The organism is Allobosea sp. TAF32 (assembly GCF_052113585.1).
Classification (GTDB): Bacteria; Pseudomonadota; Alphaproteobacteria; order Rhizobiales; family Beijerinckiaceae; genus Allobosea.
Window position 1 is genome coordinate 511947 of the sequence record NZ_JBFRDM010000001.1, and the last position, 111616, is coordinate 623562.

General features: G+C 65.9%; 103 protein-coding genes, 1 tRNA gene and 6 pseudogenes (1 of these 110 running past the window's edge). 43 read left to right on the forward strand and 67 right to left on the reverse strand.

What is annotated here, in order from left to right; translation table 11 throughout:
* The 12 genes from AB4Z16_RS02250 to AB4Z16_RS02305 all read right to left on the reverse strand — a co-directional run.
* Nucleotides 1–273, reverse strand: the start of a protein-coding gene (locus AB4Z16_RS02250) for a TRAP transporter large permease (RefSeq protein WP_441509688.1). 1020 nt of this gene lie to the left of the window's left edge; the window shows 273 of its 1293 coding nt (coding positions 1–273); its start codon is at nt 271–273; its stop codon lies off the left edge, out of view.
* Nucleotides 270–815, reverse strand: coding sequence for a TRAP transporter small permease (locus AB4Z16_RS02255; protein ID WP_441509689.1), 546 nt, complete (start codon nt 813–815; stop codon nt 270–272). Before AB4Z16_RS02255 ends, AB4Z16_RS02250 begins: the two co-directional genes overlap by 4 nt.
* A gap of 58 nt (nt 816–873) precedes the next feature.
* Nucleotides 874–1905 carry a TRAP transporter substrate-binding protein gene (locus AB4Z16_RS02260; protein ID WP_441509690.1) on the reverse strand — a complete coding sequence of 344 codons (1032 nt, stop codon included), beginning with the start codon at nt 1903–1905 and terminating at the stop codon, nt 874–876.
* A gap of 62 nt (nt 1906–1967) precedes the next feature.
* The gene (locus tag AB4Z16_RS02265; protein WP_441509691.1) at nt 1968–3494 is read right to left on the reverse strand and encodes an AMP-binding protein; all 1527 of its coding nucleotides are present in this window, start codon (nt 3492–3494) and stop codon (nt 1968–1970) included.
* Between the two features lie 3 nt (nt 3495–3497).
* On the reverse strand, nt 3498–4208 hold the full coding sequence (locus AB4Z16_RS02270; protein ID WP_441509692.1) for an ABC transporter ATP-binding protein: 711 nt from the start codon (nt 4206–4208) through the stop codon (nt 3498–3500).
* Nucleotides 4205–4936: an ABC transporter ATP-binding protein gene (locus AB4Z16_RS02275; RefSeq protein ID WP_441509693.1), complete on the reverse strand. Its 732-nt coding sequence runs from the start codon at nt 4934–4936 to the stop codon at nt 4205–4207. Before AB4Z16_RS02275 ends, AB4Z16_RS02270 begins: the two co-directional genes overlap by 4 nt.
* Nucleotides 4933–5943 (reverse strand): branched-chain amino acid ABC transporter permease, encoded by a 1011-nt coding sequence (locus tag AB4Z16_RS02280; RefSeq protein WP_441509694.1) that lies wholly within the window; start codon nt 5941–5943, stop codon nt 4933–4935. Before AB4Z16_RS02280 ends, AB4Z16_RS02275 begins: the two co-directional genes overlap by 4 nt.
* On the reverse strand, nt 5943–6818 hold the full coding sequence (locus tag AB4Z16_RS02285) for a branched-chain amino acid ABC transporter permease (protein WP_441509695.1): 876 nt from the start codon (nt 6816–6818) through the stop codon (nt 5943–5945). The genes AB4Z16_RS02280 and AB4Z16_RS02285 overlap by 1 nt, the downstream gene beginning before the upstream one ends.
* Nucleotides 6819–6885: 67 nt before the next feature.
* Entirely contained in the window at nt 6886–8106 is a 1221-nt protein-coding gene (locus tag AB4Z16_RS02290; protein WP_441509696.1) for an ABC transporter substrate-binding protein, read from the reverse strand.
* Nucleotides 8107–8174: 68 nt separating this feature from the next.
* Nucleotides 8175–9227 carry an alcohol dehydrogenase gene (locus tag AB4Z16_RS02295; RefSeq protein WP_441509697.1) on the reverse strand — a complete coding sequence of 351 codons (1053 nt, stop codon included), beginning with the start codon at nt 9225–9227 and terminating at the stop codon, nt 8175–8177.
* Between the two features lie 16 nt (nt 9228–9243).
* The gene (locus AB4Z16_RS02300) at nt 9244–10014 is read right to left on the reverse strand and encodes an SDR family NAD(P)-dependent oxidoreductase (RefSeq protein WP_441509698.1); all 771 of its coding nucleotides are present in this window, start codon (nt 10012–10014) and stop codon (nt 9244–9246) included.
* A 20-nt stretch (nt 10015–10034) separates the two neighbouring features.
* Nucleotides 10035–11558 (reverse strand): aldehyde dehydrogenase, encoded by a 1524-nt coding sequence (locus AB4Z16_RS02305; protein WP_441509699.1) that lies wholly within the window; start codon nt 11556–11558, stop codon nt 10035–10037.
* Nucleotides 11559–11820: 262 nt separating this feature from the next.
* On the opposite strand from AB4Z16_RS02305, the gene AB4Z16_RS02310 reads away from it, so the two are divergent.
* From AB4Z16_RS02310 to AB4Z16_RS02340, 7 genes are read left to right on the forward strand one after another with little or no spacing between them, the layout of a single operon-like run.
* A complete protein-coding gene (locus tag AB4Z16_RS02310) occupies nt 11821–13044 on the forward strand; it encodes a CaiB/BaiF CoA transferase family protein (RefSeq protein ID WP_441509700.1) in 1224 nt (407 codons plus the stop codon).
* Nucleotides 13045–13054: 10 nt separating this feature from the next.
* Nucleotides 13055–14221: an acyl-CoA dehydrogenase family protein gene (locus tag AB4Z16_RS02315; protein WP_441509701.1), complete on the forward strand. Its 1167-nt coding sequence runs from the start codon at nt 13055–13057 to the stop codon at nt 14219–14221.
* A 5-nt stretch (nt 14222–14226) separates the two neighbouring features.
* Nucleotides 14227–15480, forward strand: coding sequence for an acetyl-CoA hydrolase/transferase family protein (locus AB4Z16_RS02320; RefSeq protein ID WP_441509702.1), 1254 nt, complete (start codon nt 14227–14229; stop codon nt 15478–15480).
* Nucleotides 15477–16679, forward strand: coding sequence for a CaiB/BaiF CoA transferase family protein (locus tag AB4Z16_RS02325; protein ID WP_441509703.1), 1203 nt, complete (start codon nt 15477–15479; stop codon nt 16677–16679). Before AB4Z16_RS02320 ends, AB4Z16_RS02325 begins: the two co-directional genes overlap by 4 nt.
* The gene (locus AB4Z16_RS02330; protein ID WP_441509704.1) at nt 16679–17137 is read left to right on the forward strand and encodes a MaoC family dehydratase; all 459 of its coding nucleotides are present in this window, start codon (nt 16679–16681) and stop codon (nt 17135–17137) included. Before AB4Z16_RS02325 ends, AB4Z16_RS02330 begins: the two co-directional genes overlap by 1 nt.
* Nucleotides 17137–17997, forward strand: a complete 861-nt coding sequence (locus AB4Z16_RS02335; RefSeq protein ID WP_441510109.1) for an HpcH/HpaI aldolase/citrate lyase family protein — start codon at nt 17137–17139, stop codon at nt 17995–17997. The genes AB4Z16_RS02330 and AB4Z16_RS02335 overlap by 1 nt, the downstream gene beginning before the upstream one ends.
* Before the next feature lie 28 nt (nt 17998–18025).
* Complete coding sequence (locus AB4Z16_RS02340; protein WP_441509705.1) at nt 18026–18784, forward strand: IclR family transcriptional regulator; 759 nt, start codon at nt 18026–18028, stop codon at nt 18782–18784.
* A 154-nt stretch (nt 18785–18938) separates the two neighbouring features.
* On the opposite strand, the gene AB4Z16_RS02345 is transcribed toward AB4Z16_RS02340, so the two are convergent.
* The 3 genes from AB4Z16_RS02345 to AB4Z16_RS02355 all read right to left on the reverse strand — a co-directional run bounded on the left by AB4Z16_RS02345 (nt 18939) and on the right by AB4Z16_RS02355 (nt 21997).
* Nucleotides 18939–20141, reverse strand: coding sequence for an MFS transporter (locus AB4Z16_RS02345; RefSeq protein ID WP_441509706.1), 1203 nt, complete (start codon nt 20139–20141; stop codon nt 18939–18941).
* Nucleotides 20142–20435: 294 nt separating this feature from the next.
* Nucleotides 20436–21215, reverse strand: a complete 780-nt coding sequence (locus tag AB4Z16_RS02350) for a sugar phosphate isomerase/epimerase family protein (protein ID WP_441509707.1) — start codon at nt 21213–21215, stop codon at nt 20436–20438.
* 47 nt (nt 21216–21262) lie between these two features.
* On the reverse strand, nt 21263–21997 hold the full coding sequence (locus tag AB4Z16_RS02355) for a GntR family transcriptional regulator (RefSeq protein ID WP_441510110.1): 735 nt from the start codon (nt 21995–21997) through the stop codon (nt 21263–21265).
* A gap of 256 nt (nt 21998–22253) precedes the next feature.
* On the opposite strand from AB4Z16_RS02355, the gene AB4Z16_RS02360 reads away from it, so the two are divergent.
* The 3 genes and pseudogenes from AB4Z16_RS02360 to AB4Z16_RS02370 all read left to right on the forward strand — a co-directional run.
* Nucleotides 22254–23147, forward strand: a complete 894-nt coding sequence (locus tag AB4Z16_RS02360) for a dioxygenase family protein (protein WP_441509708.1) — start codon at nt 22254–22256, stop codon at nt 23145–23147.
* A 34-nt stretch (nt 23148–23181) separates the two neighbouring features.
* Nucleotides 23182–23964 (forward strand): 2-oxo-hept-4-ene-1,7-dioate hydratase, encoded by a 783-nt coding sequence (gene hpaH, locus AB4Z16_RS02365; protein ID WP_441509709.1) that lies wholly within the window; start codon nt 23182–23184, stop codon nt 23962–23964.
* 9 nt (nt 23965–23973) lie between these two features.
* Nucleotides 23974–24298: pseudogene (locus AB4Z16_RS02370) on the forward strand (aldolase/citrate lyase family protein); the annotation flags it as partial.
* 48 nt (nt 24299–24346) lie between these two features.
* Here the strand turns inward: AB4Z16_RS02370 and AB4Z16_RS02375 are convergent.
* The 9 genes from AB4Z16_RS02375 to gloA form a co-directional block, all read right to left on the reverse strand.
* Entirely contained in the window at nt 24347–25477 is a 1131-nt protein-coding gene (locus AB4Z16_RS02375) for an iron-containing alcohol dehydrogenase (RefSeq protein WP_441509710.1), read from the reverse strand.
* Between the two features lie 105 nt (nt 25478–25582).
* Nucleotides 25583–26740 (reverse strand): mandelate racemase/muconate lactonizing enzyme family protein, encoded by a 1158-nt coding sequence (locus AB4Z16_RS02380; protein WP_441509711.1) that lies wholly within the window; start codon nt 26738–26740, stop codon nt 25583–25585.
* Nucleotides 26741–26815: 75 nt separating this feature from the next.
* Nucleotides 26816–27637, reverse strand: a complete 822-nt coding sequence (locus tag AB4Z16_RS02385) for a carbohydrate ABC transporter permease (protein ID WP_441509712.1) — start codon at nt 27635–27637, stop codon at nt 26816–26818.
* A 1-nt stretch (nt 27638) separates the two neighbouring features.
* Complete coding sequence (locus tag AB4Z16_RS02390) at nt 27639–28601, reverse strand: carbohydrate ABC transporter permease (protein ID WP_441509713.1); 963 nt, start codon at nt 28599–28601, stop codon at nt 27639–27641.
* A gap of 75 nt (nt 28602–28676) precedes the next feature.
* Nucleotides 28677–29927: an ABC transporter substrate-binding protein gene (locus tag AB4Z16_RS02395; protein ID WP_441509714.1), complete on the reverse strand. Its 1251-nt coding sequence runs from the start codon at nt 29925–29927 to the stop codon at nt 28677–28679.
* A 220-nt stretch (nt 29928–30147) separates the two neighbouring features.
* Entirely contained in the window at nt 30148–31101 is a 954-nt protein-coding gene (locus tag AB4Z16_RS02400) for an aldo-keto reductase family protein (protein WP_441509715.1), read from the reverse strand.
* A 17-nt stretch (nt 31102–31118) separates the two neighbouring features.
* Nucleotides 31119–32102, reverse strand: a complete 984-nt coding sequence (locus AB4Z16_RS02405) for a D-2-hydroxyacid dehydrogenase (RefSeq protein WP_441509716.1) — start codon at nt 32100–32102, stop codon at nt 31119–31121.
* A 26-nt stretch (nt 32103–32128) separates the two neighbouring features.
* Complete coding sequence (locus AB4Z16_RS02410; protein ID WP_441509717.1) at nt 32129–32845, reverse strand: RraA family protein; 717 nt, start codon at nt 32843–32845, stop codon at nt 32129–32131.
* Nucleotides 32846–32926: 81 nt separating this feature from the next.
* Complete coding sequence (gloA, locus tag AB4Z16_RS02415) at nt 32927–33361, reverse strand: lactoylglutathione lyase (protein ID WP_441509718.1); 435 nt, start codon at nt 33359–33361, stop codon at nt 32927–32929.
* 231 nt (nt 33362–33592) lie between these two features.
* On the opposite strand from gloA, the gene AB4Z16_RS02420 reads away from it, so the two are divergent.
* Complete coding sequence (locus AB4Z16_RS02420) at nt 33593–34402, forward strand: IclR family transcriptional regulator (protein ID WP_441509719.1); 810 nt, start codon at nt 33593–33595, stop codon at nt 34400–34402.
* Between the two features lie 374 nt (nt 34403–34776).
* Here AB4Z16_RS02420 and AB4Z16_RS02425 read toward each other — a convergent pair whose 3' ends face one another.
* Complete coding sequence (locus tag AB4Z16_RS02425) at nt 34777–35847, reverse strand: aldose epimerase family protein (RefSeq protein WP_441509720.1); 1071 nt, start codon at nt 35845–35847, stop codon at nt 34777–34779.
* A 17-nt stretch (nt 35848–35864) separates the two neighbouring features.
* Nucleotides 35865–36029, reverse strand: a pseudogene (locus AB4Z16_RS02430) (gfo/Idh/MocA family oxidoreductase); the annotation flags it as partial.
* A gap of 2 nt (nt 36030–36031) precedes the next feature.
* On the opposite strand from AB4Z16_RS02430, the pseudogene AB4Z16_RS02435 reads away from it, so the two are divergent.
* The 4 genes and pseudogenes from AB4Z16_RS02435 to AB4Z16_RS02450 all read left to right on the forward strand — a co-directional run.
* Nucleotides 36032–36151: pseudogene (locus tag AB4Z16_RS02435) on the forward strand (carbohydrate ABC transporter permease); the annotation flags it as partial.
* Nucleotides 36148–36977 (forward strand): annotated as a pseudogene (locus tag AB4Z16_RS02440) (carbohydrate ABC transporter permease). The pseudogenes AB4Z16_RS02435 and AB4Z16_RS02440, both read left to right, overlap by 4 nt.
* 61 nt (nt 36978–37038) lie before the next feature.
* A pseudogene (locus AB4Z16_RS02445) lies at nt 37039–38978 on the forward strand (glycoside hydrolase family 127 protein).
* Entirely contained in the window at nt 38975–40066 is a 1092-nt protein-coding gene (locus AB4Z16_RS02450) for an ABC transporter ATP-binding protein (RefSeq protein ID WP_441509721.1), read from the forward strand. The pseudogene AB4Z16_RS02445 and the gene AB4Z16_RS02450 overlap by 4 nt, the downstream one beginning before the upstream one ends.
* A 235-nt stretch (nt 40067–40301) precedes the next feature.
* Here the strand turns inward: AB4Z16_RS02450 and AB4Z16_RS02455 are convergent, their stop codons facing one another.
* From AB4Z16_RS02455 to AB4Z16_RS02475, 5 genes are read right to left on the reverse strand one after another with little or no spacing between them, the layout of a single operon-like run.
* Entirely contained in the window at nt 40302–41168 is an 867-nt protein-coding gene (locus AB4Z16_RS02455) for an ABC transporter permease (protein ID WP_441509722.1), read from the reverse strand.
* Entirely contained in the window at nt 41165–42106 is a 942-nt protein-coding gene (locus AB4Z16_RS02460; protein WP_441509723.1) for an ABC transporter permease, read from the reverse strand. The genes AB4Z16_RS02455 and AB4Z16_RS02460 overlap by 4 nt, the downstream gene beginning before the upstream one ends.
* Nucleotides 42107–42133: 27 nt before the next feature.
* A complete protein-coding gene (locus AB4Z16_RS02465) occupies nt 42134–42814 on the reverse strand; it encodes a DUF1028 domain-containing protein (RefSeq protein ID WP_441509724.1) in 681 nt (226 codons plus the stop codon).
* Entirely contained in the window at nt 42786–43430 is a 645-nt protein-coding gene (locus tag AB4Z16_RS02470) for an ABC transporter substrate-binding protein (protein WP_441509725.1), read from the reverse strand. The genes AB4Z16_RS02465 and AB4Z16_RS02470 overlap by 29 nt, the downstream gene beginning before the upstream one ends.
* Nucleotides 43430–44713, reverse strand: coding sequence for a M20/M25/M40 family metallo-hydrolase (locus AB4Z16_RS02475; protein ID WP_441509726.1), 1284 nt, complete (start codon nt 44711–44713; stop codon nt 43430–43432). The genes AB4Z16_RS02470 and AB4Z16_RS02475 overlap by 1 nt, the downstream gene beginning before the upstream one ends.
* 125 nt (nt 44714–44838) lie before the next feature.
* Between AB4Z16_RS02475 and AB4Z16_RS02480 the strand changes: the two genes are divergently transcribed.
* The gene (locus AB4Z16_RS02480) at nt 44839–45879 is read left to right on the forward strand and encodes a LacI family DNA-binding transcriptional regulator (protein WP_441509727.1); all 1041 of its coding nucleotides are present in this window, start codon (nt 44839–44841) and stop codon (nt 45877–45879) included.
* A 562-nt stretch (nt 45880–46441) separates the two neighbouring features.
* Nucleotides 46442–47266: an LssY C-terminal domain-containing protein gene (locus tag AB4Z16_RS02485; protein WP_441509728.1), complete on the forward strand. Its 825-nt coding sequence runs from the start codon at nt 46442–46444 to the stop codon at nt 47264–47266.
* Nucleotides 47267–47459: 193 nt separating this feature from the next.
* On the opposite strand, the gene AB4Z16_RS02490 is transcribed toward AB4Z16_RS02485, so the two are convergent.
* Nucleotides 47460–47807, reverse strand: a complete 348-nt coding sequence (locus AB4Z16_RS02490; RefSeq protein WP_441509729.1) for a zinc-binding dehydrogenase — start codon at nt 47805–47807, stop codon at nt 47460–47462.
* On the opposite strand from AB4Z16_RS02490, the pseudogene AB4Z16_RS02495 reads away from it, so the two are divergent.
* Nucleotides 47792–47886 (forward strand): annotated as a pseudogene (locus tag AB4Z16_RS02495) (LysR family transcriptional regulator); the annotation flags it as partial. The gene AB4Z16_RS02490 and the pseudogene AB4Z16_RS02495 overlap by 16 nt on opposite strands.
* 643 nt (nt 47887–48529) lie before the next feature.
* Here AB4Z16_RS02495 and AB4Z16_RS02500 read toward each other — a convergent pair.
* From AB4Z16_RS02500 to AB4Z16_RS02540, 9 genes are all read right to left on the reverse strand, one after another.
* A complete protein-coding gene (locus AB4Z16_RS02500; RefSeq protein ID WP_441509730.1) occupies nt 48530–50248 on the reverse strand; it encodes a coiled-coil domain-containing protein in 1719 nt (572 codons plus the stop codon).
* A gap of 28 nt (nt 50249–50276) precedes the next feature.
* Nucleotides 50277–51383, reverse strand: a complete 1107-nt coding sequence (locus tag AB4Z16_RS02505) for a protein-glutamate methylesterase/protein-glutamine glutaminase (protein WP_441509731.1) — start codon at nt 51381–51383, stop codon at nt 50277–50279.
* Nucleotides 51380–52264 carry a CheR family methyltransferase gene (locus tag AB4Z16_RS02510; protein ID WP_441509732.1) on the reverse strand — a complete coding sequence of 295 codons (885 nt, stop codon included), beginning with the start codon at nt 52262–52264 and terminating at the stop codon, nt 51380–51382. Before AB4Z16_RS02510 ends, AB4Z16_RS02505 begins: the two co-directional genes overlap by 4 nt.
* A gap of 5 nt (nt 52265–52269) precedes the next feature.
* Entirely contained in the window at nt 52270–52749 is a 480-nt protein-coding gene (locus AB4Z16_RS02515) for a chemotaxis protein CheW (protein ID WP_441509733.1), read from the reverse strand.
* 85 nt (nt 52750–52834) lie between these two features.
* A complete protein-coding gene (locus AB4Z16_RS02520; protein WP_441509734.1) occupies nt 52835–55039 on the reverse strand; it encodes a HAMP domain-containing methyl-accepting chemotaxis protein in 2205 nt (734 codons plus the stop codon).
* A gap of 53 nt (nt 55040–55092) precedes the next feature.
* Nucleotides 55093–55575: a chemotaxis protein CheW gene (locus AB4Z16_RS02525; RefSeq protein WP_441510111.1), complete on the reverse strand. Its 483-nt coding sequence runs from the start codon at nt 55573–55575 to the stop codon at nt 55093–55095.
* On the reverse strand, nt 55575–57629 hold the full coding sequence (locus AB4Z16_RS02530) for a chemotaxis protein CheA (RefSeq protein ID WP_441509735.1): 2055 nt from the start codon (nt 57627–57629) through the stop codon (nt 55575–55577). The genes AB4Z16_RS02525 and AB4Z16_RS02530 overlap by 1 nt, the downstream gene beginning before the upstream one ends.
* On the reverse strand, nt 57626–57991 hold the full coding sequence (locus AB4Z16_RS02535; RefSeq protein WP_441509736.1) for a response regulator: 366 nt from the start codon (nt 57989–57991) through the stop codon (nt 57626–57628). The genes AB4Z16_RS02530 and AB4Z16_RS02535 overlap by 4 nt, the downstream gene beginning before the upstream one ends.
* Nucleotides 57992–57996: 5 nt before the next feature.
* Nucleotides 57997–58275, reverse strand: a complete 279-nt coding sequence (locus AB4Z16_RS02540; RefSeq protein WP_441510112.1) for an STAS domain-containing protein — start codon at nt 58273–58275, stop codon at nt 57997–57999.
* A gap of 433 nt (nt 58276–58708) precedes the next feature.
* Here AB4Z16_RS02540 and AB4Z16_RS02545 point away from each other — a divergent pair, with 433 nt between their 5' ends.
* Nucleotides 58709–59710, forward strand: coding sequence for a helix-turn-helix transcriptional regulator (locus tag AB4Z16_RS02545; protein WP_441509737.1), 1002 nt, complete (start codon nt 58709–58711; stop codon nt 59708–59710).
* A gap of 138 nt (nt 59711–59848) precedes the next feature.
* Here the strand turns inward: AB4Z16_RS02545 and AB4Z16_RS02550 are convergent, their stop codons facing one another.
* Entirely contained in the window at nt 59849–60193 is a 345-nt protein-coding gene (locus tag AB4Z16_RS02550) for a hypothetical protein (protein WP_441509738.1), read from the reverse strand.
* On the opposite strand from AB4Z16_RS02550, the gene AB4Z16_RS02555 reads away from it, so the two are divergent.
* Both AB4Z16_RS02555 and AB4Z16_RS02560 read left to right on the forward strand, forming a co-directional pair.
* On the forward strand, nt 60177–60401 hold the full coding sequence (locus AB4Z16_RS02555) for a hypothetical protein (protein WP_441509739.1): 225 nt from the start codon (nt 60177–60179) through the stop codon (nt 60399–60401). The genes AB4Z16_RS02550 and AB4Z16_RS02555 overlap by 17 nt on opposite strands.
* 552 nt (nt 60402–60953) lie before the next feature.
* Nucleotides 60954–62201: a flavin-dependent oxidoreductase gene (locus AB4Z16_RS02560; RefSeq protein WP_441509740.1), complete on the forward strand. Its 1248-nt coding sequence runs from the start codon at nt 60954–60956 to the stop codon at nt 62199–62201.
* Here the strand turns inward: AB4Z16_RS02560 and AB4Z16_RS02565 are convergent, their stop codons facing one another.
* The 7 genes from AB4Z16_RS02565 to AB4Z16_RS02595 all read right to left on the reverse strand — a co-directional run bounded on the left by AB4Z16_RS02565 (nt 62202) and on the right by AB4Z16_RS02595 (nt 68185).
* Complete coding sequence (locus AB4Z16_RS02565; RefSeq protein WP_441509741.1) at nt 62202–62555, reverse strand: PilZ domain-containing protein; 354 nt, start codon at nt 62553–62555, stop codon at nt 62202–62204.
* 160 nt (nt 62556–62715) lie between these two features.
* Nucleotides 62716–63174: a cupin domain-containing protein gene (locus tag AB4Z16_RS02570; RefSeq protein WP_441509742.1), complete on the reverse strand. Its 459-nt coding sequence runs from the start codon at nt 63172–63174 to the stop codon at nt 62716–62718.
* A gap of 201 nt (nt 63175–63375) precedes the next feature.
* Entirely contained in the window at nt 63376–64074 is a 699-nt protein-coding gene (locus AB4Z16_RS02575; RefSeq protein ID WP_441509743.1) for an ABC transporter ATP-binding protein, read from the reverse strand.
* A gap of 165 nt (nt 64075–64239) precedes the next feature.
* Complete coding sequence (locus AB4Z16_RS02580; RefSeq protein ID WP_441509744.1) at nt 64240–64989, reverse strand: ABC transporter ATP-binding protein; 750 nt, start codon at nt 64987–64989, stop codon at nt 64240–64242.
* Nucleotides 64982–65971 (reverse strand): branched-chain amino acid ABC transporter permease, encoded by a 990-nt coding sequence (locus AB4Z16_RS02585; protein WP_441509745.1) that lies wholly within the window; start codon nt 65969–65971, stop codon nt 64982–64984. The genes AB4Z16_RS02580 and AB4Z16_RS02585 overlap by 8 nt, the downstream gene beginning before the upstream one ends.
* Entirely contained in the window at nt 65968–66894 is a 927-nt protein-coding gene (locus tag AB4Z16_RS02590) for a branched-chain amino acid ABC transporter permease (RefSeq protein WP_441509746.1), read from the reverse strand. The genes AB4Z16_RS02585 and AB4Z16_RS02590 overlap by 4 nt, the downstream gene beginning before the upstream one ends.
* 118 nt (nt 66895–67012) lie before the next feature.
* Complete coding sequence (locus AB4Z16_RS02595) at nt 67013–68185, reverse strand: ABC transporter substrate-binding protein (protein ID WP_441509747.1); 1173 nt, start codon at nt 68183–68185, stop codon at nt 67013–67015.
* A gap of 261 nt (nt 68186–68446) precedes the next feature.
* On the opposite strand from AB4Z16_RS02595, the gene aspT reads away from it, so the two are divergent.
* Nucleotides 68447–70114: an aspartate-alanine antiporter gene (gene aspT, locus AB4Z16_RS02600; protein WP_441509748.1), complete on the forward strand. Its 1668-nt coding sequence runs from the start codon at nt 68447–68449 to the stop codon at nt 70112–70114.
* A 127-nt stretch (nt 70115–70241) separates the two neighbouring features.
* A complete protein-coding gene (locus tag AB4Z16_RS02605; protein ID WP_441509749.1) occupies nt 70242–70799 on the forward strand; it encodes a L,D-transpeptidase in 558 nt (185 codons plus the stop codon).
* A gap of 472 nt (nt 70800–71271) precedes the next feature.
* Here AB4Z16_RS02605 and AB4Z16_RS02610 read toward each other — a convergent pair.
* Both AB4Z16_RS02610 and AB4Z16_RS02615 read right to left on the reverse strand, forming a co-directional pair.
* Nucleotides 71272–71347 (reverse strand) — tRNA-Ala (locus AB4Z16_RS02610).
* Between the two features lie 168 nt (nt 71348–71515).
* Nucleotides 71516–71908, reverse strand: coding sequence for a TIGR02300 family protein (locus AB4Z16_RS02615; protein WP_441509750.1), 393 nt, complete (start codon nt 71906–71908; stop codon nt 71516–71518).
* 341 nt (nt 71909–72249) lie between these two features.
* Between AB4Z16_RS02615 and aroA the strand changes: the two genes are divergently transcribed.
* From aroA to AB4Z16_RS02630, 3 genes are all read left to right on the forward strand, one after another.
* Entirely contained in the window at nt 72250–73593 is a 1344-nt protein-coding gene (aroA, locus tag AB4Z16_RS02620; protein WP_441509751.1) for a 3-phosphoshikimate 1-carboxyvinyltransferase, read from the forward strand.
* Nucleotides 73590–74237 (forward strand): (d)CMP kinase, encoded by a 648-nt coding sequence (gene cmk / locus AB4Z16_RS02625; RefSeq protein WP_441509752.1) that lies wholly within the window; start codon nt 73590–73592, stop codon nt 74235–74237. The genes aroA and cmk overlap by 4 nt, the downstream gene beginning before the upstream one ends.
* 117 nt (nt 74238–74354) lie before the next feature.
* Nucleotides 74355–75161 (forward strand): DUF1194 domain-containing protein, encoded by an 807-nt coding sequence (locus tag AB4Z16_RS02630; protein WP_441509753.1) that lies wholly within the window; start codon nt 74355–74357, stop codon nt 75159–75161.
* Nucleotides 75162–75272: 111 nt separating this feature from the next.
* Here the strand turns inward: AB4Z16_RS02630 and hrpB are convergent, their stop codons facing one another.
* A complete protein-coding gene (gene hrpB / locus AB4Z16_RS02635; RefSeq protein ID WP_441509754.1) occupies nt 75273–77774 on the reverse strand; it encodes an ATP-dependent helicase HrpB in 2502 nt (833 codons plus the stop codon).
* A gap of 78 nt (nt 77775–77852) precedes the next feature.
* On the opposite strand from hrpB, the gene trpA reads away from it, so the two are divergent.
* From trpA to AB4Z16_RS02660, 5 genes are all read left to right on the forward strand, one after another.
* Nucleotides 77853–78698, forward strand: coding sequence for a tryptophan synthase subunit alpha (trpA, locus tag AB4Z16_RS02640; protein ID WP_441509755.1), 846 nt, complete (start codon nt 77853–77855; stop codon nt 78696–78698).
* A 118-nt stretch (nt 78699–78816) separates the two neighbouring features.
* Nucleotides 78817–79722, forward strand: a complete 906-nt coding sequence (accD, locus tag AB4Z16_RS02645; protein ID WP_441509756.1) for an acetyl-CoA carboxylase, carboxyltransferase subunit beta — start codon at nt 78817–78819, stop codon at nt 79720–79722.
* 128 nt (nt 79723–79850) lie between these two features.
* Complete coding sequence (locus tag AB4Z16_RS02650; RefSeq protein ID WP_441509757.1) at nt 79851–81173, forward strand: bifunctional folylpolyglutamate synthase/dihydrofolate synthase; 1323 nt, start codon at nt 79851–79853, stop codon at nt 81171–81173.
* A gap of 145 nt (nt 81174–81318) precedes the next feature.
* The gene (locus tag AB4Z16_RS02655) at nt 81319–82161 is read left to right on the forward strand and encodes an aldo/keto reductase (protein WP_441509758.1); all 843 of its coding nucleotides are present in this window, start codon (nt 81319–81321) and stop codon (nt 82159–82161) included.
* A 132-nt stretch (nt 82162–82293) separates the two neighbouring features.
* Nucleotides 82294–82962, forward strand: a complete 669-nt coding sequence (locus AB4Z16_RS02660) for a L,D-transpeptidase (protein ID WP_441509759.1) — start codon at nt 82294–82296, stop codon at nt 82960–82962.
* A 14-nt stretch (nt 82963–82976) separates the two neighbouring features.
* Here AB4Z16_RS02660 and AB4Z16_RS02665 read toward each other — a convergent pair whose 3' ends face one another.
* Complete coding sequence (locus AB4Z16_RS02665; RefSeq protein ID WP_441509760.1) at nt 82977–83858, reverse strand: aldose epimerase family protein; 882 nt, start codon at nt 83856–83858, stop codon at nt 82977–82979.
* A 129-nt stretch (nt 83859–83987) separates the two neighbouring features.
* Between AB4Z16_RS02665 and AB4Z16_RS02670 the strand changes: the two genes are divergently transcribed.
* The gene (locus AB4Z16_RS02670) at nt 83988–84884 is read left to right on the forward strand and encodes a 2-dehydro-3-deoxygalactonokinase (protein WP_441509761.1); all 897 of its coding nucleotides are present in this window, start codon (nt 83988–83990) and stop codon (nt 84882–84884) included.
* A gap of 182 nt (nt 84885–85066) precedes the next feature.
* Nucleotides 85067–85594, forward strand: a complete 528-nt coding sequence (locus AB4Z16_RS02675) for a retropepsin-like aspartic protease family protein (protein ID WP_441509762.1) — start codon at nt 85067–85069, stop codon at nt 85592–85594.
* 60 nt (nt 85595–85654) lie between these two features.
* On the opposite strand, the gene AB4Z16_RS02680 is transcribed toward AB4Z16_RS02675, so the two are convergent.
* The 3 genes from AB4Z16_RS02680 to AB4Z16_RS02690 all read right to left on the reverse strand — a co-directional run bounded on the left by AB4Z16_RS02680 (nt 85655) and on the right by AB4Z16_RS02690 (nt 87585).
* Entirely contained in the window at nt 85655–86305 is a 651-nt protein-coding gene (locus tag AB4Z16_RS02680; protein ID WP_441509763.1) for a TadE/TadG family type IV pilus assembly protein, read from the reverse strand.
* Nucleotides 86302–86919, reverse strand: coding sequence for a TadE/TadG family type IV pilus assembly protein (locus AB4Z16_RS02685; RefSeq protein ID WP_441509764.1), 618 nt, complete (start codon nt 86917–86919; stop codon nt 86302–86304). The genes AB4Z16_RS02680 and AB4Z16_RS02685 overlap by 4 nt, the downstream gene beginning before the upstream one ends.
* Before the next feature lie 219 nt (nt 86920–87138).
* The gene (locus AB4Z16_RS02690; RefSeq protein ID WP_441509765.1) at nt 87139–87585 is read right to left on the reverse strand and encodes a pilus assembly protein N-terminal domain-containing protein; all 447 of its coding nucleotides are present in this window, start codon (nt 87583–87585) and stop codon (nt 87139–87141) included.
* 472 nt (nt 87586–88057) lie between these two features.
* Here AB4Z16_RS02690 and AB4Z16_RS02695 point away from each other — a divergent pair, with 472 nt between their 5' ends.
* The 9 genes from AB4Z16_RS02695 to AB4Z16_RS02735 all read left to right on the forward strand — a co-directional run bounded on the left by AB4Z16_RS02695 (nt 88058) and on the right by AB4Z16_RS02735 (nt 96838).
* Nucleotides 88058–88231: a Flp family type IVb pilin gene (locus tag AB4Z16_RS02695; protein ID WP_441509766.1), complete on the forward strand. Its 174-nt coding sequence runs from the start codon at nt 88058–88060 to the stop codon at nt 88229–88231.
* Nucleotides 88232–88400: 169 nt separating this feature from the next.
* Nucleotides 88401–88913, forward strand: a complete 513-nt coding sequence (locus tag AB4Z16_RS02700) for an A24 family peptidase (protein WP_441509767.1) — start codon at nt 88401–88403, stop codon at nt 88911–88913.
* Nucleotides 88914–89037: 124 nt separating this feature from the next.
* A complete protein-coding gene (gene cpaB / locus AB4Z16_RS02705) occupies nt 89038–89817 on the forward strand; it encodes a Flp pilus assembly protein CpaB (protein WP_441509768.1) in 780 nt (259 codons plus the stop codon).
* Nucleotides 89814–91256: a type II and III secretion system protein family protein gene (locus AB4Z16_RS02710; RefSeq protein WP_441509769.1), complete on the forward strand. Its 1443-nt coding sequence runs from the start codon at nt 89814–89816 to the stop codon at nt 91254–91256. Before cpaB ends, AB4Z16_RS02710 begins: the two co-directional genes overlap by 4 nt.
* Before the next feature lie 21 nt (nt 91257–91277).
* Nucleotides 91278–92042: a CpaD family pilus assembly protein gene (locus tag AB4Z16_RS02715; RefSeq protein ID WP_441509770.1), complete on the forward strand. Its 765-nt coding sequence runs from the start codon at nt 91278–91280 to the stop codon at nt 92040–92042.
* Entirely contained in the window at nt 92042–93307 is a 1266-nt protein-coding gene (locus AB4Z16_RS02720; RefSeq protein ID WP_441509771.1) for an AAA family ATPase, read from the forward strand. Before AB4Z16_RS02715 ends, AB4Z16_RS02720 begins: the two co-directional genes overlap by 1 nt.
* Nucleotides 93308–93403: 96 nt before the next feature.
* Nucleotides 93404–94846 (forward strand): CpaF family protein, encoded by a 1443-nt coding sequence (locus tag AB4Z16_RS02725; protein WP_441509772.1) that lies wholly within the window; start codon nt 93404–93406, stop codon nt 94844–94846.
* Between the two features lie 27 nt (nt 94847–94873).
* The gene (locus AB4Z16_RS02730; protein ID WP_441509773.1) at nt 94874–95851 is read left to right on the forward strand and encodes a type II secretion system F family protein; all 978 of its coding nucleotides are present in this window, start codon (nt 94874–94876) and stop codon (nt 95849–95851) included.
* Between the two features lie 9 nt (nt 95852–95860).
* A complete protein-coding gene (locus AB4Z16_RS02735) occupies nt 95861–96838 on the forward strand; it encodes a type II secretion system F family protein (RefSeq protein WP_441509774.1) in 978 nt (325 codons plus the stop codon).
* A gap of 150 nt (nt 96839–96988) precedes the next feature.
* Here the strand turns inward: AB4Z16_RS02735 and AB4Z16_RS02740 are convergent, their stop codons facing one another.
* Entirely contained in the window at nt 96989–97183 is a 195-nt protein-coding gene (locus AB4Z16_RS02740; protein ID WP_441509775.1) for a hypothetical protein, read from the reverse strand.
* 502 nt (nt 97184–97685) lie between these two features.
* Between AB4Z16_RS02740 and AB4Z16_RS02745 the strand changes: the two genes are divergently transcribed.
* Nucleotides 97686–99044: a chloride channel protein gene (locus tag AB4Z16_RS02745; protein ID WP_441509776.1), complete on the forward strand. Its 1359-nt coding sequence runs from the start codon at nt 97686–97688 to the stop codon at nt 99042–99044.
* A gap of 25 nt (nt 99045–99069) precedes the next feature.
* On the opposite strand, the gene AB4Z16_RS02750 is transcribed toward AB4Z16_RS02745, so the two are convergent.
* The 10 genes from AB4Z16_RS02750 to AB4Z16_RS02795 all read right to left on the reverse strand — a co-directional run bounded on the left by AB4Z16_RS02750 (nt 99070) and on the right by AB4Z16_RS02795 (nt 111557).
* Nucleotides 99070–101415, reverse strand: a complete 2346-nt coding sequence (locus tag AB4Z16_RS02750; RefSeq protein ID WP_441509777.1) for a xanthine dehydrogenase family protein molybdopterin-binding subunit — start codon at nt 101413–101415, stop codon at nt 99070–99072.
* Nucleotides 101416–101497: 82 nt separating this feature from the next.
* Nucleotides 101498–102949, reverse strand: coding sequence for an FAD-dependent oxidoreductase (locus tag AB4Z16_RS02755; RefSeq protein ID WP_441509778.1), 1452 nt, complete (start codon nt 102947–102949; stop codon nt 101498–101500).
* A complete protein-coding gene (locus AB4Z16_RS02760) occupies nt 102939–104111 on the reverse strand; it encodes an alpha-hydroxy acid oxidase (protein WP_441509779.1) in 1173 nt (390 codons plus the stop codon). Before AB4Z16_RS02760 ends, AB4Z16_RS02755 begins: the two co-directional genes overlap by 11 nt.
* 4 nt (nt 104112–104115) lie before the next feature.
* Entirely contained in the window at nt 104116–105744 is a 1629-nt protein-coding gene (locus tag AB4Z16_RS02765) for a thiamine pyrophosphate-requiring protein (RefSeq protein WP_441509780.1), read from the reverse strand.
* 17 nt (nt 105745–105761) lie between these two features.
* Nucleotides 105762–106925 carry an alpha-hydroxy acid oxidase gene (locus tag AB4Z16_RS02770; protein WP_441509781.1) on the reverse strand — a complete coding sequence of 388 codons (1164 nt, stop codon included), beginning with the start codon at nt 106923–106925 and terminating at the stop codon, nt 105762–105764.
* Nucleotides 106922–107890, reverse strand: coding sequence for a hypothetical protein (locus AB4Z16_RS02775; RefSeq protein ID WP_441509782.1), 969 nt, complete (start codon nt 107888–107890; stop codon nt 106922–106924). The genes AB4Z16_RS02770 and AB4Z16_RS02775 overlap by 4 nt, the downstream gene beginning before the upstream one ends.
* On the reverse strand, nt 107887–109164 hold the full coding sequence (locus AB4Z16_RS02780) for an NAD(P)/FAD-dependent oxidoreductase (RefSeq protein WP_441509783.1): 1278 nt from the start codon (nt 109162–109164) through the stop codon (nt 107887–107889). The genes AB4Z16_RS02775 and AB4Z16_RS02780 overlap by 4 nt, the downstream gene beginning before the upstream one ends.
* Nucleotides 109165–109173: 9 nt before the next feature.
* Nucleotides 109174–109935 (reverse strand): amino acid ABC transporter ATP-binding protein, encoded by a 762-nt coding sequence (locus AB4Z16_RS02785; protein ID WP_441509784.1) that lies wholly within the window; start codon nt 109933–109935, stop codon nt 109174–109176.
* A 10-nt stretch (nt 109936–109945) separates the two neighbouring features.
* A complete protein-coding gene (locus AB4Z16_RS02790) occupies nt 109946–110611 on the reverse strand; it encodes an amino acid ABC transporter permease (protein ID WP_441509785.1) in 666 nt (221 codons plus the stop codon).
* A 97-nt stretch (nt 110612–110708) separates the two neighbouring features.
* Entirely contained in the window at nt 110709–111557 is an 849-nt protein-coding gene (locus AB4Z16_RS02795; RefSeq protein ID WP_441509786.1) for a transporter substrate-binding domain-containing protein, read from the reverse strand.
* Nucleotides 111558–111616: the final 59 nt, after the last annotated feature.

Below are 111616 nucleotides of genomic sequence, written 5' to 3' on the forward strand. Positions count from 1 at the left end.
CACCCGCCCCATCCACGCTGCCGTCGCGCGGAAGAGATCGTCCGCGACGCCGCTGAGGAGTACGAGTTCCGCCATCAGCAGGAACATCGGGATGGTGATGAGCTCGTAGGCTCCGACGGTTGAAAGCGGCGCCGTCTCGAGGATGCCCGCGAGCATCGACATGCCGCCGACCAGCCAGAGGCCGAGGACGCCCGATGCGATCATGGCGAAGCCGACAGGCGTGCCGATGGCGAGCAGGAGGAACAGCACGCCCAGTCCAATGGCGACGATCATTCGAAATGTTCTCCCTCGCCATGCCCGATCCTGACCGGCACGACGTCACGCCCCGTGACGAGGCTGAGCAGCTGGGCGATGAACTGGACTGCGAGCCGCAGCGTCATGAGCCCGCAACCGAGCGGCACCAGCGCCAGCGAAGGCCAGGTCGGCCAGGGTATGGCGCCCGACAGCACATCGCGGGATGCATAGGCATCGATCGTCCTCAGCGCGCCGAAATAGGTGATGAACGCGAAGACGAGCGCGCCGATCGCCGTGGTGAGGAGTTCGGTCAGCCGGATCGCAGGCGGCGGAAAGCTCTGCTGCAGGATGTCGACATTGACGTGCGCTCCCTCGGTATAGGCGGCCGACAGCGAGAGGAAGAAGACCGCGGCGACGAGATAGAGCGAGATCAGATCATAGGCCCAGGACAGCGGGCTATGGAGGAAATAGCGCATGATCACGTCGCAGAAGACGATCAGCATGATCACGAACATCGCGGCGGCGGACAGCCAGCCGAGCACATCCTCGATGGCGGACAGCGCGCGCAGGATCGGCTTCATCTGAACTCCTTTCGGTGAAGGCGGACGGTGTGGGCTTCTCCGCACCGTGCGCGGCGGGTCAGCCGCCGGCCTGCTTCTTCAGAAGGGCCCGGAACTCTCTGAGCACCTCGCTGCCCTTCTTGCCGCGCCCATCGAGACCCCGGGCCCATTCGTCGCCGACGGCGCTGAGCTTGCCAGCGATGCCGGTATGCATCGCTGCCGGCAGCGGGGCGAAGGTGACGCCGGATGTCTTCAGCTTCTGCCGGGTCTCGTCGTCCTGGCGGTCGACCTCGGCGCAGGCGCTCTTGTTGACCGCGTCCGCTGCCTCGGCCATGGCCTTCTGGGTCTCGGGCGCGAGCTTGTTCCAGGCCGCGTCGCTGATCGAATAGGCCACGATGAAGCTGCCGAAATTCTCGCCTTCGGTCGAATACTTCACCAGCTTGTCGACGTTGTAGGAGATCACGCTGTCGAGCGGGAACAGAACGCCATCGAGCGTGCCGCGGGAGAGCGACTCGTAGGTGTCGGGCGCGGCCATGCGTACCGGCGTCGCACCGATGCTGCGCAGGGTCAGATCCTGCGCACCGCCCGTCGTGCGCAGCTTCAGACCTTTCAGGTCCGCATCGGATGCCACAGGCGCCTTCACCGTCAGGATCTGATAAGGCGGCAAGGCGACGGCGAGCAGCAGCTTGATCTTGTTGGGCGCGTAGTCCTCGGCCGCGACGAGCCCTTTGCGTGCCGTTTCCAGATAGGCTTTCGTGCCCTCGCACGCCGTGGTGAAGCCGCCCGGCAGCATCGCGACCTCGGAGGCGACCATCTTGTCGGAGACATAGGCCGGCGCGACATAGCCGATATCGACGACACCGGTCTGGGTCAGCTTCAGCATGTCGGCCGCCTTGCCGATCTGCTGGCTCGGGAAATAGTCGAAAGTGATGCCTCCGTTCGTGCGCTTGGTGACCTCAGCCATCCAGGGCTGAATGATCAGCTTCACGAGGTAATGACCGGCGGGGAAGGAATCCGCCACGCGCAGCTTGCGGGTTTCCGCCTTGGCGGAAGCGCTCAGCACGCCGAGCGCGGTCGCGGCAACGCACGCCGCCGTCAGGGACCTGTTCATGTTTTTTTTCCTCCGTCTCGAATGGAAGGCGCGTTGCAGCCGCGCTCTTGAGGTGGGTGGGTTCAATCGGCCTGCCGGCGCAGCTCCGTCTTCAGGATCTTGCCGTAGGAGTTCTTCGGCAGGGCGTCGAAGAAGCGGTAGTGCTTGGGCTTCTTGAAGCGAGCAATGTGTGCCCCGCATAGGGCGTCCAGCTCCGCAGTGGCGACGGAGGCGCCTTCATGCAGGCTGAGCGCCGCAACGACCTCCTCGCCCCAATCCGGGTGCCGGCGCCCGAAGACCGCGACTTCCGCGACGGCCGGGTGCAGGAGCAGCACCTCCTCGACCTCGCGCGGATAGATGTTCACGCCGCCGGAGATGATCACGTCCTTGGAACGGTCCTTCAGCGTCAGCAGGCCATGCTCGTCGAGCGAACCGAGATCTCCGGTATGGAGCCAGCCGTCGCGCAGCGCCGCCGCGGTCGCCTCCGGATTGTTCCAGTATCCGCTCATGACGCTGTCGCCGCGGACCAGCACCTCGCCGATCTCGCCCGCAGGCAGGGTCGCGCCGTCGCCGCCGGCGACCCGCAGAGAGACGATGGCCTGTGCGTAGCCGACGGAGCCGAGCCGGTGATCGAGCATACCGTCGCCCACATCCTCGTGGAGGCTGCGCGGCAGCACCGTGATTGTCATCGGGCTTTCGCCCTGCCCGTAGATCTGGACGAGGCGCTGGCCGAAGACCTCGAGCGCATGCCGGCTGTCCTCCACATACATCGGACCGCCGCCATAGATGATCGTCTTCAGGCCCGCATGCTCGGCATCACCGATGACGCCGGCACTCATCAGGCGGGTCACGATCGTCGGCGCGGCGAAGAAGGCGCAGCCCCGATGGCTGCGCAGCAACGACGCGAGTTCGGCCGGGTCGAACCGGCCGCTCTCGGGTACCACCTGGGCGGCCATGCCGGCGACATGCGGCAGGGCATAGAGGCCCGAGCCATGCGAGAGCGGCGCCGGGTGCAGGATGCAGTCTCCCGGTGAAACCGTATCCACCTCCGCTAGATAGCCCAGCGTCATCGCCCGCAGGTTGCGGTGGGTCAATACCGCCCCTTTCGAGCGCCCTGTCGTGCCGCTGGTGTAAAACAGCCAGGCCGGATCTCCGGCGGCGACATCGCGCTCGGCTGCTTCATCCGACTGCGCGAGCGCGCGATGATCCCGGCTGCCAATGGCGACGACCGGGGGCTGGCGCTGCTGTATGAAGTCCAGCGCTTCCGAAACCGTGCCGGCGAGATCCGCAGTGACGAAGACGAGGGCCGCAGCAGAATCGTCGAGGATATGCGCGATCTCCCTGGCATGGAGCTTCGCGTTCACCGGCACGCAGACGAGCCCGGCTCGCCAGCAGGCGAAGAGCAGCGCCAGATAGTCCGGGCAGTTGCGCATGACCAGCGCGACCCGGTCTCCGGGCCTCAGGCCGTGATTTTCGACGAGCCCTCCCGCGAGCCGTGCCGCCAGCGAGCCCCATGCCGCATAGCTCCAGACCGGCGCGGTGCCGTCGAAGACGGCGATGCGCCCGGGTGTCAGCTTGGCGGCGCGGCCGAGGAGAGATGCGATGTTCATGCGTCATTGCCCCAGATAGGCCGCGCGAACCTGAGGATCGGCCAGCAGCTCGGCCGCTTCTCCGCGCAGTACGATCTCGCCCTGGCGCAACACATAGCCGTCGTCGACCGAGCGCAGGCTGAGCTGGACGTTCTGCTCGACCAGAAGCAGGCTGAGCCCCTCCCGGGTGAGCGTGCTCAGGACCTCGAAGATCTCCGCGACGACCTTGGGGGCGAGGCCGATCGAGGGTTCGTCGAGGACGAGCAGGCGCGGCCGCGTCATCAGCGCCCGGCCGATCGCGACCATCTGCTGCTCGCCGCCGGAGAGTGTGCCGGTGCGCTGGCTGGAGCGTTCGCGCAGGCGCGGGAACAGCCCGTAGACCCGATCGAGCCCCTGTTCGCGATGTTCCTTCGCATGTCCGAAGGTGCTGGCGGCGACGAGGTTCTCCTTCACCGTGCAGTCGGGGAACAGCATCCGCCCCTCCGGCACGGTGCCGATGCCGGCCCGCGTCCGGTCGGACGCCTTCATCGTGCCGAGGACGCCGTCGTCCCAGGCGATCGTTCCGGCGCGCGTGGGCAGCAGGCCGTTGATCGCCTTGACGATCGTGCTTTTCCCGGCGCCGTTGGAGCCGATCAGCGCGACGCGCCGGCCGCTTTCGATGGTCAGGTCGATGCCGCGGATGACATTGGCCTTGCCGTATCCGGCGGCGACGCCTTGCAGGACGAGGCGACTCACGACACGGCGCTCCCGAGATAAGCTTCCTGCACCTGGACATCGGCCAGCACCGCGCGGGTGGCGCCGCTGGCGAGCATCTCGCCGAAATTGAGCACGATCGCGTTTCCGCAGAGCTCGCTGATGATCGGCACGGAATGCTCGACCATCATGATGGTGATCCCCTCCGCGTTGATCCGCCGGATCTGTTCGCAGAGCGCGGCCGCCTCCGTCGCGGTGAGGCCCGCCAGCATTTCGTCGAGCAGCAGCAGGCGCGGTTCCGTTGCGACGGCGCGCGCGATCTCGAGACGACGCATCTCGGCGACACTGAGCCGCTCGGCGTCGAGATCGGCCAGATGCGTCATGCCGACCCGCGCCAGCGCGAGCCGCGCGTGCTGTTCGGCGGCGGCGGATGCCTGGTGGCGAGCGAAGGCGGCGACCTTGACGTTCTCCAGAACGGTCATGCCGTGGAAGGGGCGCACGATCTGGAACGTCCGGGCGAGGCCGAGCCGGCAGATCTCGTGCGAGCGCAGGCCGTCGATGCGACGCCCGTCGAGATGCACCGTGCCGGCGGACAGCGGGAGCAGGCCCGACAGGCAGTTGAACAGGGTCGTCTTGCCGGCGCCGTTCGGCCCGATGATGCCGAAGATCTCGCCGGGCATCACTGCGAAGCTGACATCGGACACCGCCTTCAGCCCGCCGAACGACTTGCCGAGCCCGGTGACGGCAAGCAATGGCTGCTGGGCGCTCACGATGCGCCCTCCATGGCGAGCGAATCCCCTGCGGAGCCGCGCTTCCTTGGAAGGACTCGCCGGAGCCGCGCGTTCAGCACACCTCCGAGCCCCTGCGGCAGCACCAGCGCCAGCACGATCATCAGCAGTGCATAGGCGACGATGTTGACGCCATGGAAGCTGGAGCCGAGATAGGTCCGGAGCAGCTCGCCGGCCGGGATCAGCAGGGCGGCGCCGAGCAACGGCCCCCAGAGCAGGCCGAGGCCGCCGATGATGCCGAAGACCAAGAGCTGGATCGAGAGTTCGACGCCGAGCGTCGAGCGCGGATCGACGAAGGCGAAGGTGTTGGCGAAGATTGCGCCGCCCAGCGCGGTCAGCGCGGCGCTGAGTGCGAAGACCAGCAGCTTGTAACGCATCGCCGGCACGCCGAGCGCTTCGGCCGCTCCTTCGTTGTCGCGCAAGGCACGCCAGTAATAGCCTGGCCGGGCCGTCAGGAATGCCTGGGAGAGGAAAAGCGTCACGGCGAGAAAGGTGACGACGATCAGTCCATAGGGCCACTTGTGATCGAATTGCAGATAGCGCAGCGTTTCGGATGAAGAGGGCAGCATCATGCCGTCCGACCGGCCGAGCCAGAGCGTGGCCGAGACGAGCAGGAACGCCACCTCGCTGAAGGCGAGCGTGGCGATCGAGAAGAAATAGCCCCGCAATCCGTAGCGGAAGCAGAGCAGGCCAATGAAGAGCGCGCTCGCGACCGCCAGCAGCACGCCGATGGGCCAGGTCGCGAGCGGTCCGAGCCCGAAGCCGACCTGGCCAAAGGCGACGGTGTAGGCACCGATGCCGAAAAACAGCGAATGACCGAGCGAGACCAGACCGGTGAAGCCCGCCATCAGATTCCAGGCGACCGCTACGGTGCCGATCAGCCCGACCATGATGAAGATTTCCATGAAATACGGGTCGGTGAGGCTGACGCCGAACCCGGCGATCGCAAGCAGCGTCGGCACCAGCGCCGGAAGGAAGCGGCGGAGCATCAGCGCGACCCTCCGGCCGGGACGAGGCCTTCCGGCCGCAGCAGCATGACCAGAATCAACAGCGCGAAGGGCACGGCGGCTGCGACCGACGCCGTCAGCCAGGACGCGGCGATACTCTCGGCGATGCCGACCAGCAGCGCTCCGATCAGGACGCCGCCGAAGGAGCCCATGCCGCCGACGATGACGATGACGAAGGCCTTCAGCGTGAAGAGCTGGCCGACATGCGGATTGACGTAGAGCGCCGAGACCATCAGCGGTCCGGCTACGCCGAGCGTGCCGAGGCCGATCGCCATCGCCCAGCGATAGGTGCCGCCGATATCGATGCCGGATAGCGCGGCGCCGTCGCGCGACTGCGAGACGACGCGCATAATCAGGCCGAGATCAGTCTTGCGCAGGACGACGTAGAACAGTCCGAGCAGGGTGACGGAGGCGAGCGCGGCGATCGCCTGCGGCATCTGGATCAGCACGGGGCCGAGCCAGATGCTCGCGGTGGACCGCTCCTGCGTCACCAGCAGGTTGTCGGCCTTGAAGACGACGAGCGCGAGGTATTGCAACAACAGCGACAGGCCGAGCGTGACCGCCATCTGATTGATTTCCGGCACCTTGAGCGCAGGGCGGATCAGGCCGCCGAAAAGCAGATAGCCCATCAGCATCAACACCGGAGCGACCAGGAAGACGGCCAGGATCGGGTCGATCCCCAGGAAGGTGAAGGCGAGGTAGCCGCCATACATGGCGAGCATCAGGAACTCGCCATGGGCGAAGTTGACGATGCGCATGACCCCGAAGACCAGCGTCAACCCCACGGCGACGAGCGCATAGATCGCCCCGTTCGTGAGCCCGCTGAGCAGGGCCTGGAGAAATATGGTCGTCGACATGCGGCTCCTCATGCGCCGCGCGATCGCCTTGTGGCACTGGCGCGGCGGCTTGTGACGGGTCGGCCGGTCAGCCCTTGATGGGTTCTGGCGGACGGACGGCGACGGCTTCGGGCCAGACGGTAACGAACTTGCCGTCGATGGCCTGGACGATGACGCAGGTAGCCGGCGACTGCCCCTGCTCGTCGAAGGAGAGAACGGGGGCCGGCAGCACCGCGGCGGGCCCGTCCGTGATCTTCAGCGTGGTCAGTGCTTCGCGAATCGCGTTGCGGTCGGTCGATTTGGCGGCATCTGCGGCGAGTGCCAGCGCGTAGGTCGCGACAAAGGCCTGGGCCTGGTTGCTGAGCGGCGTCTCACCCGGATGAGCTTCTGCGAAGGCCTTGACGAAGGCCAGGCTCGCGGGCTTGTTCAGGTCGGGCGACCATTCGACGACGCCGAAGGTCCGGTCGCTCGGCTTGCCGGCGGCAAGCACCGTCTGGTTCACATGCGCGCCGCCGAAGCCGACATAGAGCGGCCGGAAATTCTGGGCCGCCAGGGCGCGCAGTAATACCGTCGAATCCTCGGCATAGGCGCAGGTCAGCAGCCCTTCGGCCCCACTGGTGCGCAGCTTGGTGGCGATGGTGCTGAAATCGGGAGTGCCGGTGCGGAAGGTCTCGTCCGTCAGGATCGGATAACCGCGTCCGGGCATGACCGAGGTGTAGTTGCTGCGCACCGCCTGGCCGGCGGGCCCGTCTTCGGTTGCGAGCGCGATCTTGCCGACCGAAATACCCTTCGATTTCTGGTAGTCGAGGAAATCGGCGATATAGCCGCCGAACCATTTCGCCTTCACCGCCGTCCGGAAGACGTATTTCATGCCCTGTTCGGTCAAGGCGTCATTGACCGCGCTGGTGATCATGAAGGGCGTGCGGTTGCGCTCGGCGATCTGCGCGGCGGGAATGGTCGTCGCCGAGGCCCAGGCGCCGGTCAGCGCGCTCACCCGTTCGCGGCTGATCAACCGCTCCGCCTCGGCCCGCGAGACCTCGGGCTTCGACTGGATGTCGGTGACCAGCAGCTCGACCTTGGCGCCTCCGAGCGATTTCAGGCCGCCCGCGTCGTTGATCATCTTGGCGGCGAGCTGATGCGCCTTGAGCATGCGGATGCCGTCCGAGGCGTGAACGCCGGTGGTGGGCACCAGCACGCCGATCTTCAGCGCGTCCGTCGCGGCATGGCCGCGGGACGGAATGATGGCCGGCATGGCTATCGCCGCCCCCATCAGCAGCGTCTGCCTGCGGTCGATTCCTGATTTCGTCATGGTTGCCTTCCCTCCCTGATGAATGCGGCGACGGATTCTTCCGCCCGTTGCCGTTCTGGTTGTTCAGCTCATGGGCACAGCACCGCACGGCCGACGAAGCGGCCCTCGCGAAGACCGATCAGAGCCTCGTTGGCGTTCTCGAGCGGCAGCCGCGTCACCGGAATCGGTGAAATCTTGCCGGCGCGGGCCAGCGCGAGGAGCTCGCGTAGTTCGGCGAGGTTGCCGACCAGGCTGCCCTGTATGCGGGCGGCCTTCATCGGGATGAGCGGCAGCGACCAGGGTGCCGTGCCTCCGAACAACCCCACGATCACCATCGTCCCGCCCTTGGCGAGGGCATCGAAACCCAGCGCGGCCGATGTCTCGTTCCCGACGAGGTCGATCACGGACTGGGCGGAGCCACCGACGGCCTCGGCGATCTGTGCCAGGGCATCGGGCGAGGCGCCGTCGATGGCCGCGAGCGCTCCCGCTTCCAGGGCCGAGCGCCGCTTGGCAGGGTCTAGATCGACGAGAACGGCGCCGACGCCGCCGAGGGCGCGCAGGATCTGGATGCACATCATCCCCAGGCCGCCGGCGCCAATCACCAGGACGGGCTGGCGCTCGATCTGGTCGCCGAGCTTTCTGAGTGCGCTGTAGGTGGTGACGCCGGAACAGGCGAGCGGAGCCACCTGCGCAGGGTCCAGATCGCCGATTGGCAGGAGATAGCGGGCATCCGGCACGCGCAAATATTCGGCATAGCCGCCGTCGCGGTGGACACCGAGATAGCCGGCCTTGGCGCAGTAGTTCTCGAAACCGTCCCGGCAAGTCTGGCACTGACCGCAGCCGATCCAGGGATAGGCCAGGCATCGTTCGCCCAGCACGACGCCCTCGGCGTCCGGCCCGAGAGCGACAACCTCTCCGACCGTCTCGTGGCCCATGGTGATCGGCAGTGCCACGCCGCGGTCTCGGAGCGAGAGCTTGCGCCCGGAGCCGAGATCGTAGCCGCCTTCCCAGAGATGGATGTCGCTGTGGCAGACGCCTGCCGCCTTGACCCGGATGACGATCTCGCGACCAGTCGGGACCGGCTGGGGCTTCTCGCCGGCGGCGAGCGGAGCGCCGAACTCTTCGATGCAGAAGAAGCGCATGCTGTCCCCCTTGCGCTCAGCGGGCCGTGAAGCCGCCGTCGACCGGCAGGGCCACGCCGCTGACGAAGGACGCGTCGTCGGATGCCAGCCAGAGCGCGGCATGGGCGATCTCGTCCGGGCGGCAGAGCCGTCCGAGGGGCACGGCTGCGAGCAGCTTCTTCTCGTTCGCGGCCGCCTCGGCCGGATCGCCCGAGCGGCTGGTGAAGTTGAACGCCATCGGCGTATCGGTGAGGCCCGGGCAGATCACGTTCACGCGGACCTTGTCGGGTGCGAATGTCTGCGACAGCGACTTGGTCAACCCGACGACGGCGAACTTGGCCGCCGAATAGACCGGGCTGAACATCGAGCCGACGAGCCCCGAGACCGACGCCGTGAAGATCAGCGAGCCGCCTCCGCGCTTGCGCATGTGCTTGATGACCTCGCCGGCGGCGAGCGCTGCCGAATCGATGTTCAGCGCCATTGCCCGGTCATAGGCCGACAGATCGAGGTCCTCGATACCGGCGGGGCCGGGAATGCCGGCATGCGCCCACATGACGTCGATGCCGCCAAGGCGCGCCGCCGCCTCGTGAACGGAGGAGCGCATCACCTCCTGTCGGGAGAGGTCCGCCTGCAGCGTCTCGACGTTTTGGCCTCTCGCCTTCGCTTCCGTGGCGAGGCGCGCCAGGGCCTCGGCGTCGACGTCGATCGCGACGACCTTGGCGCCTTCGCGCAGGAACAGCTCGACCCCGGCCTTCCCCATCCCCGATGCCGCCGCGGTGATGACGGCAAGCTTGCCCGCAAGACGCATGGTCGTTTCCTCCGGCTGTTCTATTGTGCGTAGGCATCCGGGAACTGGCCGGTCGTGCTGACGACCGTGGTCCGCGTTTCCAGGAAGTTGTCGAGCGCTTCGAGCCCGTTCTCGCGCCCCCAGCCGCTGCCCTTGAAGCCGCCATAGGGCGTCGACCAGCGGATGTAGCGGTAGGTGTTGACCCAGACGATGCCGGCCTGGATGCGCGCGGAGACGCGGTGCGCCCGCCCGACATCGCTGGTCCAGAGGCCGGCGGTCAGCCCATAGGTCGTGTCGTTGGCGATCTCGACCGCCTCTTCCTCGCCGGAGAAGGGGATGAGCGAGGCGACGGGTCCGAAGATTTCCTCGCGGGCGATCCGCATGTCGTTGGCGACATTGGCGAAGACCGTCGGGGCGACGAAGAAGCCTTTCGCCAGCGCGCCGTCGGACAGCCGCTTGCCGCCGGCAACTAGCTCGGCCCCCTCGGACTTGCCGATGTCGATATAGGACAGTGTCTTGTCGAGTTGCTCGACATGGGCCTGCGGGCCCATATGCGTGGTCTCCTCGAGCGGCATGCCGACGCGGACCTTCGTGGCGCGCTCGGCGAAGGCGCCGACGACTCGGTCGTAGATCGGTCGCTCCACGAGCACGCGCGAGCCGAGCGCGCAACTCTGGCCGCAGACCGCCCAAGCCGATGATGTCGCCGCGTTGACGGCCTGCTCGACATCAGCATCGGCGAAGATGATATGAGGCGCCTTGCCGCCGAGCTCGAAGGAGAAGCGCTTCAGATTCTCGGCGCCGTTGCGCAGGATCGTCTTGGCCGTGCGGCCCTCGCCGGTGAAAGCGATCTTGTCGACGCCCGGATGGGCGACGAGATGGGCGCCGGCATCGTGCCCATTGCCCGGTACGACATTGAAGACGCCCGGCGGGAAGCCGGCTTTCTCGATCAGCCCCGCGAGCTCCAAGGCCGTGACAGGTGTTTGCTCGGCCGGCTTCAGCACGATGGTGCAGCCGGCGGCGAGAGCCGGCGCGACCTTCCAGGTCGTCGTCAGCATCGGCGCGTTCCAAGGCGTGATCGCACCGACCACGCCGACCGGTACGCGGGTGGTGAAGCAATGCACCGAGTCGTCCATCGGAATGGTGCGGCCGGAAATCTTGTCGGCGAGCGACGCGAACCACTGGTACCAGTGGTGGTGTGCGCCGACATCGCTGCGCGCTTCGCGGATGGCGCGGCCGGAATCCCGCGATTCCAGCACCGCCATCTCGCCGGCGAAGTCGCGGTAGAGGTCGGCTAGGCGCCGCAGCAGTGCCGCGCGTTCCCAGCCGGGCATGCGGCGCCACGGCCCCTCGAAGGCTTCGCGCGCCGCCGCGACGGCGCGATCGATATCGCACGGTCCGCCGAACGCGACCTCGGCCCAGGGCAGCCCCGTCGCCGGATCGATGCTTTCGACGAGCCCGCCATCCAGCGGCGCGACCCATTCCCCGCCGATGAAGAGGCGATCGTAGCGGCGCAGGGAACCCTCCTGCGTATGCGGGCGCAGTCCGGAGTTCAACGCGACGGTCACGAGCGCCTCCTGTTCATGGGCTTGACGAATATGTACACATCCATGAATTAAAGTGTCAACTAGTTGCGCGAGGCACCGAAAAGCGCATCTCTGGAGTTATCATGTTGATATTCAATAATTATTACACGTTCGACTCCGTAGAAATTGACCTTGCATCGCAACAAATCGTCGCTGCGATGCAGCAGAAATTTTGACTTTCATGAATAATAAATCTCTGTATATGAATTTAAAGCGAGCCGTCGAAGCTCGGAAAGGATGAGGCATGGGTCCGCTCGAAGGCATCAAGATCATCGACATGACGTCGGTTCTGATGGGTCCCTATGCGACTCAGATGCTGGGCGACATGGGAGCCGACGTCATCAAGGTCGAAGCCCCCGACGGGGACGTCACGCGGCAGATCGCCCCCTCGCGCAATCCGGGGATGGGCGCGATCTATCTCAACGCCAACAGGAACAAGCGCAGCATCTGCCTCGATCTCAAGCAGGACGCTGGCCGGGAGGCCCTGCTCCGGCTGGCGGCCGACGCTGATGTATTGGCTTACAATATCCGCCCCCAGGCGATGCGGCGGTTGGGGCTTGGCTACGAGACGCTGGCGGCCCTCAATCCGCGCCTCGTCTATGCCGGCCTCTTCGGCTTCGGCCAGGGCGGCCCTTATGCTGCCAAGCCGGCCTATGACGACCTGATCCAGGGCGCTTCGGTGATGTCGTCGTTGATCGCGAAGGCGGGCGACGGCACGCCGGGCTACGTTCCCTCCGCCATCGCCGACCGTGTGGTCGGGCTCGCCGCTGTCGGCGCGATCTGCGCCACGCTGGTCAATCGCGACCGCACCGGCATGGGTCAGCAAGTCGATATACCGATGTTCGAGACGATGGTCGGCTTCGTGCTGGGCGACCACCTCGGCGGCCTGACCTTCGAGCCGCCGATCGGCGGCGGGGGTTACGGACGCCAGCTTTCACCGGAGCGGCGCCCGTACCGGACCTGCGACGGCTATGTCTGCGCCCTGATCTATACCGACAAGCAATGGGCGAGCTTCCTCGATGCCATCGGCCAGGCGGATCTGCCACAGCGCGATCCGCGCTTTGCGAATTTCGCCAACCGCATCGCGAATATCGACCATGTCTATGGCGAGCTCGGGCGCATCTTCACGCAGCGCGGCACGGCGGAATGGCTGGAGCTGCTCGAGAGTGCCGACATCCCGTCGATGCCGATGCATGATTTCGACAGCGTGCTCAACGACCCGCACCTCGTGCAAACCGGCTTCTTTCAGCCTGTCGACCATGCGACCGAAGGGCGCCTGCGCATGATGCGCCTCGCCACGACATGGTCCCGCACGCCATCGGAGATCACGCGTTTGCCCCCTCACAAGGGCGAGGACGGCGTCGCAATCCTGCGCGAGGCGGGCTTTTCGGACGGCGAGATCAACAAGCTCGCCATGCAGAGGGCTCTGCTCGTCACGGAACGCACCCCGGACATGGCGGAAAATTGAGGACGACCCGATGGATTTCAGACTGAGTGACGACCAGGAAGCGATCCGCGAGGCGATCTCCGCGATCTGCAAACGCTTCGGCGACGACTACTGGCTGAAGCGCGACCGCGAGGGAGGGTTTCCGCAGGATTTCTATTCGGCTTTCGCAGAGGCTGGCTGGCTCGGCATCTGCATCCCCGAGGAATACGGCGGTTCGGGGCTGGGGATCACCGAAGCGGCGATCATGATGCGTGCCATCGCCGAATCCGGCGCCGGCATGTCGGGCGCTTCCTGCCTGCACATCAACATCTTCGGACTCAACCCGGTCCTGGTGAACGGCACCGAGGAGCAGAAGCGGCGCATGCTGCCGCCGATGGTGCAGGGCAAGGAGAAAGCCTGCTTCGCCGTGACCGAGCCCAATACCGGCCTCAACACGACGCAGCTCAAGACGCGCGCCGTCCGCAAGGGCGATCGCTATGTCGTCGACGGCCAGAAGGTCTGGATCTCGACCGCGCAGGTCGCCGACAAGATCCTGCTGCTGGCCCGGACCTCTCCTTTGGAGGAGGTGAAGAAGCCGACCCATGGCCTCAGCCTGTTCTACACCGATTTCGATCGCAGCCGGATCAAGGTGCACGAGATCGAGAAGATGGGCCGCAAGGTCGTGGACTCGAACGAACTCTTCATCGAGGGCTTCGAGATTCCGGTCGAGGATCGTATCGGCGAGGAGGGCCGCGGCTTCGAATACATCCTGCACGGCATGAATCCCGAGCGCGTGCTGATCGCCGCCGAGGCGATCGGCCTCGGCCAGCTCGCGCTTTCGCGGGCGACGGCCTATGCGAAGGAGCGCGTCGTCTTCAATCGTCCGATCGGTCAGAACCAGGCGATCCAGCACCCGCTCGCCCGCAACTGGATGCAGCTCGAAGCGGCCTGGCTAATGGTGATGCGCGCGGCCTGGGAATATGATTCCGGCCTGCCCTGCGGCGCCAGCGCCAACGCCGCCAAATACCTCGCCGGCGAAGCCGGCTTCGATGCCTGCCAGCAGGCGGTGATGACCCATGGCGGCTTCGGCTATGCCAAGGAGTTCCATGTCGAGCGCTATCTGCGCGAGGTGATGATCCCGCGTATCGCGCCGATCAGCCCGCAGCTCGTTCTGTGCTTCATCGCCGAGAAGGTGCTCGGCCTGCCCAAATCGTATTGAGCGGCATGCGCAGGATCGAACCAGACTCGCTGGATCTGGCCGCCTTCATCAGGCCTGGCGACCGGGTGCTGTGCGGTCAGGTTTCTGCCGAACCGCAGACATTGGCGGCCGCGCTGCCGGCCGCCTTCGGGGCAGTCGGGCCTTTCGAGACCTTCCTCGGCACGGTGGTGTCGAACAGCTTCGATACAGCCCCGGCGGAGATGCCGTTCGCGGGCTACGGCGCCATGGGTCGCGCGAGCCGCATCGCCCGGCGTGGGCGGCTCGATGTCTGGCCTCTGCACTACAGCGCGCTCGAAACCGGCTTCGCATCGGGCACGATCCGGGCCGATGTCGTGCTGATACAGCTCGCGGAAGGGCCCCGCGGCCGATGCGCGACACTGGCCAACGACTATGTCCTGGCCGCCGCCCGTCGGGCGCGTTGCGTGATCGCCGAGGTGAACGCACGGGCACCCTGGTGCGCCGGGGCCGAAATTCCATCGGCTCTGCGCATCGATGCGATCGTCGAGACGGACCGGGAGCCGGTCTCGGCGCCGGCCGTGGCGACCGGAGAGGCCGAGCGCGCGATCGCGGGGCATGTGGCGGCGCTCGTTCCCGATGGCGCGACCATCCAGATCGGCATCGGCGCCATTCCCGATGCCATCCTCGACGGCCTTGCCGGCCACCGCGAGCTCGGCATCCATTCCGGCGTCTTCGGCGACCGGATGGCGGCCCTCGCGGCGCGCGGCGTCTTCACCAATGCCCGCAAGACCGTGGATCCCGGACTGGGCATTGCCAATGTCGTCGTCGGTTCCAGTCCGGCTTTCGGCTTCCTCCATTGCAGTGAAGCGATCCGATTGCGCCCCGCCGCCCATACGCATGCCTTTTCCGTTCTGGCCCGGCAGGAGCGGATGATCGCCGTCAATGCGGCGATCGAGGTGGACCTGTCCGGCCAGGTCAATGCGGAGGCCGCCGATGGCGCTCCGGTCGGCGGCACGGGCGGGCTCTGCGATTTCTCACGCGGAGCTCGTGCCTCGATGGGAGGGCGCTCGATCGTCGCTCTGCGCGCGACCGGCCGGACGGGCGCGGTCTCGCGGATCGTGCCGCGCGTCGGCGCGGTCACGCTCGCCCGCACCGATGCCGATACGATCGTGACCGAATATGGCGTTGCGGAACTCGCCCATCGCAGTGCCGCCGAGCGTGCCCGCGCCCTGATCGCGATCGCGGCGCCGCAACATCGCGAGATGCTGGAACGCAGCCTCGTCGAAGGGCGCGCGCCATGACGCAAAGCCGTAGCGGCCCCCTCGCCGGACTGAAGATCGTCGAATTCGCAGGCATCGGTCCCGCCCCGATGGCCGCGATGCTGCTCTCCGATCTCGGCGCCGACGTCATCGTCCTCGACCGGCTCGAGCCGAGCGGCCTCGGCATCGCCAGGCCGCCCCGCTTCGACGTCACGCGCCGGGGGCGCCGTTCAATCGCGCTCGACCTGAAGCGGCCGGAGGGGATCGCCTGCGCGCTCGCGCTCATCGCGCAGGCCGATGCGCTGATCGAAGGGTTCCGGCCCGGTACGATGGAGCGCCTGGGCCTCGGCCCCGAAAAATGTCTCGAACGCAACCCGCGCCTCGTCTACGGGCGCGTGACCGGTTGGGGCCAGAGCGGGCCGCTCGCCCGGGCCGCCGGGCACGACCTCAACTACATCGCGCTTTCGGGCGCGCTGTCCGCGATCGGCCGGGCGGGCCAGGCGCCGAGCGTCCCGCTCAATCTGATCGGCGACTATGGCGGCGGCGCCATGTTGCTCGCCTTCGGCATTGTCTGCGCGTTGCTCGTCGCCCGGCAATCCGGCGCGGGACAAGTCGTCGACGCAGCCATGGCCGAGGGCAGCGCGACATTGATGGCGAGCCTCTTCGGCCTAGCGGCGGCCGGCTTGCACCGACCGGAACGCGGAACCAACCTCCTCGATTCCGGCGCCCCGCATTATGAGACCTACGCTTGCGCCGATGGCGAGTGGATCGCCGTGGCGCCCATCGAGAAAAAGTTCAGGGACGAATTGCTGCGCCGGATCGGCTTCGATCCCGCAGATTTCCCCGATGTCGACGAGCGCGCGTCATGGCCGCAGGCCCGCGACCTGCTGGCCCGGCGCTTCGCGGAGCGCAGCCGTGCCGAATGGTGCGCCCTGCTCGAGGGGACGGATGCCTGTTTCGCGCCGGTGCTCAGCCTCGCCGAGGCGCCGGTGCACGAGCATGCGAAAGCGCGAGAGAGTTTCATCGCGATCGAGGGCGTGCTCCAGCCTGCGCCCCAGCCGCGCTTCAGCGGGACGCCCGCGGCAAGGCCGACCGCGGGGCGGGCGCCGGGCGAAGGCGGGCGGGCGGCCCTGGGCGAATGGGGATTGCCCACGGCAGAGATCGATAGGCTGGAACAGGCCGGCGTTCTCCGCGCCGGCGCCGATATCACCGAAGCGAACGGAACTGCAGGAGCGCGATGATGGCCGGACTCTACTATGAGGAATTCGAGATCGGGCAGGTCTTCGAACATGCCTATTCGCGGACGGTCACCGAGCAGGACAATATCAGCTTCAGCCTGATGACCCTGAACCCGCAGCCGCTCCATATCGACGCCGATTTCTCGAGCCGGACGGAATGGGGAAAGCCGCTGTTCAACAGCCTCTACACGCTCGGCATCATGATCGGCATGAGCGTTTCCGACACCACGCTCGGCACCACCATCGGCAATCTCGGCATGAGCGACGTGCGCTTTCCGAAACCGGTGTTCCAGGGCGATACGCTGCGCTCTCGGACCAAGGTCCTCGGCAAGCGGGAGAGCCAGTCGCGGCAGACGGCGGGGCTGGTCGAGTTCGAGCACGAATGCCTCAACCAGCGCGGCGAAGTGGTGGCGGTGTGCCGGCGCATGGCGATGATGCACCGGCGGCAGGCGGCGGCGTGATGCGCAGCCTCCTCTTCGTTCCCGGCGACAGCACTCGCAAATTCGCTCGCGCACGCGAGTGTGGCGCCGATGCGCTGATCCTCGATCTGGAGGATTCCGTCGCGGCGGATGCCAAGGAAGCGGCCCGGCGCGAGACGGCCGCCATGTTGCAGGCAACGCGCGGCCGTCAGAGGCTCTTCGTGCGCATCAACGCCTTTGAGACCGGGCTCAGCGCCACCGACCTCGCAGCCGTAATGCCTTATCGTCCCGACGGCGTCGCCCTGCCGAAATGCGATGGGCCGGGCCAGGTGCGGCGCCTTGCACATATGCTGGACGCCCTGGAAGCCGCCAATGGCATCGCCGCCGGGAGCACCCTCGTCCTGGCGATCGTCACGGAGACGGCTGCCTCCCTCTTCGGGCTGGGCAGCTATCGCGGCTGCAGCGAGCGCCTCTGGGGGATGATGTGGGGGGCGGAAGACCTCGCGGCCTCCTTCGGTGCTACCGCCAATCGCGATGCCAGCGGCGTGCTGCCGCCGTATCAGCTCGCGCGCAATCTCTGCCTCGCCGGCGCTGCCGCAGCCGGCGTCGTCGCGGTCGACACGGTCGCCGTGACGATCGACGATCTCGCTGCGGTGGAACGGGAAGCGCGCGAGGCGCGGCGCGACGGCTTCATGGCCAAGGGCGTGATCCATCCCAAGCATGTCGAGCCGGTCAACGCCGCCTTCAGGCCGAGCGAGCAGGAGATCGCATGGGCACGCCGTATTGCCGATGCATTTGGCAATCAGGCCGATCTCGGCGTAGTGAAAATCGATGGCCAGATGATCGACAAGCCGCATCTGCGCGCCGCCGAGCGCATTTTGGCGTCGCTCTCCCCGTCATAGTCACGATCGAGGCGCAACAGGAAGACGTATGCAGGTCAAGCAGGCTGCCAATGTTCTGGAGCTTCTCGAGTTCTTCGCCCGCCGGCAGCGCCCGGCGACCCTGGCCGAGCTCTCGGACGAGCTCGGCTGGCCGCGATCCAGCACGTTCAACCTGATCGGCACCCTCGCGGAGAAGGGCTATCTCTATGAGCCGCGGGCGCGGGGCGGCTACTACCCCAGCCCGCGATGGCTCGCCATGGCACAGGCGGTCTCGAAGGCGGAACCCCTGCCGGAGGCAGCCCTCCAACTCGTGACCGAGATCGCCGAGGAAACGGGGGAAACCACGGCGATCGGCGCGCCCGCGAGCACGCATGCGCTCTTCATCCATGTCGTCGAATCGAGGGCGCCGATCCGCTATTTCGCCCGCGTAGGCCATCGCCTGCCGATCCATGCCAGCTCGACGGGCCGCGCCATCCTAGCCCAATATTCCCCGGCGGAGCGCCAGGCGCTCTACCGCAAGCTCAGCTTCGAGCGCTATTCGGCAACGACACCGATGAGCATCGAAGCGGTCGAGGCCGAGATCCGGCGTTCCGCGGCGCGCGGCTATCATTTCAGCAACGGTGACTTCAGCCCCGACCTCGTCGGCGTGGCATTTCCGCTTCTCGTCCGCCACCGGCGACTCTCGATCGTCGTTGCAGGCCCGCAGTTCCGGTGCCTCGACAGAACCGCAGAGATCGCAGAGGTGATGAGACTTGCGATCGCGCGCTTCGCCGGCGATCTGTCTGCTGATAACGAAACCGGTTTCTAAAGAAGGCCGTCGCCGCCTACGTCGGTACGAAGCTCTGCTTCCAGCTAAAGCGCTAAGGTCGGCTTTTCGGCAAGAAGCTAGAGTCCGCTGCTGGCGCACGCTCCCCCCTCGTACGGCTTTACCAGAGGAAGCAGGGGAGCAAACCGCCCTAGGCTCAGCGCCAGCCGCGCCGCCACAAGGAGAAGATGCCGCACGCGGCCAATTGCGCCGCGACGACGATGTAGGGCCAGTCGAAGCTCGCCGTCCGGCTGGCGAGGAGCGCGAAGATCAGGGGACCGCAGAAGGACCCAGCAAAGCCGAACAGATTCGCAGCGGATGTAATGTCGCCGACGAGTGCAGGTGGCGACAGTCGTGCCAGCTCCGCCATGTAGACTCCGTTCCAGCCCAAAGACGTCGCGCCAACGAAGGCGATTGAGCCATAGAGAGCCCAGGAGGATGCGTTCGCCGACCAAATTAGCAACGTGATCGCGGCACTCGTAGTGAGCAGGAGCAGGCAGAGCAGGAGCGGGCCACGGCGCCATCGATCCGCGAGCCAACCGAGGCCGATCCTCGAGACCGTACTGGCGGTGAGCATCATTGCGATAAGGAAACCCGCCTGGCCGAGATCCTTGCCGAGCTGCGTGACCAGATAAGTCGCAGTAAAGGCGGTGACGCTGGCCTGGGCGAGCGAGAACGAGATTCCGATGCCGGTGAGCAGCGGCAGGGATGGATGGGAACCGATGACCTTGACCGCATTGTGCAGGGCCGAAGGCAACAGGAACGTCCGCACCCATCGCGGATTCGCCTTCCCCCTTTCGACGTCGAGGCGCTTCTGGAACGGTTGCACGGCCAGCAGACTCAGCAGGACGATGGCTGCAATAAGTCCTATCGTATAGACGAAGCCAAGCCTGACCACTGCTGGAGCCACGCACACACCGGCTATAGCACCGCCGAGAGGCACGCCGGCTTGCCGGATCGAGAAGATCAAGTTGCGGTGCCGAGGTGGTGCCGTACGCATCAACATCGTGCTGCCGGCGGGATTGTTTGGTGCCAGACCAAGCCCGAGCAGCAGAGCGCCGACGAAGCCGAGAGGGGCGACCGGCTGCGACAGGAGGATCATCGCCAGGCAGATGGCGGCCAAACCGAGTTGCAGAGTACGGATCGGTCCGTGATGGTCGAGCATCGGACCTCCGCAGGCAAGGCACCAGCAGATGCCGATCGACGTGGTCGCGGAGATATAGCCGATGCTTTCCGGCGGCAGGTCCCAGCGCTGCGTCAGAACCGGGCCGAGCAAAGGAACCGCGGCTGCAGCAAACGAACTGATGATCTGTACGAGCAGCGTGGCGCTCAGCGCGCTGCCCCATAGCGGCAATCGCAAGGTACGTCTCCCCTCAGCCCGCCGTATTGTTGAGGTCGGACGCGACCCTCGGCCGCGCTGCGCGATGTCGGCTTGCACAGCTCATGTGCAATTCTGCCGGTGCGGTCGAGATCACGCCGGGGAGGTCTGGCCTGCAGGTTTTGCATGGGCACGAAGACCGCGCCGCACAAATAGGAGGTCCGCTTCCCGGTGGGGTCCCAACTTCTGCTCTGGCCCATCTTTGGCGGCAGAAGCGCTGGGGTCTGGCTCCTACGATCGTCGACTTCTCGAGAGGAGGCTCATCGAAGGCCCGCTCTATCGGGTCGCCGGATTCTCCCCGCTCTGGGGTTGGAGCAGCGCTTTTGCCGCTTCAAAAACAGCCCGCGCATGGGTCAGGGCCGGCAGGCCCCGATTCGGAACCTCGACCGAAAGCGACGCCCTTGGCGGAATGGCGGCCAGCAGCTCCCGCAATGGCAGCGCCCCCTCCCCCGGCAGGAGCCGGCCGCCGCGAGCTTCGGCAACGAGCCCGTCATTGTCAGCCGGACGCCTCGCCGGCGCGTCACAGAGCTGGACACTCTGGATCAAGGGTTGCGGAACATCCCGCAACGCTGCCGGCGAGCTGCCGGAGCGCGACAGATGCAAGGCGTCGATCAGCAAGCCGACATTTGCCATGCCGGTGGCCTCGACGGCCCGGACAGCGGCCTTCAGCGACCCGATGCGGCGCCAGGGCATGATCTCCAGATCGACCCCCATGCCGTATCCGGCAGCCTGCTCGGCAAGCATGGCCAGGTTGGCGCGGAACCTCTCCTCGTCCGGATCATCCCCGCAGACGCTCAGACGGCGTGCGCCGAGTTCCCCCGCGCTCTCGAGCACTGGCAGAAGTTCGCGGGCGGAGAACTCGTCGTCTATGACGACGAATTCGATGTCGTAAACACGGACACTGCTGGCCTGCAGCGCAGCTTTCACCGCGCGCATCTCCGAGCTTCCTGCTGGAACCGTGTAGAAGGGCGCTCCTGGAAATGCAGGGTGAAGGCGCAACCCGACGGCGGCGTATCCGACCTCGGCAGCAAGATGCACCAACTCGACCGGCGGCACGTCGATGCAGGAGAAGTGTGCGATACCGAGCGGCGGCATGAACTGCGTCATGGCGCGACCCTGTCAGCGAGATGATCGGCGAGATTGCTGCCGGTCCGATGGATGTGTTCGCGCAGGCGTTCGCAGGCAAAATCAGCATCCCGGGCCACCGCCCCCTGCGCAATCTCACTGTGCTCCATGCTGACATTCCGGTCGCCGGACGTGCGCACGAGAAAGCTGCGCCGATAACGATCGTTCAAGTTGAGAAGCGTTCGGCAGAAGCCCAGCAGCAGCGGCATGCCGCACCCCGCCAGCAGGGACAGATGGAATTCGCGGTGCAGAGCTTCCCACCGCTCCAGCGTAGCCGAATCCGCGGGGTTCCGTTCGGCTCTGTTGAGGCGGTGCAAGGTCCGCATCACCTCGCCCTCCCACTCCGCAGGCGCATTCGCGATCGCTTGGCGCAAGGCGAGCGCCTCGAACTCCTCGCGCAACCGCGTGATTTCGCGCAGGTCGGCCAATGAAACGGGAGCGACGCGATAGCCGCGATTGTCCTCGAAAATGACGAGGCCATCCGGGATGAGTCGGGCCAGAGCCTCGCGCAGAGGGCTCAACGAGACAGAAAAGATCTCGCGCGCCCGATGGAGGTTGATCTTGGCCCCGGCCTCGAGCTGCCCCGAGACGATCGCTTCCCGCAACCGCTCAACCAGTTGACTGGCAATCGTGTTCTTGCCGTCGTCGATAAGGGCAGCCCGCCACAGCGCGGCAGAAACGCCACCGGCCGCCGCCGACTCGGCAGGCGCCATTCCAGACATCGTCGGCGCGCTGGCGGATTTCAACACCAGACCTTCCGGAGCTGTGAGGAACGTCCAGGCATTGTATATAAACGATTATCGAGTGTCAAACAGGCCTCCCACTTCTGAAGGAAAACCTTCGAAATATGCCTACCTGCAAGTATTTTGGCGCTCAATCGGGCATAAGCCCGGCCGGCTTCGATTTGACAGATAATCGATTATTCAACATAAGCTCCTCGCCCCGCACATCTTTGAGGGAGGTTCGCGCATGCTCATCGAGCGCCAGCAGGACGTCACGCCAGCCGTACTGGACGTCATGAAGCGGACGCGGGACCCGCGCATGCGGGACATCATGGTATCGCTCGTGACGCATCTGCATGGCTTCGTGCGCGACGTCCGGCTCACGGAAGCCGAATTCCGTGACGCGACGGCGATCCTCAACGAGATCGGCGCGCTCGCCTCCGACACCCACAATGAGTTCGTGCTGATGGCCGGCTCGCTCGGCGTGTCCTCGCTGGTCTGCCTGCTGAACAACGGCGACGGCGGCAACACCGAAACCTCCCAGTCCCTGCTGGGCCCCTTCTGGCGGCTGAATTCACCTCGGGTCGAAAACGGCGGCTCGATAGTCCGCTCCGACACGCCCGGAGCGTCGCTCTTCGTCAGTGCGCGTGTCATCGACGGAGGCGGCCGGCCGATCGAAGGGGCAGAGGTCGACGTCTGGCATTCCTCCCCGGTCGGGCTCTACGAGAATCAGGATCCCGAACAGGCCGAGATGAACCTGCGCGGCAAGTTCACGACCGATGCCGATGGCCGCTTCTGGTTCAGCTCAGTCATGATGGTGGGATATCCGATCCCGACCGACGGCGTGGTCGGTCGTCTCCTCGAGGCGCAGAATCGCCACCCGATGCGCCCCGCGCACCTGCATGCGCTGATCTTCAAGCCGGGCTTCAAGGTGCTGATCTCGCAGGTCTACGACCGCACCGATCCGCACATCGAAACTGATGTCCAGTTCGGCGTGACCAAGGCCCTGATAGGAGACTTCGTCCGCCATGACGAGCCGCATCCGTCGCGGCCGGACGTCGCGTCTCCCTGGTACGCGCTCGAATACACCTATGTGATGGAGCCGGGCGAGCCCGTTTTGCCGCGCGCGCCCATCAAGTAGCGCTGCCGTTTCCTGACAGGGAGAATGCACCCCAATGCTCACGGAAGACGATCGCCGCAAGGCCGCAGAAGCCATCCTGAAAGCCGAGCGCGACCGCGTGCCCTGCATCCAGCTTTCGAAGACATTTCCCGACATGGAGATCGCCGACGCCTACCGCGTCCAGGATCTCTGGGCCGAGGCCCGGATCGCCAATGGCGCACGGCTCGCCGGCCACAAGATCGGCCTGACCTCGCGCGCCATGCAGATGGCGTCGAAGATCACCGAACCGGATTACGGTCGTATCCTCGACGACGCTCTCTACAACGACGGTGCCCGGCTCAAGACGGACGCCTTCATCAAGCCGCGCCTCGAGGTCGAGCTCGCCTTCATCATGGGTGAGGATCTTTCCGGCCCGGCTTGCCGCGTCCACGACGTGATGCGCGCGACCGAATTCGTCGTTCCGGCCCTGGAGATCATCGACTATCGCACTGAGGTTCCCCGGGCGATCGTCGACACCATCGCCGACAATGCCGCGTTCGGTGCCATCGTCCTCGGCGGCCGCACGATCCGCCCGTTCTGCGTGGACGTGCGCTGGATTGGGGCGACGCTCTCGCAAAACGGCATCATCGAGGAATCGGGCGTCTCGGCCGCGATCATGGGCCATCCGGCGGCCGGCATCGCGTGGCTCGTCAACAAGCTGCACGATGTGGGGGCTGGATTGAAGAAGGGGCAGATCGTCCTTGGCGGCTCCTTCACGCGCCCCGTCGATATCAAGAAAGGCGACGTCATTCATGCGGACTACGGGCCGCTGGGCGCCATCGGCGTCTCCTTCATCTGAGGCCGCGTGATGAAACTGCCCGAAAACCATTTCCCTGCGGAAAGGCCGCCATCAGATCGGCCTCTGGTGCAGCCTGCCCGGCAGCTATGCCGCGGAAGCCCTGGCGAGCTCGGGCTATGACTGGCTGCTGTTCGACACCGAACACTCGCCCGGCGACCCGCTGACGGTCCTCGCCCAACTCCAGGCCGTTGCGCCCTATGACGTGTCGGCCATTGTCCGGCCGGCCAGCAACGACACCGTGCTCATCAAGCGGTTCCTAGACCTGGGCGCACAGACCCTGCTCATCCCTTGTGTCCAGAACGCCGACGAAGCGCGCGCCGCCGTCGCGGCGGTGGGCCGAGGTATGGCTGCTCCCGGCCATTCGGTTCCTGCGGTGAAACTCTCAAAAAGCCGATTTCAGGATTGCCAGGTAGGCATCCCGATCTGCGGGCCTCGGATTGGTGGCGGATGAATGATCGGCCGTAGCAGCTTCTGCGATGCGGGATAGACAGTCGGGTGGGACGCCCATTTCGGACAGAGTGGACGGCATCGCGAGCCTTGTGTTCAGAGCTTGGAAATGCGCAGCCAGATCGTGCCCGGCTGCTAGTCCGAGCCGTTGCCGGATGACCGCATATTTCTGTGCGCAATGCGACTCATTGAATGTGAGGCAGTGGGGCAGAAGCACTGCGTTCAGCGTGCCATGGTGGAGCGAAACCTGCTTCAGGCCGCCGAGCGGATGGGAGAGCGCGTGGACGGCGCCGAGGCCCTTCTGGAAGGTGAGACCGCCCTCCAGCGCCGCCATCATCATCTCGCGCCGCGCCTCGCGGTCGCTGCCGTCTGCGACCGCCCGCTCGATCGAGCCGATCGCGCGGACCAGGCCGTCCAGTGCAATCGCCTCGGCGGGCGGATTGTAACGGGGGCTCAGATAGGTCTCGATGCAATGCGTGATCGCATCCATGCCGGTCGCAGCCGTGAGCGACGCGGGCAGCCCGAGCGTGAGGTCGGGGTCGCAGATCGCCCGCTTGGGGATTAGATGAGGCGAGATGAAGCCAAGCTTGCGACCGTCGTCCAGGCTGATCAGGGCGGCGCGCCCGACCTCGCTTCCTGTGCCGGCGGTCGTCGGGATCGCGATCAACGGCGCGACCGCGGCCGTGATCTTGGGAATGCCGCCGAGGATCGCCGCATATTGCGCCAGGGGTCCGGGATGGTTGGCGAGCAGCGCGACGCCCTTGCCCAGGTCGATCGCGGATCCGCCGCCGATGGCGATCAGACCGTCGCACCCTTGCGAACGAAACACGGTCAGCGCGGCGAGAACCGCGCTTTCCGTCGGATTAGGCGGCGTGTCGAGAAATGTAGCCATGCCGCGGCCATCGGGGAGCGCGTCGCGAAGACGGTCGAGCAGGCCGGCCCGTTCGATGCCCCGATCGGCGACGATGAGCGGCGCCTTCATGCCCAGCTCGTTCAGATCGTTGCCGAGGCCCGACAGGGCGCCCGCCTCAAACCGGACGGTGGTCAGATAGGTGATCAGCGACATGTCGGGTCCTTCGTGGTCATGACCGGATGCGATGCCGGCGCGTTGCTTGGAGGCAAGGTGTTCGGGGAGTGCGAGGCGGGCTCCCGCTGCGCTTTCGCGACGCGCCTAGCGGCCGAAGCCGTCGATGACGTTGCCGCGCAGGAAATCCATGTCCATCTCGATGCCGAGGCCGGGCTTGCCCGTCAGCCTGAGGCTGCCGCCCTTGTTGTCGAGGGGCGTGTCGATGAAGCGGTTGTAACAGGAGAGGTCATGCATCGAGGTCTCGATGCGATAGAAGTTCGGAACCGTGATCATGACTTGCGCCCCCGCGACAACATTGATCGGTCCGCTGGCGTCATGCGGGGAGACTGGGATGTAGTAAGCCTCGGCCATGGTCGAGATCTTCTTCATCTCGCTGATCCCCCCCGTCCAGGTGACATCCGGCATGATGTAGTCGGCCAGCCGGTTTTCCAGGATCGGCACGAATTCCCAACGCGTGTGCAGCCGCTCGCCGACCGAGATCGGCACGCTGACCTTGTCGCGCACCTGCCGCAGAGCATGATAACTCTCGGGCGGCACCGGCTCCTCGAACCAGTCGATCTTGCCGGCATCCTGCAGGCTGTTGCACAGGCGGATTGCGGTCGGCACGTTGAAGCGCCCATGCGCATCGATCAGGATTTCGATATCCGGGCCTGTCGTCTCGCGGATCAGCGCCGTCAGCTCGGCGGCGACGCGCTCGGCCTTGCGCGACAATTCACCGTCGAGATAGCCGTTGCGGCGGATCTGGAGCCCGTTCAGATGGGGGAAGGGATCGAATTTCAGCGCCGTATGACCGGAGTTGACGATGCCCATGATCTCCTGGACGACCCCCTCCCTGGTCGTGAACTTGTTCTGGTCGGGGTGGGTATAAAGCAGCACCTCCTCGCGGACCTTGCCGCCGAGAAGTTCGTAGATCGGCTGGCCCAGAACCTTGCCCTTAATGTCCCATAGCGCGATGTCCACGCCGCTGAGGCAGAGCGCGGCGGCGCCACGACTGCCCATATAGGTGAAGTTCCGATAAGTCCGGTTCCAGATGCTCTCGATGTTGAGCGGGTCGGCACCGACCAGCAACTCGTTCAAATGCCGCAGGGAGGACGCGACCGTGCGGTTGGCAAGCCGCGTGGAGGTGGTGACCTCCCCCCAGCCGGTGACGCCTTCGTCGGTCTGCACCTCGACGAAGAGGAATTCCCCGAAGAAGGTGCCTTCGGCTTTGACGATCCAGGGCGTGATCGACGAGATCTTCATGACGTTGGCTCCGGTGGGCGGCGATCGGCGCTGCCCGCTATGTGCAAGGGTTGAAACCGTTAGGGGTGCCGCTGGTCAGCCCTTCGTCGCGCCCGACATCAGGCCACCGACGAAGACCTTCTGCAGGCCGAGAAAGATCGCCGCGATCGGCAGGCTCATGATCACGGACGCGGCCATGATCGCTCCCCAGTCGGTGTCGTATTCGGTCGAGAACTCGGCGAGCCCGATCGGCAGGGTCTTTACCGACGTGTCGTTGGCGAATGAGAGCGCGAAGATGAACTCGTTCCAGGTGGCGACGAAGGAATAGAGGAAGATCACGACGATGCCGGGCAGCGACAGCGGCAGCATGATCCGCAGCAGGATCGTCCAGCGCGAGGCGCCGTCGATGATCGCCGCTTCCTCGAGTTCGACCGGGATGTTCTTGAAGTAGCCGGTCAGCATCCAAATCGCGAGCGGCAGGGTCAGCACCAGATAGACCAGGATCAGGCCGATGAGCGAATTCAGCAGGTTGAGATAGCCGAGGAAGATATAGAGCGGCACGATCAGGGCCGCGGACGGCAGCAGATGCGACATCAGGATGAGCATCTGCCAGAGCGAGCGCCCCCTGAACTCGAAGCGCGAGAAGCCATAGGCCGCCGGCGTCGCGAAGATCAGCGCGATGATGGTCGAGCCCAGCGAGACGATGGTGCTGTTCCAGAAATAGCGCGGCACGTTCGAGTCGAAGAGCACCTTCTGGTAGTTCGCGAACGTCGTCTGCTTCGGCAGCCAGGTGATCGGGATATGGTAGAGCTCGGCCAGGCTCTTGAAGGACGAGACGATCATCCAGAAGAACGGCACGACCGTGATCGCCACGAGGATCAGGACCGGCAGATAGACCCAGGCACTGCGCGCCTTCATCTCAGCGGTCCTTCCGGCGGCCGTCGAACCAGATATGCGCGACGATGAACACGGTGGAGACGATGAAGAACATTACCGACAGCGCGCTGGCCTGGTTGAAGTTGAAGTACTGGAACGCCTCGACGAAAATCTGGATCGAGGTGATCAGCGACCGGTCGGCCGGACCGCCCTTGGTCATCGCATAGATGATCGTGATGGAGTTCACGCCGGCAATGATCAGCAGCAGGGTGATCGAAGCCAGGATCGGCCGCAGCTGCGGCAACGTGATGTAGAGGACCTCGTCGCGGAAGGTGGCGCCATCGACCTTCGCCGCCTCGTAGAGCGAGAGGGGGATCGATTGCAGCCCGGCCAGGACCATGATCGCCACGAAGGGGAACATCTTCCAGACGTTCACGGCTGTCAGCGCCGGCAAAACGATGCTGGGATTGGTCAGCCAGCGAACCGGCTCGTCCACGATGCCGTTGGACATCAGTATATAGTTGATCACGCCGTAATCGGTGTGGAACATCCAGGCCCAGGTCATGGCCCCGACGATCCCGGGAATGACCCAGGGGATCAGCGTCAGCGCGCGGACCAGGGCCTGCCCCCGGAACCGCTCGTTCAGCACGATCCCGGCCGCCGTGCCGAGCACGAGCTGCAGGATGATCGACGAAGCCACGAAATAGATCGTGTTGACGGTGGCACGCGCCGTGCGGTCGGATTCGATGATATTGACGTAGTTGGCCGCGCCCACGAAGGCGCCGCTGCCGTCAGTAACGCTCAGGATCAGCGTGGAGATGATAGGGTAGATGATGAAGGTCGCCAGGAGTGCGATCGCCGGCAGGATGAAGAAGATCGGCCCGTCCTTATGGGCCGCGATATAGCGCCCGATCCGCCCGCGCGGGGCATCGGCATGACGCTCCGGCGGGCGCGGCGGCGAGTGGGCTGGGATCGGGGCCAAGCTCTGTGCTGTGTTGGACATCATCGTCACGCTGCGGCGCGGGGGGCATGCCGGGGCCGCCACGTCAGCGCGCAAGCGCATGACGCGACGCCTGGGCGGCTATTTCTTCAGGATCGCGTCGATCGCCTTGTCGGCGGCGGCCATCCCGGCCTGCGGCGTAGCCCCGCCGATCAGGATCTCCTGGACGCTCTTGTAGTAGGCGCTGGAAATCTCGAGCCAGGTGCCGATGGCCGGTTGCGGCCGGGCATGGGTCAGCATCACCTTGAACGCGTCGAGCCTCGGATCGGCGAAGCGCGGCAGGTTCATCGCTGTCGTGGTGGTCGGGAAGGTGCGCGTGTAGAGCGCGAGCCGCTCTGGCTTGGCCAGGAACTGGAGCAGCTTCAGCGCCTCGGCCTTGTTCTTTCCGGCTTTGGGTACGATGAAGCCCCAGCCCCCCAGCAATGCGGAGGTCTGCTTGCCCTTGGGATACGGCATGATCGCGACGCCGTAATCCAAATTGGGCGCGTCCTGCGCGAAGCGTTCCAGTTCCGTCGGCGTGCCCTGATACATCGCGATGGTGCCGGCCATGAACAGGCGACGCAGTTCGAGGCCGCCATTCTCCAGCGTCGAGGGAGGCGCGACCTTCAACGTGGTCAGCATGTCCGTATAGAACTTCACGCCCGCCACCGCCTCAGGCGAACTCAGCGTCGCCTTTTTCATGTCGGGCGAGAGGATGTCGCCGCCGTTCATCCAGATATAAGGCAGTGAGCGATACAGCGTGTTGCCTTGGCCTTCGGCTCCGCCGCCGGCGATCCCGTAGCCATAGCGGCGCTGGCCCGTCTTGCTGGTATAGGTCAGTTTCTTCGAGGCCTCGATCATCTCGTCCCAGGTCTGGGGCGGCTTTCCGTCATCGAGGCCGGCCTCGCGGAACAGGTCCTTGCGGTAGAGCATCGCCAAGGCTTCAGCCTGGAAGGGCAGGCCGTAGATCTTGCTGTCGACCGAAGTGGCCGCGAGGGTCGCGGGCACGAAATCGCCCAAGGGCACGCTCTGCCCGATCGCGGCACCGACCTCCTCGAGGGCGCCCGTGGCCTGATAGGACGGGATCCATGAGTTCTGAACTTCGATGATATCCGGCGGAAGTCCGGACCTCACCGCGATCATCACCTTGCCTTCGAGGCCACCATAGGGGTTGGCCTGCAGCTTCACGGTGATGCCGGGGTTCTCCTTCTCGAACTCGGTTGCAAGCTGCTGGGCTTTGACCCGGCCGGGCTCCGACACCCACCAGTTGATTTCACCCGCCAGCGCGGGCGTCACCGAGATGAAAGCAGCCGCGGCCATCGCCAGGCGGAGCTTGAACGTCCTGTATCTCACTGTCGGTCCTCCCTGAGATCGTTTTTATTTTTGTTGCCGCCGGGTCTTTTGCCCGGACGGTATCGCTCCGATTCCGGTCGCTCTGGCGGCGACCAGGTTGGGTGTATCTGTTCCTATTTGAATAGATTGTGTTCTGTTATGATCGTGGGCGGTCGGGCGCGGCCTGTCAAGAATTTGCTTGCATCGGGGCGGGCCCCGATGCGTCTGCGATGGCGGCCGTTTATCGGCGCTCGAAAAACAGCTCCGTTCGTCTGTCGCGATAGGCTTTGAAGCCCGCGCCCGCCTGGAGCCTGGACTGCAGGTTCTCGTCGAGAGCCGCTGGTCCAGCGTCGAGGGTCGCGGCGTTGGCCCGCAATTGCTCTGCATTGTCGACGCCAAGTATGATCACGTCCGTGTCCTGGCGGCCGACCCACGCCAGCGCGGTTCGCGCCACGGCCGCACGGTCGGTCAATCCCACCTCTTCGGCGATCGGAAACAGTTCCCCCTTGAAGAAGACCTCCCGCGCGATGACGCCGAGGCCGAGCTCCCGCGCGCGTGGAACCACTGCGTGCAAACCGTCGAACTCGCCGAGGTTGAGATCGAGATTGACCGCATCGAAGCCGCCGGAGCCCAGCTCGGCGAGGTAAAGCCTTTCACCGGCATGGGAGTCGGCCACGGCAAAACGGATCAGGCCGTCCTGCTTGAGGCGGGCGAGATTGTCGGCGAGGCGCGCCATATAGTCCGGCGTCTCGTCGATCGATCCATTGATCAGGCCGATATTGAAGAAGTCGACGATCTCGCGGCGGATCAGCTTCAGAACGCGTTCGGTCTCGGCTCGCAGCAATGAGTAGTCGAGCATCTGCCGGTTGCCGGGATCGTAGCCGTAGCACATGCCTTCGGGGCGGGTCTGGACATAGACCGGATAGGGCGGCGGCAGTTCGGACAGGTTGCGACCCAGCGCCTCCTTCTCCGAGTCAATCGTGACGTCGAAGAGGTTGATGCCGAGATCATAGGCCGCCTTCAGGATCTCGAGCCGCTTGGGCCCGCCGAAACCCGGCGCGACATATCCGCGTGTGACGGCCTGGGCGAAGTTCTCGTTGAAACCGCGCGACAGCCCGCTCTTCAGAAATTCATGGCCGCCGAGCGCGATCTGCGAAAGGGAAAGGCCGGTCTTGCCGAAAGGCTTGAAGCGCATGAGAAGACCCGTCCGGTTCAGTAGCCGCGCGCAAGATCGACGGCGTTGGGAAGGGGGCGGCCCGCACGGAAGGCCTCGATATTGTCGAGGAAGATGTCGAGGCTGCGCGGGATGTAGGTCAGAGGGTCGCCGGACGACATATGCGGCGTCAGGACGAGATTGGGCGTCGTCCAGAGCCTGTGCCCGGCCGGGACCGGCTCCGGCGTCGCCACGTCTAGAACCGCGCCTGCCAGCGCGCCGGCATCCAGTGCATCGAGCAGGGCATCCTGCTCCACGAGTTCGCCTCGGCCGATATTGACCACGCCGGCCTGCGGAGGCAGCAGCGCGATCCGCCTTCGGTCCAGCAGATGCGTCGTCTGGGGCGTCACCGGCGCGATCAGGACCAGGAATTCGGTGCCGGGCAGGATGCGGTCAAGATCATCCGTCGCGATGACGTCGTCGCAATGCGGGTGCGGCTCGGCCTTCGTCCTGACCCCGGTGACATGCAGGCCGAGCTCCTTCAGGCGCTGCGCGATCACGCCGCCGATGGCGCCCAGGCCGACGATCGTCGCCCGGCGGCCAGCCACCGAGGAGGCCAGCTTCCGGTGCCAGCGGCCCTCGCGCTGCTGCCCCGCAAAAAGCGGCATGTGGTTGGCCAGCATCAGCACGGCCATCAGAGCGTATTCGGCCGCCTTGACGCCATGGGCGCCGCTGTTGTTCAGCAGCGTAACGCCCGCCGGAATAAAGCGGCCCTTCGCCAGTGAATCGACCCCGGCATGGGTGAGGAAGATCAGCTTGAGTTGCGTCGGCTCGGCGGAGGGCAGGTAATTCTGCACCACCCGGGAGGTGGTGATCAGTGCGTCGACTTTGCCGATCACGGCTGCGAAATCGGCTGCGGTTTCGCCGAAGCTGATCTCCAGGCCATGAGCCTTTTGCCCGGCCCTCGCCACTGCGTCCTGCCACTGAGCCAGCGTCGCACGCGGATTGCCGTCATCGGGATGGTTCTGGATGTGGACTCGCATGGTCTGCTCCTGAAACTGCCGGGAGATCAGCCCTGCATTGCCTTCCAGGCCTCGAACTTGGCCAGGTTTGCCTCGTTCGGCGGATAGAGACCGAGAATATCGCCGCCCTCGGCGACGCGGTCGCGGACCCATCCATCCAGCGCCTCCTTGTCGACGCCCATTTGTGCCACCTCGGCCGCCAGATGGGCCGGAATCACGGCCACCCCATCCTCGTCGCCCACGATGATGTCGCCGGGGAAGACGAGCACGCCGCCGCAGCCGATCGGCTGCTGGATCGCCATCGGGATGAGCGCCGAGGGGCTCGCCGGGGCGGCCGGCCCCTTGCAGAAGGTCGGCATCCCCAAGGCTCGGATCTCGCTGACATCGCGCATGCCGCCATCGGCGACGACGCCGACCACGCCGCGCACCTTCATGCGGGTGGTCAGCACGTCGCCTAGCCCACCGACAGCGCCGACGCCGCACATGTCCATGACGAACACGCTGCCGGCCGGGATCTGCTGGGTCGCCTGCAGCATCGCATTGGCGGGATTGCCGATGTCGACCGTCAAGGCGATATCCTCGCGCATCGGGACATAGCGCAGGGTGAAGGCCGGCCCGACGAAGCGGCAATGGGCCGGATCGATCGGACCGATGCCCGGAATGGCGCGCATGCGCAGCCCGTATTTCTTCAGCAGGATGCCGGTGATCGCCGCCGTCGGCACGCGCTTCAGCAACTGGATCGTTTCGGGGCTGCAAGCCGTCATGGTCGTGTCCTCACGGGAGCCGGCTCGGGTGCCGATCTGTTGGAACTGTGGTTGAAGTGTCACCCTAAAGGCCGCCTCGGTTCAGGCGGCGGGCCCCGCGTAATCGCCGGTGCCGAGATCGATCAGCTCGATGCGATAGCCGTCCGGATCGTCGATGAAGGCGATGTGCACGGTGCCGAACTTGAGCGGTCCGGGTTCGCGCACGATCCGAACGCCGGCCTCCCGCAATGCCTGGCACGCACCATGGAGGTCGCGGACACCGATCGCGAGATGGCCGAAGCCGTTGCCCGGTTCGTAGGTTGATATGCCGTAATTATATGTCAGCTCGATCATCGGATCATTCGACTCGCTGCCGTAGCCGATGAAGACGTTGGTGTATTTCGCCTCGGGCACATCGACTTTCTTGACGACGGTCATGCCAAAATGCCGCGCGTAGAATGCAACCGAGCGATCCAGGTCTCCGACCCGGATCATCGTGTGCATGATCCTGAAGCCGTTCGTTGTAGTGCCCGTCATGTCGTTCCTCGCGGCCGGTCCGTCCCCCGTCGCCTCGGACGACGCGAAGAGCACCAGCGGTTATCAGTTCCCATTTGAACTTTATCAGTTCCTATGTAATCATCTGCCGATTGTTCGGGCTGTCAATTGTAAATCGATGCTGGGCGTCGGTTGCCCCGGCCGGCTAAAGTTTGACACCGCCGCCGACGTCCTGCAGCGGCGCCGGCCGCAAGGGAGACAAGGTTGATCACGATGAGCGAAGCGACCGACGCAGCGGGCACGAAGCGGCGCGAGGGAAACCAGGTTCCGGTGATCGAGCGCATGCTCGACCTGCTGGAGATCATCGAGCGGCGCCCGGCCGGCACCTCGATCCGCGAGTTGAGCGAGTTTCTCGATATGCCGCGCTCGACCGTCTACCGCATCCTGAATACCCTTGAGGCGCGAGACGTCGTCAGGAGGAGCGTTTTGGGCTCCTACCTGCTCGGGCCGCGTCTTCTGTCCCTGGCCGCCAATGTCGTGACCGGGCATGATTCCGAGCTGGTCAAACTCGCCAACACTCATCTCGAGCGCCTTTCCCAAGCCACCGGCGAGGCGAGCAAGCTCTCGGTGCTGGATGGCGACGGCGTCCTGGTCATCGCGGTTGCGCATAGTTCCGGCGCCTATGGGCTGACCGTCAAACCTGGTCGGCGTCTGCCGCTGCATGCCGGCGCAGCCAGCCGGGTCTTGCTTGCTCATATGGACGGCGGCGACATTGCTCGGATCCTGAACAGTCCACTGCCGCGCTATACAGACAGGACGATGTGCGAACCCGAGGAGATCGGCAGGAGTCTTGCCCAGATCAGGCGGTCAGGCTCGGCCCTCGACGATGGTGAATTCTCAGTTGGCGTGATGGCGGTCGCAGCTCCGGTTCATGATCGGCAGAACAAGGTTGTGGCAGCGGTCAGCATCCCTTTTCTGCGCATCCAAGATCGCTCGCGCATCGAGACGCTGCGCACCGCCGTCACCGGGGTTGCGAAGCTGATCTCGCAAGAACTACTGAACCGCCCGACTCACTCAGGGTAAGGGCTGAGCGGGCTTGGCTGCAGGGGCCCGGTCTCGTTAAACCGTTCCTCGATGGCCGCTTCCGGCCGATTGTTTTGGTGCCCTGCGCGCTGACATCGCTCATCTTCTCCTCGACACCGCCCGCGTGCTCGATGACGAGCCCCCCGCCGACGCGAGCGGTTTCGCCGAACGGGTGGGCAGAGTGGTCGCGAGAGCCGGAAAAGGCTGAATGATGCAATTTCAGATGAGCGCGGACAGGTCCCACCTACTTTCTTCGGTCGCGGCGAGCGGGGGAACTTTCCGCTGCGCTGCTAGCACGTGCATACTCCGCTTCCTGGCGCTGAGTTGAAGTCAGCTCTTGGCGCTCGACGGCAACGACACAGCTTTTGGCGAACCTAGACCGTATGAAAACGAAAGGTCGTGCTGCGGCGGTAGGCTTCGCCTGCATCCAGTCTCGTGGACGGATAGTCCGGCCGGTTGGGTGCGTTTGGCCAAGCTTGTGGTTCAAGACAGAAGGCCTCGGACTGGCGATGGAGGCGCCCGCCTTTCCCTCCCGAACCGCCATCGAGAAAGTTGCCCGAGTAGAACTGTAGGCCAGGCTGGTCGGTGATCAGGTCGAGGGCACGGCCGGAGACCGGGTCGACGACGCGGGCCGCGAGCCGCGGCGCGGCCGAGACCTCGTCGGCCAGGACGAAGCAGTGGTCGTATCCGCGAGCGCGCCGCAATTGTTCGTGGTCGGCGCGGATGGCGGCGCCGATCGTCCGTGGCGAGCGGAAGTCGAATGGTGTACCGGCGACATTCGCCGGCGCGCCGAGCGGGATCAGGCCGGCATCGACCGGCAGATAGCGATTGGCGAACGGCGTCAGTTCGTGATCCAGGATGTCGCCGCCGCCGACCGCCCCGCCGAGGTTGAAGTAGCCGTGATGCGTCAGGCTGAGGATCGTCGGGCGATCGGCCGTCGCCTCGAATGCGATCGTCAGTTCCTGCGGGCCGGTGAGCCGGAAATGGACCCGCGCCGCCAGTGCGCCCGGAAAGCCGCCCGCCCCATCCGGGCTCGTATGGCTGAGCGTCAGCGACGGCATCGGGTCGCAACCGATGCTCTCGACGGTCCAGAGCATCCGGTCAAAGCCATCCGCGCCACCATGCAGAGTGTTCCTGCCGTCATTGGCGTCGAGTTCGTGCCGGACGCCGTCGAGCGTGAAGGTCGCGCCGGCGATGCGGTTGGCATAGCGCCCGACCGTCGCCCCGAAGAAATCCCGCCGCGTCAGATAGGGCTCCAGCGTGTCGTGGCCGAGTACCACGTCGTCGCACCGCCCGTCGCGATGCGGCGCCCAGAGAGCCTGCACGGCCGCGCCCCAGGTGATGATCGAGGTGGCGAAGCCGGCCTCGCCGCGAAGCGTGATGCGCTCGACCGGGCGCCCGTCGGGCAGGTCCCCAAAAACATCGCGCGAAATAGGCTCCGACATCTCGGGCAACCTCGTTCTCACCACGCGAAATCTTCGACGATGGATCGCCGGCCGAGCATGAACGCGTCGGCCAGCAGCGCCAGCGGCACAGTATCGACATCGCTGGCGCCGGAGCGGACCAGCTCGACGAAGCGGTGATAGACGCCGCGATACTCCTGCTCCGGCTCGTCGACGAGAACCTCGCCAGTCCTTCGTCTCCTTCCGGCTGGGCTACGGCGCGGCGATGTCGATGGTGCTGCTGCTGATCCTGGTCACGATCAGCGTCGTGCAGTTGCGGCTGCTGCGCACGCCGGAGGGCATCTGATGTCCCGCAAGTCCGCCACAGCCCGCCGCAGGGCTTTTGCCGCCACCCGCTATCACGCTCTCGGGCTCTTCATTTCCCTGCTCTTCGTCGCGCCGATCGCCTGGAGCGCGCTGGTTTCGTTCAAATCGTCGGCGGAAGCCGCGCGCCCGCCGCTGCCGCCGTGGCCGGTCGAGGGCTTCAGCACGCAAAGCTACGAGAACCTTGCGAAATACGGCGTCGGCATCTGGACCTATGCCGGCAACAGCCTGACCGTCGCCGCGGCAACCGTAGTGGTCATCGTGATCATCAGCCTGCTGGCGGGATACGGCTTCTCGCGCTTCAAGTTCCCGCTGAAGAACGTGCTGTTCGTACTCATCATCTCAACGGTGATGATCCCGTTCCAGTCGATCCTGACGCCACTCTTCCTGATCCTCACGCGGCTCGGCCTGCAAAACACGCTGCCCGGGATCGTTCTGATCTATGTGACGCTGCACCTGCCCTTCTCGATCTTCATGATGCGCAATGCCTTCGACGCCGTGCCGAAGGAGATCGAGGATGCGGCCCGCGTCGACGGCGCCTCGGTCCTCCTGATGCTGCTCGGGTGATGCTGCCACTGGTGCTGCCGGGCGTGGCGACGGTCGCGATCTTCGCCTTCCTGGCCTCCTGGAATGAGTTCCTGGCGGCGCTGATCCTGCTGACCGACCAGAAGAAATACACCCTGCCGGTGATGATGGCCGCGGTTCGCTCGGGCCAGTTCGGCACCATCGACTGGGGCGCAGTGCAGTCCGGCGTGATGCTGATGATGGCGCCGTGCCTCGCGCTTTTCCTTCTGCTGCAGCGCTACTAGATCCGCGGGCTCACCGCGGGCGCCGTCAAGTGAACCTTCTCGACAACCAAGCGGTGACATCATGACCTCTCACGACCAGCCTCGGGCCAGCGGCTACAGGCCGCCAGCTGTGCCCGACGTCGATGTTCGCGGCTTCTGGGGCGAGCGCATCGACGCCGTCGCCGACAGGACGGCGATGATCCTCTATGACCGCTGCGTCGCGGCCGGCATGTTCGACCAGATCGATCCGGCCCGGCCGGTGCCGCCGGTGAAGATGCCCTGGCACATGCGCGCGGATGGCGCACCCGACACCGTCAACGTCCAGATGTTCTGGGATTCGGACGTCGCCAAGGTGATCGAGACTGCGGCTTATGCGCTCTACCGCAAGCCCAATGCCGATCTCGAAGCGAAGATGGACGCGAGTATCGAGATGTTCGCAGGCCTCCAGCAGCCGGACGGCTACATGAACTCTTGGTTCGTCAGGATGCAGCCGGGCCGGCGCTGGACCAATCTGCGCGACTGCCACAAGCTCTATTGCGCCGGCCATCTGATGGAAGCGGCGGTGGCCTATTTCCACGCCACCGGCAGGCGCAGGCTGCTCGACGTGATGTGCCGCTATGCCGACCATATCGACGCAACTTCGGGCCGAAGCTCGGCCAGAAGCCCGGCTATTGCGGGCATGAGGAGGTCGAGCTCGCGCTGATCCGGCTCGGTCGCACCACCGGCGAGCAGCGCTATCTCGACCTCGCGCGCTATTTCGTCGAGCAGCGTGGCCAGCAGCCGCATTACTTTGATGTCGAGGCGGCGGCGCGCGGCGTCGATCCCGCCCAATGGCGCCACAAGACCTATCTCTACAACCAGTCGCATCTGCCGGTGCGCGACCAGGGCAAGGTCGTCGGCCATGCGGTTCGGGCCATGTATCTCTATTCCGGCATGGCCGATGTCGCGACCGAGTTCGGCGACGACGGCCTGACGGCGGCGCTGGGCGGGCTCTGGGAGGATCTGACCTCCAAGCAGATGTATGTCACCGGTGGCATCGGCCCGGCGGCCAGCAACGAAGGCTTCACCGACTATTACGACCTGCCCAACGAAAGCGCCTATGCCGAGACCTGCGCGGCGGTGGCGCTGGCGATGTGGGCGAGCCGCATGCTCGGGCGCGGGCCGGATCGGCGCTACGCCGACATCATGGAGCAGGCGCTCGACAACGGCGCGCTGTCGGGGCTTTCGATCGACGGATCGCGCTTCTTCTACGACAACCCGCTGGAGAGCCGCGGAGGCCATCATCGCTGGACATGGCATCGCTGCCCCTGCTGCCCGCCCAACATCGCCCGCACGGTGACGGCGATCGGCAGTTATATGTACGGCGTCTCGGCGGACGGAATCGCCGTGCATCTCTACGGCGCCAGCACGGCGCGGCTCAGTGTCGGCGCGGAGGTGGTGACGCTCACGCAGGATACGAACTATCCGGCTGACGGAAAGGTGGCCGTCACCATCGGGCTGGATCGGCCGGTGCAGTTCACCTTGTCCCTGCGGATGCCTGGCTGGTGCGGTCAAGCCTCCGTCACGCTGAATGGCGAGACTGTGCCGATGACGGAGGGCCGCGATGGCTATGTGCATCTCGCCCGTGAATGGAAGGATGGCGACCGGCTCGCGCTCGACCTGCCGATGCCGGTGCGCGCGCTCCATGCCCATCCGGCGGTCAAGGCCGATCTCGGCCGGGTCGCGATCGCGCGCGGGCCGCTGATCTATTGCGCCGAGGAGGTCGACAATGCCGCCGACCTCAACGCCCTGATCGCGCCGGCGGACCTCTCTGGCGCCAAGACGGTTCAGATGCCCGATCTCGGCGGGGCAGTGGCGATCGATCTCCCGGTGCGGCGCGAGCAATGGCCGCGACGGGAGGGGCGCCTCTACGATACGCATCCGCCGGATCATGCCGCGACGACGGCGCGCCTCGTGCCCTATCACCTCTGGGACAATCGCGAACCCGGCGAGATGCTGGTCTGGATCAGGGGCGGCCGATGAACGCGCAGCACGATCCGGCGCAGGACAAGGCCACCATCGAACTGAAGGGCGTGCGCAAGAGCTTCGGCTCGGTCGACGTCATCCATGACCTCGACCTCAAGGTCGAGGGCGGCGAATTCGTCGTCTTCGTCGGGCCGTCCGGCTGCGGCAAGTCGACCTTGCTGCGCATGATCGCTGGGCTGGAAGAGGTCACCGACGGCGACATCCTGATCGCAGGCCGGGACGTGACGGATCTCGACCCGGCCAAGCGCGGGATCGCCATGGTCTTCCAGTCCTATGCGCTCTACCCGCATATGAGCGTACGCGAGAATCTGGCCTTCGGCCTGGAGATCGCAAAAACGCCTGCGGCCGAGATCCGGCGGCAGGTCGAGGCGGCGGCCGAGATCCTCAAGATCGGCCCCTTGCTGGAGCGCCGGCCCGGCCAACTTTCGGGCGGGCAGAGGCAGCGCGTCGCGATTGGACGCGCGATCGTGCGCAAACCGCTGGTCTTCCTCTTCGACGAGCCGCTCAGCAATCTCGATGCCGAGTTGCGCGTCAGCATGCGCGTCGAGATCGCGCGTCTGCATCGCGAACTCGGCAACACGATGATCTACGTCACGCACGACCAGACCGAAGCGATGACGCTGGCCGACCGCATCGTGGTGCTGCGTGACGGCAGGATCGAGCAGGTCGGCTCGCCCAGGGAGGTCTATGAGCATCCCGCCAATCTCTTCGTCGCGGGCTTCATCGGCTCGCCGCGCATGACCATCATCGACGCAACCTGCCTGACCGCGAACCGGGTCAGCATCGCAGGAACGGAGATCGCGCTCGACCGCCCCATGCCCGCCGCGCCGCAGGAGGCGATCAAGCTCGGCATCCGCCCTGAACACTGGGCGATCACGGACAGCCAGGACAATGCGCTGCCGGCACGGGTCGAGTTCGCCGAATATCTCGGCAGCACGCGATATGTTCATTGCAAACTCGCCAACGGAGACCTCGTCACCATCGAGCAGCGCGGCGGCCAGGACGCCAGGCCGGGCGAAAGCATCTGGTTGAGCTGCCACCAGCCGGCGCTGAAAATCTTCTCGATGTCCGGCGAGGCAAGGTGAACTGCATGGCGCAGAGACATCTTCCGCTGCCAATCGGCTGCGCCCGCCGGCGGTATCGAGCATGTGTCGAACATCTTGCAGGATGACGCCGAGCCAGGCGGCACTGCAAGGAGCAATGTTTGAAACTGTGGAGGCGGTCTTCAGAACGCCGGAGGTAACCGTCCGCTTTCGGGCAGAGCCCTAATGTCCGCAAATGGCGCCAGCCTGCCGTCTGTCCGCTCGGCTCGAAGCGTCTTTACCCGCGAAGTCTTGGATCAAGGATGTCGCGCAGGAAGTCACCCAGCACATTGGTCGCCAGGACGAGAGCGAAGATCACAAGGCTCGGGATGATCGCAACATGCGGCGCGAAGAAGAAGAAATTGATGCCTTGAGCCGCCATTGTTCCAAGCTCAGGCGCCGGCGGCTGCGTGCCGAGGCCGAGAAAGCCGAGCGAGGCTGCGAGGAGGATGGCCTGACCGAGCCGAAGCGTCAGGAAGACGACGATGGTCGAGAGGCAATTCGGCAGGATGTAGCGAACCAGCAGTCCTCTATCCGTCAGGCCGATGACCCGTCCGGCGGCGATATAGTCTTGTGCGATGACCGTCAGCGCCGCGCCGCGAGCGATCCGCGCCATGAGCGGGATGGTGGAGATCGCCAGTGCGATGATCACCGACTGCGTGCCCGCGCCGATGATCGCGGCGATCGCGAGCCCGAACAGAATGGCCGGGAACGAGAGCAGCACGTCCATCAGGCGCATGATCAGCCCGTCCAGCCGCGGATAGAACGCTGCCAGCATTCCCGCCGCGGTGCCCAGTGCGCCGCCGATGGCGATCGCGCAGAAGCCCATCAGACCGGTGAGCCGAAGGCCGAACAGAACGCGGCTGAAGATGTCTCGCCCCTGGCCGTCGGTGCCGAACCAATGGGCCGCGCTCGGGGGCTGCATCACCTGCGTCATCTCGATCCGAAGCGGGTCGTATGGCGCCAGGACCGGTGCGAACAGCGCCCCGGCTGCCAACACGACGAGCATGCCGAGGGCGGCGGCGGCAAGCGGATCGGCCGCGAGGCGTCGCAGCAGCCGCGCATGATTTCTCTGCGGAAGGGCGGAGCCCGGTACCAGTGTCATCGGGCCTGGATCCTCGGATCGAGCACGGCATAGAGCAGATCGACAATGATGTTGATCGCGATGAAACCGAGAGCCAGGGCGATGATCGCGCCCTGGGCCACGGGAAGGTCGTTGGCGACGATCGCGCCCACGGCGAGGCGGCCGACGCCCGGCCATGAGAAGATCGTCTCCGTGACGATGGCGCCGCCCATCAGATAGCCGATCTGGAGCCCGATCAACGTCGTCACCGGGATCATGGCATTGCGCAACGCATGGCGTCCGACGATCAGGCGCTCCTCCAACCCCTTGGCCCGCGCCGTCCGGATGTGGTCCGCCCCCAAGACCTCGAGCATGGAGGTGCGCGTGATCCGCGCGACCGGGCCGACGAAGATCAAGCCCAGGCATAGCGAGGGCAGCACCGCATGGCGAAAGCCGTCGAGGGTCCATAGCGGGCCGCCGCGCCCGGTGAAGGGCAGCCATTGCAGCTGGAAGCCGAAGATCCACAGCAGGACCATGCCGATCAGGAAGACGGGCAGGGAAATGCCGGCGACGGCCCCGCCGATGATCAGCCGGTCGAGGAAGCCGCCTCTCGCTACCGCGGCGGCGACACCGAGCAGGATCGCCAGCGGCACGGCCCAGACTAGGCAGAGGGCCATTAGCTCCAGCGTCGCCAGGAAAGAACGGGACAGTTCTTCCGCCACTGACATGTTGTTGACAAGCGATGTGCCGAGATCGCCTTGCAGGATGCTGCTGACATAGCGCAGGAATTGCTCCCAGAGCGGGCGGTCCAGCCCCATTTCGCTGCGGATCTGGGCGATGACCGCGGCGCTGGCCGTCGGCCCGGCGCGCACGGTTGCCGGATCCGACGGGATGAGGTTGAGCAGGGTGAACCCGATCAGCAGGACGCCGAAAACCACCGGGACCGCAAGCAGCAGGCGTTGCGCCGTGTATCTCAGCATGGGACTGCCTTTCGGGTTCGCTTGCGATCAGGCCTGAACCGGCTCGGGGGCCTGGCGAGGCTTGACGTCGTTCGGGCGCAGGACCTGCACGAGGAAGTGTTCGAGCTGCGGCTCATAGGCCTGCCAGAGCTGACGCAGCTTCGCCTGCGGCTCGGGCTCGAGGTCGACGCGCAGATCGACCAGCGGCCAGTCCTGCTCGTCGACGACGAGGAGAGCGGCCGACATGATCGGCTGCGTCTCGCCCCCCGCGGCCAGGCCGGCGTCGATCGCGCCCAGCAGCTTCTCGACGAACGGCACGCCAGCGGCGCCCTCGAAATATTCGACCATCGCCTTGGGCACGTCGCGGTTCGCGATTACGTTGCCGGTCGAGACGCAGTTGAAGCCCTGATAGCCCGAATTGATCGAAGGGATCTTTGGCCCGGTATAAAATGCCGTTCCGCCGTTCCGGTCGATCGCTGCGACCTGGCGCTGATCAGGAAATTCGCTCTCGTCGATGAGGCGACGCACGGTCTCCTCGGCGCTGAGCCCGGCCGACAGGAAGTCGAGCCCCTTCGGGCCGAGGCGGATGTCGCTGCGGTGCTGCGAGGTCACGGCACCGACCTTGGCGCGGGCCCAGGGGCAGCGGTTTCCGACGGCAATGCTCGACGTGGCGATGCCGATGCCGAACATCCCCGTCTTTTCATCGCGGGCGATCAAAGAAAATGTCATCTCGTTCGAACTGGTCGCGCGGACGCCACTCGCCCCAGCAGAATGGGCCGGTGCCGTTCAGGCCCTTGACGCCGAAATCGGCGCCCAGCTTCTCGACATTGGCGCGGTCGATGATCGAGCCGAAGCTCTGCGCGAGGTGAAGCAGGAGCTCGTTGTGCGGCTCCTTCAGCGTGTAGATGACCGTCGTGTCGTCCTTGGCCGTGATGTCGGCGACCTTGCCGAGGCGCCAGGCGGCCGGGGACCGTGTCTCGGGCGCGATCAGACGCTTGAGCGAATAGACGACATCGGCGGCCGTGAGCGGCTTGCCATCGCAGAACTTCACGTCGTCGCGCAGATTGAATGTATAGGTCAGGCCGTCACCGGACAGGGTCCACGACTTCGCCAGCAGGGGATGGAGCGTCTTTTGGTCGTCCTCGACCGAGACCAGCGTGTCCGCCATCATAAACAGGATCTCGGCTGCGCCGCGGCCGGTCGACTTGTGCGGGTCGAAGCCGACGGAATCGTTCCTGACCAGGATGGTCGCCGTCCGCTCCTTCGCCGGCGGATTGGCTGCCGGTGCCGGCAGGGCGCCGAGAAGAAGCGCCGCTGCGATAAGACAAGCCCGAGCCATAGCCATTATTCTCCTCCATTGTTGGTTGCGAGATAGTCGATTGCCGACAGCGCATGGACGCGCAGAACGGCGAAAAGCTCGTCGAGCGTGACGTGCTCTTCGCGGTGGCCCATCGTCTTGGGAGAGGGGCCGTAGAGATAGGCCGGAACCCCGCGCCAGCGCCAATAGCGAGCGTCCGAACCGCCGAGGCTGACGATCGGCACAGCCTCCCGCCCGGTCACCTGCCGTGTGTTGGCGCGCAAGATGCCGACCATGTCGCCCTCGGGGTCGCACCAGCTCGAGGGATAGCTGTGGTCCGGCCGCGTCTCCCGCGTCACCATCGGATAGCGGGCGATAATGCCGGCGAGTTCGCTCTCGACCCGCTCGATGCTCAGGCCGGGCGGCATCCGGACCTCGACTTCGAGCAGGCACTCGTCCGGCAGCATGTTGACCTTGAGCCCGCCGCGGATCACCCCGATATTCACCGTCGTGCGGTCGGCGATGTCGGCCGCGCCGTCGCCGAGGCTGATATTCATCGCCTCACGTGCCGGCGCGGAGCCGATCACGGCACTGACCGTTTCCGGCAGTTCGGGCAGGAGCGCCGCTAGCGCCTCCAGATCCGTCGCCAAACGACAGGCAATCTTGATCGCGCTCTCGCTGAGATGCGGGTAGGCGCCATGGGCTCCGCGGGTGCGAACCGTCAGCGCCATCCGCAGTGCGCCCTTTTCCCCGAAACGCAGCGTGGCGAGCCCGCTCGGCTCGCCGTTGAGACAGCAATCGCCGATCACCTCTTCGGGGATTGTCTCCATGAGGTGGCGCGTGCCGTAGCGGCCGCCGGTCTCCTCGTCGGACACCACCGTCAGCGTCAGGCGTCCACGCAGCACCGGCATCAGCTCGGCAAGGTAGCGGTAGGTGTAGATCGAGGCCGTCGTACCGCATTTCATATCCGCGGCGCCGCGCCCGTATATGCGGCCATCGGTGACTTCGCCGCTCCATTGGCTGCGCTGTCCCGGCAATTCCTCGATCGCTGGGAAGACGTCCATATGCCCGTTCAGGACGAGGTGTCGCCCCGGTTGCGCCGCCGAGACCGAGCCGACGATGTTGGGCAGATGCTCCTGGGCGCTCAACACGCGAAACGGCAATTCGCGTTCGGTGAGGAAGCGCTCGACATGGGCGCTAGCGAGCCGCGTATCGCCGGGAGGGTTCGGCGACTTGGCCTGCAGGAACGCCGAGAGGAAGGCGATGATCTCTTCGCGATCACGCTCGATCCAACCGAGCACGCGCTGCTTCAAACTATCTGCTTCGGTCACGATAAATCCGCTTGTTAGCGCTAACGTTATCGCTAACATCCAGGTTTATGTTTTGCCCGCTGTCAAGTAGGGTACGACTCAAACAGCCTCAACGATGCGCAAAAGGCGTGCAGCAGAGCCGATCAATGAACCATGATCCCGTGAAGCGACTACCGGGCTGGGCCACCATGTCCGATGTCGCGCATGCCGCCGGCGTCTCGCTTATGACGGTCTCGCGCGTCTACAAGAACCCGTCCGCCGTGAGCGCCGGGACGCGCGCGCGCGTGTTGAACGAAGGCGAGCGCCTGGGCTTCGTTCCGAACATGCTCGCCGGCAATCTCGCCTCGGGCCGCAGCGCCATGATCGGGATCGTCGTGCCATCCCTGCGCAACTCCAATAACGCCAACAGCATTCAGGGCATGGCTGATCGCCTCAGGCAGGCCTCCTATCAGTTCATGATCACAAACACCGGCTATTCGCCGGATGCGGAGGCCTCGGCGGTAGAGGCGTTCATCCGCCGGCGCCCGGACGGCCTCGTGCTGACGGGCACCCGCCACAGCGATGAGACCTACGCGCTGCTGCGCGGCTCCGGCCTACCCGTCGTCGAGGTCTGGGAGACTGAAGGGCCGATCATCGACATGGCGACAGGGTTCCGAAACCGCGAGGCGGGAACCGAGATTGCGAACTACCTGATCGCCAGGGGCTACGATCGGATCGGATATGTCGACTACCCCGTATCCGGCCTGCGGCGCTACGAGGCCCGCCGAGACGGAGCGCTGGAAGCGCTGCGTCAGGCGGGCCTGCCGGCCGATATCGTGGTTTCACCCGTGTCTTCGGACGGGACGGAGGATGCATCTAGCTTTCGTGGAGGAGCGAGCGGGCTGCAGCAGTTGCTCGATGCTGGCGGTGTGCGGGCCGTGCTCTGCGCATCGGATCTCCTGGCCGTCGGTGTCATCTTCGAGGCGCAACGCCGCGGCATGCGGATCCCGGAGGATCTCGCCGTTGCAGGGTTCGGCGACTTCGAGATCGCGGCCGAGATCCCTCCCGGTCTGACGACCGTCAGGACCCAAGGCTATCAGATGGGTTGGGCGGCCGCTGACATGCTGATCTGCCGCATCGAGGGCTCGCCGATCGATGCGGCGATCAAGAATGTAGATTATGCTCTTGTACAGAGAGGCAGCGCCTGAGCGAGCTGGGTTGCGGGTAATTTAGCCGGCCCGGCACTACGCCCGATGGCCGCTGGTATTTTGGCTGCCGCCGTCGTGTTTGTGGGCGCGAATTCGGCCTCCGCAACTGCCTGCAATGCGCATCGCGTCCCGCACCGGGAAGGTCCGGTTTCGGACGAGGAGCTAGAGTTCGGTTCTGGCGCAAGCGGCGCTTTTGCGATGTCCGGAACGCCGCATCACGGGAAAGGCGGGCAGCACGCCACCTAATTTCTTGGCAATATCAGGAGCTAACCCCTTCCAATTCAGATTCTTAACAAGCGTTTGGTGGTCTTTGCTGCTGAATGCCGCATCGTTCCTTCCTTCATGGCGCGACGATCTCGCCAAATGTTAGGCCCGCACTCTACCGATTTTGCGGTCTCGAGGTGTCACGAGCCGACACGCACGGTTATGCGTGGCCTCGGTCGCCTTTACCCGTTGAACGGGCGTCGGATCCGAGGCCTAATGCCGGGCTGGACGGTGAAACCTGCATACGAACAGACAGAGCTGCGGCGAGCTCATCTCCTGCCAGACAGGACAAAGAAATTTGCGATTGCTTGCGCGCCTATTCCAGAGGTTGCTCATTTTCTGCCTGGGCGCCTTCAGCGTCTGGCTGATAGTCTTCGTCGTATTCGATACGGCGGACCACCGACTTCCGTGGATCCTGGCAGTAAGCCTCACTTACGGGCTGGCAGCCTATGTCATTTTGCCAAACGTGGTCCGAATGGGGCTGAAAGTTCTTCACCGGAGACTTATCCCTAGATACACGATCACCGGAGATGGCTTGCCCGGCGATCCGGTAAACCTCGTCCTCATCGGCACCCTTCAACAACTCTGCGATGCGTTTGCAACGGCGGGCTGGTCAACAGCCGATCGTTTGGGAGTCGCGAGCACGTGGCGAATGATACGCGCGTTTTTGCTCAACTCTCCGTATCCCACAGCTCCTTTCAGCTCCCTCTATCTCTTTGGACGGAGGCAGGACATTGGTTTCCAAGAGCCGATCAACAACAGCCCGCGCAAGCGCCATCACGTCCGTTTCTGGGCGTTGAGTCTCGCCCACTCGGAGGATGATATGGCAGCCGCGAGCTTCTGGTTGAACACGGATAAACCATCGACCGATCAGCGCGTGCTGTGGGTTGGGGCGGGCACCAGAGACACCGGCCTATCGCTGGCCCGACTAACGCTCCAAGTCACCCATGCGACCGATTCAGACACGAATGCGGAACGCAACTACGTCGTCACCCAGTTAAAGGCAAAGCGGGTGATCGGGGAGGTCGCATTGCACCAATCCGGATCACGGTTGCAGACCGGAAAGGTTAACCACTACATTACCGATGGCGAGATCGCCTTCGCTAGCCTGATGGAAAATTGAACAAGGATCTGTACGGCCGCTACTCTCGCTCGGATTCGTGGATCCGCGCTGGGAATCGGTGGGCACCCAAGGCGGCAGTCGAGCTTGAAACCGCTTGCCGACAAGAATTGCAAGACCAGCGACGTTCTGGCTCGCGGTCTCTGCACTCGCGTTGGAAAAGTCCGCGCGATGATCGGCTTCAGTGAGCCATCGCTCAGCCCCTCCAGGACGAACGCCTTGGGCGCACCGGATCTCCTGTGATTTCGTGGACCAGATAGCCGCGCAACGGCAGACCTTTGCTCAGCACATTGAAGAGGGGGAAGGGCGTCGCCTCGGAGCTCTTGCCGCCATAGTTGATGAGGATGCCGCCTCGGATCATCGCGGCGGTGAGCGGCATGAAGGCGGGGACGCCGACTGCGTCGAAGACGGCCCGAATGCCAACCTCGCCGGTGATCTCCTTCAGCCAGGCTTCAATATCCGCCTCGGCGGAAGCAACGACACGGGCGGCGCCGGCCTTGCGCAGCGCCTCAGTAGGGGCGGCTGCCCTACGACGTGCACGCACTCTGGTTGCAGACGCCGCATTTGCCGCCGAAGGTCGTGTCGCGATCGACGCGCTGGCGGCGGAGCTGCCGGGGCTGATGCGAAGCAGCACCGGCGCTGGTTTTGCCCAAAGCGGATCAGTCGCGGCGCCGACCGTTTTTCGACCAGGAAGATCTCTCCTAAGATGCTTCCATTCGGCTGCCGTAGCCAAAAGGGTCGAAGCAACTCCCCGAAGGTCTCAGCGTCCGCTTGCCGGCAAGGCGCCAAGTTCCGCTTATGGCGCCCTCGCTACCTCGGTCCCGCAGCTTCGACCTGAGCACGCCTGCCCAACTCGGCCGATCGCGAGAGCCACATGTCCGCAGGCGCAGCGAATAATTCATGGGTGCCTATCCTCCGCGACCTTGCGGGAAGGGTTCGGCGAACGGCATCAACCTCAGGCTAAGATGCGGCAATGCCTGCGCCCGGCCATGAAGTGCGAGCCGGGTGCCGGAATGGATCTTGGCCGACCGAGCAACAGCTGATCTTTGCAGGCTCCGAGCGGCGCCGGGCCGAACAGCATCTGGCCGACCGCCTCGAGCGCGCATATTCTTCCTCGCTTCCTCCCGATGGTGCCAATCCTATCGGCGAGAACGGGCTTCTGGGCATCGCCATGCGTGTCGAGGACGGTGGCCAAGCGCGGAACCCCGATGGCCCCAATCAACGCGATCAGGCAGGTCGCGACGATCCCCCGGCGATTTTGTCCAACTAGAACAGAAACTCGTCGGCCTCGGCTTCCGCCGCGACGGTAACCGGCGTACGCGCCTCCTGCGCCAATCCGCATCGTTCGAGCACAGCATTGTGGATCTGGCGTTCCGCCGCCATGGTGTAGCTCGGCCAGATCACTCGCGCGATGAAATCTCCCGCCTGCGCGAGCAGATGCGTCTCCGGGAGTTGCGCTCCGGCCGCGAGCAGCAGCTCACGGGCCGCCCCCGTGATGAGATCGCGCATAGCTCCGGTGCTCGAGAAGGATAGCCCGGCCTGCTGGATCACGGCGCCGAACCTCTCGCCCTGCCGCAGCAACTCGTCCAGGCTCGCACCGAGCCGATCGCCGCTGTGGCGCATGATGGCGAGCGAGTTGCGCATCATCTCGTCGCACGCGGCGAAATAGGTAGCGTCCAGCTTCCCTTCGCGCTTCAGCACCGACGAGGCGGCCTGCATCTGCGTGAACGCTGGAGTCAGCTTCCGCGAATCGGTGGCCACCTGGTCGGCCGCGAATTTCAGCTCCTGGGCGATCACCACGAGACTGCGCCCGCCGGTGCCGATCCGCGCCGCGCGCAGTCCCGCATTCATCCCGATCAGGACGATGTTCGTGGCGGTCGCAGCAAGCGCCTCGACCGTGCCCTGGCAATCATCGAGAACGCTCGCGACAGCTTTGGTGACGCGGTCGACGCCGGCGCGGGCGATGTCGCAACGGCCGAGGAGCTCAGAAGCCTCTGCCAGATCGGCCTCCAGCTCGACCAGGAACGATGCGGTGCCGCCACCGCGATAGAGCGACCTGACGAGATCGATCAGTTGCGTGGTCTCGCGGTCAAGCAGGACGAGCGCGCTGTTGATCTCTTCGACATCGGGACCGAGAGCGCCGGCTGCGCCTTCGAGCTGCGCCGATTGCAGCCGCAACAGCATATCGCCGCAGGCGAGGCGCACCGCGCCGTCCAGATCGGCCGCGCCCCCCGGCACCTCGCCCAGACGCAGCCCGGAAATGGCGTGTTCAAGCCTCTGGCGTATGCTGTCGCCGGCCTGGAGAGCGATAATGGCGCCACCGGTGGCCAATGTGATCCGGCCCGAGATCGCGGCCGCCTCGGCGGTCAGCGCGACGCTACGGCGCTGACGCTCGGCGACCTCCGCCAGCGTCTGGTCGAGCTTGCCTGCCAGCGCCGCCAGCGACTTTCCGTACCGCCCTTCGAATTCTCGCTGTGCCTTCAGCGCGGAATCGAGGAGGCTACAGAGCCGCGCCTGATCGCGCGCGCAGCGTGTGATCGTGCGCTGGGCTTCTGCGGTCAGCGTGCCGATCTCGCCGGCAAAGTCGCCGAAATCACTCCCCACCATCGGAATGGATATGGCCTCGATCCGTGCGCCGCGTGCGAGGATGGTGATGAGGCGCATCTGCTCGAGCAGCCGTTCGAGAGCCTGAGAGGCAATGTGGCTGTGGATCGACAGGTCCTGAAGCGCGCAGGTTTCGGAGGCAAGGGCGTGGTTCAGCACACGCAATTCGCCGGCGAGACGATGCAGCGCCGTGCGGGCCTGTTCGATCTCGGTGCCTGCCAGTTCGCGCGACAAGGCTCCAAGCCGCTCATTCAGGGCCTGAAACAGTTCCAGCCCGTCGCCGAGCTGCTGCCCGGCGGTGGCGAAGGTCACATCAATCGCGCGCGCATTCGCATCCAGCGACAGGATCAGCCTCGATAGTCCTTCGTTATCCCGAAACATTCTGCCCCCGACGCAATGCTACTCATCCTCAGGCGGTTTGGGCGATCTCGCCTGCCCCACCGCGCCCGAGCTGCGGCCAGGCCATGATCTCTTGAGGCACGCGCGCAAGGCCGATTACGCGCTGGGCGGCACCAAGCTCGATCGCCTCCTTAGGCATGCCGAAGACGACGCAACTCTCCTCGTCCTGCGCCAGCGTGTGCGCGCCTGCCTTGCGCATTTCGAGCAGCCCGCGAGCACCGTCATCGCCCATGCCAGTCATGATCAGGCCGAGTGCGTTGGCGCCGGCATATTGGGCGGCCGAGCGGAACAGCACGTCCACGGACGGACGGTGGCGTGAGACATGCGGGCCGTCCTTGATCGCAACGCGATACTGCGTCCCGGCGCGCTGCAGAAGCATGTGACGATTTCCCGGCGCAATCAGAACGCGGCCGGCCCGAAGCTCGTCGCCGTCCTCCGCTTCCTTGATCTCGACCGCGCAAATGCCGTTCAGCCGGCGGGCAAAGGCGGCCGTGAACTTCTCAGGCATGTGCTGCACCACCGCAATGCCGGGACATGTGACCGGCAGAGCCGTCAGGACCTCCCGAAGGGTCTCGGTCCCACCGGTCGAAATGCCGATGCAGACGATACGATCCGTCTCGCTGCGGACGCGGACGGGGACCGGTGGCGGCATGATGACATCCGCGGTCAGCTTCTTTTCGACCGGCGCACGCGCGGCCCTAGGGCGCAGCCGCGCCTGAGCGGCCGCCCTGACGGAGTGCCTCAGCCGATCCGCCGTCTCGATCAGCGCGTTGCGCGTGTCGATGCGCGGCTTCGGCAGCACGTCGACCGCCCCGGCTTCCAGCGCATCGAACAGCGCCCGCGACCCCGCCTCGGTCAAGGTCGAGCAGATGATCACCGGAATGGGCCGCTGCGCCATGATCTTGCGCAGGAAGGTGAGCCCGTCCATCCCCGGCATCTCGATGTCGAGGATCATGACGTCCGGCAATTCGCTCTGCAGACGGCGCACCGCGGCAAAGGCATCGGCTGCCGTTCCCATGACCTCGATGCCCGGATCGGCACTCAGGATCGAGCTGAGCACCTGGCGCACCGAGGCTGAGTCGTCGACGATGAGCACGCGGATCGGTTGACGGGTCATTCTGCTGCCCTCCTGAGCGCGGCGGGAGCGGCCTGATAGACGGTCGGGACGATCTGCTGCACTCCGGCGATGCCGCTGCCCGCCATCGATTCCGAATGGCCGAGCATCAGGTATCCGCCGGGTCGAAGATGCGACACCAGGCGTTCGATGACGGCCTTCTGAGTCGGCCCGTCGAAATAGATCAGCACGTTGCGGCAGAAGATGACGTCCACGTCCCGGTCGAATGGATAGCTTTCGTCCATCAGGTTCAGCCGCTCGAAATGGACTTTTCTGCGCAGTTCCGGCGCGACCCTGACGACTTCTTGCCGCGGATCCTTCGATCGCATTAGGTAGCGCTGCTGCATGGCCGACGGCACCGGCGCAACGAAGGCGCGCGGATAGATGGCCGCTCTCGCCTCGCGCAGGACCTCCGTCGAGATATCCGTGCCCAGGATCGAGAAGCGGATCGGCTTGGCGGCATTCACCAAATCCTGCAGCACCATGGCGACCGTGTAGGCTTCCGCCCCCGTCGAGCAGGCGGCGCTCCAGACCTTCAGGCCGGCCGGGAGCGAGTCATGCCGCTGCAGCAACTGCGGCACGGCGACATTGCGCAGAAACTCGAAATGGCTCGGCTCGCGAAAGAAATCGGTCTTGTTGGTGGTCACGCAATCGATCAGGTGCACAAGCTCGTCGTCGAGCCCGCCGCGTTCGAACAGATGGGCGCCATAGCCGGACACCCCTGCCAGGCCAAGCGCACGGGCGCGCTTTCGCAGCCGCCCCTCGACCATGGTGCGTTTGGTGGGTGGCAGCTTGATGCCAACCCGACTCTCGATGATCGCAGCGATGGCCGAAAAATGCTTATCAGCCAGATAATCCGAGGTGTCCGACATGGTTGGCCTCATCGGCGTCAAGCTGCCTTGCCGGCAGCGAGATCGGCCAGAGGAAGACCATCGGCTTCCATCAGGCGCTCGAGATCGAAGATGACGATGAAGGCTTCGCCCTTGCGGCCGATCCCGGCGATGTAGTTCGATTGCCAGCGGCCGCCGACATCGGGGGCGGCCTCGGTCTGGTCGGCATCGAGGCCGGTGACCTCGAAGACGCGATCGGCGACGAAGCCGACGCCCCGGGTGCGGCCCTTGACCGGCACGTCCAGGATGATGATGCGCGTCGCCTCGGTTGGCTCGGCGCGCGGCAGGCCGAGCTTCGTGCGCAGATCCACGATCGGATAGCCGGCACCGCGAACATCGATCATGCCGAGCAGGAAGGCCGGCGCATGCGGCAGCTTCGAGATCGGACGCATGTCGAGGATCTCGCGGACATTGCGGATATCGATGCCGAAGAGCTCATGATCGATGCCAAGGGTCAGGTATTGTGCGGTGTCGGCCATGGGAGACTCGCGATGCGGCTGGGGAGCCAGGCGGATTGAGGCGCGGAGAGGCCGGCCCCGCCGCCTGGGCGGGGCCGGCATGCGCTCAGGCGCGGTGGAAAGCGGCGTCGTGCTGGTCCTCGCCGTCATCCATGTCAAAGGCGAAGCCGCCATTGACGACCTTCTTGGCCGGACGTGTGCTGGAGGCAGGCGCCCGCTTCGGCTGCAGCGCGCTCGCCATGGCCGTGGCCTTGCCGCGCAGCATGGTGACGGCCCTGTCGACCCCAGCCGGGCGCGGCCCGTCCTTGCGCGCGCCGCCTTCGCCGAGCCGGAAGAAGGCAATCGTGGCCTGTAGCGTCTCGGCCTGAGCCGAGAGTTCCTCGGAGGTTGCGGAGACCTGTTCGGAGGCTGCCGCGTTCTGCTGCGTCACCTTGTCGAGCTGCTGGATCGCCTGATTGATCTGGGCGGCGCCGACATCCTGTTCGCGGCTGGCGGAGGTGATCTCCTCGACAAGCTCGGCGGTCTTCTTGATGTCGGGCACCAGCCTGGCCAGCATCGAGCCGGCCTCCTGCGCGACCTTGACGGTATCGGACGACAAGGTCCCGATCTCGGCTGCAGCCGCCTGGCTGCGCTCGGCGAGCTTGCGCACTTCCGAGGCGACCACCGCGAAGCCCTTGCCATGCTCGCCGGCACGGGCCGCCTCGACCGCCGCGTTCAGCGCCAGCAGATCGGTCTGGCGGGCGATCTCCTGGACGATGTTGATCTTGGCGGCGATCGTCTGCATCGCATCGACCGCCTTGCCCACCGCAACACCGCTCGCCTCGGCATCCTTCGCGGACTGCGTGGCCATCTTCTCCGTCTGGCTGGCGTTCTCGGCGTTCTGCTTCACATTGGCCGCCATCTCCTCCATCGACGAGGAGGCTTCCTCCGTCGAAGAGGCCTGCTCGGTGGAGCCTTGCGAGAGCTGTTCGGCGCTGGCCGACAGCTCCTGGCTGCCCGCCGACATGTTCTCGGCGGCGCTGGTCACCTGGCCGACGACATCGCGCAGCTTCTCGACCATGTTCTCGAGAGCGATGCCGAGGGTGTCCTTCTCCGACATCCTCTTCGCCTCGACGGTCAGGTCGCCATTGGAGATCGCATTGGCGACAGCGGCGGTATCGCTGAGATTCGCCGTCATCGCGTTCAGCGCGGTGACCAGATCGCCGATCTCGTCCTTGCTCTTCACGGAGATCGACTGTCCGAGGTCGCCGATCGCAACCGCGTTGGCCAGTCCGACCGCGCTCGACAGGCCGCGGCTGATCGAAAGAGCAATCCAGGTGGCCGCGATGATGGCGATCAACAGCGAGCCCAGGACGATGCCGATGAGGAGCGTCTTCGCGAAGGCCGCCTGTTCGCTTGCTTCCTTGGCGGCGGCGGCAGCCGACTGCTTGATGAAGTCGGTATACTCATCAAGGCCTGCCATCATGTCGGTGACGGCCTCGCCGCCCTCGCCCATCGAAACCGTGCTGGCCTTGATGTTCCCCGCCTCGCCCGCAACGGCTGCGATCCGGAGGGCAGCATCGATCCCCTTGTCGAAGGCAGCGAGCATGTTTGCCGGCGACACCCCCTGCTCCGCAAAGGGGGCGGCCGCCTTGGCGAGCGCGGCGCGGACGTCGCGGGCCTGCGCCTCGGCCGATTTCTGCAGCTTCTCGACCTCGGCCACGCTCGTCGCGCCGAACAACTGCCCGATCGACCGCGTCAAGCGCAGCCATTCCAGCCGCACCGACTGGAAATCGAGAGCCAACCGCAGCGCCTCCGGCGAAGCGGAAGGCTTGGTGAGCTCGTTCAGGACCGCCGTGGAGGCGACCGTGACGCCTTGGATGAGCGGCGTCATCTCGCTGCCCCAGAGTTCCGCGGCACGGTTGTTCGAATTCAGCTTGGCGTTGCGGATAACCTCGTCCTGCGCTGCGAAGAAGCGGTTGATCTTGGGCGTCAGAGCCTCCCAGCGGCGTTTTCCGGCCTCGCCGGCCTGGGCCTGGATTTGCTCCTTGAGCTTCATGGCGTCGAGGCGATTCTGAACCGCACTCGCGGCTTGAGCGAGTATCTCCTTGTCGGTTGCCGCCATGACGGCATTCTTTTCAGAACGCACCGATCTGTTCATCATGCTGCGCACGTCGCTGATCTGATCCAGCCGGTTGGTCCAGTTGATCAGCACGCCCTGCGTCTCGGACATGTCGGACAGCTTTTGATAGGAAAGCCCGCCTGCCACCATGGACAAGGCGATGACGATGCCGAAGGCACCGGCCAGTTTGGTCTTGATCGTCAATCTCATACTCAGTCCCCGATAAGCAACGTAAGGATTTCATGCGCTGGATTGGCAGCGCTTCAGCTCAGAATCTTCTCGAGATCGGGAACGATCACGAATTCGTCGTTCCACTTGGTAATGAAACGGATGAATTCAGGCCGCCAGTGCATTCCCAGGCGCGGGGTCTGCTGGATCTGGGCCGTCGAGATTTCGGTCACCTCGTAGACCTTGTCCGCCATGATCCCGAGCGCAACGGGATCACCGTCGATCTCGATCTCGACGACAACGATGCGCGTGTCCGCCGTGTCGGCTTGCCGTCCCATGCCGAAGCGCAGACGCAGATCCGCCAAGGGGATGACATTGCCGCGCACATTGATCAGCGCCGGCAGGAAGGCGCGCGCGCCTGCAACCCGCGTCGCAGGGACCGGGTCGATGATCTCGCGCACCGCCTCGGCTTCGATCGCGAAGATCTCGCCACCGAGGCCAATCATCAGGACCTGAAGCCGCATCTCCCCGGCAGGCTGCGCGCCATGGCTGGCGCTGCCCTGTGTCTGAATCCGCATCATGCCGCCTCAGGAGTCTTTTCGGTTTCGGCGCGGCTCTGGCCGAGCGAAATGAGTTGAGCGACGTCAAGAATGAGCGCAGCGGAACCGTCGCCGAGGATTGTCGCGCCCGAGAACATCGTGACATCGGAATGGAGCTTGGAGAGCGACTTGATCACGGTCTGATGGCTGCCGATGATCTGGTCGACGACGAGGCCGGCGCGCGTGTCCCCCGTCGTGGTGATGATGACCTTCTGGTGCGGGTCGGCCTCGCCATCAGCCTCGAAGAGATCGCGCAGCCTCAGGAAGGGCACGAGGTCGCCGCGGACGTTCAGGAAGTTGCGCCCGCGCGCCCGGGCGTCCTCGGCCGCGGTCAGTTCGACGCATTCCTCGATCGCCGAGAGCGGAATGATGTAGCGCCCTTCCCCGACGCGGATCAGCAACCCTTCGATAATGGCAAGCGTCAGCGGCAGCCGCAGCGTCACCGTGCTTCCATAGCCAGGCACGGTCGCAAGATCGATCGTGCCGCGCATGGCTTCGATCGTGCGCTTCACCACGTCCATGCCGACACCGCGGCCTGACAGCGCGGAGATCGTCCGAGCGGTGGAGAAGCCGGGATGGAACAGGAACTGATGGATCTCGTGCTCGCTCAAGGGCGCTCCAGCCGCGATCAGCCCCTGCTCCTCGGCTTTGGCGCGGATGCGGGCCGTGTCGAGCCCGGCGCCGTCATCCTGCACGGTGACAAGCACTTGAGCGCCGACATAGCGCGCGGCGAGTTCGATGCGCCCCGTCGCCGATTTGGTGGAGCCGGCGCGTGTCTCAGGCGCTTCGATGCCGTGGTCGATCGCGTTTCGGATGAGATGGACCAACGGGTCGGCAAGACGCTCGATCATCGTCTTGTCGAGTTCGGTATCCTCGCCGACGGTGATGAAATCGACGGGCTTGCCGAGATCGCGCGAGAGGTCGTGGACGAGACGGCGGAAGCGGCCGAAGAGCGAACCCATCGGCACCATGCGCACCCCCATCGTCGAATCGCGCAGTCCCGACGCCAAGCGCTCGATTTCCTCGGCGATCGATTTGATCGCGAGGTCGGTTCCGGAATGAGCGAGCTGGCTGAGCCGCGCCTGCGCAATGACGAGTTCGCCAACGCGGTCCATCAACTCATCGAGACGCTCGGCCTGGACGCGGACGGTCGAGGTCTTGTCCTCGCCACGGCGGACGGCCTCGCTCCGCTCACCCGTTGCACGCTCCACCGGCACGGGTTGCGACTCTTTCGCAATGGCGGCAGCGGCGGTCGCGGCGGCAACCACCCCCTCGCCCTCCATCGTCGTGGGATGCTGCGCATCCGCGCTCGCGACCGGGCCGCGCGGCGCGATGCCAAGCTTCATCTCGTCGCGGACGAACATGAAGACATCCTCGATGTCCTCACGCGAGCAGCCGTTTTCGAGCTCGACCGACCATGCGATCATGCACGTCTCCGGATCGAGCGTGCCGAGGTCCGGCAGGGCGTCCAGATGCGCGGCAACCGTGCATGAGCCGAGCGCACGGAGATCGTCCAGCAGCACCAGCGGATTGGTGCCGTTGCGCAGGATATCCGGCTCGAAAGCGATCTCGATCAGCCAGCCCGTGCCAGATGCGGCAGGCGCGGCAGGAGTCTCGTCGGCAGCAACGCTGGCGGGGGATGCTACGGCTCCTGCCGTGCCCGAGGCGATCAGGGCCTGGAGTTCTTCGACGATCGCCTCGCCAATGATCGGATCGGTCGAGTCGGGATCGTCGATCAGCGCGCGAATATAGTCCTTAGCGGCCAAGGAGACGGTGATGATGTCACGCTCCGCCGAGATCTTGCCCTTGCGGATCATATCGAAGGCGGTTTCGAAATCATGGGTGAAGGCGGCGACCCGGTCGAAGCCGAACATCGCCCCCGACCCCTTGATCGTGTGCAGCGCCCTGAAAGCCGCATCGATCAGATCGCTGTCCTGCGGCGTCTGACCGAGATCGAGCAGCGCCGCTTCCAAACTGTCCAGCAGGTCGCTGGCCTCCTGCCGGAATGTTTCAGCCGGGTCCAGCTCCATCATGTCCGCACCAGCTTGGCGACGACCGCAAGCAGTTGCTCCGGCTTGAAAGGCTTGGTGATCCACCCGGTCGCACCCGCGGCCTTTGCCTGCTGCTTGATCCCGTCATCGGACTCGGTTGTGAGGAAGACGATCGGCACTCCCGTGAAGGACGGGAGCGCACGCAAGCTGCGGATCATCTCGAGGCCGTTCATCACAGGCATGTTCAGATCGGTGATGACGAGTTCGAAGCGCTCCGCCTTCGCCTTGGCCAAGCCTTCGGAACCATCGCCCGCCTCCACCACCCTATGGCCGGAGGGCGCCAGCACGAGCTTGATCATCTGCCGCACGCTCGGGGAATCGTCGACAGTCAGAATTGACGCCATGCCACTCAAGCCTTGTTGGTGAGATTGCAGTCACCGAGCTGCGCGGGCGAGATCCCTGCGCGCGCCAGCGCGGCGTTCAAGATTTCGGACGGCCCCCGCAGACTGATGCGCTTGCCCGCGGCACGTGCGGTGCGGCCGGCCGAAACCAGGAGCTGAAGCCCGGCGAGGTCGATCATGCTGAGGGCCGAACAATCGATTTCGACCTCCGCCTCCGCCTGGACAGCAGAGCTGATCTCATCGAACAGGTGGCGCACCGTTCGGAGCGAGCAATCCCGCGGAAGCATTAACGTCAGCACGAATCGAACCTTTTATGCTTGGGCGCACGTTCCTTCCGGTCACCGAGATCTCATCTGCGATCTAATGTGGAATTCAGCCATTAGTTGGCAGAATTACACGCGAACAATTGAGATGGTTTAGACCTGAAACGTTTTAACAAGCCCAGCTTTACGTTCAATTCTGATCAATATATTAATCGCGAATCAGATGTTGCGCTGTTTGTCAGGCGGTTGCGCCCGGCGAATCCAAGTTGCGCAATCTGTCTCCTTGCTACGCCTACCGCAAAAAAAACGACGGCGGATTCAGGCGATCCGCCTGGCCTAGGAATTTCTGGATGGGTCGACACCTGGGATATCCGGCGCCGCCATGCGGCCAAGCGCGCGGCAGCAAGCTTGCCGCCGTTAATTGTCCGGGCCGCGCGCCGAGATCGAGAGTGGCGTGATGACACGACACTATCACCGCGCACCGGCGCGGCGGCAGGCACTGCATCACTTCGTCACCCACGACCCCAACGAAGCGATGGAGCACTTTGCAGCATTCGGAGCGAGCATCGCGATCTCGCAGCCGAACAGGCCCTCGGGACGCATTGAGATCAGCACGCTCAATCATGCGTCGGATGGCATTGTCTTCACCCGGACGAGCTTCGAGGATCCGGTCGAGATCCAGCCGCGGCAGAGCCCATGTGGATACGAGCTTCTGCTGGCGCTCAAGGGGGCGACAAACATCGAACTTGAGGATCGCGTCATTCGCTGCGAAAGGCTGCAGGCGGCGATTTTCGACGTCGGCGAGACCAAGGCGCTGCATCGCTCGGCTCACTCCGAAAACTATTCCGTCCTCCTCGACAGAAACCTGCTGACCAACCGCCTGTTCGAACTGACAGGGGCGCCGGTCATGCACAAGCTCAGATTCGAGGCCGAGCTCGACCTCGAGCAGCCTTCGGTCGGCGCCCTGAGATGCTTCCTGATGGGGCTCGATCTGTCGATGCTGGTGGAATTGCTGCAGGATTCCCGGCATGGCGCGCGACGTTTGAGCGCCCTGCTGGCCGATCTCATTCTCGAGGTTCTGCCCCATAACCATACCAAGGCGCTGGAACGGAGCTCCCATGTCATCGCCCCAAAGCACGTCAAGCGGACGATCGAATTCATCCGGGAGAATGCCCGCCGGCCGATCACTCCCGAGGAGCTCGCTGCGGTCGCCGGCGTCAGCTTGCGGGCTCTGCAGTACGGCTTTCAGAAGTTTCTGAGGGTGTCGATCTCGGAATACGAACGGTCGGTGCGGCTGGAGGGCGTCCGACGCGAGATCGAAGGCAATTCTGGTGAATCCGTCGGAGAGATTGCCCGCCGCTGGCGCTTCTCCAATTTCACTCGCTTCAATGCGCAGTTCGAGGCAGCCTTTGGCGTGAACGCGGTCGCGCTGCGCGCTCAACTCGGCCAATTCCCGTAATCACGAGCACCCGCGAATTGGAATCGGATGCAATGATCGGCACGTTTTCGTCGTGCTTGCGCCCGATACCACCGGTCGCGCGTGGAATGCCTGGCCGCGACGGAACTGGGACGCGATGAGGCAGGGCTTGCGGCCGGCCTACGCGCCGCGGATTCTGGGCGTATCGTTCTCATTGGAGCGCGATCGCGCCCGATGATCCGGATGGGCCGATGGTCCGGCCGCGACGGTCGGCCCGGCACGAGCATGGGATTCCGGCGAGCGGGGACCCGGTGCAACAACTGCATTCGCCACGCCGTCATTTCTGCCGAGGGTCTGGCGGAAGATCTCGCCACTGCCGATATGCTTCAGATGTCGGTGCCCTGTCCGCGGTTCCATGAACCTGACAGCGCCGGGCGATGTGCTCAGCACGATGAGCGCGTCGGTGCGGCGAAAGGGGAACGAACCCAACTCCGAAAGGTGAATCGCCATGACGAAGCTGATCATCCGCAACCCGGAGGAATGCGTTGCCGCGGTAAAACGCGCCCAGGCTTTGAGCGGCGCCACAGCGGGAAGCGAACAAGAGCAAGAGTTTGAAGCGCTCTCCCATGCGATCAAGGTCTATGAAGATTCGATCGCGATGATGCGCGGCGTTGGGCGGAAAGCCTCCGAACAACCAGAAGAGGGCGTCTCCGATATTGCCGGGCAGGAATGAGGAGACTGCCAACCCGCTGGCCGCAACGGCTAGACCGTCATCCGCGTGCCTCGGTGGCAGGCGCGCAAGATCATTCAAGTGATCGAGCGATCTCCCGGCGGCTTCGCTTCGGCGGGACTGGCTCGTTGGCTTAAGGCATGATCTCGCCCAACGCTCTTCAAGCGGTACTCGCCGCCGATATTCTGGCCGAGATGTCATTGCTTCGGGGAGATCAAAACAAAAGAAGGGGGCCGGAACTGGAAGGCCGGCTCCCTTCAGGTGGCGCGGTGCTAGGCTTATACGCCGCGCAACGGAATAACGCGGACAACGCTGCACAAGTTCCCTTTGGGTAAGCATATGCGCTGGGGAGCCGCGGTTTTCCGGCAATCCTTCCGGCAGATCGCACGGCGTTAGACCTCGCCCGGGGCCGGCCCGTCTTCGAGATCGAAGACCCGACCTTTCGATCGCGCGTGGCGCTGGCGCCGGGCTGGCGAGACGGCGCCAGCATCGGCGATTGACAACGCAAACGCCTATATTTCAAACTTAAAATATTAGACCCAGGGGAACGGGCATATGCGGGTGATCATCGTAGGTGGCGGCATCGGCGGATTGACGCTGGCGCTGATGCTTCACGCGCGCGGGGTCGCAGCGACGGTCTACGAGCAGGCCAGCGAGATCCGTGAGGTCGGCGTCGGCATCAACACCCTGCCGCATGCGATCCGGGAGCTCGCCGATCTCGGCCTGCTGCCGGCGCTCGACGAGGCCGGCATCCGCACGCGCGAGCTCGTCTACATGAATCGCTTCGGGCAGGCGGTCTGGCGCGAGCCGCGGGGCCTGCATGCGGGGGCGCCGGTGCCGCAGTTCTCGATCCATCGCGGCAGGCTGCAGCGCGTCATCCGCGACGCCGTCGCCGAGCGTCTGGGTGGCGACGCGATCCTCACCGGCCGCCGCCTGCTCGGCTTCATCCAGGACGAGGGCGGCGTCACCGCCCATTTCAGCGACGCGCGCTTCGGCGAGGCCGGCGAGACCGCCCGCGGCGACATCCTGATCGGCGCCGACGGAATCCACTCTGCCGTACGGGCCTGCTACTTCCCGAACCAGGGACCGCCGTGCTGGCAGGGCGTCCAGATGTGGCGCGGCGCCTGCGATTGGCCGGTCTTCCTCGACGGCGAGAGCATGATCATCGCTGGCGGCATGGCCGGCAAGCTGGTGCTCTATCCGATCGGCAAGGGAGCGAGCACGACCACGCGGCTCACCAACTGGGTCGTCAATATCCGCAACGGCGACCCCGAACGCCCGCCACCGAAGGAGGCCTGGTCCAAGCCCGGCCGGCTCGAGGACGTGCTGCCTTTCGCGCGCCGCTTCAGCGTGCCGGACATGGATATTCTCGGGCTGATCCGCGCGACCTCGACCTTCTGGGAATATCCGATGTGCGACCGCGACCCGCTGCCCCGCTGGACCCATGGCCGCGTCACATTGCTTGGCGACGCCGCCCACCCGATGTATCCGGTCGGCTCGAACGGCGCCTCACAGGCGATCCTCGATGCGCGCTGCCTCGCCGACTGGCTGGTGAAGGCCGAGCATCCGCGCCAGGCGCTCGCGGCTTATGAGGCACAGCGCCTGCCGGCGACGGCCGAGGTGGTGGCGATGAACCGGGTCGGCGGGCCGGAGCGGGTCATCGACGCGGTGGAAGCGCTGGCGCCGAACGGCTTCGACGATGTCGAGCGCGTGCTGGGCTATGCCAAGCGCGAGCAGATCGTGAAGTCCTATGCCGGCAAAGCAGGGTTTTCGGCCGAGCAACTCGCAGCCCGCAAGGGCTGATCAGCCGGCTTCGGTCAACTGGCGGATGCGAGCCTTCAGGCCGACATTGGCCGTCTCGCAAGCCTTGAGACGGCGCATCAGGTCGAGCGGCACCGCCGCGGCCGGCTCGGTGAAGACAATGCCGATCCGCTCGCCGCTACGCCAGACCGCGCGGGCCGAATATTGACGCTGCCGCGACGGGATTTCGATCTCGAAGGCCTGGGGCAGCGCGACCGCATCCGACAGAACCATCAGCGCGCCGGCCTCTGACAGATTGCGGATCGTGCAATCCAGGGTGGAGCGCCCGCCGTTGAAGGCGGCCACTCCGCTCAGCAGGGTGCGCTGGCGCGGTGCTCGGCGACGTTCGGCATCCATGGTGACTGCCCCTCCGCGGACTCACAACCTTAGATTGCAAAACATTAAGCAGAGGCTGCGCGCTTTTACACGCTCAACGATGGATCATCCTTAACGGCAGCGCCGGCCGGGGCTGAAGCGGCCGGTGGCGAATGGATGCCGCCCGCGCGCGGCCGCCCGCTCACGCCCCGTCGGGCGGCGGCGGCAGGAAGTCGACCTCGTGCCTAGCCGAAAGCGCGACGACATCGGCCGGCTTCTGTTCGGCCATGGAATGGATGCCCCAGAACAGATCGTAGAGCCGGCCGGTCGGCGAAACCCAGAACAGGCACTTCACCGTCGCATCGCTCTTGTTGAACAGGCCGTGCGGCACGTTGCGCGGCAGGCGGATCAGGTCGCCGGCAGTGGCGAAGCTCTCCTGCCCATCGAGCACGAGATCAAGCCGGCCCTCCAGCATGTAGACGAACTCGTCCTGCGTCGTGTGGATATGCGGCGGCACGAAGGTGCCGGGCGGCAAGGTGGCGTGCCAGGAGAAGCTGTCCTCCGACAGCGTTTTCGGCACATAGGTCTGGCCGAGGATGTTCCAGGAGATTCCGTCGAGGCCCTCATTGGCGCGCGTCACGCCGGCGGTCAGCGGCTTCATAGGTGTTTCCTCTCTGTTGAAGATCGGTTGATCGTAGAACACATCGTCATCCCGGACGCAGCGAAGCGGAGATCCGGGATCCATCGTCGAGCGCCGGCGTCCTTCGATGGATCCCGGCTCGGCGCGGCTTTCGCCGCTTGGCCGGGATGACGGCGCGGGTGCGATAACTGAAGGAACGAAACCTCGATTGTCCTGTGCCCTCTAGAAATGCAGGAAACGATCCTTCACGGCACTGTCGCTGCGTAGCTCCGCGCTGGTGCCGCGCCAGACGACGCGGCCCTTCTCCAGCACGACATGGCGGTCGGCGATCCGGACGAGAGCGTCGACGTTCTTGTCGATCACGAGAATGGATTCCCCTTCCGCCTTCAGCGCCGTCAGGCAGTTCCAGATCTCCTCGCGGATCAGGGGCGCGAGCCCCTCGGTGGCTTCGTCGAGGATGGTCAGCCTGGGATTGGTCATCAGCGCGCGGCCGATCGCCAGCATTTGCTGCTCGCCGCCGGAGAGCTGATTGCCGCGGTTCTCCCGCCTTTCCCTGAGGCGCGGGAAGAAGGCGTAAATCCGTTCCAGGTCCCAACGCTTCTTGCCGGAACGGTCGGCCGCAGTGGCAATCAAATTCTCTTCGACCGAGAGCGTCGGGAAGATCTGGCGCCCCTCTGGCACGAGCCCGATGCCGGCCTGCGCGATGTGGAAGGGCTGGGCGCCGGTCAGGTCTCGGCCGCCGAAGGCGATACGCCCGGCCCGAGTCGGCAGCAGCCCCATGATGGCGCGCACCGTCGTGGTCTTGCCCATGCCGTTGCGGCCGAGCAGCGTCACCACCTCGCCTTCGCCGACAGCAAGATCAACGCCGAACAGGATCTGCGCTTCGCCATAGCCGGCATCGAGCCCTTCGACGGTCAACATGGCGCGTAGCCGGCCTTTGTCATTCCGGGGCGCGCAGCGAACCCGGAACCCACGACTGGGTCCGACAATCCCGCAGTGTCCAAACTGGCTCGCCCGGTCGTGGGTTCCGGGTTCTTCGCTTCGCGAAGCCCCGGAATGACAAGGCGAGAGTAATAGACCGCCATCTCAGCCCTCCTCGCCGAGATAGGCCTGCCGCACGGCGGGATCAGCCTTGACGGCAGCGGGCTCGCCCGAAGCGATCACGCCGCCATAGACCAGTACGGTGACGCGGTCGGCGAGCGCGAAGACGGCGCTCATGTCGTGCTCGACCAGCAGCATGGCGTAGCGGCCCTTGAGACTCTGCAGCAGAGCGATCAGCCGCTCGCCCTCCTCATGGCCGACACCGGCCAAGGGTTCGTCCAGCAGGATGAGCTTCGGCCGCAGCGTCAGCGCCATCGCGATCTCCAGCGCGCGCTTCTCGCCATGGGACAGGCTGCCGGCGGGCGCATGGGCGCGACTGGCGAGACCGACCGCCTCCAGAGCCTCCCAGGCGGGTGCGTTGAGCGCCTCGTCGCGCGCGGCGTCGCGGAACAGCGAGAGCGGATGGGCGCTGTGCGCCTGCACGCCGAGCGCGACATTCTCCAGCGCCGAGAGCGAGGCGATGGTCGAGGTGATCTGGAAAGTGCGGGCGAGCCCCGCTTGCGCCCGCTTCTGCGGCGGCAGGCGGGTGATGTCCGTGCCGCCGAACAGGATCGCGCCGGAATCCGGCCGCAGCGTCCCGGAGATCTGATGCACCAGCGTCGTCTTGCCGGCGCCGTTGGGGCCGATCAGCGCATGGAGCTCGCCCGGCGCGATGGTGAGGTCGACGCCGTTGGTGACCTTGAGCGCGCCGAAGGATTTGGCGAGCCCCTTCAATGCGAGCGCCGGTTCAGCCATTGCCGGGCTCTTTGAGCTTGGCGATGAGGCCGGCAATGCCGCCACGGGTGAACAGCACGAAAAGTATGATCAGCGGTCCGTAGATCGCCTTCCAGTTCTGGGTCAGCGATGACAGCACATCCTCCACGGCCAGAAGGGCGATGGCGCCGACGATCGCGCCATAGAGCGAGCCGACGCCGCCGAGCACGACCATGAAGATCAATTCGCCCGAGCGCTGCCAGGACATGAAGGCCGGGCTGACGAAATCGGTCTGGTTGGCGAGCAGGAAGCCGGAGACCCCCGCCATCATGCCGCTGATCACATAGGCGGCGAGCCGGACATGACCGACATCATAGCCGGTCACCGTGACGCGCACGGCGTTCTCGCGGGACGCCCGCAGCACGCGGCCGAAGCGCGAGGCGACCAGCCGGCGCGCCAGCCAGTAGCAGACCGCCAGCGTGCCGAGCGCGATGTAGTAGAAGCCGGTGCGGTTGGCGAAGATCTCCCGCCCCAGGAACGTGCTCTTCTCGTAGAGCGTCAGCCCGTCATCGCCGCCATAGGCCGAGAGCGCCTGGGCGAAATAGAAGGCCATCTGACCGAAGGCGAGCGTGATCATGATGAAGGCGACGCCGCGCGTGCGCAGCGAGACATAGCCGGTGACGGCCGCGAAGATCGCGCAGACGAGCAGGATGAGCGGCAACGCGACCAGCAATTCGGTCTGGCCTTCGGTGATCAGGATGCCCGCGCCATAGGCCCCGATGCCAATGAAGGCCGCGTGGCCGAAGGAGACGAGACCGCCGACGCCGAGGATGAGATCGAGCGAAAGCGCCGCGATCGCGAAGATCATTGCCCGCGTCACCAGCGTCAGCCAATGCGAGGGCAGGCCGAGCGCGGTGGCCAATGGCAGCAGCGCCAGCAGGCAGAGGATAACGAGCGGCGCCAGCCGGCGGGCGGTGGGAAGTGCCGGGCGCCCGATGGCCGAAGGCGTCGTAACCGCGCTCATGAGCGCCCCTTGGCCGGCAGCAGCCCCTCCGGCCGCACGAACAGCACGGCCGCCATCACCAGATAGATCAGCATCGAGGAGAGGGCCGCCCCGGTCGCCCGCGCCGAGGCCGGCGCCATGAACAACCGCAGCAAATCGTTCATGAAGGAGCGGCCGAGCGTGTCGACCAACCCGACGATCAGCGCCCCGACGAAGGCGCCGCGGATCGAGCCGATGCCGCCGACCACGATAACGACGAAGGCGAGGATCAGCACTGTGTCGCCCATGCCGGGCTCGACTGAGAGGATCGGCGCCGCCATCACCCCGGCAAAACCGGCGAGCATTGTGCCGAAGGCGAAGACGATCATGAACAGCTTGCGGATGTCGACGCCGAGCGCGGAGACCATCGGCGCGTTCGAAGCCCCTGCCCTGAGCAGCATGCCGGTCCGGGTCTTCTCGACGACGAACCAGAGCAATGCGCCGACGCCCAAGCCAGCCGCGATCAGGGCGAAGCGGTAGACGGGATAGAGGACGTCGCCGAGCAGCCGGACGTTGCCTGAGAGGAATTCCGGCACCGGCACCGAGAGCGGCGCCGCGCCCCAGATCATCTTCACCGCCTGGTTGAGCAGCAGGATCAGCCCGAAGGTCGCCAGCACTTGATCGAGATGGTCCCGTTCATAGAGGTGGCGGAAGACCAGGAACTCGAAGGCCAACCCTAGTAGCAGCGCCGCCGCGAGCGCCAGCACGAGCCCGAGCATGAAGGAGCCGGTCAGACCGACGAAGGTGACGGCGAGATAAGCGCCCAGCATGTACTGGACGCCGTGGGCGAGGTTGATGAAGTCCATCACGCCGAAGACCAGCGTCAGGCCGGCGGCGACCAGGAACAGCAGGATGCCGAACTGGAGGCCGTTCAGGAGCTGGACGATCAGGAGGCTCGTGGTCATCGCGCGGTCCTACGTCAGGGCCGGTCATGAGACGTCATGCTCGAGCCTGACCCGAGCATCTCGTGACGAAGAGATCCCCGGGCCGAAGCTTCGCTTCGCCCGAGGATGACGCTTCGCGTCACTTCAGCGCGCAATCCTTGGCGTGCGGATCGGCATAGTCGGCAAACACCTTTTCCGCGATCTCGGTCTGGAACTTGCCGTCGGCGCGCTTGGCGACCTTGACGAGGTAGAAGTCCTGGATCGGATAGCCGTTGGTGTTGAACTTGAACTTGCCGCGCAGCGAGGTGAAGTCAGCCTTCTTGATGGCGTCGCGCAGCTTGTCGGGATTGCCGGTGCCGCCGGCCGCCTTCACGGCCGAATCGATCAACATCGCCGCGTCATAGGCCTGCTGGGCGTAGGAACCCGGCACGATCTTATAGGCGGCTTCATAGGCCTGGACGAACGCCTTGGTCTGCGGGTTGTCCATATTGGGCGCCCAAGTCATGCCGCCATAGAGCCCGACCGCCGCATCCTGCTGCGCCGGCAGGGTCGATTCATCGACCGTGAAGGCGGAGAGGAAGGGGATCTTGCCCTGCAGCCCGGCCTGCGACCACTGCTTGACGAAGTTGACGCCAAGGCCGCCGGGGAGGAAGGCGAAGACGACGTCGGGCTTCGTCGAGGCGATCTTGGCGAGGTCAGCCGAGAAATCCAGCGCGTTCAGCGGCGCGTAGACCTCGTCGACGATCTCGCCCTTGAAATAGCGCTTGAAGCCGGCGAGCGAGTCCTTACCGGCCTGATAGTTCGGCGCGATAATGTAGGCGGTCTTATACTTCTGGTCCTGCGCGTATTTGCCGAGGACCTCGTGCACCTGGTCGTTCTGGTAGGAGGTGACGAAGAAGTTCTTGTTGCAGGCCTTGCCGGCCATGGTGGACGGGCCGGCATTCGGGCTGATCAGGAAGGCACCGGAATCGAGCACGGGCTTGGCGATGGCGCCAAGGATGTTCGAGAAGACCGGGCCGACGACAAAGGCCGGCTTCTCGCTTTCGACATAGCTCCGCACCCGGTCGACCGCGACGTCCGGCTTCAATTCGTCATCGATCACGGTGATCTTGACCGGTACGCCGCCGAGCTTGCCGCCGTTCTTGTCGACCGCGAGCTGGAAGCCGTCGCGGACCTGCTGGCCGAGCGCCGCTCCGGGGCCGGTCAGCACGCTGACCACGCCGATCTTCATCGGCTCCTGCGCCTGCGCGGATGCAATGGAGAATGCCAGCGCCCCGCAACCCAGCGCGAGTGCGAATTTGAGTGTCGTCATCGATGCCCTCCCGGGACGAACGAGCGAAAAGGGGGCGCGGCCGGGTTCCCTTGGACTTCTATGGCTCACGCCGGAGCATAATGTTTCAAGCTTAAAATATCTGCAAGGGTCTGCCCGGCAGAAATTTTGCGCCGCCGCGCCCAAATGATTCACACTCTGACGCCGGACGCCAGTGGGGCGCGCGCATTCCAACGCGACCGCTTGCGAATTCATACGACGCTAATAATCTGGGAACCTCCGTCCTCCGAGCCGGGTGTCGCCGTGTCATTTGTTACACAGCCCGTCGTCGCCCTCTTCATTTCGCTGGCTCTCGGCTATCTCATCGGCAAGATCAGGGTGGGGCCCGTCCAGGTCGGCGGCGTCTGCGGCACCTTGTTCGTTGCCCTCGCCCTCGGGCAATTCGGGGTGACGATCAGCCCGGATCTGAAGAACGTCGCCTTCGCGCTCTTCATCTATGCGCTCGGCTTCACCGCCGGGCCGCAGTTCTTCAACAATATCCGCGGCGGACTGCGCTACGGCGTCCTCTCTTTCGTCGAGGTCGCGACGGTGCTGGCCCTGGTCGCGGTCGCCGTGCTGCTGTTCAATCTGGATGCGGGCACGGCTTCGGGCCTGTTCGCGGGCGCGGCGACGGAATCGGCAGTGCTCGGCACGGCTTCCGACGCAATCTCGCGCCTGGCCCTGCCAGCGGCCGAGATCTCCCGGCTGCAGGCCAATATGGCCACCGCCTACAGCGTCACCTATCTGTTCGGGCTCGTCGCCATCGTGGTCTTTACGACGCAGATCGCCCCGCTTCTGCTCGGGATCGATCTGCGCAAGGAGGCCACGGCGCTGGCGCAGCAGCTTGGGGCGGAGGGCGACAACGGCACGGAGAACGGCGTCCCCGAGATCGTCTCGCGTGCCTTCCGTGCCGGCCCCGTCAGCGGCAGCACGGTCGGTGCCTTCGAAAGCAGCGTCAATGGCGTCGTCACGATCGAACAGATCGGGCGCAGCTCGGGGTTCATCAAGGCGACGCCGGAAACCCAGATCGAGCCCGATGACGTCGTCCTGGTCATCGGCCGTCGTCGCTCGGTCATCGCGGTCAGCGAGCGCTTCGGCGTCGAGGTACCGATGCCGGCCGGCGACAATGTCCCCCTGGTCGAGCGTCAGGTCGTGCTCGTGCGCCGCGAGGTGGCCGGCCTGCGCATCCGCGACCTGCGCCGGCTCGCCAGCGACGAGCAGCGGCGGGGCGTCTTCATTTCCCGCGTGCGGCGCCTCGGCCAGAGCATCCCGGCCCTGCCCGGCACCGTGCTGGAGCAGGGCGATATCCTGACGCTCTATGGATCCGAGGATGCGATCACGCGGGCTGCGACCGAACTGGGTCATATGCTGCCGACAACGTCGGCGACGGATTTCGTCATGCTCGGTCTCGGCGTCGTCGCCGGCCTCCTGCTGGGCGAACTCGCGATTCAGGTCGGTCCGCTCAATCTGACGCTCGGCACCGGCGGTGGCGCCCTGATCTCGGGGCTCGTCTTCGGCTGGGTGCACATGCACCGCCCCCTCCTCGGCGCCATTCCGCCCGCAGCGGCCGAGTTCATGAAGGATTTCGGCCTGGCGACCTTCATCGCGGCCATCGGCCTCTCCGTCGGCCCGGACGCCCTCGCGCTGCTCAAGCAATACGGGCTGATGCTGCCGGTGCTGTCGATCCTGGTTTCGGCCGTACCGGGCCTGATCTCTCTCTATATCGGCCACCATCTGCTGAAGATCGAGGCACCGATCCTGCTCGGGGCGATCGCCGGCCAGCATTGCAGCACGCCGTCGATCAGCGCGCTGGTCTCGCTCGCAGGCAATTCGACGCCCGTGATCGGCTATACCGTGACCTATGCGATCTCGAACGTGCTGCTGCCGCTGATGGGGCCCGTCGTCGTCGGCATGATCGAGCTGATCCACTGAAACAGCGGCAGCCGCAGCACGAGAAGACTGCGGACACGTGATCCTGGCCGCCCGGCCGCCGGCCAGCCTTGACCTCGTTTTCCGTCTTCTCTTTAAATCCGAAGCGGGGGGCGCCGCAGGGATCACCATGCTACGCGCCATCATTCTCGCTGCCGGGCTTCTCGCTCTTTCAGGGCCGGCTCATGCCTATAGCAATGCACTCAGCCGCGGCCTCGCGGATTTCCTCAACATCTTCAGCGAACAGCCGATTCCGCGCCAGGTCGTGCCGTGGAGCGGCCAGCAGCCTCCCGGTACGGTGGTGATCTCGACGAGCCAGCGGCGTCTCTACTACGTCCTCGGCAGAGGCCAGGCGCTGCGCTACGGCGTCGGCGTCGGGCGGCAGGGTTTCAGCTGGGCCGGCACCAAGACGGTCTCGATGAAGCGCGAATGGCCGGATTGGCGGCCGCCGGCGCAGATGCTCAAGCGCCGCCCGGATCTGCCGCGCCATATGGCCGGCGGCATGGACAATCCGCTCGGCGCGCGCGCGATCTATCTCGGATCCAGCCTCTATCGCATCCACGGCTCCAACGAGCCCGACACGATCGGCGCGGCGGTCTCCTCCGGCTGCATCCGCATGACCAACCGCGACGTCATGGATCTCTACGACCGCGTCCGGCTCGGTACGAAAGTGGTGGTGCTTCGATAGGGTTGCCTAACCAACCCGAAGCCCGCTTCAGTGCACCGGATTCTGCCGCCCGCCATGTCGCCGCATAGGCCGAGGCGGAGCGAGCGAGATTGCTGGCACGCGGTTCCAATCTCGGCAGGAGGGCGAAGAGTACGGTCATCGCCATCGCGAAGACCGACATGGCGAGAAGGGCGATCAAGGGATCGGCGAATCGGTCCGGCTGCCCGGCTGCATCAGATTGGATCGCGTTTCCTGCGTCGGGCGGCACCTGCCTGAGCGAAGGCGGACGCGGCGAGCATCGCGCCGATCACGAGACGGCTTTCGAGGAGCGACGACCGGATCACGGCTGGTGTGACCGTCGTGCCACGTTTGCCGCTCTCTGGATGAGGTCGGCTTCGGACAGGACTGCGACATGGCCGCGGCCTCAAGAACGCAAAAGCCAGCCGGATAAGGGCTGGCTTCGGTCATCTACCAATGCTGATGAAGAGTGATTTGGTGGAGCCAGGCGGAATCGAACCGCCGACCTCTTGAATGCCATTCAAGCGCTCTCCCAACTGAGCTATGGCCCCACACGCGACGACCGAGTTGGGATTCGGCCGTCAAAACCGGGTCTTTCGAACCACCTCGGTGGTTCCGTCCGGGCCGCCGTCCAGCGACGCAGCGGTCTATAGGCGGCCCGGGCTGAAGACACAAGCGCTTAATGTCGCCTTGTCGTCATCTTTTTTCGAGGCTGTGGATCAGTTGTCCTCGTCGCCCTCGATATCCCCGTCGATCAGGTCGGAAACGTCGTCGTCGCCTTCCTCATCTTCCTCGAGGAAGGTGTCGTCGTCCTCAGCGCCGATGTCGTCTTCGACCTCGATGTCGTCCTCGGTCGTGACGACGGCGTCCTTCTCCGACGCTTCCGCATCGGCTTCGTCGAGCGAGACGATCTCGACCGCGCCATCGGCAACCTCGGTCTCCTCCTCCTCTTCGGCCGCCGGCTTGCTAGGCGCCTTGGCCTGCGGCTCGAACATCGTCCGCGGATACGCCTGCCCCGTATAGGGCGAGACGATGGGATCCTTGTTCAAATCATAGAACTTGCGCCCCGTGACCGGGCAAACGCGCTTCGTTCCGAGTTCCGGTTTCGCCACTGCGTCGGACCCTTCAATCATCATGTTCTGAAAAGCAGGCGCGTCCGTTAGTCGGGGCGCGCCGCGCTGTCAAATGCTGATTTGATCTATGCGGCAACTGCGCGCAAGAGCGGAACCGTTTCAACCGCCCGTCAGGCGACGGCGCGACCGCGCATTGGCGCGGCTTGCGCCAGCGTGCTAGAGCCGAATCCGGTCAGGTTGAAGCAACCTGATCGGTGAATCCGTCTCTCACATACCGATAGAGAACGCGTGATCCGATCAGGTTGCATGGCAATCCGATCGGCGCGTGCTCCAGGGCGGGCACGCATACGTTGCTTCCGGAGCGCAGAGACCCCGACCCCGTGTCCCACGACCACGAACCCGTCCCCGTCACCGCCCGCACTGAGGGCCCGCTCAAGGGCCGGGTCCGGGTGCCCGGCGACAAGTCGATCTCGCACCGGGCGATGATCTTCGGCCTGCTGGCGATCGGCGAAACCAAGGTCATCGGCCTGCTCGAAGGCGAGGACGTGATGCGCACTGCCGCTGCCGCGCGGGCGCTCGGCGCGATCGTCCATCACGATGGCCCTGGGGTGTGGCGTGTGCAAGGCGTCGGTGTCGGTGGTCTGCGCGAACCGGCTGATGTGCTCGATTTCGGCAATGCCGGCACCGGCTCGCGGCTGATGATGGGCGTCTGCGGCTCGCATCCGATCACCACGACCTTCGACGGCGACGCCTCGCTGCGCAAGCGGCCAATGCGGCGTATCCTCGACCCGCTTGAGCAGATGGGCACGGTCGTCGTCTCGCAGCAGGAGGGCGGGCGCGTGCCCCTGACCCTGCGCGGGCCGAAAGAGGCGATCCCGATCGTCTATCGCCCGCCGGTCGCCTCGGCGCAGATCAAGTCGGCCGTGCTGCTCGCCGGCCTGGCCGCGCCGGGCGAGACGACCGTGATCGAGGCGGAGGCGACGCGCGACCATACCGAGAAGATGCTCACTCATTTCGGTGCCGAAATCATCGTGACGCCGGAGGGCGAACATGGCCGGCGCATCGTGCTGAAGGGCCAGCCCGAGCTGCAGGCGGCGCCGATCGTTGTGCCGGCTGATCCCTCCTCCGCCGCCTTCCCGCTGGTCGCGGGCTTGATCGTGCCGGGCTCCGACATCCTGATCGAAAGCGTGATGACCAATCCGCTGCGCTCGGGCCTGCTGACGACGCTGCTCGAGATGGGCGCCGACATCACCATCGAGCGCGAGGCCAATGAGGGCGGCGAGACGGTCGCCGACTTGCGCGTGCGGGCCTCGAGCCTCAAGGGCGTGACCGTGCCGCCCGAGCGCGCGCCATCGATGATCGACGAGTACCCGGTGCTGGCGGTGGCCGCGTCCTTCGCTCACGGCACCACGCGGATGCGCGGATTGCAGGAGCTGCGCGTCAAGGAATCGGATCGCCTCGCGGCGGTGGAGGCCGGGCTGAAGGCGGCAGGCGTCACCTGCGCCATCGAGGGTGACGACCTGATCGTCGAAGGTTCGGGCGGCGGGCCGGTGCGCGGCGGCGGCCCGATCGCGACCCATCTCGACCACCGCATCGCGATGAGCTTCCTCGTCATGGGGCTGGCGACGCGGCAGCCGGTCGTGGTCGATGACGGGCGGATGATCGCGACGAGCTTCCCGAGCTTCGTCTCCCTGATGTACGGCCTCGGAGGCCGGATCGGATGAGCTCCGGCAAGCGCAACCTCGTCATCGCCGTCGACGGCCCTGCCGCCTCCGGCAAGGGCACGCTGGCGCGCCGGCTCGCGGCCCATTACCGCCTGCCCTATCTCGACACCGGCCTGCTCTACCGGATGGTGGCGCGGGCGATGCTCGACGCCGGCCACGACATCCGCGACGCAGCGGCGGCCGAGCAGGTCGTCGGCAGCTTCGACGAGACCGCCTTTCCGGAGGACCGGCTGCGTGGTCGCGAGATCGGCGAGGCGGCGTCGGTTGTCGCGGCCGTACCGGCCGTGCGCGCCGGCTTGCTCACAAGGCAGCGGCGTTTCGCGGCGCAAGCGGGCGGCGCCGTGCTCGACGGACGCGACATCGGCACGGTGATCTGCCCGGAGGCACCGGCGAAGCTCTTCGTCACCGCGACGCCCGAAGTACGCGCCGCGCGCCGGCACAAGGAGCTCGCCGGGCGTGGCGAGGCCGTGACCTTCGACGGCATCCTCGCCGATATCCGCCGGCGCGACGCCCGCGATTCCGGGCGCAGCGATGCCCCGCTCAAGGCCGCGGAAGATGCCGTCACGCTCGACACCTCGGCGCTGACAGTCGAGGAGGCCGTCGCGGCCGCCATCGACATCGTCGAGGGGCGCCGCGCCGGTTGAGACCCTCCTCCTCGCGCATTTGCTATCGAAACGGGCGGCGGCAGCCGGATTTTCCGGCTTGGCGATCATCGCAGCCAGAGGCACACTCCTTTCCGCGACAGGACGAAGGAGGTGGCGATGCGGCGCTGGCTGTGCGGTCTGTCATGTCTGGCAGTGGCGGCGCTCTGGCAGCCCGCCCTGCCCCGGGCCCAGACGGCCGGCGCTCCGCCAGAGGAAGTCGATGTCGCGCTCGTGCTCGCGGTCGACGTCTCCTATTCGATGGACCTCGACGAGCTTGCCCTGCAGCGCAACGGCTATATCGAGGCCTTCCGCTCAAAGCAGCTCCATGACGCGATCGCCAAGGGCGCGATCGGCAAGATCGCCGTGACCTATTTCGAATGGGCGGGCACCAGCTTCCAATACGTCGTGCGGCCATGGAAGGTGATCGATGGCCCGGCCGCGGCCGTCGCCTTTGCCGAGGAGCTGGGCGAGGCGCCGACGCGGCGCGGACGACGCACGTCGATCTCGGGCGCGATCGATCTCGGCGTGCAACTGCTCGAACAGGCCAACGTCACGGCGATACGGCGCGTCATCGACATCTCCGGCGATGGTGCCAACAATGACGGGCGGCCAGTGACGGCGGCGCGCGACGAGGCCGGCGCCAAGGGCATCGCGATCAACGGCCTGCCGGTAATGCTGAAGCAGGCTGGCTATTTCGACATCGACAATCTCGACGTCTACTACAAGGACTGCGTCGTCACCGGCATCGGCGCCTTCGTCATCCCGATCCGCGAGAAGCATCAGTTCGTCGAGGCGACCAAGACCAAGCTGCTGCGCGAGATCGCCGAGGCGCCGGCCGATGCGGCCGTTCACAGGGCTCAGGCGGGCGACACGGCCTCCTGCCTTGCCGGCGAGCGGCAATGGCGCGACCGCATGGGCAATTGAGGGGAGGCGACCGTCAGCTCGGGCCTGACCCGAGCATCTCGAAAACCAGCGCCCTCCCGCCCGGAGATTCTCGAGTCTGCGCTTCGCTCTGCCCGAGAATAACGCTGGCGCTCAGGTGCCTCTGGGCTTGGCCCGCGTCGTCGGCAGCGCGGCGGCGGGATCGTCCGGCCAGAGATGGCGGGGGTAGCGACCCTTCATCTCCGATTTCACCGCTGCCCAGGAACCGCGCCAGAAACCGGGCAGGTCACGCGTCACCTGGATCGGCCGATGGGCCGGGGAGAGCAGCTCCAGCACCAGCGGCACCCGTCCACCGGCCAGGGCAGGATGCGTCGCAAGACCGTAGAGCTCCTGCACGCGAACTGAAATGGTCGGCCCGGCCTCGGCGGCGTAGTCGACCGCGAGCGACGACCCCGTCGGCGCAGTGAAATGAGTCGGCGCTTCGGCATCGAGCCGGCGCTTCAACTCCCAGGGCAGCAGGCTCGCCAGGGCAGAATCGAGATCGGAAGGCTGAATCGAAGCGAGCGAGGCGCGGCCGACGAGATGCGGCGCCAGCCAGAGTTCGGGCTCACGTGCCAACCCCTCGTCCGACAGGTCGGGCCAGTCTTCCTCCGGTTCCGCCTTGCGCAGGAAGGCCGCGCGCTCGCGCAGCTGGTTCTGAGCTTTCGTCCAGGGCAGGAGACCGATGTCGAGCGAAGCAATGCCCTTGGCCAGCGCCTCGGCATTCCCCAGCGTATCCGCGACGGAGAGCGGCCGCTCGGACAGGGCGAGCCCGCCGTAACGCCGCACCGCCCGAACCCGCAGCGCGCGGGCCGTACGGTCGAAATTCGCTTCCTCACGCTCGGCGATGGTGAAAGGCGCGAGGCCGTGACCGACGAGCGTCGCGATCTCGGCTTCGGTGATCGCGGCGGCGGCCATGATGCGGGCTTGCTGGGCCGCACCGGTCATTTCCGCGACGACGATATAGGGTTCGCGCGCCAGACGTTGCGACGGCTCCAGCGCGCCGCCGCGGCCATTGGCGAGGAGATATTGCCCGGAACCCGGCGGGCGGGCCTTGGCGACGCGATCCGGATAGGCAAAGGCGAGCAGGAGACCGGCAGAAAGCAATTCGCCGGCTTCGACCCTGTCCCTGGCGCTTCGCTCAGCGGTTCGTGCCCAGCCTTCGGCGAGGCGGCGCATATCCCCGGCCCGGCCGCCGCGCTCGCGACTGAGCCGCTCCAGCCTTTCAGCCAGATCGATGGCATCGCCGCCGAGACTGCGCTCGACCAGCACGGCGGCGAGATCGGCCGCGGCGTCAGCTTGGCCGAAGCGGGCGGCCGCCACAACCATGCGGGCGAGCCGCGGCGGCAATGGCAGCGCCTGCAAGGCGCGCCCGTCCGGCGTGATGCGGCCGTCGGCATCGAGCGCGCCGATATTGCTGAGGAGGGAACGCGCTTCCTTGAGGGCGGGAGCGGGCGGTGCATCCAGGAAAGCCAGCGTCGTCGGATCAGCCACGCCCCAGGCGGCGCAGTCGAGCAGCAATGGGCTCAGATCGGCAGACAGAATTTCGGGCCGGGCGAAAGCTTCGAGCGCGCCGGTCGCGGCCTCCTCCCAGAGCCGGTAGCAGATTCCCGGCTCGGTACGGCCGGCGCGGCCGCGGCGCTGATCGGCGGCGGCGCGGCTGACGCGGCGGGTCTCCAGCCGGGTCACGCCGATATCAGGCTCGTAGACCGGCACGCGGGCGAGGCCGGAATCGATGACGACGCGCACGCCCTCGATGGTCAGCGAGGTCTCCGCAATGGCCGTCGCCAGCACGATCTTGCGCTTGCCGGCCGGCGGCGGCAGCACGGCGCGGTCCTGATCGCGCTGGTCGAGCGCGCCATAGAGCGGCGCTATCTCGACGGCGGGGTCGCGAAGCTTCTCGCGCAGGCGCTCCTCGACGCGGCGGATCTCGCCCTGCCCCGGCAGGAAGACGAGCTGCGAGCCCGGCTGCTCGTTGAGGGCGAGCAGGATCGTCTCGGTGACCTGATCCTCGATGCGCTTCAGCGGATCGCGGCTGCGATAGCGCGTCTCGATCGTATAAGCGCGGCCTTCGCTCTCGATCACCGGGGCATCGCCAAGCAGCTTCGCGACACGCGCACCGTCGAGCGTCGCCGACATGACGAGGATACGCAGGTCTTCGCGCAGGCCGCCCTGGGCATCGAGCGCCAGCGCCAGCCCGAAGTCGGCATCGAGCGAGCGCTCATGGAACTCGTCGAAGAGCACGGCGGCGACGCCCTCCAACGCGGGATCGTCGAGGATCATCCGGGCGAAGACGCCCTCGGTGACGACCTCGATGCGGGTCCTCGGACCGATCTTGGAGCCGAGACGCACGCGCAGGCCGACGGTATCGCCGACCCGTTCGCCGAGCGTCTGCGCCATCCGGTTTGCGGCACCGCGCGCCGCCAGCCGCCGCGGCTCAAGCACGATCAGCTTGCCGCCCCTGGTCCAGGGCTCGTCGAGCAGCGCGATTGGCACGCGCGTGGTCTTGCCCGCGCCGGGCGGGGCGACGAGCACGGCGTTCGGCCGCGCCCGCAGGGCGGCTGCGAGGTCGCCGAGAACGGCATCGATCGGGAGGGCGGTGTCGAAGGCGCGCATGCCCGGCCGATGTGGCGCAGGCTCGCGTCGCGCGCAAGCCACTCGCCAGCCAGCCCTTCCCATGCTAACCGCAGGCGCATGACAGAGACCGGCCAGACCCGCATCCAGAACCGCTTCCAGGCCTGCGCCCGCGAGGGGCGAGCAGCGCTCGTGACCTTCGTCACGGCCGGCGACCCCGATTTCGCGACGGCGAGCGCCATTCTCGCAGCGCTTCCCGGAGCCGGCGCCGACGTGATCGAGCTCGGCGTGCCCTTCACCGATCCGATGGCGGACGGCGTGCCGGTCCAGCTCGCCGGGCAGCGCGCGCTCAAGGCCGGTCAGACCCTCAGGAAGACGCTCGCCATGGTCGAGAGCTTCCGCAAGGCCGGGCACGACACGCCGATCGTGCTGATGGGCTACTACAATCCGATCTACGTCTATGGCGTCGAAGCCTTCCTGGTCGAGGCGCGCCGCGTCGGCGTCGACGGCCTTATCGTCGTCGACCTGCCGCCGGAGGAGGACGAGGAGCTCTGCCTGCCGGCGCTCAAGGCGGGCGTCTCCTTCATCCGCCTGGCGACGCCGACGACCGACGACAAGCGCCTGCCCAAGGTGCTGCAGAACACCTCGGGCTTCGTCTACTACGTCTCGATGACCGGCGTGACCGGCGGCGCGATTGCCGATTATGGGGCGGTCGGCGATGCCGTTGCCCGCATCAAGCGCCACACCGACCTGCCCGTCGCGGTCGGCTTCGGCGTGAAGACCGCAGCGGACGCCGCCACCATCGCCAAGAGCGCGGACGGCGTCGTCGTCGGCTCGGCGCTTGTGGAGCGCGTCCGGCTGTCGCTCGACAGCGAGGGCAAGGCCACGGAAAAGACGGTTTCGGCTGTCACCTCGCTGGTCAGCGAACTCGCCCAGGGCGTCCGCTCAGCGGCCAAGGCGGCCTGAGGCCGGTTTCGTTCAACAGTCGCGTCGCTTGCCCGCCGGCAGGCGCGACCCCATTTTTCGGCGTGACGGCGCCAAGGCCCAGAAAGCCTCCGCCGAAAGCCCATCAGGGATTCATCCGATGAACTGGATTTCCGAAGTCGTCCGGCCGCGTATCAAGACGCTGTTCAAGCGCGAGACCCCGGAGAACCTCTGGGTCAAATGCCCCGATTCCGGGCAGATGGTGTTCCACAAGGATGTCGAGGCCAACGGCTACGTCATCCCCGGCTCCGAGCACCATATGCGCGTCACCGCGCCGGAACGGCTGCGGCTGACCTTCGACGACGGCAAATGGCTCGACGTGGCGCTGCCCGAGGTTGCCGTCGATCCGCTGAAGTTCCGCGACGAGAAGCGCTATGTCGACCGGCTGAAAGACGCGCGCGCCAAGACCGGCGCGCAGGACGCCTTCAAGATCGGCTATGGCCGGGTCAAGGGCCTGCCGATGACGGTCGCCGTGCAGGACTTCCACTTCATGGGCGGCTCGCTCGGCATGGCCGCCGGCGAGGCCTTCGTGAAAGGGGCCGAGACCGCGCTGGAAAAGAAAACCCCCTATGTCGTCTTCGCGGCATCCGGCGGCGCGCGCATGCAGGAAGGCATCCTTTCGCTGATGCAGCTGCCGCGGACGACCGTCGCGGTGCGCCGCCTGCGCGCGGCCGGCCTGCCCTATTTCGTGGTGCTGACCAACCCGACCACCGGCGGCGTCACCGCCTCCTACGCCATGCTGGGCGACATCCACATCGCCGAGCCCGGCGCGCTGATCGGCTTTGCCGGGCCGCGCGTGATCGAGCAGACCATCCGCGAGAAGCTGCCGGAAGGCTTCCAGCGCGCGGAATATCTCAAGGATCACGGCATGGTCGACATGGTCGTGCATCGCCGCGACATCCCGGAGACACTCGCCCGTCTCGGCCGCCTGCTGACCAAGCAGCCGGCCGTAAAGAGCGAGCCGGCCCTGGCCGCGCCCGCACGCCCGGTGGCCGAAGCGGTCTGACGGTTCCAGAACAGATCCGCGTTTCTCCGAACTGCGGATCTGTTTTAGCCTTTTGTTTTCTGCATTCTCTTCAAGCGAACCGGTACGCACTTCGCTTGAAAATGCTCTAGGCCGGGAGCGGTCTCATCATGGGGTCTTCCGACACGCTGCTGGCGCGCTTCATGGCGCTGCACCCCAAGCTGATCGACCTCTCGCTCGGCCGCATCCTCACCTTGCTGGAGCGGCTGGGCGATCCGCACAAGCGCCTGCCGCCGGTGATCCATGTCGCCGGCACCAACGGCAAGGGCTCGACCATCGCCTTCATGCGGGCGATCCTCGAGGCTGCGGGCCTCTCCGTCCATGTCTACATCTCCCCGCATCTGGTGCGCTTCCATGAGCGCATCCGGCTCGGCGCGCCGGGTGGCGGGCGCTTCGTCGACGAGGACACGCTCGTCGAGGCGCTGCAGCGCTGCGAGGCCATCAATGCCGGCGACCCCATCACCTTCTTCGAGATGACGACGGCGGCGGGCCTTCTGCTGTTCGCCGAGAACCCCGCCGATGTGCTGCTGCTGGAGGTCGGGCTCGGTGGGCGCTTCGACGCGACCAATATCATCGCGCTCCCGGCCTGCACGGTGGTGACGCCGGTCTCGCTCGACCATTCCGAATATCTCGGCGACACCGTCACCAAGATCGCCGGCGAGAAGGCCGGCATCTTCAAGCGCGGCGCGCCGGCGGTGATCGCGCCGCAGGAACCGGAGCCGACCGCGGTTCTCGAAGCCGCAGCCGAACGGGCCGGCGCTTCCAAGATCATGATCGGCGCGCAGGACTTCAATGTCCATGAAGCCGGCGGGCGGCTGGTCTATGAGGATCAGGACGGATTGCTCGACCTGCCGCTGCCGCGATTGGCCGGGCGGCATCAGCACATCAATGCCGGAACCGCGATCGCGGCGCTGCGCGCGGCTGGCTATGGCGCCCTGCCTGCCCATGTTTTCGAGGAAGGCATGCGCAATGCCGACTGGCCGGCGCGGCTGCAGCGGCTGGCGCGCGGGCGCCTCGCCGAGATCGTGCCGGAACGCGCCGAACTCTGGCTCGACGGCGGCCACAACCCCGACGGCGGGCGCGTGCTGGCCCAGGCCATGGCCGATCTCGTCGACCGCAACCCGGCGCCGCTGGTGATGATCGCCGGCCTGCTCTCGACCAAGGACGCAGCCGCCACGCTCGGCCATTTCAAGGGGCTGGCTCAGGCGCTTTATGCCGTGCCGATCCAGAACTCGCTGGCCGCACGCCCAGCCGAGGAAGTTGCCGATGCCGCCCGTGGCGCCGGCCTCGCGGCCGAGGTCTCCGGCTCCGTCGAGCAGGCGCTCAGGACGATCGCGGCGCGCGACTGGCCGGCACCGCCCCGGATCCTGATCTGCGGCTCGCTCTATCTCGCCGGCGAAGTTCTCTCGGCCAACGGCACGCCGCCGACCTGAGCAGCGCGGCGACGGCAAGCCCGGCTGTCGCGGGCCAGACAGCTTCGGCGCGCGCACTATAGTCACGGCTCGATCCGCCATGCGCAATTCAAGGTCGAGGTCTACTCAGGCCTCAAATTCCGCTCCAGCATCAGGGGAGAGCGTCATGAAGCGCAGCTTCGGAGCCGCGGGGCCGACCGTTTCCGTCATCGGCCAGGGCAGCTGGTACAGCGAGCAGGGCGACCGGCGCGAGGCGATCACCGCCTTCCGGCGCGGGCTCGATCTCGGGCTCGATCACATCGACACCGCTGAGATGTATGGCGACGGCCGCTCCGAAGCGTTGATCGGCGAAGCCATTGAAGGCCGGCGCGACGAGGTCTTCCTGGTCTCGAAGGTCCTGCCCCACAACGCCTCGCGGCAGGGCGTGCGCGCCGCCTGCGAGCGCTCGCTCAAACATCTCAGGACCGACAGGCTCGACTGCTACCTGCTGCACTGGCGCGGTCCGCATCCATTGGCCGATACCTTCGCCGCCTTCGAGGCGCTGAAGCAGGAAGGCAAGATCCTGTCCTGGGGCGTCAGCAATTTCGACGAGGACGATCTCGACGAAGCAGTGGCAGCTGCCGGCAAGGGCAGGATCGCCTGCAACCAGGTGCTCTACCATCTCCGCGAGCGCGCCATCGAGCACGCCGTGATCCCATGGTGCGAGCGGCACGGCGTCGCCGTCACCGCCTACAGCCCCTTCGGCCATGACGATTTCCCGGCCTCCGGCAGCGCACAGGGCAAGGTCCTCGCCGAGATCGCCACGGCTCATGGCGCGACGCCGCGGCAGGTCGCGCTCGCCTTCCTCACGCGGCGATCGAGCATCTTCGCTATCCCGAAGGCGGGCAGGGTCAGCCATGTCGAAGACAATGCCGGAGCGCTGCATCTTGCCCTCGCGGAGGCCGACATCGCCCGCATCGACGCCGCCTTCCCGCGCGGCCGCAAACCGCATTCCCTGCCGATGATTTGATCGGTGCCGGAAACCACGTTCCGCCTTCCCACTTTACAGGCTCCGTCGCCCGCGCTTTCCTAGGGTCAAGGGCGATGGCCGCCAGAGCCTCACGAACGCCCGCTCAGCAGTAGCGTCTTCGGAGTTCGGGCGATGCGTCGCGTTCTCGGCATCTTGGCCGTCTTGTTCCTGTCCATGCTCGGCGCCGCACAGGCGCAGGCCGGTGTCGACGTCAGGGTCGACATCGCCGGCCAGCGCATGAAGGTCACCACCGGCGCAGGCGAGGTCTATGACTGGAAGATCTCCTCCGGTCGCAGCGGTTTCCGCTCGCCCAACGGCGTGTATCGGCCGACCCGCCTCGAGAGGAGCTGGTATTCGCGCAAATATGGCGGAGCGATGCCCTACGCGGTGTTCTTCCGCGGCGGCTACGCCATCCACGGCACGACAGCGGTCGGCGCGCTTGGCCGCCCGGCTTCGCATGGCTGCATCCGGCTGCATCCCGCCAATGCCGCCAAGCTGTTCGCGCTGGTCAAGAAGTACGGTGCCGGCCAGACCCGGATCGCTCTGAACGGCGCTGCGACCGACAACCTCTCGCGCTTCGCCAAGGCGTCCGCAACCTCGAAGGCCAAGTTCGCCAAGGCCGCGCCCTCCAAGCAGACGTTTGCCAAGGCGAAGCATCGCGGCCAGGACAGCACGATCGCGCAGCAGCGCCAGGGCAATGGCTGGGAGGCGGCGCGCGGCCAGATCCTGCTGCGGCCCGCCCTGCCCGCCAATGCCTATGGCTATCAGCCCTACTATCCCAGCGGCTATGGCTGGCGCTGAGCCGGCGCCGAAAGCTAGAGCGCTTCCGGCACGATCCTGAGCCAACCCTCCAAGGCCTCGCCGGGCGCAAGGCGCTTTAACGGCGCAGCCGCCCGTGCCGCCGGCTCGCTCGGCGCGCCGATGCCATGGCTCTGCGGCTCGACACAGAGGAAATCCGCTCCGGCCGGCGCCCAGACGACAGGGCAGTTCAGGCTTTCGCTCGCCGTCAGCGTCACGGCGAGCCCGGTAGAGGGCGTCTCGATCCGGGCAAGGCCGTCCCAGCCGAGGAAGCTCCAAGCCGTTACGGACCCGGAACGGAACGGGTGCGGATCGACAAAGGGACCGCCCTGCATAAAAGCCTCCTGCCCCGTGGCGCGAAAGGCTTCGCCGAAGATCAGCGCGCCGGAGGCCCGCATCGCCAGGCGCGTATCGGCCGCGCAGGGGAACCAGGGATGGTGACCGATCCCGAAGGGTAGTGCCGTTTCAGCCGCGTTCTCGATCGAGAGGCGGATGGTCATCCCGGCTTCGTCCAGGACAATCTCCTGGCGGGCGCGGTAACGATAGGGGTCAGGCCCCTCCGCGCGTCGATGCTCGAGGAGGGTATGACCGCGGTCATACCGCAGCACCTCCCAGACCGACTGCCAGCCGAAGCCATGGATGGTGCCGGCCGGATCATTGGCCGGAACCTCGAAGCGGCGCTCGCCGTCATCGATGACGCTGCCGAAGGCCCGGTTGGCAAAGGGGAGCATGGCCCAGCTGCCGAAGAAATTGGGGGAGGCGATCGAGGGCTCGCTCGCCGGCGGGCGCAGAATGTCGTGCCGGCGTCCGTCGGGCCCGGTCCAGATCAGGCGCGAGACGATGCCGCCGATCTCGGGAATGACCACGGCCTCCAGACCGCCAGCTTGCAGCTCCAGCATCGAATTTGTCCGATTCGTCCGTTATCCGAGGGCGCAGCGTTGCCGCGATTGCAGGGCGGGCACAAGCCGGCCCGCCTTGACCCGGCCCGGCACCGCAGTGACAGTCGCGCGGCCTAACCGGAGCCTGCCATGCCCAAACCTCTGATCGCGCTCGACTGGGGCACGACTCGCGCGCGCGCTTTCCTGATCGCGGAGACAGGCGAGGTTGTGCAGCGGCGCATCGCCGATCAAGGCATCCAGTCCGTGCCGGCCGGCGGCTACCCGGCCGCCTTCGAGGCACTTGCCGGCGATTTCCGGCGCGCCGCTCCGGACGCCGCCATCGTGCTCGCCGGCATGGTGGGCAGCCGCAATGGCTGGATCGAAGCCCCCTATGTCGCCTGCCCGGCCTCGCCGGCCGCGATCTCCGCCTCTGCGATCCGGGTCGAGCTCGACAGGGAGACCACGGCAACCATTATCCCCGGCCTGAGCTGCGACGATGGCGCCTTCGACGTGATGCGCGGCGAGGAGACGCTGATCGTCGGGCTTGGGCTCGAGGATGGCATCGCCTGCCTGCCCGGCACTCACTCGAAATGGGCCGAGATCAAGGGCGGACGGATCACGCGCTTCGCCAGCTTCATGACGGGCGAGATCTACGGGCTGCTGCGCAACGGCTCGATCCTGGGCCGCCTGGCGGAGGATCCTGCCGAAGGCGACGCCGCCAGCGGCGCCGCGCGCGGACAGGCCGGCGCACAACGCCCGGGCGGCCTGCTCAATACGGCCTTCGCTGCGCGCACCGAGGTTCTCGCCGGCCGGATGCGCGGCGGCGAGGTCGGCCCGTATCTGTCCGCGCTTCTGGTCGCACAGGAGATCGCCGGTGCCCAAGCCATGTTCGGACGGCAGAACCACGTACACCTCGTCGCTGACGGTGCTCTGGCCGACAGCTATGGCGGTGCGCTGGCTGCTGCGGGGCTCGCAGTGACCGTGGTCACGCCCGAGGCCGCCTTTGTCGCGGGCATCCGGCGGCTCGCGGGCGATATCGCCGGATAGGCGTCGCCGACGTCCCGGTGCAGCTATACCAATTGCCGAAAGCTCGGCCCGGTAAGCGCCGATTAAGTCTACGGATAATCCGCGCCCCGGCACCGGCCATTGCGGAGAATCCCGCCTAACCTCTTCACCCTTCCTCAGGCACGGCGTGCAACGGTGTCGCCTGGATAAGGTTGGGGAAGACCGTGACATCGCACCCGATAGCTTGGGCCTTGGGCGTGGCCGGCTTCGCCGTCGTCGGCTCTCTCGGCTACACGCAGTGGCTCGCCCCTCGCCCCGGGAACCAGGCGCCGTCGCTGGCGCTCGCCTCCACCGAGCCGGCCCCTCCGGGGCCGCGCCAGCCCGTGACGCTCGCCGTCGCAGCCGACTATCGCGGGCACTACATCGTCCATCCGAGCGTCGACAACTATCGGATCAAGATGATGGTCGACACCGGCGCCAGCATCGTCGCGCTGAGCGCAGACGACGCCCGGGCGCTCGGCATCAGGTCAGATGCCAATGCACGCAAGATGATGCTCAGCACGGCCAATGGCACGGTCACCGGCTATCGTACTGTGCTGCGTGAAGTCCGCCTCGGCGACATCGTCGTGCGCAATGTCGACGCCGTCGTGCTGCCCGCGGGCGCCCTTTCGATGAGCCTGCTCGGCAATTCATTTCTGAGCAAGCTGCAGGGCTACGAGGTGCAGACGGGGCGGATGGTGCTGAGGGGCTGAAACAGGTCGCCCCGGACAGGCCCGCTGCGTTTGCGATCCGTTTCGACCGACCTGTCCGTTTCAGTTGAACTTGGGACAGCCGGTCACGTCGCTGCGCACGATCTGCTCGATGCTGTTGTCTCCGGCAGGCCTGCCGTTGCGCGGGCGTGTGTAGATCGGGTTGCCGCCGAGCGTGACAGCGCCGTTTGTCGCTTTGCCGCCAAAGAACTCGAAAACCTTGTCGCTCACAGGAAGCGTGAATGCGTAGCTGGCCTGGGCCATGATCACGGAGGTGTTGGCAACGCGGGCGCTGGCGGGAACGGTCACCGTGTCTCCGCGCGCCGGCATCGATGTGCCAAGCGGATAGCTACTGGCCCAGCAGACTCTGGCGATGCTGTTGGCGTCAATGACGATGCTGGCTATGACCATCTTGGCCTTCTGCCCATCGTAGGGGAGCAGGACCGTCATCGCTGCATTGAAGATATTGCCGATCTCTGACGTCGACACTGTCGGAAGACGTGCCGTCAAATCGCTCAAGGTCGATGTCAGCTGCGTCATCTTGCGATTGACCATGACCATCTGTGCGATGTTGACCATCCCAACATAGGCCACCAGAATAACGGGCAATGCCATCGCGAACTCGACTGCAGCCACGCCACCGTGGTTGCCACAGAAGCGGCGCCATAGGCTTAAAGATTCAGCCGAGCTCGTCTTTGCTCCGAAGCGCATCATGGGACGAACGGCTCCGCGCGAAAGGCCACGCTCGCGACGATCCCGCGTCGGCCAGAGCCTATGTTGGCAAGATTGCTCGACGCCCAGTTCGTGAGAAACAGCTTATAGTCGAGCACGGCCCTGACAACGACGATCTGGTTGGTATCCGGCTGGCGGTAAGAAAAGCTGCTGGTATCGAGATTGCCACCAGCCAGAGGGTTGCTGCTGGACGTCCCGGAACTGGCCGCTGAAAAGTCGCCATAGGTGCGGACGTCGATAGCTAGCTTGCTGCAGTCGATCAGCTTCATCGCTGCGCGCGCGCAGACATCGTCGCGGAATGCGGCAGCATTGACGGATGCGGTTGTGGATGTGTAGCGGCTACGCGATTCACCGGTCAGCAGGAGGCGCGACGCCTGCGACAGCGATTCCTCGAGGACCTGAGTAGTCCAGAACATCAGCCCGGTCTCGATGATCGCCCAGATCAACATGAAGAAGGGCAACGCAATGAAGCCGAACTCGACCGCTGTCGCTCCATTCTCGGAGCGCCGGAAGCGCCTGATGACCGAACGCGCGCCTCGCGGCTTCCGTCCGGCTGTTCCGTTCGCTTTCTCCGCTCGCGCAATAGGGTGAAGCATTCGCTGACCTCGCCGAGCCCGTCACTCCGACCAGCCGATATGTACGGCAAAACGATTTCCGATCGGTTAGGGCCAATTCGCTGGCACAGGCGGAACGGCAAAGATCTTATTTACCTTGCGCGTCGAACGGCCGGCGCGCTCAAGCATGCAAATCCGCAGTGGACGACGTCGGCTGCCGCCGCCGAGCCTCGCGCGCGCCGCAGGCTGTTTGCCGGGTCTCTACTTGGACGAACCGGTCGCCTGGGCATTGCGGCTCGTCGCCTGCGCCTCAACCTCGCCGAAATATTTCTGGCCGTCACCTAGCTGGGCCGAAGGCTGGCATGTGGGGGTGCAGGAATAGCTCTCGCGCTCCATACCACGCTGCACTGTCAGAACGTTATCCGACGCCGCACCTACACGGACCAGCGATTCCGCAAGCAACGCGCCGGTCCCGTCGAGCGCAATCAGATTGGTCACACCGAAGCTCTTGCCGGTAACCACCATGACGCCGTTGCGCTGAACGGAAACGTCGGCGATGGCCGGGTTGCCGACGATGACGGTCTGAGCCTTCTCGGGCAGGCGCACGACCTTGGCGTGATCGACCAAGACCATCACGCTCTCAGCCTGCGTTTCCTGAGGCGCGGCGACCGCTGAATCGGTGGCTGAGCCGGCAAGGGCCAGGATCATGGCGACCGCCCAAGGCGCGGGCAGACGGCACCTTTCCGGCGTGTGATGGGTCGACATGGCAATGCCTCAAGCTCTGCGATACCGTCAGACAAGCGCAAAATGATAAACCGAACCTTAAAACCGTTGGCGGCAAGGAAATTCACTGCCGTCATCGCAGTCGAAGAAGCGGATTCCGCGCCGCGAACGCAGCACATTCGCTCCATCAATCCAAATGCAACGAACGTATGACGTTAGTTAAATAAATAATTTACCGATACTTTCATAGATTAAATCTTAGATACCATACAATATTTGTTCTATATATTCGTTAAATGACACGTTAACCACGACGAAAACATCGCAATGGAACGTTCAATTCTTTGATCGCCTTAACTGATCAGCAAGACGAACGAGCTAAATTGGTTCCTGTCGCTGACCGAAGCCGCTTCAGAGCGAAGGCAGCCGTCAAACCGTGGTGCAAAGGAGTTCCATCATGACCAACGTTTTCAAGCGCTTCGTTAAGGACGAGTCGGGCGCCACCGCCATCGAGTACGGCCTGATCGCCGCCCTGATCGCCGTCGTCTGCATCAGCGTCTGGACGACCGTCGGCACCAACCTGATCGCGCGCTTCCAGGAAGTCGCCACCGGCCTGGATAAGAAGTCCTGAGGTTTCGCCACAGCGGTCTACAAACCGCCAAGCGTATCAGGGAACGCTCCGGCTCTGCCGGGGCGTTCTGCCGTTTAGGGCACGTTCCGACGATTTCCGCCGTTGCCGTAAGGCTTTGGTGAGACCTGCCTGGGACAATGCGAGGGATAGTGGACCGGAACCAGTGCCTATGTCGCTCCCGCTGATCATCATGCTCGGTGTGTTCCCCTTCGCCATGGCCTATGCCGCGGCGAGCGACCTCATCTCCATGACGATCTCGAACCGCCTCTGCCTTTCCCTCATCGCCGCCTTCGTCCTCTGCGCCGCCTTGCTGGGGCTCAGCCTCAGCGACGTCGCGTGGCATGTTGCGGCCGGCTTGATCGTCCTGGCCGTATCCTTCGGGCTATTTGCCGCCGGCTGGATCGGCGGCGGCGACGCCAAGCTGGCGGCTGCCACTGCCTTGTGGTTCGGCTTCGACCAGCTCATCCCCTATTTGATGATCGCCGGCATCTTGGGAGGGTTGCTGACGCTGTTGATCCTGCGCCTGCGCGCGTATCCCCTCCCCTTGCCTGCCGCCGATTGGGGCTGGGCGCGGCGCCTGCACGCGGCCAAGGAGGGCGTTCCCTACGGCATCGCCCTGGCATTCGCCGCCCTGCTCGTCCTGCCTGACACCGCCATCTGGCGCGCTGCGATCGGTCTCTGAGAGTGCACGGCGACCTAACGTCACCTCACGTCAAAAAATATACGTCCGATTAACCATAAGTTGACGTTTCGCGGCGACGATCCGGGATGAGGGCCAGCTCCGCCTGGCTGAGGATCGTTCGTCGATGAGTCCCGCACGCATCATCATTCTCGTGGTCGCCCTGGCGGCAGGCTTAGCCGCCGCAGTGCTCGTGCAGCGGCCATCGCAGGCACCGGCTCCGATCGCCAAGGTGGAGCAGGCGCCGACCGTACCCGTGCTCGTCGCGGCCAGCGACATCCCGATCGGCAACACCGTAACGGCCAACGACCTGCGCTGGCTGAACTGGCCGATCGCCGGCGTGCCGGGCGGCGTCATCCGCAAGGACGAGGCTTCTGAAGCCGAGAAGGAGATCATCGGCCAGGTCGCCCGCTACGCCATTCTCGGCGCCGAGCCGATCCGGCGCGAGAAGCTGATCAGGACCGACGGAACCGGCTTCCTCTCAGCCGTGCTGCCCTCCGGCATGCGCGCCGTGGCGATCAGCACCGACAGCCGCGGCGCCAATACCGCCGGTGGCTTCATCCTGCCCAATGATCGTGTTGACGTGATCTGCACCTGGCGCGGGGAGTCGACCTCCGGCCGCGGCGAAGCACAGGTCAGCGAAACCATCCTCCGCAATATCCGCGTTCTGGCGATCGGCCAGAACGTGCAGGAGCGCAACGGCGAGAAGGTCGTGGTCGGCGAAACCGCGACGCTCGAGGTCGATCCCGGCCAGGTCGAAGTCCTGATCCAGGCGCAGAAGAGCGGGACACTCTCGCTGGCGCTGCGCAGCCTGAAGGACGTCAACCAGCCGGCTCCCCCGCCCTCTGCCGACAATTCGGTGACCCTGGTGCGCTACGGTGTCATCTCGAAGAGCGTGAAGCCATGACCAGATGCTCGTTTCGCCTCGCAACGGCTGCCGCGCTCGTCCTGATCGCCGGCGGCGTCCGTGCGCAGTCGCCCGCCCGGGACGCCGCTCCGGTGCTCAATGTCGGAACGAGCGAGCACGCGATCTCGCGCAAGCTCGACCTCTCGATCGGGCGCTCGCTCATCGTCGAACTGCCACGTGACGCCAAGGAGGTGTTCGTCGCGAATCCGAAGGTCGCCAATGCGGTTGTACGGACGGCGCGCAAACTCTTCGTCATCGGCATCGCCGACGGCGCGACTTCGATGTTCGTGATGGACGGCGAGGGACGCCAGATCACCGCGCTCGAAATCAATGTCGGGCGAGACCTCAATGTCCTGCGGCAGACCCTGCGCGCTGCGCTGCCGAATTCGCAGATCGAGATCAAGCCGGCCGGCGATTCGATCCTCCTGGTCGGGGCCGTTCCCAACGCCTCGGAGGCGACGCAGGCCGTCGACATCGCCAACGCCTTCGTCGGCGTGTCCGACAAGAGCAATGCCAAGGGCGCAGTGATCAACTCGCTGACGATCCGCGACCGCGATCAGGTCATGGTCAAGGTGACGGTGTCGGAAGTCTCGCGCAAGGCAATCAAGCAGCTCGGCATCAATTCCACCGGCGAGTGGAAGCTCGGTAACTTCTCGGTGACGCCCACGATCGACAACCCCTTCTCTCTGTCCCCCCAGGCCCTGTCCGCCACGGCGATCAAGGCCGGCATCGGCAATTCGCAGAATTTCAGCCTGCGCGCCCTCGAGCGCGCAGGCCTCGCCCGCGTTCTGGCCGAGCCGAACGTCACCGCGATCTCGGGAGAGAGCGCCAAGTTCACGGCAGGAGGCGAAGTTCCCATCCCCACCGGCTACACCTGCGACCCGGCAAAGGCCGTCTGCTCGCTCGGTATCCAGTACAAGCCGATCGGCGTCGCTCTCAACTTCACGCCGATCGTGCTTTCGGCCAACAAGATCAGCCTTCGCATCGCGACCGAGGTCACCGAACTCGACTTCGAGAACCAGATCGTGCTCCAGGGCGACCGAAACCAACCCACCGTCACCGTCCCCGCCTTCCGCGTGCGCAAATCCGATACGACGGTCGAATTGCCTTCCGGCGGCACGCTGGCCACCGCCGGTTTGATCCAACGTGTTTCCAAGACATCGATCAACGGCCTGCCCGGGCTGATGAACCTGCCGATCATCGGCGTGCTGTTCCGCTCGCGCGACTATCAACGCGAGGAGACCGAGCTGATGATCGCGGTCACCCCCTATATCGCCAAGCCGATGCAGCCCAACGAGGTCCAACGGCCCGATGATGGCTTCGTCGAGTCCCACGACGCCCAGGCCTACCTGCTCGGCCGCCTCAACAAGCTCTACGGCAGTGGCGGCGGCCCGATCCCACAGGCCTACAAAGGCCGCGTCGGCTTCATCGCAGACTGACCGAACCGGATGGATAGCATCATGATGGATGTCCCGACCACGACGGTCCCCCTCCGGGAGAAGGCCATAGCACCGCGCCTGCTGACCCTCGCTCTGGCTCTCGGCGCCCTTGTCGGCGGCTGCGCCGGCAAGGGTCCGAACGCAGATCCAGCCGCCCTAGCCCCCGTCGATGTCCGGGAGCGGCATCCGATCGTCCTGCGCGACGCGCCGCGTTCGCTCGACGTCTTCGTAGGCCGGGCCGGCGCCGCGCTCGACAACCGCCAGGCGGAAGATGTCGCCGATTTCGCCGAGGCCTATCGCAAATCCGGCAAAGGCGGCCTCGTCGCGGAGGTGCCGACCGGTTCCCGGCGCGAGCGGGCCACCCACGACACCCTCAATGGAATCCGCGCGGCGCTCGCCCGCAACGGCGTGCCGGCGGGCGCCCTCAGCATCCGCAGCTACCCGATCCAGGATCCCGGCCTTGCCTCGCCGATCCGGCTGAGCTTCGCTTCGCTGCAAGCCGTCGTGCCACATCAGTGCGGCCAGTGGCCCACCGATCTCGGCGTTTCCGATTTGAAGTTCTCGGCATCGAACGAGCCATACTGGAATTTCGGCTGCGCCTCCCAGGCCACGCTGGCCGCGCAGGTTGCCGATCCGATCGATCTCGTGAGAGCGCGCGACGAAGGCCGCCCCGACATCGTCAAGCGGATGGGCGCCATCGCGAAGATCCGCGACGGAAAGGACCCGTCGACCCAGTATCGCCAGCAGACGCCGCAGATCAATTCGACAGTCGGAGGCAGCAACTGATGCAGCCCGCGACAAGCGAAACACCGTCGGTCGAGGCGGCCGGCGACGCGATCATCGCGCCGCTGCCGCGCATCACGCTGCAGGCCTTCTGCGAGACTCCTGCCGTCGCCGCGACGATGCAGGCGGCGGTTGCCGACCGGCGCATGGACAAGACCCATGCCCGCATCCAAATGGGCGGAGCGGCCGCGGCCGTCGAAGCCTTCCGGACGGCGCCTACGCCGAACGTCATCGTGCTCGAGACCATGTCCGACGCAGCGACCCTGGTCGGGCATCTCGACGCGCTGTCGGAAAGCTGCGACCCCGGCACGAAGGTGGTGGTGATCGGCCATGTCAACGACGTGCAGCTCTATCGGGAGCTGCTGCGCCGCGGGGTCAGCGAATATCTGATCGCGCCGCTAGAGACGCTCGACCTGCTGCGCACCCTGTCAGAACTCTACGTCGCTCCGGAAGCCCGCCATCTCGGCCGCGTCATCGCAGTGGTGGGCGCGAAGGGCGGTGTCGGCGCCTCCACCATCGCACACAACATGTCCTGGGCGATCGCGCGGAATCTCGACGCCTCCACCGTAATCGTCGATCTCGACATCGCCTGGGGCACCGCAGGCCTCAACTTCAACCAGGATCCGCCCCAGGGCATCGCCGAAGCGGTCTTCGCCCCGGAGCGCCTCGACTCGAACATGCTGGACAGGCTTCTTTCGCGTTGCAGCGACAATCTGGCCCTGCTTGCGGCGCCAGCAGTTCTCGACCGGACCATCGATCTCGACGAGGACGCGCTGGAGCAGTTGCTGGAGTTGCTGCGCGCCAGCGTGCCCTGCATCGTCCTCGACGTGCCGCATCAGTGGAGCAGCTGGGTCAAGCGGACGCTCATCGGCGCGGACGAGATCGTGGTGGTCGCCGAGCCGGAGCTCGCTTCCCTTCGCAATGCCAAGAACATCGTCGATCTGTCGCGCGCGACCCGGCCCAACGACGCGGTCGCCCGTCTCGTACTGAACAAGGTCGGCGTGCCCAAACGGCCGGAGATCAGTGCCGGCGAGTTCTCCAAGGCGCTTGGCATCGACGTCCTCTGCACGATCCCCTTCGACGCGCAGCTCTTCGGCACGGCTGCCAACAACGGGCAGATGATCGCCGAGGTCCAGGCCGGCAGCAAGGCGAGCGAGGCGTTCACCCAGGTCGCGAGCGCGCTGACCGGCCGCGGCGAGGCCAAGCGCGGCCGACGCAGCCTGTTCGAGCCCCTGGTCGCAAAGCTGAAGCGTCGCAAGGCTTCCTGATGACGCGAAACGGGCCGGACGGACAGTCTGTCGGAGGATCGGGCCGGGCAAGCAGGAATGTGCGTGCGCACGCGGCACGCGCGGGAGTGTGTTGAGATGTTCGGGAAGCGATCCGCGGGCGCGACCGTCGCGCCGAACCTGAGCCCAAGGAGCCTCGCGGCCCTTCAGCCGGCGCGCATGCCGGAGCAGGTCCAGCCCTCGGCCGAGGAGCGCAAGCTGGCGCCGGTCGAGGCGGCGACGCGCTCCGAAGAATATTATCAGATGAAGAGCATGATCTTCGGGGCGCTGATCGAGGCGATCGATCTGTCGCAGCTCGCGAAGCTCGACTCCGAATCGGCGCGCGAGGAAATCCGCGACATCATCAACGAGATCATCTCGCTGAAGAATGTCGTGCTTTCCATCGCCGAGCAGGAAGAACTGCTCGACGACATCTGCAACGACGTCCTCGGCTACGGCCCGCTCGAGCCGCTGCTGGCGCGCGACGACATCGCCGACATCATGGTCAACGGCTCGAACCGCACCTTCATCGAGACGGGCGGCAAGATCCAGCTCACCAACATCCGCTTCCGCGACAATGCGCAGCTGATGAACATCTGCCAGCGCATCGTCAGCCAGGTCGGCCGGCGGGTCGACGAAAGCTCGCCGATCTGCGACGCGCGCCTGGCCGACGGCTCGCGCGTCAACGTCATCGCGCCGCCGCTCGCGATCGACGGACCCGCGCTCACGATCCGCAAATTCAGGAAGGACAAGCTGACGCTCGACCAGCTCGTCAAGTTCGGCGCGGTCTCGCCGCCGGCCGCCGAGATCCTGAAGATCATCGGCCGCGTCCGCTGCAACATCGTCATCTCCGGCGGCACCGGTTCCGGCAAAACGACGCTGCTGAACTGCCTGACCAACTTCATCGACCATGACGAACGCGTCATCACCTGCGAGGACGCCGCCGAGCTCCAGCTCCAGCAGCCGCATGTGGTGCGCCTCGAGACGCGCCCGCCCAATCTCGAGGGCACCGGCGCGGTAACGATGCGCGATCTCGTCAAGAACTGCCTGCGCATGCGTCCCGAGCGGATCATCGTCGGCGAGGTGCGCGGACCGGAGGCCTTCGACCTTCTCCAGGCGATGAACACCGGCCATGACGGCTCGATGGGCACACTCCACGCCAACTCGCCGCGCGAATGTCTCAGTCGTATCGAGTCGATGATCACCATGGGAGGCTTCTCGCTGCCGTCGAAGACCCTGCGCGAGATGATCTGCTCCTCGGTCGATGTCATCATCCAGGCGCAGCGCCTGCGCGACGGCTCGCGCCGCATCACCCACATCACGGAGGTGATGGGGATGGAAGGCGAGGTCATCACGACGCAGGACCTGATGCTCTACGACGTGCTCGGCGAGGACGCCGCGGGCAAGCTCATCGGCCGCCACCGTTCGACCGGCATCGGCCGTCCACGCTTCTGGGAACGGGCTCGTTATTTCGGCGAGGAGCAGCGGCTTGCCACCGCCATCGACCAGCTCGAGCAGGTCAATGAAGGCTTTGCAGCCTGAGCGGAGACCCTTGTCGGGAGTCAGCCCATGAATTCGAGCACGCTCGCCATTGCCGTCCTCGCCATGTTCGCCGTCGGCGGAGTCGTCTATGCGCTGCTGTACCCCACGCTGAGCGGCGAGAAGCGAGCCGAGAAGCGGCGGAAGGAATTCGCCGGCCCGAGCACGATGCGCAGCATCGACCGGGAAGCGCAGGCCAGGGCGAAACGCGGGCAGGTCGCGCAAAGCCTCAAAGAGATCGAAAACCGCGAAAATGCGCGCAACAAACTGACGCTTGAACAACGTATCGGCCAAGCGGGTCTGGGCTGGACCCGCCGGAAATACTACATGACCTGCGCGGTGACCGCCATCGTCACAGGCCTCGTCCTGCTGATCTTGAGCGGCAATATGATCATGGCGGCCGTCGGTCTTTTCATCGGGGGGCTGGGCCTGCCGGCCTGGTTCCTGAAGCACTGCAAAACGAAACGTCTGAAGCGGTTCGCCATCGAGTTCCCCAACGCGCTCGACGTTATTGTCCGTGGCATCAAAGCCGGTCTTCCCGTCAATGATTGTCTGCGCATCATTGCATCGGAAGCCACTGAGCCCGTCAGGGGGGAGTTCCGGCAGATCATCGAGGCCCAGACGCTCGGATTGCCGCTCGCCGAGGCTGCGGGAAAGCTCTACGAGCGGATGCCCTGCGCGGAAGCCAATTTCTTCGGCATCGTAATCGCCATCCAGCAGAGAACCGGCGGCAACCTGTCCGAGACCCTGGCTAATCTCTCGCGCGTCCTGCGCGAGCGGCGCAAGATGCGCGACAAGATCCAGGCGGTCTCGATGGAGGCCAAGGCGTCCGCCGGGATCATCGGCGCCCTGCCGCCGACCGTGGCTCTGCTCGTCTATATCACCACCCCGCGATATATCGAGCTCCTATGGCTTACCCAGATGGGCAAGCTCGCGCTCGTCGGCTGCGGGATATGGATGCTGATAGGCGTCTTGATCATGCGCAAGATGATCAATTTCGAGATCTGAGGTGGAAGCGTGATTTCCCAGATCGTCGACAGGCTCACCGATCCGCAATTCATGCTCGCGCTGCTGGCCGCCGTCGCCGCGGCCGCCACGGTGCTGACCGTCGCGATCCCACTGACGGAGGGCAACACCCTCCAGAAGCGCATGAAGAACGTCGCGACGGAGCGCGAAAAGATCCGAGCCCGCGAGCGCGAGCGGCTCAATCGCCAGAACGAGAGAGTGAGCCTGCGCCAGGAGCCGAAGGCCTATATGAGGCGCATCGTCGAGCAGTTCAAGCTCGGCGACTGGCTCGGAACCGAGAGCGCCAGGAGGCAGCTCACCATGGCAGGCTATCGTGGGCCGCAGTCGGAAATCACCTTCCTGTTCTTCCGGCTGGCCGTCCCCGTCGGCTTTTTCCTGTTCGCGCTGTTCTATCTCTTCCTCATCAACGGTTTCGGTCAATCGCTGCCGATGAAAATCGCGATCGCGATCGGCGGCGCCTATCTCGGCATCAAGGCGCCGGAGGTCTTCCTGTCCAACCAGATCAGCAAGCGGCAGCTCTCGATGCGCCTGGCTTTTCCGGACGCGCTCGACCTGCTGCTGATCTGCGTGGAATCAGGCATGTCGATCGAGCAGGCCTTCCGCAAGGTCGCGAACGAGATCGGCGGCCAGTCCGTGCCGTTGGCCGAGGAGTTCGCTCTCTGCACGGCGGAGCTTTCCTATCTGACCGACCGCAGGATCGCCTATGAGAACCTTGCGATGCGGACCGGGCTCGAAGGCGTCAAGTCGGTCTCGACGGCCCTGATCCAGGCGGAACGCTACGGAACTCCGCTCGGCACGGCGCTGCGCACCCTGGCGCAGGAGAGCCGCGATCAGCGCATGAACGCCGCCGAGAAGAAAGCCGCGTCCCTGCCGCCGAAACTGACCGTGCCGATGATCCTGTTCTTCCTGCCGGTGCTCTTCGTCATCATCATGTTTCCGGCGCTGGTACAGGTTTTCGGCTGGAAGTGACCGGGCCCGGGCGGGTAGGTGTCGGATCTCGTCCAAGGACAGATTGTCTGGGCAGCTAAGGCACCGACCGACTGTCACGGCGATGCGTTCTGGGGTCCGATGTCTCGCGCTAACACGGCGCAATCCGCCGTCATGTGCAGCTTGAGAAAATCAACGAATGCGCTGCCCGCAGTTGGCGAGATAGCGGCAGATGCTGAGTTCCAGTTCGGCCCGCTCTCGTCCTCTGGGAGCATCGCCGGCCTCGAATTCAAGACACCGCAGCCGCTCCAGTGCGTCTCGAAATTGTTCGGGCGTTTCGATCGGATTAGGGGCAATGAATGGGCGATTTTCTGTCACGATAAGCATCGTCATCCTCCAGCGAGGATACGGCGTGGATGATCTGTCGAGCTTTGTGGAAGCCGTAAACTAACAACCCTTGCCCGGCAGCGAAGTTCCGACCTGCGACACGCCATGCACGATCGAAACAAACGCGGCTGAGACCTGCAGGCGGCGCGGGCTGCACTGACGGACCGTCCGCAGATGTAGCCTGAAAGCCGAGAGCCGGGACGGCGGATTCTAACCGTGCCCGCGCCGTCGCAGCCCAGATGCTGCCGAAGAGCCGCCCGGAACCTTGTCCTTCGCCATTCTCAGCGAAGCCGGTCTATTGGACGTTTCGAGGCCCCGCGCCTAGCTGCTAACAATCGCGCGAGTCGAACGCTAATTATTTCAGATGGTTATACCGAACCGCTTATTTGATCACGGGTCCTTCATGCGATACCCGGCCGGCACGCCGGCATGGGCATTTTGCTGGACATCCTGACCGGGGGACCTAGTAAGCCCAGAGACGTCTATCGAGAGGGCGGATCGCTTGCCGTATTCCCCTGGCAGAATACGAATTCTCCGGCGCTCCCGCGCCTTGGCGGTGACGCCGCGCTACTGGCGCCAACGGCTGGTCTTCTGGCTCGGCGCACTGGCCATCGGTGTCGTCAGCGCAGCGTTTGCCATGCTGGCCGACAAGGCGCAGCTCCTGTTCGAACTGGTCTCCGGCCGGGAGGGCAGCCTGCGCTTCCTGCCTCTGTTGGTCACGCCGCTTGGGTTCTTGTCCTGCGCCTTCGTGGCGGCTCGCTTCGTGCCGGGTTCGCAGGGGAGCGGCATCCCCCAGGCCATCGCCGCGCGTCACCTGCGCGAGCATAGCGACCGCTCCGGCTTTCTGTCCTTGCGGATAGCCGCGGGCAAGATCGTCTTGACGGTCATGGGCTTGCTCTGCGGCGCGTCCATCGGCCGCGAGGGGCCGACCGTGCAGGTCGGAGCGTCGATCATGCTGCAAGTGGCCCGGTGGGGTGGGATGAGCCAGGCGCGGGGCCTGATCCTCGCAGGCTCCGCCGCCGGCATCGCCGCCGCCTTCAACACGCCGCTCGCGGGAATCGTCTTCGCCATCGAGGAGATGAGCAAGACATACCAGGCCCGAACGAACGGCATTGTCCTCTCAGCGGTCATCATCGCCGGCCTCGCCTCCCTCGCCATCGTCGGCAATTACACCTATTTCGGCATCACGGATGCAACCGCGGATCTCCGGCGGGACTGGTTGCTGGTCGTCGCCTGCGGTGTCGTCGGGGGCGGCTTCGGAGCCTGCTTCAGTATGGGCTTGATCGCGCTGACGCGACGCATTCGGCGCTGGCGAGGTTTCACGCCTCTGGTCCGCACGCTCATTGTTGCGGCCTTGACCGGATTGCTGGTGGCCGTCATCGGCATCGCCTCCGACGGGATGACCTTCGGCACCGGCTATGCACAGGCAAGAAGCGCGATCGAGGGAACACCGCTGCCGTTTTCGTTTTTTCTAGCGAAGTTCCTCGCGAGCCTGGCCTCGTCCGTCTCAGGCATTCCAGGCGGGCTGTTCGCGCCGTCGCTATCCGTCGGCGCCGGCCTCGGCAGCACTTTGGGCACTGTCCTCGGCTCTCCGGTCGGCCTTGCCGCAGTGCTCGGCATGGCGGGATATTTCTCGGGCGTCGTGCAGGCTCCGATGACCGCCTTCGTCATCATTCTGGAGATGACGGGGAACCACGACAATGTGTTGGCACTGATGGCCGCTTCGATGCTGGGCTATGGGACCGCGCGCCTGATTTCGCGTGAATCGCTGTATCACGCGCTTTCCCGCCTTTTCATCGCGGACGTGCTTCGCAACAAGCGCGCACAGACGATCGCGGCCGTGCCACCGGCGACGGGTTAGCCGGCAATTCTCTGCGGCCGGGCGGCTAGCCGTTTGCGCTCGCCCCGCGCGCATCGCGGATAGCGCGCCAGATCCGGGCCGGCGTCGCGGGCATGTCCAGATGCGTGACGCCGAGAGGCCGAAGCGCGTCGAGGATGGCGTGGATGACGGTCTGGGGAGCGCCGATACAGCCGGCCTGCCCCGCTCCCTTGGCGCCGATCGGATTGGCCGCGGTCGCCAATTCCACCATGGAGAGCTCGAATGAAGGCAGGTCCACCGCGCGCGGCATCGCATAATCCATGAAGGTTGCGCTCAGGAGCTGGCCGCCATCTGGATCGTAGCGGGCTTCCTCCATCAGTGCCTGCCCGATGCCTTGTGCCAGCCCGCCATGCACCTGCGCTTCGGTCAGCAGGGGATTGATCAAGGAGCCGTAGTCGTCGACGGCGACATAGCGCAGCAGGGCGACTTCTCCGGTATCGGGATCAACCTCGACCTCGGCCGCCTGCGCGCCGTTCGGAAAGGTCAATGGAGCGTCGCGCCGGGCGCCATGGCTGGCGAGCGGCCGGCCTGTCGTCTCCGCGACATGGCGCGCGACACCGGCGAGATCGATTTCGCCGGCTCCGGGAGCACGGAAGCGGCCCCCCTCGAAGGTGACCGCGTCGGGATCGCTCTGGAGCAGTTGGCCTGCAGCGAGCCTGCCGGCCTCGACCAGCGCCCTCGAGGCCAGGACCAGCGCGCCGCCGCCCATATGCAGGGAACGCGCGCCGCCATGGCCGCCGCCGCTGGGAACGCGCGCCGTATCGCCCTGGACGAGATGAAAGCGCTCCAGCGGCAGGCCCAACTCGCGCGAGAGCAGTTGAGCGAAGCTTGTCTCGTGACCCTGGCCGTTCGACTGGGTACCGACCGCCATGTCGACGCCGCCATCGACGCGGAACGACAACCAGGCGTCTTCGTTCGGGGCGCCGCGCGAGGTTTCCAGGAAGCAGCCGATGCCAAAGCCGCGCAGCTTGCCGCGCCGACGCGATTGCGCCTTGCGGCCGCGAAAGCCGGGGCGGTCGGCCGCGGCCAGCACGCGGTCGAGATTGCCGCCGAAGCTGCCGCAGTCGAGCACGGCGCCGAAGGGCTTCCGATAGGGGAAGCGACGAATGAAATTGCGCTTGCGCAAGGTGGCGGGGTCGATGCCCAAGCGATGGGCCGCTTCGTCCACCAGCCTTTCGATCAGATAGTTGGCCTCCGGCTTGCCGGCGCCTCTATAGGCGTCGATCGGAACGGTATTGGTGAAGATGCAGCGGACATCCATCGTCATCGCCGGGATGTCGTAGAGCCCTCCCATGGCCGGAGTTGGCGCCGTCGTAGCGCTGCCCGGACCAAGCGAGGAGACATAGGCGCCGAGATTGGCGATAGTTTCGACTTGAAGCGCCAGGAAGCGCCCCTTTTGGTCCAGGGCGAGCCGCCCCGTCGTCAGATTGTCCCGGGCGTGGACACCGCCCGAAAAATCCTCGATGCGCTCGGCCAACCAGCGCACCGGCCTGCCGAGGCGTTCGGCCGCGACGAGCACCAGCGCGTATTCCGGATAGGTGACATTCTTCATGCCGAACCCGCCACCGACATCGGGGCAGGCGACATCGAGCCGTTCGGGCGCAATGCATAGCACTGCCGCAAGCTCGCGGCGGATGTCGTGGACCGAAGCGCCGCTGAGCGACAGCCGGTAGCGGCCGCTGGCCGGATCGAAACGTCCCAGCGCAGCGCGCGGCTCGAGAGCGGCCGCCACGATCCTGTTGTTCACGACCCGGCAGCTCACGATGTGAGCAGCCCGCTCGAAGGCGGCAGCCACGACGGCTTCGTCCCCGAGGCGATAGCGCAGCGCCAGATTGCCGGGCGCCTGCGGCCAGATTGCCGGTGCGCCGGGCTCGGCGGCGGCAGCGAGGTCGGTGACGGCCGGCAGGATATCGTAGTCGACTGCGATGAGCTCGCAGGCTTCGCGAGCGTGATCGAGCGTCTCGGCCACGACGAAGGCGACGGGATCGCCGACATGCCGGGCGCAATCACGCGCGAGAGCCTGCCTGGTTGGCACGATCAACGGCGCGTCACCGGCAATCGCCAGCGAGCAGGGCAGCGCGCCGAGGCCGGCGATATCCGCCGCGGTGTAGATCGCATGGACGCCCGGAAGCTCGCGGGCAGCCGAGGCATCGACGGAGAGGATCGCGGCATGGGCGTGCGGCGAGCGCAGCACCATCGCATGCAGCACATCGGGGACGAGCTCGTCGTCGACGTAATGGCCTCGCCCCGTCAGGAAGCGCTCATCCTCGAAGCGGCGCAGGGAGCGCGGGTCCGCCGAGGCCGAATCCACGACGGGCGCCTCATTCTCGTGGCTCGAAACGCTCGCATGCATCAGGCTGTCACTCGTCCACCGGCCATCAAGGCCATACTCCGATTCTTACGCCAGTGTCCGCCTCGTCGTTGGCGGGGGGCACTCAGGCGAAGCGGGCGAAAGCGGCCGCTTCCCGTCCGGCGATGCGGCCGCTGAAGCAACTGGGGCCGACCATCATGCCTTCGAGCGGCTTGATGCCACCGATATGGCCGCCGGCCATCCCCGCCACCTCGCCCGCAGCATAGAGGCCGGGCAGAGTTCCGCCGAGCTCCAGCAACGCGCGGCATTGCCGGTCGGTCTGGACCCCGCCCATCACCTTGCGGCCGATCGGCACGAAGCGGACCGCGTGGAAGGGCGGTTCGGCCAGCGGCGAAAGACCGGCGAGCGGCCGATGCGTCGCGGGGTCGCGTGCCAGCCCGGCGGTGAGCCCGGCGTTCCATTGCGCGACGGTATGTCCGGCGCCATCCGCATCGATGCCGGCGCGGCGGAAGAGTTCGTCGAGCGTATCGGCCTGCCACGCCCAAGGGGAATGAGCGAGATGGCGCCTCGCAGCCTCGTTGCCGGTTTCCGAGCCAGGCGGGACATGATGGTCGTCGACGGTGATCGCAGGCAGCATGGCTTCGTCGAAGATCGCCCATGCCGTCGCACCGGGCTGGGCGAGCAGGCGCGGCACGGCGAGGTTGCCGCTGGTCGACTGGCTTTCGTCGTGGAAGCGCGCGCCGACCCGATTGAGCCAGAGCCAACCGGTATTGCCCCTGAAGACGACGCCGCGCTCGCCGGCCGGGTCGCGATAATCGGGGACGCCGGTCGCATAGCAGTAGAGTTCGTCGAGATGGTCGAAGCGAACGCCATGGCGTTGCAGGATGCTGATCGCCTCGCCCTGGGCGCCGGGGCCGCCGCCCGCCAGAACCTGCGGCACGCCCGCGAGCCGGCGGGCATGGCGGCGGATCATCGCCAGGCTGCCGGCGAAGCCGCCGATGGCGATCACGACCGCCGGGGCGCGCAGCCGCTGCTCGCGCCCCTTTCCGTCGTGGCAGATCACGCCGCCCACCCTGCCGTCCGCGATAATGAGTTCGGTCAGCCGCCAGCCGAAACGCCAGGCCGATGGCGAGCCGCATTCCCTGATGCGCTGCCAGAGCACGTCCATGAGCCCGGCACCCCCGTCCAGCGGACGGTGGAAGCGCGGAACGCTGTCGCCTTCGAAATGCCTGATGTCTGGAAAGCTCACGCCGAGCCCGATGAGCCAATCGATCAGTTCCGCGGAACCACGCTCGAAATAACAGCGAGCCCAATCGCGGTCGAATTCATGACCGCCGGCTTCGAGGTCCGCAAAGGCGAGATCGGCCGAGTCGACGATGCCGCGCGCGGCCTGAAGCGATGTCCCCGGCACGCACATGCCGCCGCCGGCGAGCCGGGCGGTGCCGCCGAAACCGGGAGCGGCGTCGATGCCGATGACGACGGCACCGGCCGTCGCCGCTTCGAGGAAGGCGCTGGCGCCGGCCACGCCTGCGCCGACGACGATGACATCGGCGTCCTTGTCGTTCTCAGGCGCCATGGCAGTCCTCCGTTTGGCCGGGTCCGAGCAGATCCCGCGTGAGCTCGCCTATGGTGCGGCTTCCGGTCAGCGCCATCGTGCGGTCCAGTTCGGCTTGCAGCAGGCCGAGCACGTGACTCGCACCCGCCTCGCCCGCGGCCGCGACGCCGTAGAGCGGGGCGCTGCCGGCGAGCACGGCTCCGGCGCCCAGCGCGAGCGCCTTCGCGATGTCGCTGCCGCGGCGGATGCCGCCATCGACCAGGACGGAGCCGCTGCCGCCGGCCGCGGCGACGATGCGGGGCAGCGCGCCGAGCGTGCTGGCGGCACCGTCGAGATTGCGTCCGCCGTGGTTGGAGACGACGACGCCGTCGCAGCCGAGGGCGAAAGCGCGCCCCGCCTCCTCCTCGCGCATGATGCCCTTCAGCAGCAGCTTGTGCGGCCAGCGCTGGCGAAGCCTGGCGATGTCGTCCCAGGTCACGGATGGGCAGAGCGAGGTGCGTCGGGCAATCTCCTCGGCTCCGAGACCGGAAGCCGGCGGCGGACGATTGACGACGCGCGGCAAGCCGCCGGTTGCGAGATAGCGCAGGGCAACGCCGGCGAGCCAGCGGGGATGGCCCAGCATCTCCACGCAGGATGCCAGCGAGGGGCCATAGGGCGGTAGCAACCGGTCGCGCCGGAGATATTCGCGCTGGCCGAGCACGGGCGTGTCGACCGTCACGACAAGGACGCGAAAGTCGAGATCGCGCGCCCGGTCGACGATGGCGTCGGTGAGCGAGCGGTCGCTCCAGAAATAGAGTTGTTGCCAGACGGTCGCCCCCGTCGCCGCGACATCGGCCATGGCGACGGTGGAGTAGGTCGAGAGGGTGAAAGGCAGATTGGCGCGTGCCGCGGCCTTGGCCAGCGCAAGCTCGCCGCGATACCACAACAGGCCGGCCGGCCCGGCTGGCGCGACCGCGAGCGGCATGGCATGGCGCCGGCCGAACAGCACGCATTCGGTCGAGCGTTCCGCGACGTCGACGAGCGTGCGCGGCAGAAACGTCAGCGCGCGGAACGCGGCGCGATTGCGGTCCCGCGCCAGGTCGTCCTCGGTTGCCCGGTCGATGAAGTTGAACAGGCCCTTTGGCAGCCGCCGCTTTGCGAGGCGGCGCACATCCTCGACATCGAAGCAGCGCGCGAGCGCCATCGCCTCAGGCTTTCGACATCGCGGTTTCCTGCGCCGTGATGAACTCGAGCAGGACCGGCTGGCCTTCCTTCGTCCTGGCGATACCGCGCTCGATCGCGCCGCGGATCTCGGACGGGTCGGTGATGCGCTCTGCATAGGCGCCAAAGGCGCGCGCCATCTCGCAGTAATTGCCGGTGATGCGATTGGCGGCGTAGAGGCGTATCGCGTTGGGGATACTGTTCAGCTCGGTGGCCATGCCGCCGTTGTTGAACAGGATCGAGAGGATCGGGATGCGCTCGCGCGCCGCCGTCTCGATATCCATGCCGGTAAAGCCGATCGCCGCGTCGCCCCAGACATTGATGCAGAGCTTGTCCGGCCGTGCGAGCTTGGCGCCCATGGCGATGCCGAGGCCATAGCCGAGCTGGGTGGTCTTGCCCCAACCGACGAAGCTCAGCGGGTCGCGCGCGACCCAGAAGGGCGTGAGCTGGTCGCGCGGGCGCCCGGCGTCGTTGGTGATGATCGTTGGCTCGTTGCGCGTCGCCGCCATCAGCTCCCAGACGACGCGGTAGGGATTGATCGGCGTCTCGGCCGAGGTCAGCTTCGGCATCCATTCGGCGAGCCAGGCTTCGCGGGCCCCGCGGATGCGGGCGGCAACGGCCTCGCCCTTGTCGGAGTGTACGCCGCGCCGCTCCAGCTCGGCGAGCAGCCCCTGCAACGCCAGTTTCGCATCGCCGACGAGGCCGATGTCGGCGGGCACATCCTTGTTGAGATGCCCCGAATCGAGCGTCATGTGGATGATGCGCTTGCCCTTCGGCACCGGCACGGCGAACAGCGTCTCGGTGAAGCTGCAGCCGATGCCGAGGATGACGTCGGCCTCGTCGAGGAAGGCCTTCACCGGCAAGGGATAGGTCAGGCCGCCGGAGCCGAGCGAGAGGGGGTGATCCTCGGGGAACGCGCTCTTGCCGGGCAGCGTGGTGACGACCGGGCAGGCGAGGCGCTCGGCCAATGCGCGCAACTCGTCCCAGGCTTCGGCGTAGTGCACGCCCTGGCCGGCGTGGATCACGAGGTTGCGGGCCGCGCCGATCAACTCGGCAGCACGGATGATGTCGTCGGGATCGGGCGCCGTGCGGTGGCCGCGGACCGGGACGTAATCCTCCGGCTGCGCCAGCTCGGCGGTCCAGAGATCGTTCGGCACCTCGACGAGCACGGGCCCACCGCGGCCATTGCGAAGCTGGCTCAGTGCGCGGCGCATCACATTGACGACCTCGCCGGGTAGGTTGAGCTGCTCGGCCGACTTGGTGATGTCGCGCATGCTCTGGACCGCGTTGAAGTTAGGCTTGATGCCGGAGACCCGCTGCGGATAGCCCTGCGGGATCACGAGCACAGGCACGGAATCGGCATAGGCCTGCGCGACGGAGCCGTAGGAGTTCTCGATACCGGGCCCGTGCTGCATAGCGAAGACGCCGAACTTCCGCCCTGAAGACAACCGCGAATAGGCATCGGCCATATGCATGCCCGTGCGTTCCTGGCGCACCACGATCGGCCGGATGCCGACGAGGGCGGCCTCATCGATCAGCTTGTTCGTGGGGTAGCAGAACAGCAGTTCCACCCCTTCCTTCTTGAGGATGGCGGTCATGGCCTGGGCAACGTTCATTGCGCACTCTCCGGTTCTCAGGCCTGATCGGCCGCTCGACGCAAATCGGCGAGGGCGGACGCCCCCAGCATTCCCATGGTGATCCCGAGTTCGTTGGCGAGGATGTCGAGGATGCGGCCCGCTCCCTCCGCTCCACCGATCGCCACGCCATAGAGCGGCGCGCGCCCGACGAGGACGCCGCTTGCGCCCAGGGCGAGGAAGCGGGCGATGTCGGCGCCGCGGCGCACGCCGCTATCGGCCAGGATCTCGAGCCGGCCGGCGACCGCATCGGCGATCGCCGGCAGCACCTGCGTCGGGCCGGGAGCGCAGTCGAGATTGCGCGCGCCATGGTTCGATACGATGATGGCGTCAACGCCGTGAGCCGCAGCCGCCTGCGCATCGTCCACCCGCAGGATGCCCTTGAGCACGAGCTTGCCGCGCCAGTGCCGGCGCAGCAGCTCGATGTCCCTCCAGGTCACGTCGGTCGCCAGGCTGAGTTCGTCGGAAAGCGAGGCGCGCCCGAGCTTCGTGCGGAACTCATCGGGATAATGCGCATAAGTCGGCACGCCGCCCGTCGCCAGCGCGCGCAGCATGACAGAGGCGGTCCAGCGCGGGTGCAGCGCGAGGTCGAGGCCGGCCCGCCACGAGGCCTTGAGAGGGATGCCGAAGCCGTTGCGGAGGTTGTATTCGCGGTTCGGGCCGACGGCGGTGTCGACGGTCAGGACAAGCGTCTCGGCGCCGGCAGCCCAGGCCCGGTCGAGCAAAGCGAGCATGCGCTGCCGGTTCTTCCAGACATAGAGCTGGAACCAGAGCCGGGCGCCTGACTCCGCCGCGATGCGTTCGATCGCGGTGATCGACTGGGTCGAGACGCAGAACGGAACGCCCGCGGCCGCCGCCGCTTTGGCGATCGCGATCTCGCCATCGTGCCAGACGAGGCCGGCGACGGCGGTTGGCGCGATGACCAGGGGAAGCGGCTGGCGGCGGCCGAGGATCTCGGCCTCGGTCGAACGTTGCGAGACATTGACCAACACGGCGGGAGAAAGCCTGATCGCATCGAGCTGGCTGCGATTGGTCGCGATCGAGACCTCGTCTTCGCTGCCGCGATCGACATATTCGAACAGACCGCGGGGCAGCCGCCGCGAAGCGGCGCGGCGCGCATCGGCAACGTTGAGGATATGGGCGAAGGCGGGCCTGGCATTCATCGCGGCAGCATCGTCCCGATGCCGCGTTCGCGCGCTTGGCCGACGACGAGATGCGCAAGCGCCAGATCGGCAAGGGCAAAGCCGCGGAAGCAGAAGAAGGAACGGCTGCCCGGCGCCGTGGGATGGGCTGCGTTCGCAAGCTCGACCAGATCGTGGCCGAAGCGGACCGTCGTCACCGGGTTGCCATCGATGTCGTAGGGCGCCTTCGACTGCGCCAGGCTGTCCGTGACCAGCACGTCGAAGGCCGGCAGGTTCTCGGGCATCCAGCTGCGGCCGATATCGACGGCGGCGGCAAAGGCGCTCGGCTTCATCAGCCGGGCATCGAGGAAGGGCTTCAAACCCGGCGCGCCCGGCACCATCGAGATAACGATGTCGCTGCGGGCGAGCAGCGTGTCGGCCTCCGCGACGATTTCGGTGGCGAGCCCTCGTTCCGAGGCAGCCTCTGCCAGGCGTTCCGCCGAGGAGCGGCTGCGGCTCAAGGCCAGCACCGTGGTCAGGCCGGGATAAAGGTCGAGGAAGGCGGCGAGATGGGCATGGGCCTGTAGACCGCAGCCGACGAAGCCGATGGTCTTGGGCGCGGCTGGCGCCATGCGCGCGGCGGCGGCGGCCGAGAGCGCTGCGGTGCGGATCAGCGTGATCTCGTCGCCGTCGAGCACGGCCAGCGGCGCGCCGCTGGCGTAGTCGCTGACGCAGATCAGGGCGTTGATGCCGGGCACCGCGCTGCCCGCGCCGACCGGCGCCATCGCGACCCATTTCAGCGTGGCGATCCCGTCCGCCTGCGAGGCGGCCGTCATCGCCTGGAAGCCATGGCCGGGACCGAGCCCCAGCGCGCTCTTGGGCAGGCTGCGGTTGAGGCCGGCTGCATGGTCGCGAAAGGCGCGGAGCACGGCCTCGCGCGCTTCGCCGGGGGCGACGGCGAGGCTCTTCACATCGTTACGCGAAAGATAGAGCAGGCGCTCGCTCATCGGCCGAATCTCCGGGCGGAATAGGGAGCAGGATCGAAGGGCGGCTCGCGGCCGTCGATCAGCGCAGCGACGAGCTTGCCGGTCGCCGGCGCCTGGGTGAGCCCGGTATGGGCATGGCCGAATGCGTGCAGGATATCGGGCGAGCGGGACGCAAAGCCAATACAGGGCAGGCCATCGGGCGTGGAGGGGCGGTTGCCCATCCAGCGATCGATTGCGGGGGTCCCGAATCGATCGGCCTGTCCGGGAAACATCTTGCGGGCAAAGCCGAGCAGGATCTCGGCGCGGCGCCAGTCCGGTTCGGCGGCAGGATCGGCGAGTTCGACCTGCCCGGCGAGCCGCAGCCCCTGTGGCGTCGAGACGACGCCCATCTGGCCATCCGACGGCATCAGCCCGGCGCCCAGCTCGACGCCCGGCTCGGGGATGACGATGTGATAGCCACGTTCGGAGATCAGCGGCACGCGGTCTCCGGCGAGCCGGGCCAGGCCGGCAGAGCCGATGCCCGCTGCAAGGACGGCGCGCTGGCAGGCGACCGGCCCTTGGTCGGTCATGACGGCGCGCAGCTTGCCGTCGTCGAGAACAAAGCTGGCCGCGCGCGCGCCGACGCGCTGCGCTCCGCGCGCCTCCAGGAGCCGAGCAAGGGCGGCGCAATAAGCGCCGGGATCGGCGATCTGGCCGGCATCGTCGAGCCGCGCGCCGAAACGGTAACGCGGCGACAGCTCCGGCTGGAGGCGGCGCAGTTCGGCTTCCTCGACCTCGCTGAAGCGCACGCCCAATTCCTGCCGCATCGTCCAGATCCGGCTCTCGGCAGCGAAGGCTGACCGATCCGGATAGACATAGACCAGGCCTTGCTGCCGGATCAGGTGCCCCATTCCGGCCTCGGCGGCATAGGTCCGATGATCCGCCACCGTATCCTTGCAGAGCGGGTAGCGCCGGCGCGCGATCGTCGCGATGCGATCCCAGTCCCGGCCAGCCGCGATGAAGCGGGCGAGCCAGCCCGCATGCCGCGGCAAGTCCCGCCATCGCACGGTGAACGGTCCGGTCGGGTCGAGCAGGAAGCCGGGTACCTTGCGCCACAGTCCGGGCAGGGAAATCGGCGCGATCGCGCCGGGGTTGATCCAGGTCGCATTGCCGTAGGAGGCCGCCTGCCGGCCGCCGGGATCGCCTGGTTCGATGAGGATCACATGATGACCGGCGCGCTGGATTTCCAGCGCCGCGCACAAGCCCACGATTCCAGCGCCGATCACGGCGACGGTCAGGGGCGCATCCTTCGCCATCTGCCCGCCTCAGCCGCGATTGTGGAAATGGCTGAGGAAGATCCGCGTTGCTTCGTGCTGAGGCTGCTCGATGACATCGCGTGCCGGGCCTTCCTCGACGATCACGCCATCGCGCATGAAGACGACCTTGTCGGCAACCTCGCGAGCAAAACCCATTTCATGGGTCACGATGATCATCGTCATGCCCTCGGCGGCGAGATCGCGCATCACGCCGAGGACCTCACCCACGAGCTCGGGGTCGAGCGCCGAGGTCGCCTCGTCGAAGAGCATGACCTCGGGCTCCATGGCGAGGGCGCGAGCGATGGCGACGCGCTGCTTCTGGCCGCCGGAAAGCTTGTTGGGGAAGACGTCGACCTTGTCGCTCAGGCCGACCTTGGCCAGGAGCTTGCGGGCCAGTTCCTCGGCCTGCGGCTTCCGCATCGCCTTCACGGAGACCGGACCTTCCATGACGTTCTGGACCACCGTCATGTGCGGAAACAGGTTGAAGTGCTGGAAGACCATGCCCGTATTCGAGCGGAAGCGGGCCTGCTCGCGGGTGCCGGGCAGCTTCGAGCCGTCGCCGAAGGCGAAGCTGTCGTCGCCGATGCGGATCCGGCCACCTTCGGGCATGACCAGCAGGTTGAGGCAGCGCAGCAGCGTCGACTTGCCGGAACCGGAGGGGCCGATCAACGCGACGACCTGCGCTTCCTCAACCCTGAGGTTGATGTCGCGCAGCACTGTGAGCGAGCCGAAGCTCTTGCGCAGGCCGGAGACCTCGATCTTGTAGCTCATCGCTGCGCCCTCAATTGCTCTGGGCAAGCCGCTTCTCGGCTTGCTTGACGATCGCGGTCAGCGGCAGCAGCACGATCACATAGATCGCAGCGACCACCGTGTAGACTTCGAGCGCGCGGTAGGTGTCCATCGCCGCCACCTGGCCCTGATAGAGCAGGTCCGGGACAGCGAGGACCGAGACGAGCGAGGTGTTCTTGAACTGGATGATCGACTGGTTCATGAGCGGCGGGATCATCCGCTTGATCGCCTGCGGCAGCACGATGCGGCGCATCACGCGCGCCGGCGTCATGCCCAAAGCCAGCCCCGCCTCGCTTTGCCCGGGATCGATCGAGACGATCCCGCCGCGAATGACCTCCGCGTAGAAGGAGCCGCCATACAGCGTCAGCGTCACGATCGCGGCAGTGATCGCGTCCAGCTTGATCCCGGTCAGGATCGGCAGCGCGTAGTAGAACCACAGCAACAGCACGAGCAGCGGCGTCAGCCGGAACATTTCGATATAGGCCCAGGACAGCCACCGTAGTGCCGGGGAGCGCGAGAGCTGGGCGATGCCGGCGACCAAACCCACGATCAGGCCGAGGATCACGACCGCGATCGTGATCCCGATCGTGACGCCGGTTCCGGTGAGGAAGATCCAGCGGTAACTCCAGACGATGTCGAAGTTCCAAGTATAGGACATGCCAACCCTGCCCGCGCCCAGCGCGGCCTCGCGGACCGAAGCCGTTCACAAGAATGGATGGGCTTCCCGCGGGCGAGCGCGGGAAGCCGAGGAAGCGTTAGAGGGTGATCCCCGCGGGGATGTCCTCGGGCTTGACGCCGACCTGGTCCAGGCTCTCGACGACGGCACTGCGGACGAGGCCGAGGCCGCGCGCATAGCCGACCCAAGTGTTGACGAAGAAGAGCCAGGTCTTGTCCGCCTCGCGGCGCACCGCCGCATTCGATGTCGATCCGAAGAACGGCTGGGGCACGACCACCTTGCCGAGGCTGGGGTCCGCCTTCACGGCACGCACGCCGCCCATCCAGAAGATGCACTGCGCATCGACGCGGCCGCTGCGCAGCGCCAGCATCGCCTCGTTGATGGTCTTGAAGCGCGTGATCTGGGCCTTGGGGCACAGGAGCGTAGCGATCTGGTCATGCGCCGAGCCGACGTCGACCGAAATCTTGACCTCCGGCTTGTTCAGATCGGCCCAGCTCTTCGGCTCGAAGCCCGGCTTGGCGATGACGACCAGCGCGCTGTCATAGACGCCATTCGAGAAATCGACGACCATGGCGCGCTTCGGCGTCGGATTGAGGCCGAACATGATGTCGATCTTGTCGGCCTGCAGATCGAGCACCGCGTTGCCCCAGGTCGTCTCGACCAGCTCGAGCTCGACGTCCATATCCTTGGCCAGCGCCGAGCCGATCGCATAGAAGTGGCCGCTCCATTTGCCCGAGGCGGGGTCCTTGGTGAACCAGGGGGCGCTCGAGGTCACAGCGCCCAGCCGCATCTTCTTGTTGGCGATGATGCGGTCGAATGTGTTCTGCCCGGCAGCCTGTGCGCGTGCTCCGTTGGAAGCCAGCGTCAGCGCGCCGGCAGCAACCGCGCCAGCGCCGATAAGGCCTGCCAGATCCCTGCGTGTCGTCATTTTTCTCTCTCCCGGCGTTGTGAGGCGAACCCCGTTCTGTCTGGTGAGGCAGGCTCCCG

Excerpts from the sequence above, each read along its gene's own strand:
- AB4Z16_RS02380 (WP_441509711.1), bottom strand. The coding sequence starts at position 26,740 with ATGAAGATCTCGTCGATCACGCCCTGGATCGTCAAAGCCGAAGGCACC.
- hpaH (WP_441509709.1), top strand. The coding sequence starts at position 23,182 with ATGCTCACGGAAGACGATCGCCGCAAGGCCGCAGAAGCCATCCTGAAA.
- AB4Z16_RS02585 (WP_441509745.1), bottom strand. The coding sequence starts at position 65,971 with ATGAGCGCGGTTACGACGCCTTCGGCCATCGGGCGCCCGGCACTTCCC.
- AB4Z16_RS02730 (WP_441509773.1), top strand. The coding sequence starts at position 94,874 with ATGAATTCGAGCACGCTCGCCATTGCCGTCCTCGCCATGTTCGCCGTC.
- AB4Z16_RS02425 (WP_441509720.1), bottom strand. The coding sequence starts at position 35,847 with ATGTCGGAGCCTATTTCGCGCGATGTTTTTGGGGACCTGCCCGACGGG.
- AB4Z16_RS02325 (WP_441509703.1), top strand. The coding sequence starts at position 15,477 with ATGACGCAAAGCCGTAGCGGCCCCCTCGCCGGACTGAAGATCGTCGAA.
- AB4Z16_RS02260 (WP_441509690.1), bottom strand. The coding sequence starts at position 1,905 with ATGAACAGGTCCCTGACGGCGGCGTGCGTTGCCGCGACCGCGCTCGGC.
- AB4Z16_RS02510 (WP_441509732.1), bottom strand. The coding sequence starts at position 52,264 with ATGAGGCCAACCATGTCGGACACCTCGGATTATCTGGCTGATAAGCAT.
- AB4Z16_RS02700 (WP_441509767.1), top strand. The coding sequence starts at position 88,401 with ATGTCGCTCCCGCTGATCATCATGCTCGGTGTGTTCCCCTTCGCCATG.
- AB4Z16_RS02530 (WP_441509735.1), bottom strand. The coding sequence starts at position 57,629 with ATGATGGAGCTGGACCCGGCTGAAACATTCCGGCAGGAGGCCAGCGAC.
- AB4Z16_RS02695 (WP_441509766.1), top strand. The coding sequence starts at position 88,058 with ATGACCAACGTTTTCAAGCGCTTCGTTAAGGACGAGTCGGGCGCCACC.
- AB4Z16_RS02605 (WP_441509749.1), top strand. The coding sequence starts at position 70,242 with ATGCTACGCGCCATCATTCTCGCTGCCGGGCTTCTCGCTCTTTCAGGG.
- AB4Z16_RS02255 (WP_441509689.1), bottom strand. The coding sequence starts at position 815 with ATGAAGCCGATCCTGCGCGCGCTGTCCGCCATCGAGGATGTGCTCGGC.
- AB4Z16_RS02725 (WP_441509772.1), top strand. The coding sequence starts at position 93,404 with ATGTTCGGGAAGCGATCCGCGGGCGCGACCGTCGCGCCGAACCTGAGC.
- AB4Z16_RS02575 (WP_441509743.1), bottom strand. The coding sequence starts at position 64,074 with ATGTTGACCGTCGAAGGGCTCGATGCCGGCTATGGCGAAGCGCAGATC.
- hrpB (WP_441509754.1), bottom strand. The coding sequence starts at position 77,774 with ATGCGCGCCTTCGACACCGCCCTCCCGATCGATGCCGTTCTCGGCGAC.
- AB4Z16_RS02300 (WP_441509698.1), bottom strand. The coding sequence starts at position 10,014 with ATGCGTCTTGCGGGCAAGCTTGCCGTCATCACCGCGGCGGCATCGGGG.
- AB4Z16_RS02410 (WP_441509717.1), bottom strand. The coding sequence starts at position 32,845 with ATGACGGCTTGCAGCCCCGAAACGATCCAGTTGCTGAAGCGCGTGCCG.
- AB4Z16_RS02565 (WP_441509741.1), bottom strand. The coding sequence starts at position 62,555 with ATGGATGCCGAACGTCGCCGAGCACCGCGCCAGCGCACCCTGCTGAGC.
- AB4Z16_RS02340 (WP_441509705.1), top strand. The coding sequence starts at position 18,026 with ATGCAGGTCAAGCAGGCTGCCAATGTTCTGGAGCTTCTCGAGTTCTTC.
- AB4Z16_RS02650 (WP_441509757.1), top strand. The coding sequence starts at position 79,851 with ATGGGGTCTTCCGACACGCTGCTGGCGCGCTTCATGGCGCTGCACCCC.
- AB4Z16_RS02550 (WP_441509738.1), bottom strand. The coding sequence starts at position 60,193 with ATGATCAGCTTCGTCATGGCGATTCACCTTTCGGAGTTGGGTTCGTTC.
- AB4Z16_RS02595 (WP_441509747.1), bottom strand. The coding sequence starts at position 68,185 with ATGACGACACTCAAATTCGCACTCGCGCTGGGTTGCGGGGCGCTGGCA.
- AB4Z16_RS02295 (WP_441509697.1), bottom strand. The coding sequence starts at position 9,227 with ATGCGCTTCTTCTGCATCGAAGAGTTCGGCGCTCCGCTCGCCGCCGGC.
- AB4Z16_RS02680 (WP_441509763.1), bottom strand. The coding sequence starts at position 86,305 with ATGATGCGCTTCGGAGCAAAGACGAGCTCGGCTGAATCTTTAAGCCTA.
- AB4Z16_RS02760 (WP_441509779.1), bottom strand. The coding sequence starts at position 104,111 with ATGGCGCTCGCGCGCTGCTTCGATGTCGAGGATGTGCGCCGCCTCGCA.
- AB4Z16_RS02665 (WP_441509760.1), bottom strand. The coding sequence starts at position 83,858 with ATGCTGGAGCTGCAAGCTGGCGGTCTGGAGGCCGTGGTCATTCCCGAG.
- AB4Z16_RS02740 (WP_441509775.1), bottom strand. The coding sequence starts at position 97,183 with ATGCTTATCGTGACAGAAAATCGCCCATTCATTGCCCCTAATCCGATC.
- AB4Z16_RS02670 (WP_441509761.1), top strand. The coding sequence starts at position 83,988 with ATGCCCAAACCTCTGATCGCGCTCGACTGGGGCACGACTCGCGCGCGC.
- AB4Z16_RS02505 (WP_441509731.1), bottom strand. The coding sequence starts at position 51,383 with ATGACCCGTCAACCGATCCGCGTGCTCATCGTCGACGACTCAGCCTCG.
- AB4Z16_RS02780 (WP_441509783.1), bottom strand. The coding sequence starts at position 109,164 with ATGGCGAAGGATGCGCCCCTGACCGTCGCCGTGATCGGCGCTGGAATC.
- AB4Z16_RS02460 (WP_441509723.1), bottom strand. The coding sequence starts at position 42,106 with ATGCTGAGATACACGGCGCAACGCCTGCTGCTTGCGGTCCCGGTGGTT.
- AB4Z16_RS02715 (WP_441509770.1), top strand. The coding sequence starts at position 91,278 with ATGATGGATGTCCCGACCACGACGGTCCCCCTCCGGGAGAAGGCCATA.
- AB4Z16_RS02500 (WP_441509730.1), bottom strand. The coding sequence starts at position 50,248 with ATGTTTCGGGATAACGAAGGACTATCGAGGCTGATCCTGTCGCTGGAT.
- AB4Z16_RS02420 (WP_441509719.1), top strand. The coding sequence starts at position 33,593 with ATGAGCGAAGCGACCGACGCAGCGGGCACGAAGCGGCGCGAGGGAAAC.
- AB4Z16_RS02750 (WP_441509777.1), bottom strand. The coding sequence starts at position 101,415 with ATGCATGCGAGCGTTTCGAGCCACGAGAATGAGGCGCCCGTCGTGGAT.
- AB4Z16_RS02710 (WP_441509769.1), top strand. The coding sequence starts at position 89,814 with ATGACCAGATGCTCGTTTCGCCTCGCAACGGCTGCCGCGCTCGTCCTG.
- cpaB (WP_441509768.1), top strand. The coding sequence starts at position 89,038 with ATGAGTCCCGCACGCATCATCATTCTCGTGGTCGCCCTGGCGGCAGGC.
- AB4Z16_RS02795 (WP_441509786.1), bottom strand. The coding sequence starts at position 111,557 with ATGACGACACGCAGGGATCTGGCAGGCCTTATCGGCGCTGGCGCGGTT.
- gloA (WP_441509718.1), bottom strand. The coding sequence starts at position 33,361 with ATGACGGGCACTACAACGAACGGCTTCAGGATCATGCACACGATGATC.
- AB4Z16_RS02470 (WP_441509725.1), bottom strand. The coding sequence starts at position 43,430 with ATGGCTATGGCTCGGGCTTGTCTTATCGCAGCGGCGCTTCTTCTCGGC.
- AB4Z16_RS02525 (WP_441510111.1), bottom strand. The coding sequence starts at position 55,575 with ATGCGGATTCAGACACAGGGCAGCGCCAGCCATGGCGCGCAGCCTGCC.
- AB4Z16_RS02580 (WP_441509744.1), bottom strand. The coding sequence starts at position 64,989 with ATGGCTGAACCGGCGCTCGCATTGAAGGGGCTCGCCAAATCCTTCGGC.
- AB4Z16_RS02285 (WP_441509695.1), bottom strand. The coding sequence starts at position 6,818 with ATGTCGACGACCATATTTCTCCAGGCCCTGCTCAGCGGGCTCACGAAC.
- AB4Z16_RS02590 (WP_441509746.1), bottom strand. The coding sequence starts at position 66,894 with ATGACCACGAGCCTCCTGATCGTCCAGCTCCTGAACGGCCTCCAGTTC.
- AB4Z16_RS02570 (WP_441509742.1), bottom strand. The coding sequence starts at position 63,174 with ATGAAGCCGCTGACCGCCGGCGTGACGCGCGCCAATGAGGGCCTCGAC.
- AB4Z16_RS02515 (WP_441509733.1), bottom strand. The coding sequence starts at position 52,749 with ATGGCCGACACCGCACAATACCTGACCCTTGGCATCGATCATGAGCTC.
- trpA (WP_441509755.1), top strand. The coding sequence starts at position 77,853 with ATGACAGAGACCGGCCAGACCCGCATCCAGAACCGCTTCCAGGCCTGC.
- AB4Z16_RS02560 (WP_441509740.1), top strand. The coding sequence starts at position 60,954 with ATGCGGGTGATCATCGTAGGTGGCGGCATCGGCGGATTGACGCTGGCG.
- AB4Z16_RS02375 (WP_441509710.1), bottom strand. The coding sequence starts at position 25,477 with ATGTCGCTGATCACCTATCTGACCACCGTCCGGTTTGAGGCGGGCGCC.
- accD (WP_441509756.1), top strand. The coding sequence starts at position 78,817 with ATGAACTGGATTTCCGAAGTCGTCCGGCCGCGTATCAAGACGCTGTTC.
- AB4Z16_RS02690 (WP_441509765.1), bottom strand. The coding sequence starts at position 87,585 with ATGATCCTGGCCCTTGCCGGCTCAGCCACCGATTCAGCGGTCGCCGCG.
- AB4Z16_RS02320 (WP_441509702.1), top strand. The coding sequence starts at position 14,227 with ATGCGCAGGATCGAACCAGACTCGCTGGATCTGGCCGCCTTCATCAGG.
- AB4Z16_RS02405 (WP_441509716.1), bottom strand. The coding sequence starts at position 32,102 with ATGCGAGTCCACATCCAGAACCATCCCGATGACGGCAATCCGCGTGCG.
- AB4Z16_RS02790 (WP_441509785.1), bottom strand. The coding sequence starts at position 110,611 with ATGTCCTATACTTGGAACTTCGACATCGTCTGGAGTTACCGCTGGATC.
- AB4Z16_RS02290 (WP_441509696.1), bottom strand. The coding sequence starts at position 8,106 with ATGACGAAATCAGGAATCGACCGCAGGCAGACGCTGCTGATGGGGGCG.
- AB4Z16_RS02770 (WP_441509781.1), bottom strand. The coding sequence starts at position 106,925 with ATGAATGCCAGGCCCGCCTTCGCCCATATCCTCAACGTTGCCGATGCG.
- AB4Z16_RS02265 (WP_441509691.1), bottom strand. The coding sequence starts at position 3,494 with ATGAACATCGCATCTCTCCTCGGCCGCGCCGCCAAGCTGACACCCGGG.
- AB4Z16_RS02465 (WP_441509724.1), bottom strand. The coding sequence starts at position 42,814 with ATGACATTTTCTTTGATCGCCCGCGATGAAAAGACGGGGATGTTCGGC.
- AB4Z16_RS02655 (WP_441509758.1), top strand. The coding sequence starts at position 81,319 with ATGAAGCGCAGCTTCGGAGCCGCGGGGCCGACCGTTTCCGTCATCGGC.
- AB4Z16_RS02355 (WP_441510110.1), bottom strand. The coding sequence starts at position 21,997 with ATGGCGCCTGCCGAGTCGGCGGCGGCCGGTGGCGTTTCTGCCGCGCTG.
- AB4Z16_RS02540 (WP_441510112.1), bottom strand. The coding sequence starts at position 58,275 with ATGCTTCCGCGGGATTGCTCGCTCCGAACGGTGCGCCACCTGTTCGAT.
- AB4Z16_RS02685 (WP_441509764.1), bottom strand. The coding sequence starts at position 86,919 with ATGCTTCACCCTATTGCGCGAGCGGAGAAAGCGAACGGAACAGCCGGA.
- AB4Z16_RS02335 (WP_441510109.1), top strand. The coding sequence starts at position 17,137 with ATGCGCAGCCTCCTCTTCGTTCCCGGCGACAGCACTCGCAAATTCGCT.
- AB4Z16_RS02555 (WP_441509739.1), top strand. The coding sequence starts at position 60,177 with ATGACGAAGCTGATCATCCGCAACCCGGAGGAATGCGTTGCCGCGGTA.
- AB4Z16_RS02360 (WP_441509708.1), top strand. The coding sequence starts at position 22,254 with ATGCTCATCGAGCGCCAGCAGGACGTCACGCCAGCCGTACTGGACGTC.
- AB4Z16_RS02765 (WP_441509780.1), bottom strand. The coding sequence starts at position 105,744 with ATGAACGTTGCCCAGGCCATGACCGCCATCCTCAAGAAGGAAGGGGTG.
- AB4Z16_RS02535 (WP_441509736.1), bottom strand. The coding sequence starts at position 57,991 with ATGGCGTCAATTCTGACTGTCGACGATTCCCCGAGCGTGCGGCAGATG.
- AB4Z16_RS02400 (WP_441509715.1), bottom strand. The coding sequence starts at position 31,101 with ATGCGCTTCAAGCCTTTCGGCAAGACCGGCCTTTCCCTTTCGCAGATC.
- AB4Z16_RS02385 (WP_441509712.1), bottom strand. The coding sequence starts at position 27,637 with ATGAAGGCGCGCAGTGCCTGGGTCTATCTGCCGGTCCTGATCCTCGTG.
- AB4Z16_RS02310 (WP_441509700.1), top strand. The coding sequence starts at position 11,821 with ATGGGTCCGCTCGAAGGCATCAAGATCATCGACATGACGTCGGTTCTG.
- AB4Z16_RS02720 (WP_441509771.1), top strand. The coding sequence starts at position 92,042 with ATGCAGCCCGCGACAAGCGAAACACCGTCGGTCGAGGCGGCCGGCGAC.
- AB4Z16_RS02755 (WP_441509778.1), bottom strand. The coding sequence starts at position 102,949 with ATGGCGCCTGAGAACGACAAGGACGCCGATGTCATCGTCGTCGGCGCA.
- AB4Z16_RS02450 (WP_441509721.1), top strand. The coding sequence starts at position 38,975 with ATGAACGCGCAGCACGATCCGGCGCAGGACAAGGCCACCATCGAACTG.
- cmk (WP_441509752.1), top strand. The coding sequence starts at position 73,590 with ATGAGCTCCGGCAAGCGCAACCTCGTCATCGCCGTCGACGGCCCTGCC.
- AB4Z16_RS02785 (WP_441509784.1), bottom strand. The coding sequence starts at position 109,935 with ATGAGCTACAAGATCGAGGTCTCCGGCCTGCGCAAGAGCTTCGGCTCG.
- AB4Z16_RS02455 (WP_441509722.1), bottom strand. The coding sequence starts at position 41,168 with ATGACACTGGTACCGGGCTCCGCCCTTCCGCAGAGAAATCATGCGCGG.
- AB4Z16_RS02520 (WP_441509734.1), bottom strand. The coding sequence starts at position 55,039 with ATGAGATTGACGATCAAGACCAAACTGGCCGGTGCCTTCGGCATCGTC.
- AB4Z16_RS02480 (WP_441509727.1), top strand. The coding sequence starts at position 44,839 with ATGAACCATGATCCCGTGAAGCGACTACCGGGCTGGGCCACCATGTCC.
- AB4Z16_RS02315 (WP_441509701.1), top strand. The coding sequence starts at position 13,055 with ATGGATTTCAGACTGAGTGACGACCAGGAAGCGATCCGCGAGGCGATC.
- AB4Z16_RS02545 (WP_441509737.1), top strand. The coding sequence starts at position 58,709 with ATGACACGACACTATCACCGCGCACCGGCGCGGCGGCAGGCACTGCAT.
- AB4Z16_RS02660 (WP_441509759.1), top strand. The coding sequence starts at position 82,294 with ATGCGTCGCGTTCTCGGCATCTTGGCCGTCTTGTTCCTGTCCATGCTC.
- AB4Z16_RS02330 (WP_441509704.1), top strand. The coding sequence starts at position 16,679 with ATGGCCGGACTCTACTATGAGGAATTCGAGATCGGGCAGGTCTTCGAA.
- AB4Z16_RS02280 (WP_441509694.1), bottom strand. The coding sequence starts at position 5,943 with ATGCTCCGCCGCTTCCTTCCGGCGCTGGTGCCGACGCTGCTTGCGATC.
- AB4Z16_RS02390 (WP_441509713.1), bottom strand. The coding sequence starts at position 28,601 with ATGATGTCCAACACAGCACAGAGCTTGGCCCCGATCCCAGCCCACTCG.
- AB4Z16_RS02775 (WP_441509782.1), bottom strand. The coding sequence starts at position 107,890 with ATGAGCGAGCGCCTGCTCTATCTTTCGCGTAACGATGTGAAGAGCCTC.
- AB4Z16_RS02630 (WP_441509753.1), top strand. The coding sequence starts at position 74,355 with ATGCGGCGCTGGCTGTGCGGTCTGTCATGTCTGGCAGTGGCGGCGCTC.